Annotated in this window: 83 protein-coding genes, 17 tRNA genes, 3 rRNA genes and 2 riboswitches (1 of these 105 cut by a window edge); of the genes, 80 read left to right on the plus strand and 23 right to left on the minus strand. The window is 37.6% G+C overall.

Annotated elements, in window-relative coordinates:
- The first annotated feature begins 428 nt into the window (after positions 1-428).
- From NYE73_RS00885 to NYE73_RS00925, 9 genes are all read left to right on the plus strand, one after another.
- The gene (locus NYE73_RS00885) at positions 429-1,481 is read left to right on the plus strand and encodes a helix-turn-helix transcriptional regulator (RefSeq protein WP_259951227.1); all 1,053 of its coding nucleotides are present in this window, start codon (positions 429-431) and stop codon (positions 1,479-1,481) included.
- A gap of 672 nt (positions 1,482-2,153) precedes the next feature.
- Positions 2,154-2,615, plus strand: coding sequence for a GNAT family N-acetyltransferase (locus NYE73_RS00890; protein ID WP_103117272.1), 462 nt, complete (start codon positions 2,154-2,156; stop codon positions 2,613-2,615).
- A 65-nt stretch (positions 2,616-2,680) separates the two neighbouring features.
- Entirely contained in the window at positions 2,681-3,745 is a 1,065-nt protein-coding gene (locus NYE73_RS00895; RefSeq protein ID WP_259951228.1) for a hypothetical protein, read from the plus strand.
- Positions 3,746-3,764: 19 nt separating this feature from the next.
- Positions 3,765-4,877: a hypothetical protein gene (locus NYE73_RS00900; RefSeq protein WP_115673065.1), complete on the plus strand. Its 1,113-nt coding sequence runs from the start codon at positions 3,765-3,767 to the stop codon at positions 4,875-4,877.
- Between the two features lie 27 nt (positions 4,878-4,904).
- Positions 4,905-6,023, plus strand: a complete 1,119-nt coding sequence (locus NYE73_RS00905; protein WP_115673064.1) for a hypothetical protein — start codon at positions 4,905-4,907, stop codon at positions 6,021-6,023.
- A gap of 43 nt (positions 6,024-6,066) precedes the next feature.
- Positions 6,067-6,540, plus strand: a complete 474-nt coding sequence (locus NYE73_RS00910; protein WP_259951229.1) for a GNAT family N-acetyltransferase — start codon at positions 6,067-6,069, stop codon at positions 6,538-6,540.
- 194 nt (positions 6,541-6,734) lie between these two features.
- Entirely contained in the window at positions 6,735-7,385 is a 651-nt protein-coding gene (locus NYE73_RS00915) for a phage tail protein (RefSeq protein WP_259951230.1), read from the plus strand.
- A gap of 44 nt (positions 7,386-7,429) precedes the next feature.
- Complete coding sequence (locus tag NYE73_RS00920) at positions 7,430-8,080, plus strand: phage tail protein (RefSeq protein WP_103117277.1); 651 nt, start codon at positions 7,430-7,432, stop codon at positions 8,078-8,080.
- A 78-nt stretch (positions 8,081-8,158) separates the two neighbouring features.
- Positions 8,159-12,805 carry an S-layer homology domain-containing protein gene (locus NYE73_RS00925; RefSeq protein ID WP_259951231.1) on the plus strand — a complete coding sequence of 1,549 codons (4,647 nt, stop codon included), beginning with the start codon at positions 8,159-8,161 and terminating at the stop codon, positions 12,803-12,805.
- Between the two features lie 49 nt (positions 12,806-12,854).
- Here NYE73_RS00925 and NYE73_RS00930 read toward each other — a convergent pair whose 3' ends face one another.
- Positions 12,855-13,562 (minus strand): response regulator transcription factor, encoded by a 708-nt coding sequence (locus NYE73_RS00930; RefSeq protein WP_048390790.1) that lies wholly within the window; start codon positions 13,560-13,562, stop codon positions 12,855-12,857.
- Positions 13,563-14,078: 516 nt separating this feature from the next.
- Between NYE73_RS00930 and NYE73_RS00935 the strand changes: the two genes are divergently transcribed.
- Entirely contained in the window at positions 14,079-14,894 is an 816-nt protein-coding gene (locus NYE73_RS00935; RefSeq protein WP_054548899.1) for a metallophosphoesterase, read from the plus strand.
- A gap of 14 nt (positions 14,895-14,908) precedes the next feature.
- On the opposite strand, the gene tatC is transcribed toward NYE73_RS00935, so the two are convergent.
- The 4 genes from tatC to NYE73_RS00955 are packed head-to-tail and all read right to left on the minus strand — an operon-like array spanning position 14,909 to position 18,473.
- Positions 14,909-15,754 (minus strand): twin-arginine translocase subunit TatC, encoded by an 846-nt coding sequence (tatC, locus tag NYE73_RS00940; protein ID WP_048390786.1) that lies wholly within the window; start codon positions 15,752-15,754, stop codon positions 14,909-14,911.
- Between the two features lie 11 nt (positions 15,755-15,765).
- On the minus strand, positions 15,766-15,969 hold the full coding sequence (gene tatA, locus NYE73_RS00945; protein WP_048390784.1) for a twin-arginine translocase TatA/TatE family subunit: 204 nt from the start codon (positions 15,967-15,969) through the stop codon (positions 15,766-15,768).
- Positions 15,970-15,997: 28 nt separating this feature from the next.
- Entirely contained in the window at positions 15,998-17,710 is a 1,713-nt protein-coding gene (locus NYE73_RS00950; RefSeq protein WP_259951232.1) for a GMC family oxidoreductase, read from the minus strand.
- A 13-nt stretch (positions 17,711-17,723) separates the two neighbouring features.
- On the minus strand, positions 17,724-18,473 hold the full coding sequence (locus tag NYE73_RS00955) for a gluconate 2-dehydrogenase subunit 3 family protein (RefSeq protein WP_054548901.1): 750 nt from the start codon (positions 18,471-18,473) through the stop codon (positions 17,724-17,726).
- Between the two features lie 305 nt (positions 18,474-18,778).
- Here NYE73_RS00955 and NYE73_RS00960 point away from each other — a divergent pair, with 305 nt between their 5' ends.
- The 4 genes from NYE73_RS00960 (at position 18,779) to NYE73_RS00975 (ending at position 22,588) form a co-directional block, all read left to right on the plus strand.
- Positions 18,779-20,800 carry a methyl-accepting chemotaxis protein gene (locus tag NYE73_RS00960; protein WP_259955600.1) on the plus strand — a complete coding sequence of 674 codons (2,022 nt, stop codon included), beginning with the start codon at positions 18,779-18,781 and terminating at the stop codon, positions 20,798-20,800.
- Positions 20,801-20,841: 41 nt separating this feature from the next.
- Positions 20,842-20,994 (plus strand): hypothetical protein, encoded by a 153-nt coding sequence (locus NYE73_RS00965; protein ID WP_340814991.1) that lies wholly within the window; start codon positions 20,842-20,844, stop codon positions 20,992-20,994.
- Between the two features lie 248 nt (positions 20,995-21,242).
- Positions 21,243-21,749, plus strand: coding sequence for a helix-turn-helix domain-containing protein (locus NYE73_RS00970; RefSeq protein WP_066038258.1), 507 nt, complete (start codon positions 21,243-21,245; stop codon positions 21,747-21,749).
- Complete coding sequence (locus NYE73_RS00975; protein WP_066038259.1) at positions 21,746-22,588, plus strand: IS3 family transposase; 843 nt, start codon at positions 21,746-21,748, stop codon at positions 22,586-22,588. The genes NYE73_RS00970 and NYE73_RS00975 overlap by 4 nt, the downstream gene beginning before the upstream one ends.
- Before the next feature lie 189 nt (positions 22,589-22,777).
- On the opposite strand, the gene NYE73_RS00980 is transcribed toward NYE73_RS00975, so the two are convergent.
- Positions 22,778-23,953, minus strand: a complete 1,176-nt coding sequence (locus NYE73_RS00980; protein WP_259951277.1) for an alanyl-tRNA editing protein — start codon at positions 23,951-23,953, stop codon at positions 22,778-22,780.
- A gap of 156 nt (positions 23,954-24,109) precedes the next feature.
- On the opposite strand from NYE73_RS00980, the gene NYE73_RS00985 reads away from it, so the two are divergent.
- The 7 genes from NYE73_RS00985 to NYE73_RS01015 all read left to right on the plus strand — a co-directional run bounded on the left by NYE73_RS00985 (position 24,110) and on the right by NYE73_RS01015 (position 30,668).
- A complete protein-coding gene (locus NYE73_RS00985) occupies positions 24,110-24,397 on the plus strand; it encodes a DUF6509 family protein (RefSeq protein ID WP_036075918.1) in 288 nt (95 codons plus the stop codon).
- Positions 24,398-24,548: 151 nt separating this feature from the next.
- Entirely contained in the window at positions 24,549-25,694 is a 1,146-nt protein-coding gene (locus NYE73_RS00990; protein ID WP_259951276.1) for a VanZ family protein, read from the plus strand.
- A gap of 13 nt (positions 25,695-25,707) precedes the next feature.
- A complete protein-coding gene (locus tag NYE73_RS00995; RefSeq protein WP_048390775.1) occupies positions 25,708-27,042 on the plus strand; it encodes an FAD-dependent oxidoreductase in 1,335 nt (444 codons plus the stop codon).
- 14 nt (positions 27,043-27,056) lie between these two features.
- Positions 27,057-27,533, plus strand: a complete 477-nt coding sequence (locus tag NYE73_RS01000) for a glutathione peroxidase (RefSeq protein ID WP_048390772.1) — start codon at positions 27,057-27,059, stop codon at positions 27,531-27,533.
- Between the two features lie 151 nt (positions 27,534-27,684).
- Positions 27,685-28,452: an ABC transporter ATP-binding protein gene (locus NYE73_RS01005; protein WP_259951275.1), complete on the plus strand. Its 768-nt coding sequence runs from the start codon at positions 27,685-27,687 to the stop codon at positions 28,450-28,452.
- On the plus strand, positions 28,439-30,307 hold the full coding sequence (locus NYE73_RS01010) for an ABC transporter permease (protein WP_115673058.1): 1,869 nt from the start codon (positions 28,439-28,441) through the stop codon (positions 30,305-30,307). The genes NYE73_RS01005 and NYE73_RS01010 overlap by 14 nt, the downstream gene beginning before the upstream one ends.
- Before the next feature lies 1 nt (position 30,308).
- Complete coding sequence (locus NYE73_RS01015; protein WP_004233888.1) at positions 30,309-30,668, plus strand: YxeA family protein; 360 nt, start codon at positions 30,309-30,311, stop codon at positions 30,666-30,668.
- A gap of 101 nt (positions 30,669-30,769) precedes the next feature.
- Here NYE73_RS01015 and NYE73_RS01020 read toward each other — a convergent pair whose 3' ends face one another.
- Positions 30,770-32,155, minus strand: a complete 1,386-nt coding sequence (locus NYE73_RS01020) for a sensor histidine kinase (RefSeq protein ID WP_259951274.1) — start codon at positions 32,153-32,155, stop codon at positions 30,770-30,772.
- Positions 32,152-32,874 carry a response regulator transcription factor gene (locus tag NYE73_RS01025; protein WP_259951273.1) on the minus strand — a complete coding sequence of 241 codons (723 nt, stop codon included), beginning with the start codon at positions 32,872-32,874 and terminating at the stop codon, positions 32,152-32,154. The genes NYE73_RS01020 and NYE73_RS01025 overlap by 4 nt, the downstream gene beginning before the upstream one ends.
- A 215-nt stretch (positions 32,875-33,089) precedes the next feature.
- Here NYE73_RS01025 and NYE73_RS01030 point away from each other — a divergent pair, with 215 nt between their 5' ends.
- From NYE73_RS01030 to NYE73_RS01045, 4 genes are all read left to right on the plus strand, one after another.
- Complete coding sequence (locus NYE73_RS01030; RefSeq protein WP_259951272.1) at positions 33,090-33,704, plus strand: PH domain-containing protein; 615 nt, start codon at positions 33,090-33,092, stop codon at positions 33,702-33,704.
- A gap of 84 nt (positions 33,705-33,788) precedes the next feature.
- Positions 33,789-35,147 carry an acetamidase/formamidase family protein gene (locus NYE73_RS01035; RefSeq protein WP_259951271.1) on the plus strand — a complete coding sequence of 453 codons (1,359 nt, stop codon included), beginning with the start codon at positions 33,789-33,791 and terminating at the stop codon, positions 35,145-35,147.
- 198 nt (positions 35,148-35,345) lie between these two features.
- Positions 35,346-35,900 carry an HPP family protein gene (locus tag NYE73_RS01040; RefSeq protein WP_048390759.1) on the plus strand — a complete coding sequence of 185 codons (555 nt, stop codon included), beginning with the start codon at positions 35,346-35,348 and terminating at the stop codon, positions 35,898-35,900.
- A 180-nt stretch (positions 35,901-36,080) separates the two neighbouring features.
- On the plus strand, positions 36,081-37,574 hold the full coding sequence (locus NYE73_RS01045; protein WP_259956485.1) for a hypothetical protein: 1,494 nt from the start codon (positions 36,081-36,083) through the stop codon (positions 37,572-37,574).
- 38 nt (positions 37,575-37,612) lie between these two features.
- Here the strand turns inward: NYE73_RS01045 and NYE73_RS01050 are convergent, their stop codons facing one another.
- Positions 37,613-38,797 (minus strand): CaiB/BaiF CoA transferase family protein, encoded by a 1,185-nt coding sequence (locus NYE73_RS01050; protein ID WP_259951270.1) that lies wholly within the window; start codon positions 38,795-38,797, stop codon positions 37,613-37,615.
- Positions 38,798-39,303: 506 nt separating this feature from the next.
- On the opposite strand from NYE73_RS01050, the gene NYE73_RS01055 reads away from it, so the two are divergent.
- Positions 39,304-40,872 (plus strand): sensor domain-containing diguanylate cyclase, encoded by a 1,569-nt coding sequence (locus NYE73_RS01055; protein ID WP_259951269.1) that lies wholly within the window; start codon positions 39,304-39,306, stop codon positions 40,870-40,872.
- 354 nt (positions 40,873-41,226) lie between these two features.
- On the opposite strand, the gene NYE73_RS01060 is transcribed toward NYE73_RS01055, so the two are convergent.
- The gene (locus tag NYE73_RS01060) at positions 41,227-41,583 is read right to left on the minus strand and encodes a winged helix-turn-helix transcriptional regulator (RefSeq protein WP_048390751.1); all 357 of its coding nucleotides are present in this window, start codon (positions 41,581-41,583) and stop codon (positions 41,227-41,229) included.
- 125 nt (positions 41,584-41,708) lie between these two features.
- Here NYE73_RS01060 and NYE73_RS01065 point away from each other — a divergent pair, with 125 nt between their 5' ends.
- The 6 genes from NYE73_RS01065 (at position 41,709) to NYE73_RS01090 (ending at position 49,193) form a co-directional block, all read left to right on the plus strand.
- Entirely contained in the window at positions 41,709-42,335 is a 627-nt protein-coding gene (locus NYE73_RS01065) for a nitroreductase family protein (RefSeq protein ID WP_115673053.1), read from the plus strand.
- A gap of 307 nt (positions 42,336-42,642) precedes the next feature.
- A complete protein-coding gene (locus tag NYE73_RS01070) occupies positions 42,643-47,013 on the plus strand; it encodes an S-layer homology domain-containing protein (RefSeq protein WP_259951268.1) in 4,371 nt (1,456 codons plus the stop codon).
- A 207-nt stretch (positions 47,014-47,220) separates the two neighbouring features.
- On the plus strand, positions 47,221-47,454 hold the full coding sequence (locus NYE73_RS01075) for a hypothetical protein (RefSeq protein ID WP_340814997.1): 234 nt from the start codon (positions 47,221-47,223) through the stop codon (positions 47,452-47,454).
- A 117-nt stretch (positions 47,455-47,571) separates the two neighbouring features.
- On the plus strand, positions 47,572-48,288 hold the full coding sequence (locus NYE73_RS01080; RefSeq protein WP_340814998.1) for a helix-turn-helix transcriptional regulator: 717 nt from the start codon (positions 47,572-47,574) through the stop codon (positions 48,286-48,288).
- Complete coding sequence (locus NYE73_RS01085) at positions 48,251-48,433, plus strand: hypothetical protein (RefSeq protein ID WP_259951265.1); 183 nt, start codon at positions 48,251-48,253, stop codon at positions 48,431-48,433. The genes NYE73_RS01080 and NYE73_RS01085 overlap by 38 nt, the downstream gene beginning before the upstream one ends.
- A gap of 151 nt (positions 48,434-48,584) precedes the next feature.
- Complete coding sequence (locus tag NYE73_RS01090) at positions 48,585-49,193, plus strand: hypothetical protein (RefSeq protein ID WP_259951264.1); 609 nt, start codon at positions 48,585-48,587, stop codon at positions 49,191-49,193.
- Positions 49,194-49,354: 161 nt separating this feature from the next.
- Here NYE73_RS01090 and NYE73_RS01095 read toward each other — a convergent pair whose 3' ends face one another.
- The 5 genes from NYE73_RS01095 to NYE73_RS01115 form a co-directional block, all read right to left on the minus strand.
- Positions 49,355-50,155, minus strand: a complete 801-nt coding sequence (locus NYE73_RS01095) for an alpha/beta hydrolase (protein WP_259951263.1) — start codon at positions 50,153-50,155, stop codon at positions 49,355-49,357.
- Positions 50,152-51,150 (minus strand): ABC transporter substrate-binding protein, encoded by a 999-nt coding sequence (locus tag NYE73_RS01100; protein WP_259951262.1) that lies wholly within the window; start codon positions 51,148-51,150, stop codon positions 50,152-50,154. The genes NYE73_RS01095 and NYE73_RS01100 overlap by 4 nt, the downstream gene beginning before the upstream one ends.
- A gap of 45 nt (positions 51,151-51,195) precedes the next feature.
- Positions 51,196-52,380, minus strand: a complete 1,185-nt coding sequence (locus NYE73_RS01105; protein ID WP_259951261.1) for a helix-turn-helix domain-containing protein — start codon at positions 52,378-52,380, stop codon at positions 51,196-51,198.
- Positions 52,381-52,412: 32 nt separating this feature from the next.
- Entirely contained in the window at positions 52,413-54,047 is a 1,635-nt protein-coding gene (locus tag NYE73_RS01110) for an AraC family transcriptional regulator (RefSeq protein ID WP_259951260.1), read from the minus strand.
- Between the two features lie 97 nt (positions 54,048-54,144).
- On the minus strand, positions 54,145-55,101 hold the full coding sequence (locus tag NYE73_RS01115) for an ABC transporter substrate-binding protein (RefSeq protein ID WP_197078705.1): 957 nt from the start codon (positions 55,099-55,101) through the stop codon (positions 54,145-54,147).
- Positions 55,102-55,490: 389 nt separating this feature from the next.
- Between NYE73_RS01115 and NYE73_RS01120 the strand changes: the two genes are divergently transcribed.
- Together NYE73_RS01120 and NYE73_RS01125 are read left to right on the plus strand one after the other, a co-directional pair.
- Complete coding sequence (locus tag NYE73_RS01120) at positions 55,491-55,838, plus strand: MFS transporter (protein ID WP_259951259.1); 348 nt, start codon at positions 55,491-55,493, stop codon at positions 55,836-55,838.
- 5 nt (positions 55,839-55,843) lie between these two features.
- Positions 55,844-55,954, plus strand: a complete 111-nt coding sequence (locus tag NYE73_RS01125) for an AraC family transcriptional regulator (RefSeq protein ID WP_259951278.1) — start codon at positions 55,844-55,846, stop codon at positions 55,952-55,954.
- Positions 55,955-55,991: 37 nt separating this feature from the next.
- Here the strand turns inward: NYE73_RS01125 and NYE73_RS01130 are convergent, their stop codons facing one another.
- The gene (locus NYE73_RS01130) at positions 55,992-56,948 is read right to left on the minus strand and encodes an ABC transporter substrate-binding protein (RefSeq protein ID WP_259951258.1); all 957 of its coding nucleotides are present in this window, start codon (positions 56,946-56,948) and stop codon (positions 55,992-55,994) included.
- A gap of 282 nt (positions 56,949-57,230) precedes the next feature.
- On the opposite strand from NYE73_RS01130, the gene NYE73_RS01135 reads away from it, so the two are divergent.
- From NYE73_RS01135 to NYE73_RS01145, 3 genes are all read left to right on the plus strand, one after another.
- The gene (locus tag NYE73_RS01135; protein ID WP_259956484.1) at positions 57,231-58,613 is read left to right on the plus strand and encodes an AraC family transcriptional regulator; all 1,383 of its coding nucleotides are present in this window, start codon (positions 57,231-57,233) and stop codon (positions 58,611-58,613) included.
- A 101-nt stretch (positions 58,614-58,714) separates the two neighbouring features.
- The gene (locus NYE73_RS01140; RefSeq protein WP_048390736.1) at positions 58,715-59,659 is read left to right on the plus strand and encodes an ABC transporter substrate-binding protein; all 945 of its coding nucleotides are present in this window, start codon (positions 58,715-58,717) and stop codon (positions 59,657-59,659) included.
- 179 nt (positions 59,660-59,838) lie between these two features.
- Positions 59,839-61,761: an AraC family transcriptional regulator gene (locus tag NYE73_RS01145; protein WP_259951256.1), complete on the plus strand. Its 1,923-nt coding sequence runs from the start codon at positions 59,839-59,841 to the stop codon at positions 61,759-61,761.
- Between the two features lie 198 nt (positions 61,762-61,959).
- Here NYE73_RS01145 and NYE73_RS01150 read toward each other — a convergent pair whose 3' ends face one another.
- Both NYE73_RS01150 and NYE73_RS01155 read right to left on the minus strand, forming a co-directional pair.
- Positions 61,960-63,237 carry a hypothetical protein gene (locus NYE73_RS01150; protein WP_259951255.1) on the minus strand — a complete coding sequence of 426 codons (1,278 nt, stop codon included), beginning with the start codon at positions 63,235-63,237 and terminating at the stop codon, positions 61,960-61,962.
- Between the two features lie 650 nt (positions 63,238-63,887).
- Positions 63,888-65,237: an IS1182 family transposase gene (locus NYE73_RS01155; RefSeq protein ID WP_269898968.1), complete on the minus strand. Its 1,350-nt coding sequence runs from the start codon at positions 65,235-65,237 to the stop codon at positions 63,888-63,890.
- A gap of 1,087 nt (positions 65,238-66,324) precedes the next feature.
- Between NYE73_RS01155 and NYE73_RS01160 the strand changes: the two genes are divergently transcribed.
- Complete coding sequence (locus tag NYE73_RS01160) at positions 66,325-66,540, plus strand: hypothetical protein (RefSeq protein ID WP_259951293.1); 216 nt, start codon at positions 66,325-66,327, stop codon at positions 66,538-66,540.
- Positions 66,541-66,598: 58 nt separating this feature from the next.
- On the opposite strand, the gene NYE73_RS01165 is transcribed toward NYE73_RS01160, so the two are convergent.
- A complete protein-coding gene (locus NYE73_RS01165; RefSeq protein ID WP_259951292.1) occupies positions 66,599-68,230 on the minus strand; it encodes an S-layer protein in 1,632 nt (543 codons plus the stop codon).
- Between the two features lie 255 nt (positions 68,231-68,485).
- Between NYE73_RS01165 and NYE73_RS01170 the strand changes: the two genes are divergently transcribed.
- The 3 genes from NYE73_RS01170 (at position 68,486) to thiC (ending at position 73,719) form a co-directional block, all read left to right on the plus strand.
- Entirely contained in the window at positions 68,486-70,585 is a 2,100-nt protein-coding gene (locus NYE73_RS01170; RefSeq protein ID WP_259951291.1) for a methyl-accepting chemotaxis protein, read from the plus strand.
- A gap of 110 nt (positions 70,586-70,695) precedes the next feature.
- Positions 70,696-71,625 (plus strand): AEC family transporter, encoded by a 930-nt coding sequence (locus tag NYE73_RS01175; protein ID WP_048390721.1) that lies wholly within the window; start codon positions 70,696-70,698, stop codon positions 71,623-71,625.
- Between the two features lie 60 nt (positions 71,626-71,685).
- Positions 71,686-71,800: riboswitch (TPP riboswitch) on the plus strand.
- 140 nt (positions 71,801-71,940) lie between these two features.
- Positions 71,941-73,719 (plus strand): phosphomethylpyrimidine synthase ThiC, encoded by a 1,779-nt coding sequence (gene thiC / locus NYE73_RS01180; protein ID WP_048390718.1) that lies wholly within the window; start codon positions 71,941-71,943, stop codon positions 73,717-73,719.
- A gap of 123 nt (positions 73,720-73,842) precedes the next feature.
- On the opposite strand, the gene NYE73_RS01185 is transcribed toward thiC, so the two are convergent.
- Positions 73,843-75,348, minus strand: a complete 1,506-nt coding sequence (locus NYE73_RS01185; protein ID WP_048390717.1) for a catalase — start codon at positions 75,346-75,348, stop codon at positions 73,843-73,845.
- A 287-nt stretch (positions 75,349-75,635) separates the two neighbouring features.
- Entirely contained in the window at positions 75,636-77,090 is a 1,455-nt protein-coding gene (locus tag NYE73_RS01190; RefSeq protein ID WP_259951290.1) for a response regulator transcription factor, read from the minus strand.
- Positions 77,091-77,371: 281 nt separating this feature from the next.
- Between NYE73_RS01190 and hutH the strand changes: the two genes are divergently transcribed.
- The 30 genes from hutH to NYE73_RS01340 all read left to right on the plus strand — a co-directional run bounded on the left by hutH (position 77,372) and on the right by NYE73_RS01340 (position 96,646).
- Positions 77,372-78,886 (plus strand): histidine ammonia-lyase, encoded by a 1,515-nt coding sequence (hutH, locus tag NYE73_RS01195; RefSeq protein ID WP_048390715.1) that lies wholly within the window; start codon positions 77,372-77,374, stop codon positions 78,884-78,886.
- A 167-nt stretch (positions 78,887-79,053) separates the two neighbouring features.
- Complete coding sequence (gene hutU, locus NYE73_RS01200; RefSeq protein ID WP_004233805.1) at positions 79,054-80,724, plus strand: urocanate hydratase; 1,671 nt, start codon at positions 79,054-79,056, stop codon at positions 80,722-80,724.
- A complete protein-coding gene (gene hutI, locus NYE73_RS01205) occupies positions 80,721-81,998 on the plus strand; it encodes an imidazolonepropionase (protein WP_054548937.1) in 1,278 nt (425 codons plus the stop codon). Before hutU ends, hutI begins: the two co-directional genes overlap by 4 nt.
- A gap of 152 nt (positions 81,999-82,150) precedes the next feature.
- A complete protein-coding gene (locus tag NYE73_RS01210; protein ID WP_048390712.1) occupies positions 82,151-82,951 on the plus strand; it encodes an NUDIX domain-containing protein in 801 nt (266 codons plus the stop codon).
- 80 nt (positions 82,952-83,031) lie between these two features.
- On the plus strand, positions 83,032-83,586 hold the full coding sequence (locus tag NYE73_RS01215) for a cysteine hydrolase family protein (RefSeq protein WP_259951289.1): 555 nt from the start codon (positions 83,032-83,034) through the stop codon (positions 83,584-83,586).
- Positions 83,587-83,605: 19 nt separating this feature from the next.
- A complete protein-coding gene (locus NYE73_RS01220) occupies positions 83,606-85,063 on the plus strand; it encodes a nicotinate phosphoribosyltransferase (RefSeq protein ID WP_259951288.1) in 1,458 nt (485 codons plus the stop codon).
- A 25-nt stretch (positions 85,064-85,088) separates the two neighbouring features.
- A complete protein-coding gene (nadD, locus tag NYE73_RS01225) occupies positions 85,089-85,703 on the plus strand; it encodes a nicotinate-nucleotide adenylyltransferase (RefSeq protein WP_048390705.1) in 615 nt (204 codons plus the stop codon).
- A gap of 169 nt (positions 85,704-85,872) precedes the next feature.
- The gene (locus NYE73_RS01230; RefSeq protein WP_048390703.1) at positions 85,873-87,726 is read left to right on the plus strand and encodes an SLC13 family permease; all 1,854 of its coding nucleotides are present in this window, start codon (positions 85,873-85,875) and stop codon (positions 87,724-87,726) included.
- 388 nt (positions 87,727-88,114) lie between these two features.
- Positions 88,115-89,666 (plus strand): 16S ribosomal RNA (locus NYE73_RS01235).
- 181 nt (positions 89,667-89,847) lie between these two features.
- A 23S ribosomal RNA gene (locus NYE73_RS01240) occupies positions 89,848-92,775 on the plus strand.
- A 67-nt stretch (positions 92,776-92,842) separates the two neighbouring features.
- Positions 92,843-92,958, plus strand: a 5S ribosomal RNA gene (rrf, locus tag NYE73_RS01245).
- The 16S, 23S and 5S rRNA genes sit together here with 17 tRNA genes alongside, the layout of an rRNA operon.
- A gap of 11 nt (positions 92,959-92,969) precedes the next feature.
- Positions 92,970-93,045: transfer RNA gene (locus NYE73_RS01250), tRNA-Val, on the plus strand.
- A gap of 4 nt (positions 93,046-93,049) precedes the next feature.
- Positions 93,050-93,125 (plus strand) — tRNA-Asp (locus NYE73_RS01255).
- An 8-nt stretch (positions 93,126-93,133) separates the two neighbouring features.
- Positions 93,134-93,209, plus strand: a tRNA-Thr gene (locus tag NYE73_RS01260).
- A gap of 7 nt (positions 93,210-93,216) precedes the next feature.
- Positions 93,217-93,300 (plus strand) — tRNA-Tyr (locus NYE73_RS01265).
- Between the two features lie 4 nt (positions 93,301-93,304).
- Positions 93,305-93,378, plus strand: a tRNA-Trp gene (locus tag NYE73_RS01270).
- Between the two features lie 48 nt (positions 93,379-93,426).
- Positions 93,427-93,502, plus strand: a tRNA-His gene (locus NYE73_RS01275).
- Between the two features lie 9 nt (positions 93,503-93,511).
- A tRNA-Gln gene (locus NYE73_RS01280) sits at positions 93,512-93,586 on the plus strand.
- A 13-nt stretch (positions 93,587-93,599) separates the two neighbouring features.
- Positions 93,600-93,672: transfer RNA gene (locus NYE73_RS01285), tRNA-Lys, on the plus strand.
- Positions 93,673-93,690: 18 nt separating this feature from the next.
- Positions 93,691-93,767: transfer RNA gene (locus tag NYE73_RS01290), tRNA-Arg, on the plus strand.
- Between the two features lie 15 nt (positions 93,768-93,782).
- Positions 93,783-93,859 (plus strand) — tRNA-Pro (locus tag NYE73_RS01295).
- A 15-nt stretch (positions 93,860-93,874) separates the two neighbouring features.
- Positions 93,875-93,950, plus strand: a tRNA-Ala gene (locus NYE73_RS01300).
- Between the two features lie 13 nt (positions 93,951-93,963).
- Positions 93,964-94,056, plus strand: a tRNA-Ser gene (locus tag NYE73_RS01305).
- Between the two features lie 6 nt (positions 94,057-94,062).
- Positions 94,063-94,138 (plus strand) — tRNA-Phe (locus NYE73_RS01310).
- Positions 94,139-94,143: 5 nt separating this feature from the next.
- Positions 94,144-94,217, plus strand: a tRNA-Gly gene (locus NYE73_RS01315).
- A 4-nt stretch (positions 94,218-94,221) separates the two neighbouring features.
- A tRNA-Ile gene (locus NYE73_RS01320) sits at positions 94,222-94,295 on the plus strand.
- 6 nt (positions 94,296-94,301) lie between these two features.
- Positions 94,302-94,378 (plus strand) — tRNA-Asn (locus NYE73_RS01325).
- Between the two features lies 1 nt (position 94,379).
- A tRNA-Glu gene (locus NYE73_RS01330) sits at positions 94,380-94,451 on the plus strand.
- Positions 94,452-95,019: 568 nt separating this feature from the next.
- The gene (locus tag NYE73_RS01335) at positions 95,020-96,066 is read left to right on the plus strand and encodes a nitric oxide synthase oxygenase (RefSeq protein WP_103117308.1); all 1,047 of its coding nucleotides are present in this window, start codon (positions 95,020-95,022) and stop codon (positions 96,064-96,066) included.
- Between the two features lie 49 nt (positions 96,067-96,115).
- Entirely contained in the window at positions 96,116-96,646 is a 531-nt protein-coding gene (locus NYE73_RS01340) for a hypothetical protein (RefSeq protein WP_048391935.1), read from the plus strand.
- Positions 96,647-96,713: 67 nt separating this feature from the next.
- Here NYE73_RS01340 and NYE73_RS01345 read toward each other — a convergent pair whose 3' ends face one another.
- The gene (locus NYE73_RS01345; protein WP_259951187.1) at positions 96,714-97,922 is read right to left on the minus strand and encodes a CynX/NimT family MFS transporter; all 1,209 of its coding nucleotides are present in this window, start codon (positions 97,920-97,922) and stop codon (positions 96,714-96,716) included.
- 178 nt (positions 97,923-98,100) lie between these two features.
- Positions 98,101-98,277, plus strand: a riboswitch (Lysine riboswitch).
- Between the two features lie 82 nt (positions 98,278-98,359).
- Between NYE73_RS01345 and NYE73_RS01350 the strand changes: the two genes are divergently transcribed.
- The 5 genes from NYE73_RS01350 to NYE73_RS01370 all read left to right on the plus strand — a co-directional run bounded on the left by NYE73_RS01350 (position 98,360) and on the right by NYE73_RS01370 (position 103,344).
- Entirely contained in the window at positions 98,360-99,823 is a 1,464-nt protein-coding gene (locus NYE73_RS01350; protein WP_259951188.1) for an amino acid permease, read from the plus strand.
- Between the two features lie 150 nt (positions 99,824-99,973).
- Positions 99,974-100,666: a response regulator transcription factor gene (locus NYE73_RS01355; RefSeq protein WP_131522381.1), complete on the plus strand. Its 693-nt coding sequence runs from the start codon at positions 99,974-99,976 to the stop codon at positions 100,664-100,666.
- A gap of 6 nt (positions 100,667-100,672) precedes the next feature.
- Positions 100,673-101,608 (plus strand): sensor histidine kinase, encoded by a 936-nt coding sequence (locus NYE73_RS01360; RefSeq protein ID WP_131522382.1) that lies wholly within the window; start codon positions 100,673-100,675, stop codon positions 101,606-101,608.
- Positions 101,609-101,738: 130 nt separating this feature from the next.
- Entirely contained in the window at positions 101,739-102,662 is a 924-nt protein-coding gene (locus tag NYE73_RS01365) for an ABC transporter ATP-binding protein (protein WP_103117310.1), read from the plus strand.
- Positions 102,655-103,344 carry an ABC transporter permease gene (locus NYE73_RS01370; protein WP_259951189.1) on the plus strand — a complete coding sequence of 230 codons (690 nt, stop codon included), beginning with the start codon at positions 102,655-102,657 and terminating at the stop codon, positions 103,342-103,344. Before NYE73_RS01365 ends, NYE73_RS01370 begins: the two co-directional genes overlap by 8 nt.
- Before the next feature lie 47 nt (positions 103,345-103,391).
- On the opposite strand, the gene NYE73_RS01375 is transcribed toward NYE73_RS01370, so the two are convergent.
- Entirely contained in the window at positions 103,392-104,657 is a 1,266-nt protein-coding gene (locus NYE73_RS01375) for an Nramp family divalent metal transporter (protein WP_259951191.1), read from the minus strand.
- Between the two features lie 222 nt (positions 104,658-104,879).
- Here NYE73_RS01375 and NYE73_RS01380 point away from each other — a divergent pair, with 222 nt between their 5' ends.
- The 4 genes from NYE73_RS01380 to NYE73_RS01395 all read left to right on the plus strand — a co-directional run.
- On the plus strand, positions 104,880-107,423 hold the full coding sequence (locus tag NYE73_RS01380) for a LuxR C-terminal-related transcriptional regulator (protein WP_259951192.1): 2,544 nt from the start codon (positions 104,880-104,882) through the stop codon (positions 107,421-107,423).
- A gap of 28 nt (positions 107,424-107,451) precedes the next feature.
- Positions 107,452-109,965, plus strand: a complete 2,514-nt coding sequence (locus tag NYE73_RS01385) for a LuxR C-terminal-related transcriptional regulator (RefSeq protein ID WP_311198650.1) — start codon at positions 107,452-107,454, stop codon at positions 109,963-109,965.
- A 137-nt stretch (positions 109,966-110,102) separates the two neighbouring features.
- Entirely contained in the window at positions 110,103-112,541 is a 2,439-nt protein-coding gene (locus NYE73_RS01390) for an InlB B-repeat-containing protein (RefSeq protein WP_048391925.1), read from the plus strand.
- 150 nt (positions 112,542-112,691) lie between these two features.
- Positions 112,692-115,343: the 5' portion of a leucine-rich repeat protein gene (locus NYE73_RS01395; RefSeq protein WP_259951193.1), read on the plus strand. It continues 384 nt past the right edge of the window; the window shows 2,652 of its 3,036 coding nt (coding positions 1-2,652); the start codon lies at positions 112,692-112,694; its stop codon lies beyond the right edge, outside the window.

Consider the following 115,343-nt stretch of genomic DNA (forward strand, 5'->3'; position numbering starts at 1 on the left):
TAGACCTCCTATAAGTTGTAATGGCACTCTTTTTGCATATAGATTAGCTCCCATATTAAGAGGAAGTACCATAAATTGTGCTTGGTTTTTTTGTATTTGAGCTAAAAGGGTATCTACTGTTTCCCAGGTAATAAGTTCAATATCCTCTTCTGTTCTGCCAACAGGATGCTTGGAAAAATAGCAGACGAGTTAGGGGCACTAATAGTAGCTTTAATCTGAATTCACACCACCCACAATTGCTTGAGACGATTTCTCTGAGCAGCCACTAATAACGGAAGTAGCTAGCAAGAAAATAAAAAGTAAAAATTTTCTTCAAAATAGTATTCCTACTTGTTGAACTTCTGTACAATTCAATTAAGAATTATTCTCAATTATAAACTTTCGGAAAAAAAGAACTATCCCATATTTCTGGGGGGAGGTAGGTGTTTATGAAGGAAGCACAATATTGGCAACGAAAATCTGACCAATGCTTAAAGCACAGCAAAAATTCGTTTGAATATCGTCAATTGATGATCGAAGCTCTACGAACACATATAAATTTTGATGCGTATTGCTGTACATTAACGGATGTACATACTCTTTTTTCGGTAGGAGCAGTTACTGAACAATCAATAGAGGCGATTCATCAGGAGATTATGGAATTGGAATATACGACAGAAGATGTAAATAGATATGGATTCTTAGTTCAAAGTGGGCAAAACATAGGCAGGTTAAGCGATTCCTCAAGTCGAAGCTTTCGCTATAGAGAAGTTTTAATGCCCAATGGTTTTAGTGATGAAGTAAGAGCTGCATTAATTTATCAAGGACAATGCTATGGTTTTTTAACACTATTCAAAAGAGCTGAAAATGAACAGCCTTTATTTAAAGATCAAGATGTGATGCTTATAAAAAGACTGATGCCAATTATGGGTGAATCATTAAAGAAGTTCTATCATTATATTATTGAGGAGAGGATTCCAGCTGTAGAAGGAGAACAAGGCATTGTTATTTTTGATAAAGGGTTAAAAATTCTTTCAAGTAATACCAAAGCTTGTGAATTGCTAGCCATTTTAAGAAAGTATGAAAGTTTAGCAGAAATTCAAGTTCCTAAGCCTATTCAAGCTATCTGTGCAAAATTACTTGCTGACAAGTACAATTCAAATACTTCTTTAATAGTACCTATCAAAGATACAGGCTATATTGCTATTCGGGCTTCACTTTTGCTGACAAGCCAACAAGAACAGCAAATTGCTTTATTAATAAATGAAGCATCATCAAGAGAAATGCTCAATTTCTTAATAACAGCCTATAATCTTACCCCTAGAGAAAAGGAAGTAGTATTTGAAGTTATTAAAGGGATTCCTACAAAAGAGATTGCTTATAATCTTGATATTTCAATCTACACGGTACAAGATCATTTAAAGGTAATTTTTCAAAAAGTAAATGTCTCAAATCGAAATGAGCTAGTATGGAAGATCTTCTCCCGCTTCCAATTAGATTAATAAGGTGAACTAACGAATCTGCTAGCTTTCTAGCAGATTCTTCATGTTGTTGAAAAAAGATGATGTCAACTTTTCCTTAACTTTCATACTTAGCTGTAGTGAACAAATAGCCCATTATTTGTATAACTAGAGAAAGAATAGGCTTTTTTTCATTGTAGAGAAGTGATGGGTGACAACACCTCTTCATAAGAGTAGTGAAGACCTCCACCTTATTTGAAAACCTTTGCTAAAAAGGTAACACTTTTGTGGGGCGGATTGGAAGGCTACTTGACTCCGGTGGGATAGCGAGACAGGCGAACCCTGCATGGAATGGAAGCGGATCAGCGCTCGCCTACAGGAAAGTAAGTATAAAGGAATTAAATCCATTTGATAGTTAAAAAGAAGCCAATAACTATACTTTAGCTACTAGTATCACTAATCATAATAAAAGGTTAAGAAAAATTAACCTAAAAAATGGAATAAATTCATAGTGAAATCTATTGACCTATAATATAATGAAAAAAAGGCTAAAAGCCACAAAATAAATGCAATAACAGACTTTTTATTTGGGTATTAAGTAATATTTATTACTAGGATTTTAAAAATCTGAATTTTTTGATAAATGAAGTATGGGAGATATAGGATATGACTCTATAATTAGTAAGCTATTCAAGAAAAGAAGGAGGCGAAAGGATGGAAGTAGAGCTTAAGTCTATTACGAAAGAGGACGAGCCATTCCTTTACGAAGTCTATGCTTCTTCTCGTAGGAAAGAAATAGATTCATGGGGATGGTCTGCTGAACAAATACAGCACTTTTTAGAAATGCAGTGGTGCGCACAGCAAACCTCATATAGACAACAATTTCCACATGCAAGCCATTGTATTATTACTTCAGATGAGCAATATGTTGGAAGATTGTTAACAGAAGATTTACCTGAGCGACTACATATAATTGATATTTCTATTTTGCCAAGTTTTCAAGGTAATGGAGTAGGATCTTATCTCATTAGCAATCTTCAGCAAAAGGCAAAAGAAGAAAATAAACCAGTGATATTACAAGTTCTTCATACTAATCCTGCAAGAAATCTATATGAGAGACTAGGATTTCATGTAGTGTCAACTGATGAACTCTATTTAAAAATGAGGTGGCAATAAACGTATCAAGTCTTTTAAAGCTGCCTCTCGTCCATTATTAAAAACTAAAGAGAGGTGAATGTGAAGTGCCAATATCAAATTCGGCTTTACAGACATATGAAGAAAATTTACGGCAAACGATTCAGTACTTTTTTAATTTAGAGGGACAAATCGAAAGTGTCATTGTACACATTGACAGCAGTATCAAAAACTATATTCAAAAAAAAGAAAGGAGATTTTTATTAGCAAGTAAAAAGAAAGAAAAACATCTCGAAGAAGTAAGAATACTACAATCGGATTTACAAAAATCCTTAATTGGTATGGCACATATTAAACAGCTACTTGTCAATGAAATAAACACTTTGCAAAAAAATAACAGAGAATTACAGCAAACTTTTAAGGAAATGCTTCCCCTACTTCCATTTGCAGTATCAAGCATCCCTTTTGAGACAAGTTTTTCTTCAAATGTTCAATTCAACATATTGCTGTCCCTCTTAATTGAAAAAGAGATAGTAACAAAATTACCCCTTCTAACTGCAACAATTGAATCGAGTCAAGTAAATGAAATAATAGTAACCCTAGACAAGTTTGATGTGAACATAAAAGAGCAAATAAATGAAGCAAAAAGCAGTGTTGCTAAATTAATGTCAAACATAATGGATACTGAAAATGAATTGGACAAACTATTTGGCGATGTCGTTTCTAATTTAAATCAAAGTGATAAGTTGTCAAAAACGCCCTATATGCAACAGGATGTCATTACTGAGATTAAGAGCAAGGGAGAGCAGTTGAAAATATGGGCGGACCATTATCAAATGCTTCATACAATGTTTGAAAAAGATATGGAATTCCAAGAAGCTATACATCTAACGGCAAAAGTATTAAGCGAAAGTTTAGAGGAACCAGCACAAATCTATCAAAACCAGAGAGTTTTACAAGGAGCTTATCTACTCGAAACAGGTGCGAACTATATGACATTAGCACAAGATGTAAAGCTATCAGAACAACAGGCAAAGCTGTTAGTAGCAGCATACTTATTGCTAAACCAAGAGAGCATAGCAGTAGTTGCTGAACAAGTGAATTTAGAATTTATGGAGATTGAAGCTTTTTATAAAGAAAATAAAGAATTATTTTCTTTAATTATTTCCTAATCAGAAAGGAGAAAATGCTATGCCAATTTCGGAATATCAATTAGACAACTATGTAAAGGAACTTCAACCCAGTATTAAAAATATAATTGAACTAGAAGACAAGCTTGGAAAAGCCGGTGGAGATATAGACAGTATTTTATCTAAATTAAAAGATGAAGGATTTGACCTAGGTGCATGGCTTGGTGACAATCTATTTCGGACAGATAACCCGAAAAGGAAAGAAACAGCTATTCAACTGTTAAATGACTTAAACAATGAATTAAGTAATGCAAAAATTGATTTAAATATTTTAAAGCATGATATCCAAGATGAATTAAATACTTTATTAAAAGAGTATGGGGACTGGAAAACTTACTTTGATAATAGGTTACCATTTATTGCGTTTTCCATAGCTGTACCTAAATTCCAGGCTTTTAATCCCTTTCATCGATTAATGCTAGGGTTTGTATTAACCGTCGTATTGAAAGATATATTACTACCAATATTCGAGGTATTAGGGTTAGGTGTCGTAGGTCTTATTGTTGTGGTGGTGTTAATAGATGGAATAATTCAAGGCGAAAAAAGAATGGAGCTATTTGAAAATATCCAAAAAGAAACAAAGGCTGCGATGGAGGATGTTAAAAAGTTAAGACAGGATATCAATGATGTGCAGGTGCAAGTAAATGCCTTTTTTGAAGATGTGGCAAAGAGCTTTCAAGAAACAGGCTTGTTAACAAAGCCATATACAAACCATCAGGAGCTAGTATCGTTCGTTAAACAACAGGCTGGCACATTAAGACGTTGGTCGGATCAATATGATTCGATGAAGCGAATGATTAATAAAGGCTTAGATATTGAATTTTCAGCAGAAGTTGTTGCTGCAAATCTAGTAAATAAACAAGATGATGAAAATGAATTAGACAATTACAGCAAACTGTTAATGGGTGCCTACCTTATTGAAATGGGAGAGCAAAATAGTGTAGTTTCTCAAAAGCTTGATATGTCCCTAGAAAGAATTAAAAAAGTAAAAGCAACCTACATGTTATTTAAAATGCATACACCAGATGAAATTGCACAAGTCTTGGAAATGGATGTAAACGAGGTCATGACAATTCAAGAGACAAATAGCGATTTAATAGCAATTGTTAGCTAAAAAATAATTTTAGAATGGATGGATAATATGGCGATTACAGAAGCGACATTAGCAACCTATGTAGAAGAATTGCAACCTTCCCTAAAAAATATTTATGAGGTAGAAGACAAGCTGGCTGAATGTAAAGAGGGAATTGATAGTATCATTTCTAAGCTATTGGACGAAGATTTAGAGATTAGTGCTTGGATTGGTGACCATATATTTCGTACAGATAATCCAGAGCGAAAGGCACAAGCAATTAAGCTTTTAAAAGAGCTGAAAAGTGAGTTAAGTGGAACATCAATTGACTTAAATATTTTAAAGCATGATATCCAAGATGATTTAAATAGTTTGCTAATGGAATTCCTAGAATGGAGAAAGTGCTTTAAAAATACGTTGCCATTGATTTCTTTATCAATCGTTGTGCCTTCTTATAAAAAAATCACTTTAGATAAATATGTCGCGCTTACATTATTTGTTGTTAATCAATGGATTGGAAAAATAAAAGTGCTGGATAGCTTAGTAGCAAAACTTGGTACGCTTGGCGCAATAGCAGCTGTCCTTTATCTTATTACAGGAATTATTCAAGGGGAATTACGCAAAGAGTATTTTGAAAATATTCAAGCAGAAACGAATAAGGCAAAAGAGGATTTAACTAAGACAAAAGAAGAGATTAATCGTGGTCAAAGTCAAGTTAATGCTTTCTTTAAGGATCTTGCAAAGACTTTTAAGGAGACGGGACTTTTACACGATACGGATGTAAATCATCGAGAGCTTGTTTTCCTAGTAAAGGAACAAAACTATACATTACGCAAATGGGCGGATCAATTTAATGCTATGAAACGGATGCATGAAAAAGGGATGGATTTATCCGTAGCAGCGAGTATAGCTGCAGAAGCATTATGTAAAAACGTTGTGGACCAAAATGAGTTACAAAAAGTCACTAATACTTTATTAGGTTCGTATTTGATTGAGAACCATACGGATTTAGCTGAAATCTCCAATATTTTAAAAGTCTCTGGAGATCAAGCAAAGAAAATAAAAGCTATGTATATGTTATTTACAAAGCATACACCATCCGAGATAGCAAGAGTTTTAGAAATGGAAATTCAAGAAATCGAAGCTATACAAGAAGAAAATAAGGATATTTTAGCGAGTGTTGCTTGATATTGTTTGAAATTTCAGGAAAGAGGTGAGTGGCAAAGCAAAAATGAAAGATAAAGTGAAATTGCGAGTGGCATTAAGTGAAGAGGAAGATACCCTTTATTCATTATATGTATCTACAAGAAAAAATGAATTTGCCATATTAGAATTGGATGAGCAACAAATAGAAGGTTTATTACGTATGCAATACGATGCTCAAAAAGCTTCTTATCAGCAACAATTTCCTAATGCCAAATATGAAATCATAATGTATGAAGGTGTAGGTATTGGTAGATTAATAACCGAGGTACAGCAAGAAGCAATACGTCTGATTGATATTTTCATACTTCCTGAATATAGAGGTAGAGGAATCTGTACAGTGCTATTGAGGGAATTTCAGCATGTAGCTGCTGAATCTAGATTGCCAATAGAATTAACTGTGTTGATGGGGAATCCTGCACAGAGGTTATATGAGAGATGTGGGTTTGTTGTTACCGGAGAGGTAGTGCCGCATGTGATGATGGCGTGGCATAGGAAATAATGAATGTTTCTTTGAACTTACTAAGTAGTTTTGTCATTGGAGTTAAAGTGAGGGAACTGCCGATTTTTAAATGATTGGAATACTTATACGATTTTTAAGTTAATTATGAGTGTCGGAGAACCTTTCAAGCGTATTTGTATTAAAGGAAATTTCCCTCAGTAAGAATAAATAAAATTAAAGTGAGGTATAAAATTATGGCCGAAATGTATATGGGATCTATTGTTGCATGGCCAGCACCATTTGCTCCAAAGTACTGGGCATTTTGCAACGGTCAAGAACTTCCAATTCAACAGAATCAAGCTTTATTTGCTGTATTAGGAAATCGATATGGTGGAGACGGAAAGAATACTTTTTGTTTACCAAACTTAAATGGACGTGTGCCAGTAGGCGCGTGTGGGAATGGGGGAATGGGAGGAACTATACCACAAGGAGTCACTCCGTGTAATCTAGGACAGACTGGCGGTGTGGAGAAAATAACCCTTTCTCCATTAAATATGCCACAACATACTCATAGTGCAACTACGTCTACATCTAATCTAACAGTAAGTAATATGAACGTTGCAATCCCAGCCTCCTCTCAAGGGGGAGGAAGTAATTCACCAAATAATGCAAGCCTTGCAGCCTCTGTAGATCAAGGTATGGGAACAGCAGATTTTTATACAGCGGGAACTACGGATACAAACTTGAAGCCATTTTCTGTCTCAGGTGGAACAGTGAGTGGGAATGTAACAACCACGATTGCGCCAGCTGGACAATTAGCGCCTTCTGCATTGGATATTCGGCAGCCTTTCCAAGCGTTGAATTATATTATTTGTATTCAAGGCTGGTTCCCTACTCGAGAATAAATAAAATCTATTTTTTATTAAATAAAATTAAAGTGAGGTATTTTATGGCAGAGAATTACACAGGAACTATTGTAGCATGGCCAGCATCATTTGCTCCACAGGGCTGGGCATTTTGCAACGGTCAAGAACTTTCAATTCAACAGAATCAAGTTTTATTTGCTGTATTAGGAAATCGATATGGTGGAGACGGAAAGAATACTTTTTGTTTACCAAACTTGAATGGACGTGTGCCAGTAGGCGCGTGTGGGAATGGGGGAATGGGAGGAACTATACCACAAGGAGTCACTCCGTGTAATCTAGGACAGACTGGCGGTGTGGAGAAAATAACCCTTTCTCCATTAAATATGCCACAACATACTCATAGTGCAACTACGTCTACATCTAATCTAACAGTAAGTAATATGAACGTTGCAATCCCAGCCTCCTCTCAAGGGGGAGGAAGTAATTCACCAAATAATGCAAGCCTTGCAGCCTCTGTAGATCAAGGTATGGGAACAGCAGATTTTTATACAGCGGGAACTACGGATACAAACTTGAAGCCATTTTCTGTCTCAGGTGGAACAGTGAGTGGGAATGTAACAACCACGATTGCGCCAGCGGGACAATTGGCGCCTTCTGCATTGGATATTCGGCAGCCTTTCCAAGCATTGAATTTTATCATATGTATTCAGGGGATATTTCCTAGTCAACAGTAGGTGTTGCAAAATGCTAGGTTCATATAACATTTCTTTATTTGATACATAGAAGGAATAGTTTTGTTGGAGGAGATATTTATGAGACAACGTTATAAGAAAATAGTAAGTATCCTACTAATCTTTCTATTATTTTTTCAATGGATACCCAGTACATTTGCTGATTTTACACTAGCAACACCACCAAGTGTAAACTATAAAGCAGTGGCTTATGGTGATGGTAAATATGTAGTTACTGATACTACTGGTAAGGCTTATTATTCAACAAATGGATCATCATGGACACAATCAACTATTATAACTGCCTTACAAACAATTAACTCAGTAGTTTATGAAAATAATCATTTTATGGCAGTTGACAATTCATCTAATTTTTATACGTCATCAGATGGGCAAACATGGACAACAGCTACTTCAGTAGATAGTAGTACCCCTCTTCATTCAGTAACATATGGATATAATAAATATGTTACTGTTGGTAATTTAGGTAATATGTATGTTTCAAGCAATGGGGTAACATGGCAAAAAAAAACCCCACAGACAAATCATCTTTATGGTGTAATATACGCTAATAATCAATTCGTCGCAGTAGGTGCTGGTGGAACGATATTAACATCTCCAGATGGGGAAAATTGGTTATTGCAAACCTCTAATACCAAAAATATTTTAAGATCTGTAATTTATGCAAATGGTCAATATGTGGTCGTTGGTCAAAATGGAACGATTCTCACCTCACCAGATGGGGTATATTGGACAATTCAATACAATTTACCGGTAGATGCAATGTCTTTCCTCTTAACTAGTGTATCTTATGGAAATGGTCATTATGTAACAGTGGCAGCTTCTGGTAAAGTATATTACTCTAAAGATGGAATAAATTGGTATGAACAAGCGGTTGGTTTAGGTAAAACTATTTTACAGGGGGTTACTTATGGAAATGGCCAGTTTGTAGTAGTTGGTAATAGTGGAACTATACTGTATGGGAATCCAGATGTACCGACTCAAGCACCCGCAGTTATAACCTTAACCCCAGCGACAAATATTACGAGTACAGGTGCAACGGTAGGTGGGGAGGTAACTTTTGATGGAGGGGCCGAGATTACAGAACGTGGAATTGTGTATTCAACGAGTACCGAACCAACTACGGAGAATAGTGAGAAAGTAACTGCTATTGGAACAACGGGAGCGTTTAGTGTTGATCTATCAGGTCTTAATCCAAGTAGTACTTATTATTACCGAGCGTACGCGAAAAATTCGGTGGGGACTAGTTATGGTGAAAATGAGATGTTTGAGACACTAACTGTTTTGCCAGAATTGGGAGGCACGGTAAGCATCACAGGAGAGGCTAAGTATGATGGTGTGCTAACCGCGGATATTAGTGGTATCACGTATACACCAACAACGACAGCGGATGTGCCGACCTATCAATGGTATAGAGGGAACACGGTAATTCCAGGGGCGACCTCATTCACATATACGTTGGTAGAGGCCGATATCGGTGAGAAACTCAAGGTTACAGTTAGTGCTGATGGAACGCATGCGACAGGAAGTGTAACGAGTGGAGCGACGGCAACTGTGGAAAAAGCGAATGGTCCAAGTGCACCGTCAGCACCAACTGAAGCCAGTAAAACGCCGACAAGTATTACGCTAAATGGAGTAGCAGGTCAAGAATACAGTAGAGATAACGGGACGACCTGGCAGGATAGTCCGATCTTTAGTGGACTCACTCCAGATATGGAATATATGTTTATCACGAGAGTGAGAGAAACGGCAACTCATAAAGCTTCGTCAGTGAGTATAGGAACACCGATCCAAACTCAACCTGTAGCGATTCCAGTAATAGGAGGCACGGTAAGCATCGCAGGGGAGACAAAGTATGGCAGCATGCTAACCGCAGATATTAGTGGGATCACATATACGTCAACGACGATAGAAGATGTGCCAACTTATCAATGGTATAGAGGGAACACGGCCATTTCAGGGGCGACCTCACCTACGTATACGTTAGTTCAAGCAGATATTGGTGAGACGCTTAAAGTTACAGTCACTGCCGATGGAACGAATGCGACAGGGAGTATAACGAGTGGTGAAACAGCTTTCGTGGAAAAAGCGGATGGACCAAGTGCTCCGCCAGCCCCAACCGAAGCCAGTACAACATCGACAAGTATTACGCTAAATGGGGTAGTAGGTCAAGAATATAGTAAAGATAACGGGGCAACGTGGCAGGATAGTCTAATTTTTAATGGACTAATCCCTGAAACGGAGTATACATTTATCACGAGAGTGAAGGAGACACCCACTCACAAGGCATCACTGGTAAGTACAGGAACATCGATCCAAACACAAACTCAAACTGTAGCGGTTCCAGAAATGGGAGGTACGATAAGCATCACGGGAGAGACGAAGTATGGAAGCGTGTTAACCGCAGATATTAGTGGGATCACGTATACGCCACCAACGACAGCAGATGCACCAACCTATGAATGGTATCGAGGGAACACGGCCATTTCAGGAGCGAACTCTTCCACATATATGTTGGTTCAAGCAGATATTGGAGAGACGATTAAAGTAAGAGCCAGTGCCGATGGAACAAATGCAACAGGAAGTGTAATGAGTGGGGAAACAACTATTGTGGAAAAAGCGGATGGACCAAGTGCTCCGCCAGTCCCAACTGTAGCCAGTAAAACAGCGACAAATATTACGCTAAATGGGGTAGTAGGTCAAGAATATAGTAGAGATAACGGAACAACGTGGCAGGACAGTCCGATCTTTAGTGAACTAACGCCTGATACAGAGTATACGTTTATCACGAGAGTGAAAGAAACGGCGACGCACAAAGCTTCATTAGTAAGTGCAGGAACCCTAGAGAATACTTCTGTGGTTAGTACGTTTACTATCACCTACAACGGCAATACAAACACAGGGGGCACAGTTCCAACAGATAGTGAAACGTATGAGCAAGGAGAAACTGTAACAGTTCTGGGTAATATAGGAAATCTAGTAAAAGTGGGTTACACGTTTGAGGGCTGGAACACGCAAGCAGATGGAAGAGGAATAGATTATGCATCAGCTTCAACTGTCCTTATGGGTAGTGGAAATATCATATTATATGCAAAATGGAATCCAGTGACTGTAACACATATGGTAAGCTTTGATGTAGCAGGGGGAAGTGCTGTCTCCAATCAGATGGTGGTACATGAAGGAAAAGCAGGTCAGCCAACACCAGCGCCAACGAAAGCTGGCTATACATTTGGGGGCTGGTATACAAGTAATGCCTACACAACACCATATAATTTTAATACTCTTATTATAGCAAACACAGTGATCTATGCAAAATGGATTAGTAATAATACAGGTGGCGGTAATACTGATCCTTCACCAAATCCTGATTCAGGTTCATCAACACCTTCAACCAATGTAGAGGAAATTGTAGTAGATGTAGAATCTGGCAATGGTGATGTAGTTTCAAAAACAACGATAAAACGAGCAAAAAATGTAGATAACACGATGAATGATGATGTCACATTAACAGCAGCAAGCGCAACAGAGACAATTAGGAAATTAAAGGAACAAGGGAATGATAAAGCAAGGATTATCATCCCAGACGAGAAGGATCAAGTAAATCAAGTCAAAGTGTCCATTCCGAAAAATGTGCTGTCAATTTTGCAAATTGGAGCAGTCCATCTCGAAATTGTTACCGATAAGGTTAGAATTGAAGTGCCAAAAACTTCATTGGAAATGTTTAATGAGAATCTATACTTCCGACTCGTTCCTATAAAAGGGCATGATAAACAGCTAGAGATTGAAGAACAAGCCAAAAGGGAAACCGTTGTGCAGCAATTGGTAGAAGGTGGGGTTGTAAAGTTGCTTGGTCGTCCAATGACCATCGAAACCAATATGCAAAGCCTTCCTGTTAAATTAACATTGCCGTTGCCTACAGATTTAACAGATGGCCAACTTGCCAATTTGGCGATCTTTATCGAGCATAGTGATGGCACAAAAGAAGTTGTTCGTGGGAAGATTGTAGAATATCAAAAGGGAATAGGTTTACAGTTTGAGGTGAATAAATTCTCCACCTTCTCCATTCTCTACTTACCAGAGAAGGAAGAAGTGAAGGAGCCAATTACTGAGGGTGTTACCCATCTACCTTACATTCAAGGCTATCCAGATGATACCTTCCGTCCAAATGCTCCTGTTACAAGGGCACAGATGGCAAGTATGTTTGCTCGTCAATTAACAGGTAACGCCATACCGCAAGCAAAGGCAACCTATACAGATACATTCCAACATGATGCTAAAGATGCAATCGAATTTGCGAAGGAAAAGGGTCTGTTTAAAGGGGTTACAGCAACGAACTTTAATCCAAACGGCTTTATTACGCGTGCACAGATGGCTACAGTGGCAGCCCGCTGGATAGAACAGCAATGTATAGAACGTCCTGATGCAGATTTCTGTTCACCAACCTCACAAAGTGCAGTATTCAAAGATGTGAGTGTCCATCATTGGGCAAGGCAAGCAATTGATACTGTCAATGCAGCGGAAATTATGACAGGAATAACAGCAGATACATTCAATCCAGATGGATTTTTAACACGTGCACAAGCAGTGAAGGTATTAAATCGACTGTTTGAACGTCAAGTTCTTATTGAAGATCAAACACCATTATTTAAAGATGTTCCAAAACACCATTGGGCATTTTATGAGATTCAAGAAGCCGCAAAAAAATAACCAAAAAGAGGGTACGCGATTCGTAATGTAATCGCAGTGCCCTTCTTTTTCATGGCTCGAAATGGAATTTATATCCCGAACCCCTCACTGTTATAATCTTTGCTCTATGGCCAGCAACGGATTCTAGCTTTTTTCGTAAATTACTAATATGAACCTTCAATGCCTGTGTATGCCCGATACTTTCCTCTGCCCAAATAAGCTTATACAGCTCTGATGGGGGAAAAATTTGTCCTGGTCGTTGTGCTAGAAAGAAAAAAATTTGAAATTCCTTTGTAGATAGGGCTAATGCTGTGTTACCGATATATACTCTTCCAGAATGAACATGAAAGTGAAAATCCTCTATTATATGAGCTTCTTCCTCTATGTGGTGTACAGCAGCTTTAACATGAAATTGCTTTCTACGCATGGATATTCTCTTGATTGTCTTCATTAAACGCTCTTTCTCAATAGGCTTTAAAATATAGTCAACAGCCTGTACATTAAAAGCTTCTATTGCAAAACGTTCATATGCAGTGACAAATACAATGTCCATTAAAAAAGGAAGGTCTGCAATCTTACTAGCAAATTCAATACCATTCATTTCGGCCATATCTATATCTAAAAAAAGAATATCAGGTTTGAGTGTAGGGATGTTTGCAATAGCTTCTAGTGGATTTACGAATTTTCCGATAATAGTAACATCGCTATTATCATGTAACGTGGCTTCTAATAAATTGATTGCTAAAATTTCATCATCTACTATGATGGCTTTCAACATTTTTTCACCTCTTATCATCTAAATTTAGAATATTATGTAGCGCAACTGTACTAAATAAATTTTTCGTCATCAGTTTTATACTTGCCTGTAGCAATGGAAGCTGGATTCTGAAATTATTCGATTCTGTAAATTATGTAATTTATTAGTATATAAAACACATTTATCGTCCAATCTAACTGGATCATTACTTACAATAAAGCAATTCTTTTCTCCTTTAACTGATTTAAGTTTATTAGTATTCTCGCACTTTAGTAAATGAGATGCATTTCCCAAATCGTGATGTATTATGAGGGGATAATAAAATATGCCTTTCTACCCATAGTATAGCATGCCAATAGTTAACAAAAAATAGATTAAAGCGTGTATCATAATCTAATGATAAAAATTTTAAGCTAAGTGTATTTGTGCATTTTGTGTATTTAAAGTGCATATACTTACAATCACTCTGTTTTTTGCTTATAATGAGATAGTCAGAATTATTTCTGAAAAAAGTAGCCACAAAGTGAGCGATTGCGATTGAAAAAATTATTATATGGTATCTTCTTTGTTGTTTTTATAGTCATTTTTTTGTACGTAAACAATCACTGGCTAGTCGTAAGTAAACATGTGTTTGAATCAGATAGTGTGCCTGACAGCTTTGATGGGCTACGCATTGTACAAGTTTCGGATTTACATGACGCTGTCTTTGGAGACAAGCAACAAAAATTGATTGCTAAGGTAAAGGATACAAAGCCTGATTATATTTTTATCACAGGTGACGTGATCGATAGTAATCGCTATAATTTAAAACAAAGCCTACAAGCAGTGGAAGGACTAGTTAAAATAGCGGATGTTTATTATGTACTAGGAAACCATGAGGTAGCGACGAATAAGGTGAATGAAATTTATGAGGCGCTGTCATCGTTAGGGGTACATATTATGGCCAACGAATCGACCGTGTTAGAGCGCGACGGGGAGCGCTTGGCGATTGTTGGTATTGAGGATCCGTTAATGGGTAGAACAACAGAAGATATGCTGGACATTGCAACGGCCTATTTGCCAGACGATATGTTTAAGTTGTTACTAGCACATAGACCAGAATTATTTAATACGTATGTAAATTATCACATAAATTTAGTATTTTCGGGACATGCGCATGGTGGGCAAGTTCGTATTCCTGGGCTTGGAGGACTTGTGGCACCAGGACAGGGGCTGTTCCCAAAGTATACAGCTGGTGTCTACGAAGCAGGCGCGACGAAAATGGTAGTTAGTAGAGGGTTGGGTAATAGCACAGTACCATATCGTATTTTTAATCTACCAGAAATTATTGTGATGGATCTAAAGAAAAAATAAGCACTGCGTAAAATTTACGCAGTGCTTTCAATTTGTTTGCGTTCTATACGTTTAACGAGGTAAATACTTATTTCATATAAAATAATCATCGGTATTAATACGAGTAACTGACTTATAAAGTCTGGTGGCGTGATAACAGCGGAGCCTACGCCCATTGCGATATAAGACCAGCCTCGTATTTTTTTCATGGATTCAGCAGTCAGTACACCAATGGCTGATAAGAATAGGGCAACAATCGGTAACTCAAATAATAGACCAAGCGGTACAGTCGTCATGATTAAAAAGTGCATATATTCATTTGCTGATACCATGACATCGAAATTGGTAGCCCCAATGCTTACTAAGAATGTATAGCTAAGTGGGTTAACGACGAAATAGCCAAAAGCTACGCCTACTAAAAATAGAACTAACATGATTGGTGCATAGAGGCCTAAAAAGCGACTTTCCTCTTCTTTTAAGCCTGGTTTAATAAAGCTCCAAAGAAAGTGGACGAGGAAAGGCATTGCAAGACCAAAAGCTAAAGTTGTTGAAATCGTCATGTAAAATTTAACTACTTCTAGTGGTCCTAAAATAACGAGTGAGTGACCTCGCGTTATGAATGGAAACCAAATATTAATAGTAGAAAAGACAACAATGAAAAATAAAATAAAAACTGTTAACCCTTTGATAATTTGCTTACGTAAATCACTAAGATGCTCCAATAATGAGGTAACAGGTATCAGGGGTTCATCTGACACATGATCCTCTTCAATTGCTACCGTAGGTATTTCAACTAAAGCCTCCACTGGCTTTGGAGGCTCGGCTTGTGGTTTATCTAGAGGGCTTAAATATTTTCTTTTTCCGTCTTCATATGGATCCATAGGAAACCCTCCTACGAAGCATCAGATTTTTTTTCGACCTTTTTCACGGTATCATCTTCATCATCCATAAGTCCCTTAGTAGACTTTTTAAATTCTGCAAACGTTTTGCCAACCGCTCCACCGATTTCTGGTAATTTTTTTGGGCCAAATACAATTAATACAATCACTAAAATAATAATTAATCCAGGTACTCCAATTGCTCCTAGACCTCCCATAAGTCTTGCCTCCTTTAGAATGATTTATTTATACTAATGAACCACCTGATTGACTGTATTTGATGACTCCCTCAGCACAACGGTAGGCAAGTGCCCCTAATGTGCCTGTTGGATTATAACCACTATTGTGTGCAAAGTTGCCTGCACTTACTGCGAAAAGGTTATCAACATCCCAGTGCTGTAAGTAATTATTCACAACCCCTTGCTCTGGTGTTAAGCTCATCACCGTACCACCTGTATTATGCGTTGTTTGGTAAGGTACGATATTGTAATCGGTAATTTCCGCGTTAGGGACAATAGTTTTTGCACCCATTTCCTTCATAATGTCACCTGCACGTGCAGAGATATATTTATGAAGAGCTCGATCCTGATCAGTAAAATTGTATGTTAACTGAGTTAATGGCAGCCCGTAAGCATCCTTATAGGTAGGGTCCAGTGATATATAGTTTTCCTTATGTGGCATAGATGCTCCTTGCGCACCAATCCCAAATGAACGTGTATAGTAATAAATAGATTGCTTTTTAAATTCTGGTCCCCAAGTAGGCGTATCAGGCGGAGTTGGATTTGAGCCGATTGGTCGCGTACCTGTCTGTGTAAGTGCAATATTACCTCCGTGAATAAAATCTAAATCACTATGATCAAAATTATCCCCATTGTAATCGTCTATACACATGCCTAACGAACCTGCACCCATAAATGTATTGTATTGTTCCTCGAAGAACCCAGCAGCACCAGGCAAAATTTGATAGCAATAGTTTCTGCCAAGTGTTCCTTTGCCAGTAGTAGGGTCATATCTTTCACCAATGTCAGAGACCATTAATAGCTTGGCATTATTAAAGACATAACTAGTTAATACAACAGCATTAGCTGGCTGAATGAATTCTTCTCCCGAAACAGTATCGATATATCTTACACCTGTAGCCTTGTTACCCTGCTTTAAAATTTCAACAACATTGGAATTAAAGCGTAAATCAAAATTCCCTGTCTTCAGGGCTGTAGGGACAACAGTAATTTCTGCGGACGACTTTGCACCATATTCGCATCCAAAGCGTTCACAAAAACCACAATATTGGCAAGCGTTGATTGTTTCGCCATCTGGATTTTTATAAACCTCTGATACATTAGCTGATGGAACCATATAAGGTGTTAGCTTCAGGTTTGTTGCAGCTTTTTCGAATTGTGCAAGCATAGGCGTTTTTTTCATAGGCGGTGTTGGATAGGGATTCGAACGCTTTCCACTAAATTTATTTTTATCATCACCCGAAATACCAGCTGTTTTCTCGAACTTATCGAAATAGGGCTCAAGCTGATCATATGTTAATCCCCAATCCTGAATCAGATAATCTGGTCCAAGCTTATTTGGTCCATAACGTTTATCTGTTAATGTCTTGATTTGAAAATCATAGGGTAAAAATCGATAAGTCATTCCATTCCAATGTGTTCCTGATCCACCCAGACCCTCTCCAAGTAAGAAGGAGCCAAGCTGACGCATTGGTAATGCCTTCATATTGCGATCATTCCGAAAGCTTACGGTCTCTTTAGAAAGATTTTGCATTAAATCATATCGGATGGCGTAACGGTATTCGTCATGAACATTTAAATAATCCTCGGTCCCACGCTTTTGACCTCGCTCTAAACCGACTACCTTTAAGCCAGCTTTAGCACATTCAGCAGCGACAATACCGCCAGTCCAACCTACACCAACTGTTACAACGTCTACACTCGGTAATGTTTTAGCCATTTTGTATCCCCCCTTAGTGGTTGCCTAATGGATTAGGCTCAATTTTTTGGAACTTGGCATCTTCTATCTGTGTAATATAAGCCATCTGGTGACCAGGGAAGCCCTTCATACGCCAGCCATCCATATTACGATTTCCTCCATACATAGGGTCAGAATAAGCTCCCTCTAATGTAGCTGCTCGTAATAATGTAAAAAAGAACGCGGAAGTAACCCCAACCATTTCTATGTCACCTTTTTGGAAGGCAGTTAATATTTCATCCATTTGTTTGCCATCTAAATCGTTAAAGCTTTTCTTATAACGCTTTTGTGCTTCATCCTCCATTTTTTGAATACCCTGTCTAAAAATTTCCGCTCGCGTTAAACGGCTTTGATAGCCTTGAGTTGGGGCACCAACATCAAATGGACCTTGCATATATTCTTTAGAGTTACTTCCATAATTTCCTGCAAGTTGATGATCGATAAAATAGGGAACGTCTAAACCAATAGCTCCTGGTCCCAAATCGTCCTCTGGGAAGATACGTTCCGTGGCCTTTGATAAGATACTAAAATCTTTTTCATTTCTGAAGAACATCTTAGCTTTTGGTGAGCCTGTTGCCTCATTCGTTGTTTCATGACCACCATGCTCTAGGGTAGAAGTACCTTTACCATGGATGTTGTAACCAACTAATCCTCCAATTAAACCACCACCGACTAATGTACCAGCAGCAATACCTGTAGTTTTTAAAAAGTCTCGACGAGAAACATTATTTTTGTCTGAACTCATGGAAATCCTCCCCTCAAAATGTGTTAAACGGATCCTATCTTTAATAATCAGCAAAAAATGTGAATTATAATCAATTTTTGTTGGAAAATGTTTTAATTACCTCTATTAGCATGGTGTACTCTCCTTTTTAATGACAAGAGGGATCTATGAATTGAAAATTTTGTAGAAAATTGTTAGCACTATAAAGGTAGTGTAAATGGTATTATTATACATTTATTAATCATATTGGAAAACTTTTGTTGACTTCTACTTTTAGTGACTTTACTCTGAAGTTATGCAAAAATATACGGATTGTATAGCTAAAAATGGAAGAAGTGAGAAAAAGAGAAATGTGGTTAAAAGGTATTGGTGGTAAATTAATTGTTGCAATTATAGCTCTTATATTTGTAACATGTGGCACGCTTGGGCTATCTACTTGGATAAATAGTACAAAAGCTGTGAATGAGCAAGTGGAATCTAATTTGGTATCTAGAGCAGAGGATGTGTCCCAATACATAGAAGAACACTTCCAATTAACACTAGTGGAGGTGGAAGCCATTGCAGAGCAAGAGGCAGTTCGGAGCATGGACTTTGAAAAGCAGAAGCAGTATCTATCGAAACGTCTTGCCAGTAATGAAAATTACTTAGGTTTTGGCATTATCAATGCTAATGGAGTTGCCCATTATCTGGATGATACAACAGCTGATCTAGGGGATCGTGATTACGTAAAAGAAGGTTTTACTGGTAAGTCTGTCATGTCTGACATTACGATTAGTCGTGTAACAGGTGAACCAGTCATTTTAATCGTTTCTCCAATTGACACAGTGACAGGTGAAAAAGCTTTATTATTAGCACGTATTGACGGCTATTACCTATCTAAAATTGTAGAAGGCATTAAGGTTGGAGACAGTGGCTATGCATTTATGTTAGATGCTAACGGAACAATTATTGGACATAATAATCATTCGTATGTGAAGGAGCAATACAATCCTATTAAGGAAGCAGACGAAACAGGTATCAAGACAGGCAGAGCAATGGCTGCTAAAGAAATGATTGCTAATGATAACGGTTATTTTTCTTTTGAAACGGAAGATACAGGAACTAGTCTAATGGGCTATCATACCCTCGAAAATGGTTGGAAAATGGGGGTTATCGCATTAGAAGATGAGATGTTTTCAGGGCTTTCTAAGCTTAAGACGAACTTCATTGTCACTACGATCATAGTTTCAATACTTGGGCTATGCATCTCATTTGCCATTTCTCGCTCTGTTAGTAGACCACTTCGACATGTACTTCGCATTAGTGAGGGCTTATCGGAAGGAGACTTTACACAGGAAATTCCAGAAAAATATTTGAAACGTATTGATGAAATGGGAACGATGGCACGTGCATTAGATCGTATGACTGATAATATGCGGGAAATGATAGCCAAAGTGAGTCAAGAAGCAACGGCAGTGAATGAAGCTGCGTGTGATTTAATGGGAGATGTAAATGGAGTAACAAAGCGTTCAAAGCAAATTGCTGGTGCAATAAGTGAAGTAGATCGAGGGGCACAAAGCCAAACTGTGATGGCAGAGGAAAGTGCCTCAGCAATGGAACAAATGGCGATAGGGATACAAAATGTAGCTGAAGTTGCCTCCACAATTGCTTGTAATACAGATTTTATTTCCCAGAAAATTAGTGAAAGCAATCATGCAGTTCAACAATCCGTTTTACGTATGAATGAGATTCAGCAAGGCACAACAGATGAACTATCAATTATTCACAAGCTAGAAAAAGAGTCAGAAGAAATTAGCTTAATTTCAAAAATGATTACCGATATCTCCGATCAAACAAATTTATTGGCATTGAATGCCTCTATAGAAGCAGCACGGGCAGGAGATGCTGGTAAAGGCTTTGCCGTTGTAGCAGAAGAAGTTCGCAAGCTATCGGAGCAAACAGCAGAATCAGCTACTAAAATTAATGTGCTTATTGAAAGAGTTCAATCTTATACATTAGAAGTAGTAAAAGCAGCTGAATTTGGTGAAGATAATGTTGAGCGTGGTTTAGCTTCTATTGAGGCAGTGGGAGAACGCTTCGAGGAAATGGTTCAAGCAGTAGGAGAAATAGCAGGTCAAATCGAAGAAATGAATGCTTCAGCTGAACAAATGTCTGCCAATACGGAGGAAGTTTCCGCGTCTATGGAAGAAATGGCAGCTACTGCACATGCGGCAAGTGATTATGTGCATGAGGTAACAGATGCAACAGCGGAACAGTTGAAGACGGTAGCAGTAATGAACAATCAAACTGAAAAACTATCAGAAATGGCAAAACGTTTATATGAAGCCATTCAAAAATTTAAATATTAAAATTAGAGAGGAGCTGTCTATTAATGACAGCTCCTCTCAGAGTGTTGAAAAACAAAACCATCCATACAATTTTTGTGAAAGGTCAAAATGGATTACCGCTCCATGCAGAGGATCGTCTGTCTAGCTATCCCACGAAAGTCAGGAATCCATCCACTCCACCTCATAAAAATGTTACCTTTTTAGCGAAGGCTTAATTGAAGGTGTTCACTACTCATTTTATGGAGAGGTGTGGTCAATCATCATTTCTCCCATTGAAAATAAGAGTCTATCCTTTCTCAAATTATACATTTGCTATTTTGTTCACAATGACTGTATGAAAGATAAGGAAAAGCCACTTTTACAGAATGGTTGATTGGAGTGGAGCCAGTGTCACTCCTAGGGGATTTAGTGAACTGCACCCAAAATATTGGACTTAAAAAATCTAATATAGGGGGTGCAGTTAGTGATTTCTGATGAACAAAAGTTAGCCGCAGTTCTAGCTTACATTGAAGAAAAGGAAAGTACGTATCAGATTGCCAATAGATTACAGAGGGATCGACAGTACGTTCGATTATGGATTGAATTATATCGATACCATGGCATTGAAGGAATTATTCGTCCTCAAGGGTTCACGAATTACGAAGATTCTTTTAAAATAAAAGTAATTCAACACCTGATAGAGACGGGCGATTCGCTCCTTCAGACTGCTGCGAAGTTTAATATTCCTTCTCGTGAAACCATTCGGAGATGGAAAAAACAGTGGATGTCCAAGGCTGGAAAGGTGCTCTATCAAATAGAAAAGGAGCACCAATCAATGCCAAAAAAACAACCACCTTCGTCTGATTTAAATGAAAAAACAACGGAAGAGTTAAAAGCGGAAATTGAGTATTTACGGATGGAAAATGCCTATTTAAAAAAGTTGAAAGCCTTAGTTCAAGAAAAGGAAGCATTCAAACCGAAGAAAAAATGAGAGCTGTGTATGAGCTAAGGCTGGAATTTCCACTTCAAGCTCTATTAAAAGTGGCAAAAATCAAGAAAAGTACGTATTATTATCATCTTCAAAAATGGGTAAAACCAGATAAATATCAGGCGATCAAAGAACGAATCCAGACACTTTTTCATCACCATAAGGGGCGTTATGGCTATCGTCGTATTTGTCTTGCCCTCCGAAATGAAGGTTTTTTCATCAACCATAAAACGGTACAACGATTGATGCAAGAATTGGGCTTAAAAGGGACGGTACGCCCTAAAAAATACCGTTCGTATAAAGGGACAGTCGGCTATGTCGCAGAGAATGTCATCCAACGTGATTTTGAAGCCACTGCATCCAATCAGAAATGGGTAACCGATGTCACAGAGTTTAAAATAAACGGTCAAAAAATCTATGTATCGGCTGTATTAGATTTATTCAATCGAGAAATCGTTGGATATGAGGTATCAAAATCACCTAATTTTGAGTTAGTTCAACAGTCTTTTAAAAAGGCGTTTACGTATACAAAGTTATCGAAAAAGAGTGGCTTAATCATTCATTCTGATCAAGGATGGTTATATCAAATACCCCGTTTTAAAGCGTTATTGACAACGCATGAAATCAAGCAAAGTATGTCACGGAAAGGAAATTGTTTAGATAATGCCGTAATAGAAAGCTTTTTTGGTATTCTGAAATCAGAATTTCTGTACACAACTACGTTTAAAAACTATGTAGAATTTACAAAAGCATTAGCAGATTATATTTACTATTACAATCATGAGCGGATTAAAAGAAAACTCAACGGAAAAAGTCCCGTTGAGTATCGAAAAGCTTCGTAAAAAAGTTTATATTTTTGGGGTCAGATCATGAAGCGGCTCACCAGACGCCCCCTGGAAAGGACGCTGGCGTAACGGAAATCAATCACTTACCTTGTCAAAAAGTCTTTTTCTGCTAGTGACATTGTCTTTTTTCAATAACATAGGAGGAGCTGTCTATTAATAACAAACAGCTCCTCTATTATAATGTAATTAAGCGTCTTGCATCGCTGCTAGTAATTCTTCTTTCGAAACGGTGCAATCGCCACCGCCTTGTACCATTTGGTCACTTCCGCCACCCTTACCATTAATAAGCGGCAGTGCCTTTTGGGCAACATCCTTCATGCTTTTTGAAACATTATTACCTCTTGCTGCAACGAATTGTAGTTTGCCTTCATTTTCAGACACAAGTAGAGCTATTACATCTTTCTGTTCCGTAACAATCATACGGGCTATTTTTTGTAGCTCTTGCATTGTTCGCTGATTAAAAGCAGCCGTTACGACACCTTCGCTATTAACAAGTGCCTTTGCTTCATACGTGAGTAATTCCTCTTTCGCAGCAGCGAGTGCTTTTTCTGTAGTTTTTTGAGTAGATAAAACTTTTGTAAGTGCTGTGGCAGCATCAATCTCAGGGACACTTAATTGACGAGCAACGTCCGCTAATACTTTTTTCCGCATGCCAAGCTCAGTCAAAACGCGTTGACCACACACAAAAGAAACGCGCACATTGCCCTTCATTTTTTCGGTCCCTAATATTTTGATGGTACTAACTTGCCCTGTGGATGTAGGGTGAGTGCCACCACAACCGTTGTAATCAAAATTAGGGATAATCACAAGTCGAATGTCTCCCGTCACTGCAACTTCTTTACGAAGATTATAGTTGCCCAGCTCTTGCTCTGTAACCCAGATAGTTTGAATGGGGCGGTTCTCTAGAATAATGTCATTGGCTCTTGCTTCTGCCGCTGCAAGCTGTTGCTCAGAAATCGTTTCTATAGCAAGATCAATTGTTACTTGCTCACTGCCTAGATGAAAGCTTACAGTCTGCGCATTAAAAAGCTCTACAAAAGCAGCTGTTAAAATATGTTGCCCAGCATGCTGCTGCATATGATCGAATCGTCTTGGCCAATTTAACTTGCCATGTACCACACCATCTAAAGTCGATAGATCACCTTCAATATAGTGACGAATTTCATCATCCACTTTTTCAACATCTATGACCTCCAACGCATTCAATGTACCTGTATCGTGAGGTTGACCACCACCAGTTGGATAGAAAGCGGTGTTCGATAGTACAACATAATGACGGTCGGATTCGTCAGTTCCTTTACTAATAATAGTTGCATAAAACTCTTGTAACATAACGTCTTGATAATATAATAGCTCTTTCATGAAAAAGCCTCCTCGTATGTAGGGAAATTTAGTTCTAAATTAATTCCATTTCATTGTGGCATAATTACTTACAGGTGTATACGAGTTTTCTAGTTGACCCATGCTGAAATTGATTTAATATAGAAAAGAACAGCTAAAGAAAAAGGAGCAAATATAATGGAAATTACACAATTCTCAATGGAAGAGATTTTAGACCCAACAAATATTATTGAAGGTAAGCGTTATGAATTTATTCTGGATGTAGAAATTGATGAAGAGGATGAGCTTTACCACGAAGCTGGCATTGAAATTCGTGTCCTAATTGGTGAAAAAGACGAAGAACCATTTATATTAAATTACTTCATCATGGAAAAGGCTGAAGGTGAATATTTAGACTTTGCATTAGAGGATGATGAACTAGAAGAAATTTTGACATTCTGTAAAGAAGAAATAGCGAAAGCATAGTAAGTAACAGGTAGAGAGTATAGATTCTTTACCTGTTTTTTTATTGAATTAAGGATTATGTAAGCTTGATGAAATATACATGTAGTATTGAAGGACTAAACTTAGTTTTAGTGTTCAGAAAATAGGGCAATTTAAAGAGAGAGGTGTTTCTATGTCAACGTACACGCAATCCATTTTTATAGCATTTTTCATAACTATTATTTTATCCTTTGTACTATTTATACCATGGCTGATTTATACGTATCGTAAGTATGGATACTTATCGATGTCCAAAACCATTATCATGTTCTCATTTATTTTTTACTTTTTATCAGCGCTTTGTTTAGTATTACTACCATTTCCGTCTACAAGAGATACTTGCTCACTTCAATCCGCGGACACCGTTCATACTAATTTGCGACTTTTTCAATTTGTTGATGATGTTTTAAAGGATAGTGGCGTTGTTGTCACAAATCCATCTACATGGCTTGCTATCACAAAACAGCAGGCATTTTTTCAAGCCTTCTTTAATTTCTTACTACTAATGCCATTCGGCGTTTACTTGCGATATTTTCTTAAAGAAAGAAGGTACTGGAAACGTGCATTTTTAATTAGCTTTTTGCTAACATTGTTTTATGAGGTCACACAAAGAACAGGCATTTATGGCATCTTTAATTGCGCATACCGAATCTTTGATGTCGATGACTTATTACTAAACAGTGTAGGTGCGCTCCTAGGTTTCTTCTTAGCACCAATTGTTTGGGCATTATTCCCCTCTCATGAAGAGGTTGAGGCTAAAGCTGCTGAAATGGAAAAAAATGATATTGTTAAGCCGATTTCTATTTTACTAGCATTGGCCATTGATTTATTTATCGTCCAATCAGCTTGGATGATTATTGGTGTTCTGACAGGGTATAGCGGTACTTTTGAATTCTTAGTGAAAATGGCTCTGTACATGGTACTCTTTGGGGTGTTACCAAGTATGATGAATGGTGCAACACTCGGTATGAAGGTGATGCGTTTTACAATGGTCAACAAGAATGGCAAAAGTATTGTAAAGCAATCATGGCGTCGTTGTATTGCTATTATCGCTACCTTGTGTTTATCAGAAGCCATTACAACATTAGGTGACATCCAATTAGATATGGATTCACCATTTTATGTTCTACAAATTGTCATTTCTCTACTTGCCGCAATAGCAGGTTTTGCACTTACAATGATAATAGCTATTCATGTGGTACGGGTCATCGTAAGTGGTGGAAAACGACGTTTGTATATCGATCAATATGCAGATTTAATGGCAACAAGGAAAAAATAAGGGGGCTTGTAGAATGAAATACGTCATCATTGGTGGAGATGCTGCAGGTATGTCTGCAGCAATGGAAATCTATCGGAATGTTCCAGGAGCAGAAATAACTACTTTAGAACGTGGTTTTATTTATTCATATGGGCAATGTGGATTGCCTTATGTTGTAGATGGTCGTATTTCATCAACCAAACGTTTAATTGCAAGAGATGTCGAAACTTTTCGAGATAAGTATGGCATTGATGCAAGAGTTGGCTATGAGGTAGAGAATGTAAACATAGAGAAGAAGGTTATTACAGGTACACAAGCAAGTGGTGATAAATTTGAGATTACCTACGATAAACTTCTTATTGCAACGGGGGCTAGTCCAGTCATGCCTGTGAAAAGGGGGAATGAGCTAGATGGTATCCATACGGTAAAAACAATTCCTCAACTGGAAGATTTGATGGCAGATTTAACATCAGAGATTGAGCAGGTAACAATCATAGGTGGTGGCTATATTGGTTTAGAAATGGCTGAAACCATACATGCCTGTGGGAAAAAGGTAAGGCTTATTCAGCGCGGAAGTCATGTGGCCCGTATTTTAGATGAAGAACTTGCTCAGCATGTTCATGAGGAAGCGAAAAGGAACGATGTAGAGCTGTTATTAAATACGAGCGTTGAAGCTTTTGAAGGAAATAAACGAGTGGAACGTGTTATTACAGATAATGGCGTTCTAGAGACGGATTTAGTCATTGTCGCTTCAGGCATAAAACCAAATACACAGTTTTTAAAGAATACTGGGATTGCACTTGCAAAAAATGGAGCGATCATTGTAAATCGCCATTTAGAGACTTCCCTTGAAAATATTTATGCAGCTGGCGATTGTGCAACTCACTTTAATATTGTGAAAGAACGTTTAGATTATATACCTTTAGGAACGACTGCTAATAAGCAAGGTCGTTTAGCAGGTCTCAACATGTCAGGCAAATTTGCTCCGTTTAGAGGAATTGTGGGCACTTCTATTTTAAAATTTTTCAATTTAACTATTGCTACAACAGGTATTAATGAGCGCGATGCTAAAGAGCTTGGTTTTGACTATGAGGCATTTAAATTATCTGCACGCCATATAGCCGGCTATTATCCAGGTGCACAACGTATGTTTATAAAAGTGGTCGTTCGCAAGCGTGATCAATTGTTATTGGGTGCACAAATCGTGGGACCAGCGGGAGTTGATAAGCGTATCGATGTGTTTGCGACAGCATTATATAGTAAAATGACCTTACCTGATTTGCTAGATTTAGATTTGGCCTATGCACCACCATTCAACGGTGTTTGGGACCCTTTGCAGCAGGTGGCAAGAATGAATGGACGTTTATAATAGGAGGTAGAGAGATGAGCATTTATGATATTAATGTAACTTTAGAAGATGGTACTATCTATAGCCTTGAACGTTATAAAGGAAAGCCGATGCTAATTGTTAATACAGCTTCCAAATGTGGCTTTACACCACAATTTGAAGAATTAGAAGGTCTCTATGAAAAATATCAGGAGCAAGGTCTGGTTGTACTTGGTTTTCCATCAAATCAATTTAAACAAGAGCTAGCGTCAGCTGAAGAAGCGGCTTCCCAATGTCGACTAACATATGGAGTGACGTTCCCGATGCATGAGATCGTGAAGGTGAATGGTAAAGAAGCACATCCTATTTTCGATTATCTTACTTCCCATTCCAAAGGATTTTTAGGCAATAGTGTTAAATGGAACTTTACAAAATTCCTTGTAAACCGTAATGGAGAGGTTGTTGGACGATACGCCTCAGCAGATAAGCCAAGTAGCTTTGAGGAAGATATTCAAAAAGTATTAGCACAATAGATTAGAAAAGATTCATGCACAGTTTGTGTATGAATCTTTTTTTGTCTACAAATTTCAAAAAGCAGATGATTTAAGGTTGCTGTAAGCTTGCGACAAATTTGCTGTAAGTTTGAGGTCGTATACTAAAGTCAGAAAGAAGAGGTGAGCGTATATGACGCCATTATTAAAGGTACAAAACGTTGGGAAAAATTACGGCAAAGGCGCAAATACTTTTACAGCGCTATCGAATATATCATTTGAAGTAGAAAAGGGAGAGTTTGTTGGGGTAATGGGTCCTTCTGGGGCTGGAAAATCTACGCTTCTTAATGTATTAGCAACGATTGATACGCCAACAACTGGTGAAATTATTATTGAAGATACTAATTTGGCACGTATGAAGGATGCTGAATTAGCGGATTTTCGTCGAGGTAATTTAGGGTTTATTTTCCAGGATTATAACTTGCTCGATTCTTTAACAGTGCGAGAAAATATTGTTTTACCACTAGCGATTGCAAAAATGCCGACAAAGGCTATTAATGCAAGAGTTGATCGAATTGCTGCATTGTTTGGAATTAGTGATTTATTAAACAAATATCCTTATCAAATTTCAGGTGGGCAAAAGCAGCGTACAGCCTCGTCGCGAGCATTAGTGACAGAACCAAAACTAATTTTTGCCGATGAGCCTACAGGTGCGCTAGATTCAAAATCTGCAACCGATTTATTAGAAAGCTTAAGTGATTTAAACCAATCTCAAGCCGCAACGATTATGATGGTTACACATGATGCCTTTGCGGCTAGCTTCTGCCAGCGCATTCTATTTATTCAGGATGGACAGCTATCTAAGGAAATTCAACGTGGGACTCTAACGAGGAAGCAATTTTTCCAAGAGATCTTGCAGGTGCTATCTAGCATCGGGGGTGGAGTAAATGACGTTATTTAGTTTAGCGCGTAAAAATATTCAACGCAATTTATCGAATTACTTTTTATATATTGCCTCAATGGTATTTAGTATCGTTATTTACTTTACGTTTGTGACGCTCAAATATAATGATGATCTTTCAGCCTTAAAGCAATCGTCACAACAAATTAAAGGATTAATGAGTGCCTCGTCAGTCGTACTTCTGTTCTTCATTGTCATCTTTATGGCCTATTCCAACTCGTTTTTTATGAAGAAGCGGAAAAAGGAAGTAGCCCTTTACTCGTTACTAGGTGTACGTAAGCAAAAAATTGGCTTAATGCTCTTTTTTGAAAATTTAGTCATAGGGCTTGTCTCTCTTGTGTTTGGTATCCTTCTAGGTTTCTTTATGTCCCAAGGGCTATTAATGATACTAGTACGCTTAATGGGCTATGAAGTGGTTGGTAGCCTGACATTTTCAATGGAGGCGCTAATTAATACAACGGGCATTTTTACACTACTGTTTTTATTCACATCCTTACAAGGTTACCGTGTGATATATCAATTTAAACTAATTGATTTATTTCATGCGGACAAACAGGGAGAGCAAATTCCACGTGCATCATTAGTAGCTGCTTTACTTGGCACTGTACTTATTGCATTTGGTTATTATACAGCTGCCTCTGATATGTTTACGAGTGAAATATGGAGATTCTTTACGGTATTAGGTACGCCATTAATGGTTATAGGGGTAACAATTGCAGGGACATACCTTCTATTCCATAGTGTGAGTGTCTTTGTATTAACAGCATTAAAGAAAGCAACATCATGGTCCTGGAAGGGTTTAAATTTAATCGGTGTTTCTCAGCTATTGTATCGTATTCGAGCCAATGCCAAATCGTTGTCAATCATTGCAATTTTAAGTGCCACTACGATTACAGCAGGTGGCGGTGTCTTCGGTATGTATTATAATGCAGAAGCTTCTGTACGTCAGATGCTGCCAAACACATTTATGTGGAAAGGCGAGACAGTAGAATTTTCACAACAGGATGTCTTATATAATGAAGCACTGGCTGTGAAAAATTTACGTGTGGATAATGAATTCTCATTTTTCGAATATACATTACTTAAGGAATCGGACTATAATCGCTTAGCGAAATTACAAGGCAAGGATAAAGAGCTACACATTGCAGAGGGTTCTACGGTTTTACTGGATGCAGCCTACGATGAACGATTTTCACATAATTTTACAGGTGAGGACTTTAAGCTACAAAACGGAGACTCCTTCCATGTAGAAAAGATGTACACGGAAAGCGTGTTAAACTTTATAGCAGCTGGAACAGTTCTCGTTGTGAATGATCAAGAGTTTAAAGCTACTGATGCCGATGAGATTATGATGCAGGTTGTTGGATTGGACAATGATTTGAAACAACAGGACGTGTCGAAAGACATTTACCAGCAGTTGTCTTCTGAACAACAAGAATCATTTTCTAGTGTACCGCAAAGCTATGAGGATAGTTTAGCAACAGTTGGTGCCCTATTGTTTGTGGGAAGCTTCCTAGGATTGGTCTTCCTAGCGGCAACAGGCAGTATTATCTACTTCAAAATTTTAACGGAAGCCGAAGAAGATCAGGCAAAATATGCTATTTTAAATAAAATTGGTGTAAATAGTAAGCAAATCTTAAAGACAGTAGCAGGACAGGTCGCTGTTATCTTTAGTGCGCCACTTATTGTGGGTATTGCACATAGTGTGTTTGCATTACTAGCATTTTCACAGCTATTTAACATGAATATTACAAAACCAGTCATCTTGTGGATGATTGCTTATTCAGCTATTTACTTTATTTATTATATCTTTACCGTTCGTTCGTTTTATAAAATAGTGAGACAGGGGAATTAATATGAAAAAAGTATTTTTCGGAATAGGTGCATTGTTTATCTTATTCGTAGCAGGGTTAATTGTATTGATGACTGTAGATTTTAACCGATTAAATAAAGATACCTACTATGTTCATATCACGGCTGATGGTGAGGTAGAGGAGTATAAAGCAGATAGTGGTGAAATCTTTAAAATGTATTGGTACGAGCTACCTACTTACGATAAAAATGGGGAAGAGAAAACATTAAAGTTTTCTGCTCATAAAAATTTACGCCAGGATGCTTATTTAAAGCTTTACGTGAAAAAGGAAACAGAAGTTACTTCATTTGATGAAGTGAAATTCCATGAATTACCTGCTAAAGTACAGGATCAAATGAAATAGCACAAAGAGGGAGTCTCAAATTTTGAGACTCCTTCTTTTCCACACGAAAGTTCAGTGCAAAGTATTTAGCGTTTAAATTCAACTGGTTAAATTTAGTTTATTTAGTATCCCTTTTGTAGATCAATAATAACGCATGTACCTTTTCCTTTTTCCGAGGTGATGGTTACTGTTCCTCCATGAGCCTCAATGATATCTCTAGCAATAGCTGTACCTAAACCAGTCCCAGCAGTATTGTCCGTATTTGTGCCTCGGTAATAGCGTTCAAAAATATGTTCTAGATCCTCTGGGTCTATCCCCTTGCCATTATCAGAAATTGTAAGAGTATGCTCATCAACAGACACATGGACAGATACATCGGGAGCATTATGAAGCAATGCATTGTGTAAAAAGTTCATGATAGCTCTGCGCATAAAATGTTCATCGATTTGATGCAGACTTTTCTCGGTTGTCGCCTCAAACATAAGATTAGCTTGTTCATATTGTGGTGTATTTAATGTTTCAATCACTATCTCTCGAATAAAAGGCACCATGTTCACTTCATTTAGTGTAAGTGGAAGCTGTTGATGTCTTAAACGCATCGTTAAATTTAAGTCATCCAGTAGATTTTGCATATGCAATGATTGTTTTTCTATAATTTGTGCATACTCCATTTGCTCAGTATTTGTTATTTGTGCATCATTCAATAGTTCTGCATAACCTCGAATAGAGGCAAGTGGTGTTTTCATATCGTGTGAGACATTACTAATCCATTCTTCACGCATAATCTCTAGTCTCTTTCGCTCCTGTTCATGGGCTGCCAATTCTCGTGATACTTCATTTAAGTTTTCAAAAACCGGCTTGTAGACACCACCAGGAGACTTAATAGACGTATGATCATGATTCTTTAAATGATGAATGCGATCTATCATCGCATAAAGAGGTTTCGTTAATGTACGACCAAAAAGCCACCCTACTAATGTAGCTACTAACAAGTCCGCAATCACGATGAACAAGCCAAATTTCCCTATAAACTGTAAGAGTGATGTGCCAGAAACATGCGTAACAAACCTTGTAACACCGCTACCTTTAATACCGATTAAATAACTAATGGAATCCTTACTGCCAATATACACAGTAGTATCTGAATCGAATTCTTTATATTTATATACTTGAATTAAGTCGATAGGTGCATAGTGCAATGGTGCTTTATCTGGTGCAAAATGAGCATCAATCACTTGACCATTTTCATCAAGCAATTGTATCCACGCATTTCTTTGATGCAATTGTTCGATTCCTTCTGCACGTATGGAAGTTGCTCCATTTTTTATCTCGATATATTTTTGAAATTCCCGCACAAAGTTTTCCTCTTCTGTGGCAGAAACGCCTTCAGAGTCAGTTGCTAGCCGATAAGTAAGGAGTCCCATGAAGATAGCTGTATTGACGAAAATAACAATGATGACGATAGAAAGTACGGAAAGGAGAAAGCGAGCGGTTAATTTCCACTTCATTCTTGTGCCTCTTTTGGCATGACAAACTTATAGCCAAGTCCTTTTACAGTTGTGATATATAGAGGATTAGAGGCATCCTCCTCAATTTTTTCACGCAACCGGCGAATATGCACCATAACAGTATTATCAGAACCGAAGAAATCCTCTCCCCATACACGTTCAAATAATGTTTCTTTACTTAAGATTCGATTGGGATTGTGCATAAAGCACGCCATTAATCCAATTTCCTTAGCTGTTAACTCCAATAATACGCCATTTTTATGGACTTCAGTTTCATCGGCATTCAACTGAAATGGTCCAATTTGTAGTGCTTTTTCAACAATATTCGTTACGGTATCTTGTGTTTGATAGCCAGCTCTACGTAGTTGCGCCTTCACACGATAGGCTACTTCTTTCGGGCTAAAAGGTTTTGTAATATAATCGTCTCCGCCAATGGCTAGTCCTAAAATTTTATCAATTTCCTCATTTTTAGCAGACATAAAGAGCACAGGGACATGGGATACTTCACGGATACGTCTACATAAATCGTAGCCCTCACCATCGGGAAGCATGACATCTAGAAGTATAATATCGGGTGTTGTTTGTTGAAAGCTTGTCCATGCATCGTGAATGGTACCAGCTGTATAAATTTGTTTGTAGCCCTCTTTTTGTAAGCTTACTTTTAGTAGATTCGCTAAATCTGCCTCATCATCCACTACTAAAATGGTTGGTTCTTGCACTTGTTCACACGACCTTTCGATTTGGAAGAATCTTTACTGACAATTATTATAAATGAAATGTATAGAAAAGAGGAAATGTTGGGTTGTATAGCTTAACCAGTAAATGCTTTTATTCTACAAGAGAAGAAGAACATTTTTTATATAAATCAATACATGGTGAAACCTTTACAGATTCTAAAGCGTAAAAAGAGTATTACAAATTAGGAGGAATGACGATGTTTAAAAAAATAGCAGCAGATGCACTTGGACTTTCAGATATTGGTGTGGTTGTGCCAAGAGAGGACTATGATAAGACAGATGCAGATGATTTTATCTTACATGAAATTGATGAAAAAATTTACTTTTTAATTAAAACGAAGGCAGATGAGTATTGCTTTACAAATCGTGCGATTATTCATGTAGATGGCGAAAGTGCTATGAGCAAGAAACGATTACTGCGACGCTATGACTATTCAATGTATACTGTGACAGAAGTTTTTCTCGAAACAGCAGGAACAATCGACCTTGATGTCGAAATTAAGTTTACAATCGGCAATTCCCCACTATCCATCGACATTCATAAACGCTTTATTGATGACATTAAAGATTTATATAAAGCACTACATGCCATTAGCTATGAACAAAAGAACAATGCTTATAAGCTAGAAGTAGCGGAAAAAAGTTTAAACATAGCAGCATCATCACTTGGTCGAATTGGCAATGACAATATATCTCCTGCGTCGTCATTCAAAGAAATTACAAGCTTTGCGAATACTTGGATGATCGATCATAAAGATAAGTATAAAAAAGAAGACTTCTCACATATTTTTGATTTATATATGAACAATTGATAAAAATAGCTCTCTGCAAGTGTAGAGAGCATTTTTAACATATAACGATATACATAAAAATTATTCTAGGAGCGTGATTAGAAAATGACAAACGACATGCATGTGCTAGAAAAAGAAGAGGTAGAAAGTGATGATTTTATACAGCAACCTCAAGCTGCTGAAACATTGTTCGTAAATGAGTTTATTGATGGTATTTTAGATCCATCACAGAATATGTTAGGGCCGCTTAAGGATGGTGGAACGATTATTGCCAATACAACACCTGGATGTTGGGGACCCATGCTTACTCCTACTATTCGTGGAGGACATGAAGTAACGAAGCCCGTGTTTGTAGAAGGTGCAGAGGTGGGTGACGCCATTGTTATAAAAATTAAATCTATTCAGGTCACATCTCTTGCAACTTCGTCTGGCCATGATGAAGCAATTGTAGATCGATTCATTGGTGATCCGTTTGTTTCAGTAAAATGTCCAGGCTGTGGCAAGCTTCATCCAAGCACAGTTGTAAAAGGAATAGGCCCACATGCAATTCGATGTTCTACATGTGATACAGAAACGGCACCCTTTAAAATGACAAACGGCTATACGATGGCACTCGATCATAAAGGGCAAATGGGTGTAACTGTTGGACGAGAGGGTGCTAGACGAATTGCACTTGATGCTAGAAACTACATGAGAACACCTGAAAATTCTGTACAAAATCCTGTTGTTGCATTGGCTCCAAGCGACTTAGTAGGTGTATTGGCGAGAATGCGACCATTTTTAGGTCAGCTTGGGACAACCCCTTCTAAAGCGATGCCTGATTCACATAATGCAGGTGACTTTGGTTCATTTTTAATTGGAGCACCACATGAATATGCTTTTACTCAAGAAGAATTGGATTTACATCGTACCGATGGACATATGGATATCAGCCGAGTACGAGAAGGTGCGACTATTATTTGTCCAGTCAAGGTACCAGGCGGTGGTGTATATATTGGAGACATGCATGCTATGCAAGGGGACGGCGAGATTGCAGGACATACAACCGATGTAGCGGGTATTGTGCAGCTTCAAGTTAAGGTATTGAAGAAAGTAGCTTTGGAAGGCCCAATTTTACTACCAAATGTAGAAGACTTACCTTATACAGCCAAACCCTTTACAAAGGAAGAAAAACGTCGCGCACGTGAGCTTGCGGAGGAGTTTGGTGTTAAACAGGTAGAGGATGCATTCCCAGTGTCGGTGATTGGTTCTGGTAAAACGTTAAATGAGGCGACTGATAACGCGATTAGTCGAGCTGCGAAGCTATTTGAGATGAGCGAACCAGAGGTTTTAAATAGAGCAACTATCACAGGCTCCATTGAAATCGGACGCCATCCAGGGGTTGTCACAGCCACTTTCCAAGTACCTAAAACTGTATTGAAAAAGGTAAGAATATATAAAACTATTAAAAAACAATATGACTAATAATGATTTCTTGAAAAAGCAAACTTTTAAAAGTTTGCTTTTTTGTATGAGCTACAAGTCAGATAAGTAAATGTTTGTCTGAAATTTGAAGTTTGGATTGAAATCTATTGTTGTGTTGATATAATAGTTAAAGTTTAAAAATGAATAACAGGACCATATATAAAACAGATGAGTATAGAAGAGAAAAGTTGGTGTCTAATGACAGAAATTATAGGTGTGGAAAACAAAATAGAGAAAAAGAATAGTATAAAACCTTTTATATTAAAAATGAGAGGAGGAGGTCATGCTCCATCTCGAACAAATTTTGCTGATGCCTTTACTGGAGCAATAGGAGGATTAATATGCATTTTTGTGTTGCTATGGTTAACTAACATTACCAATTCACCTTGGTTAATGGCATCATTAGGCGGTAGCTGCGTTCTTGTATTTGTCGTCTGGAATGCACCTTTGTCCCAGCCCCGAAATATAATTGGAGGTCATTTTATTTCGGCATTTATCGGTTTGGCCATGTATTCATTACTAGGCTCCAATATATTGTCTATTAGTCTTGGTGTCGGATTAACTATATTTTTTATGGCCTTTTTAGGTGTCATACATCCTCCAGCAGGCGCCAATCCTATAATTATTATTTTAGGAGGTTATGGTTGGAGTTATTTACTAACCCCTGTATTAATTGGAGCAGTCATAATTGTATTTTTCGGTTTGTTGATCAATAATTTACGAGAAAAAAGAAAATATCCGTTGTTTTGGTAAAGATGATATCCATCTATAAAGTGTGTTCACTTATATAGGTGGTTTTTTATATTGTTAACGTTTTTGCTATGCATACCCATATTTTTTTAGCATATGTTAGTTAAGATTTGTTATATTGAAGAAAGAGTGTAAAAATCATGTATTTGAATGATAGGGGAAGATCTTTGTTGGTAGAAATTGATGGGAGGATCCATTTTTATGCTGTTGGACTGTGATGAGCAATTATTCATGGCTTATAAACAAAAAAGTAAAAAGGGTGCTGAAAATATACTAGCAACTTGGCTGGAAGCAGAGTCAAATCTGCAAGAAGATCCAAAAATACTTGGTACTTCGCTTTCACCCAATCTATTTTTAGTAAACGAAGAAACGGCTAAGAATATTGCCTTTTCCACAGCACGTAAATATTGGGGTCATGTATCAACAGAAATGCAAATATATTTTGACAAATATGGTTTAGATTCAAAATTTGTGAATGAGCGTCTCAGTGCTTTTTTCTATACTCAAAAAGGTAAAGATACTTTTTTTGAGCAGCTTTTTGCACAACATACAATAGACTTAGAACGATTAATTTGGTTAGTCTTTGGGAAACGAATGCAAATAGCTATGCCAGTTAATGAGCTACAATCAATTATTTTATATAAATTTCAAGATGAATATTTAGTGCATATGATGTATAAAGAGCATGCATCTTTTTGGCATTGGCTTTTCACAAAAAAAGTTTATTCACTGCTTATCCACAAACCTTTAGAGCAATTCACATTTCTTTATGAAATAATGGGACATTTCGAGCATTCTGTGAGAGAAAATTGTGAACATGTGGATAACTTTGTGAATAACTATAAAGCGATACTGGATAAGTGTATAACTCATGTGGATAAGCATAATGCTAGCTGTTTGGCAAAGAAACAGTTACGTCTTTATCAAATTGTTACTCATTATTGCTTATCAGAAGGTGATTTTAATAGTGTCAAATCGTTTATTACCTCATTTGAAGCGGAATGGCGCTACTCAATGTATGCACTATCAGAGAAGGAAAAAGTGTTGATTGCCTATATTTTATTTCATATAGCAAATAGAGAACAGCAGAGTGAAAAGGTTATACATTATGGTGAATATTTATTAGAGGATGAACGAATAAATAATTATGCCATTGAAATATTACTAGAGTATAAAGAGCTATTACCAAATCGTAAACCAACACCACCTGCCATTATTAAAAATTATCAGTTAAATTATTTAGAAAATTTATATGCCATTCTACTAGAGCATTATGTAAAAATGGCACGTTATGAGGATGGCTTACTTTTATTAAAAGAGCATGTTTTAGCATCGAATAAAAAAATTAATTCTTCATTAGTACAAAAAAACTTTAGTAGTGAACAGCTTATTGCAATTGAAGCATATGTTCAACAGGATATAGCACTTCATGTGAATAACTCTCTACAACATATTGGTTTGTCTGTGGAAGAGTGGCGACGCAATTATCGTCAACCAAATGCACCATACTATGTTGTAGCACAAAGTGCCTCCCTGCATATGTTAAATATTTTAAGAGTTTTGTTTGTAACAGAGCAGTACGAGCTTTTTGAAAAGTTAATGGAGATTTACAAAAAATATCTACTAATAGATGATCATTTTGAAAACCTACGTATGTTTATTAGTGCGTATGTATAAAAAAGGTGTCTAATACATCACAGTATTAGACACCTTTTTTACTCTAAAACACCTTTTTCCTTCAAAGCCTTGATTTGTTCAGCATTAAAGCCCAGAGATAGTAAAACTTCCTCATTATGCTCGCCTAATTTAGCACCAACATGCTTGTATTCAGGCTGCGTACCATCAAATTTAAACGGAGAGGCAATTTGTTTTTGCATAGTGCCATCGCTTTTGGGTATAGTCACAATCATTTCTCGTGCCTTTAGCTGTGGATGTTCACATGCTTCAGGAAATGTTAGAACTGGCTCTACACAACCTTCAAAATCCTCGTTAAACACTTCAAGCCATTCTTCATATGTCTTGGACAAGAAGGCATCGTGAACAGCCTCTTTAAAACGAATTTGCGTATAGTAGGAGTCATTGAAGGTATTATCGATCAATTCGGGAATATCGAGTGCTTCACAGAGCAATTTGCGAAATTGAGGCTCTAAACTACCGACAGAGAAAAAGCGCCCATCCTTTGTTTTGTAAAAATCATAGTAACTGCCTCCATTTAAAATTTCTTGCTCTGGCTGTGGTACACGTCCACCTCCAATAAATGCTGCACCATACATAGCATTAAGTGAAAAGACAGCATCTGTCATACTAATATCGATGAACTGTCCTTCTCCTGTTTTTTCACGATGAAGGGCAGCAGCCAGCACACCTATTGCTGCATGCATTGTCCCTCCAGCTATGTCAGCTAGTTGAACGCCCATGGAAACAGGCTTTTTATCCTTATGGCGGGAATAGTCGAGTAAGCCAGCTAAGGATAGATAGTTATTATCATGTCCTGGTCGATTACTATAAGGCCCTGTTTGTCCGTAGCCAGTAATCGCACAATAAATAACCTTAGGATTTATTTCTTTAAGCGCTTCATAGTCGATGCCAAGTCGCTGCATTACACCAGGTCGAAATCCTTCGATAATAACGTCATACTCCTGTACAAGTGATTTAACAATGTCGATAGCTTCTGGTGATTTTAAATTTAGCGTTATAGATTTTTTTGATCGATTTAAATGTTGATGGATATATGCCTCGTGATCATCGTCATAGGGAGGCATAATTCGTGTTAAATCAACCCGCTTTGAAGATTCAACATGGATGACATCTGCTCCTAAATCAGCAAATATCATTGTCGCCATTGGTCCTGGTAGTAATGCAGAAAAATCGAGAATTTTTAACCCCTTTAAAATGCCCAAATCTTCCAACCCCTTTTTGTGTAGGCTACACAACCATCTGTATGATGATGGCGAGTAGCGCTTTTCTCATAATCCCCATTGTGTGAAAAGCGTATTCTATATACTGTATTATTACAGTTTATTATATTTTAATGAGTATTATAACAGATTAAATCTTAACTTGCCTATGCTAATTTTTATTATAAAATAAACGCTTCAACTTTTATATGTCAGAATAACAATAAAAGTAAAAAAATTTAGAATTTAGATTTTCTATCAAATTTCAGATAATTAGCGTCAGCTGTTGCAATCTTTAATCTAAATAACTAAAATGTTGGAATTTTGTTTGCCAGATTCTATATGATACATCCACGTTTATTGATACAATCCTAGAGGTGTGTTGGATTCTTCTTACACAATTAATACATGTTACTTTTACCTATAGGAGTCTTTGCTTATAATAGGCACTAATTGTTTAAGAATCTCTCAAAATATACATATAAAAAATCATAAATAGGAGGGGAAAAATGAAATCGCACCGATTAAAATTAAAGCATCTTATAATGGGCGTAGCAATGGCAGCATTCTTTTTAACAAGCATAGGTAGTGTTTGGGGCGGCTATAGGATGAACATTGATTCCATTAAGGAAAATACGCTAGAAACGAATAGAGTTTATGCTCAAAAATTGGCCTCAACTGCTGATTCCTATCTCCACGAAGCTTTCCAAATATTAGGATATAGTGCGGATCAGGTTAGGACGAAAATGGATGATGAACAAGTATTGAATCAGGAAACAGAGCGTTTGAGATTGCAAAATCAAATGTTCAATTCGGTGGTTATAACAAATTCAAAGGGACTTGTTTTATCTGTCTCTCCGCCATCTATAGAAATTAAAGGAGAGATTTTAACATCAATTGGCGCTAAAGAGGCATTAGCCAAAAAGACACCAATTATTTCTAAGCCATATGAGGCGATGACAGGGCGGCTCATCATTTTTATATCGCATCCTATTTTCTCGGAGTCCAATGAATATCTAGGAATGATTGCTGGCACTATTTATTTAAAGGAACCTAATGCCTTTAAAACCTTGTTGGGAGAACATTATAGTAAGGATGGTTCTTACGTATATGTAGTTGATTCAGAAGGACGAGTTATCTATCATCAAGATCCAAGTCGTATTAATGACATTGTAACAAAAAATAAAGTCGTTCAAGCTGTTACATCTGGCAAGGATGGTGCCCAACTAGTTGAGAATACAAAAGGAGTGAAAATGCTAGCTGGCTATAGTGCAGTGGCTTCGACAGGGTGGGGAGTTGTTGCGCAGAAACCTTTAGAAGTAGCATTAGCCCCTTCATTTGATCGTGTACAGGAGGTCATTATAAAATCTGTGCCTCTTATGTTTGTTTCCATTATCATTGTACTTTGGGCTGCAACACGTATTGCGAATCCCTTACAACAATTAGCATCATTAACAGAAGAAAGTTTAGATAAGAAAAATGTAGAAGGTTTAAAATCTGTTAGTGGATGGTACTTTGAAGCCTATTCTTTGAAGAATGCATTGGTTCGAAGTTTATCGTTTCTACATGGACAGGTCTCCTTTTTCAAAGATCAATCTACTGTTGATCCACTGACGGGGATTACGAACCGACGTACAATGGATTCAATGCTTGCTGAATGGTTAGCAAGTAAGGTACCACATGTCATTATTTTGCTAGATTTAGACCACTTTAAAAGTGTGAATGATACATATGGACATGCAGTAGGCGATAAAGTTTTACAATTTTTGGCTCGACAAATGGAATCAGTAGCTCGTGAAGGCGATGTATGTTGCCGGTACGGTGGCGAGGAATTTGTCATACTTCTGCCGAACACGACGGTAGAGGAAGCCACACTAGTCGCAGAACAATTACGAAAAACTTTGGCCGATACGGTCAGTCCATGTGGTAGACCAATAACATTATCTGCAGGAATAGCTGCCTATCCAGCAATGGCACATACAACTGAAGCGCTAATTGAAGCGGCTGATGACGCACTTTACCTTGCGAAACAAGAAGGGCGAAATCAGGTAAAAGTTGGAGTCTCAAAAAAGGAATAAAAAAATATAACAAAAGAGCTTACAACCCTAATTTTTGGGGTAATGATTAATGCAAACATCATTTGGGCAAGCTGTATATAAGTCATCAGCCACATGACTTTTAAATTATGTTCAAATGATATGTAACTCGGGCCACATCTCTTAATCGACTTGACAAGACGTAAGGTTATCCCCCTTTCCCTTATGACACCCCAAGTACGACTAGATGTATGCCTATATATCGTCAAAAGCCAAGCGAGCACCGATGCTCCTTGGCTTTTTTACATTTTATGGGATATTCTAACGAAGTGACAAGCTGTGGTTTTGATACGAATTATAGAAAGGTGATTAGTACAAGGAGCCATTAAGGAAAACTTAGCTTTCCTTTTGATGACAACAAATTTGTTGCTCCTTGGCAATTCCCTTTAAACGTGCATAATCATTTCCCCATGTACACATTGTATTTAAAACGGGTATAAATGACTCTCCTAAATCTGTTAAACTATATTCTACTTTTGGTGGTACTTCTTTAAATATTTCTCTCCGAACAAGTCCGTCTCTTTCTAACTGCTTCAATTGATCGGTTAGAACTTTTTGCGTAATTCCGGGTATTAATTCATAAAACTCTTTCGTCCTTACTGATTGTTGACTCAAGAAAAATAGTATTAATCCTTTCCATTTGCCACCTGCAATATCCATAAAAATATTGATTCCTGTATTATAGTTAACCATGTGCTTCCTCTCCTAAATAGGCACAAAAAAGTGGCTATACCACTTTTTTGTGCGTTATTTTCTTATTTATTATTGCTTACTATAATTAGAGGCGCAATACAATAATAACTTAGGAGTTGTTCATAATGAGTGTAAAAGATATTTTAGAAAAAAGACGTTCAGTTAGACATTATGATTCAAATTATAAAATTAGTTCAGAAACATTGACTGCCTTAGTTGAAAGTGCAAGTAAGTCGCCTAACGGAAATAATATTCAAGCAACGCGATACTTAATAATCGAGGATGCGAACTTAAGAAATTTATTACTACCTATAGCTTTTAATCAACAGCAAATAGTAGAAGCTTCAACGTTAATCGTCATGTTGGGCGACTATCAGGCATTTAACAAAGGTAATATTATTAAAATTCATGAGGAGGGGTACCAGGCAGGTTATTTTGATGAATCATTAAGAGACTATCTTGCGAATGCTGCAATAAATTATTATGAAAGTAAGACAAAAGAAGATCTAAAGTTAGAGTTAACTAGAGATGTAAGTCTTGCCTCAATGTCCTTAGTTTTGTTAGCCAATGAAGCTGGTTTTGACACAATTACGATGTCAGGCTACGATTCTAAGAAATTGAAAGAGATCTTAAATATTTCTGATAGGTATCTAGATGTTATGCTGATTGCTATTGGTAAAGGTATAAAAGCAGGTCATAAGACTGTTAGGCATAATGTAAACAAGGTAATATATAAAAATGAAATAATTTAGTGTTTTTAAACTAACCGAACTTTTAAAAGTCCAAAATTAATATCTAATAAAGAGAAGCCAATTATGAATCTATCTTTAATGGCTTCTTTTTTATGTATTGCAAACTATGAATTTTTAAATATTCAGTGATGGAAAGCTAATGGACTCGCATAGTAAAGAAATCGTATTTTAGTCTCTAACTCTAGAAGAAATTTACCCTACTATTTTAGATTTATCTATGAAGGTTCACTAGTCTTTGGTCGATATAAAGGATATGAGCAAATGATATTTGTACGTATCAAAATACATAAACGAAAGGAAGAGTGGAATGGATAAATCTAAAATCCAAAAAGTAAATAAAGCCTTGATTGCAACAGTATTTGCTTCAAGTGGGATTGCTGTTGTAGTACCTCCACCAAATGCAGCAGCGGCTACTTCTCCCTTTACGGATATTAACCAATACTCGGACAATTATAATGAAATATTAAAACTATATTCTCAGGGCGTAATGAGCGGTTTTGCGGATAATACTTTCCGTCCTGATGTCAGTGTAACTCGTGGAGAGGCAGCGAAAATGCTGGCAACGGCGTTAAAATTGGATACAAAAAATATCCAAGATCCTTACTATAAGGATGTTCCAAAGGGCAATCAATATTATAAATACGTAGCGGCCTTGCAAAATGCAGGTATTATGTCGGGCTATTCAAATGGCATGTTTATGCCGAATGAAGTGTTGACTAGAGGGGAACTAGCCAAAATGGTTGTAGTTGGATTCCATCTAGAGGTATCCCCTACGTACAATAATATTTTTAAAGATGTGAATAGCAAAACAAACAATGCCATCTATATTCAAACTTTAATCGATTTGAATATTACAAAGGGCACAACTCCTGTTACATTTTCTCCATTTGATCCTGTTACTCGCGGACAGTTTGCTTCGTTTGTAGTGGGTTCACAAGAGAAGAAAAATAATGAAACATCTTACAAAATCACAAATGTGGATGATGACGCAGTTTATATAAATGGCCAGTCATATACAATTCCAGAGAGTCTTGCTCATATTTTTAACGAATATAATGCTCCGGTGTTAAAAGGTGCATTCATTGAGGGGGATTTATCGAGTAAGGGAATTCGCTCCATTTCAAAATTGACCCTTAATGCAAGCGGGACAAGCACACGTTCTCTAGATTTTGACGGAAATTACGGTTCTTTTGGTGCAACGATTGTAGTAAATGGTAATTATATAGAATTCTCGAATATGACGCTGACAGGGACAATGTTTGTCAACGAAACCGTTCGCCCACCATTGCATTTAGGGGCTACTTACAATCAACCATTAGCTCTTGGTCGTGTGGCAAGTAACAATATTTCATTTATTAATTGGTCAAACCCAGATAACAATAAAGGCGATGATTCGTCAAATAACAATTCGAACGATCTTCAAAATTGGACAAAACCAAATACTGAAAATGATAAGCCATTTGTTAACTGGTCTAAAGAAAAAGAGGAAATGAAAAACGTTGAGAAGTACCTAGAATTTTATAACAGCAGTGTTTCTCGACTAGTAGTATCTCAAACAGGTACAAAAATTGAAACAAATACAAAACTACCACGTGTAGACATCATTGGAAATGTGCGTGAGTTTGAAATTCAAGGTGATATTGGTACGTTAAATTTAAATACAGAAACAAAACTTACAATTTATGGTTCAGGAAATATCGATTGGATCAATTACAATAGCTACACAGATCTAGAGCTGTATATTGATGGACGAATTGGCACATTATTTGTTGATAATTCATATGGCAAAATTGATATTGGAGATTATACGTATATTGATAAGGTCATCTTACCTAAGGATGGATCACCAAATAATATCTTCGACGATTTCCTCGATGATAAAGATAATATAGGCAATATTACTGATCCAGATGGCAAACCAATTGATAAAGAGGAAAATGAGAATCAAAATCCTGATGATAAAACAAAACCAATCATTAGTATTACAAATGTAAAAGTACTAAATGGTAGCGAAATTCAAGCAGATTTCACTTCTGATGAAGTCGGTACGTACTATTATATTGTGCGTGAAAAGGGCGCAGAGGCACCAAATAAAAGTGAAATGGTTAACCGTCTCTCAAATAAGAACGTAGCACATGGAACTGCGGCAGCCATCAAAGGAACAAACTCAATTAAGGTTTCTAATTTAGGTGAGAAAAAAGAATATGTTATCTACATCATGGTTGTGGATGGCTCGAAAAATGCATCGGACATAGTTTCTCAAGAGTTCCAAATGAAAGATGCTTCACCACCAGTAGTGAAATCCCTCCAAGTTACGCCATTACATGGAGGAACACGTGCTGAATTTACTTTTACAGCCAGTGAACCAGGAGATTATTACTATTATTTACGCCCAAAAACTACAGCACCTGATCCAACAACAGCAGATATTGTTGCCAATCCAACGGGTAAAGGGAAAGCAAAGGCTGGCGCATTAGGCATAACAGAAATTTTAACAGGCTTACAGGCAGAAACAGGTTATCAGCTTTATGTTGTGATGAAAGATGAATCAGGCAACTTTTCAGTAGACCCTGCTATAGCAAAGGATTTTACAACGAAAGAGCTTGATAGTATTCATCCGTTTGTGGAAAACAAAATTTTAGAACGAAAAGGGCTTAATCAAGTATATGTTTACTTCAACGAAAGGTTAGATAAAGAAACCGCACAGGATGTTAAAAACTATGAATTATCTGGTACAGGAATAATTAACGTTACAGGGCAAAAAGTAATTAGTCCCGAAGAGGCTATTTATGAAGAATATGGTTCGGGCAAATCAAGAGTATTATTAAAAGTTCCTTCACTAAGCGGGTTTATTAATCATGATACTTTAACTGTAACAGTATTACCTGGAGTTAAAGATTTGGCATTTAATGATTTCGAAAATATAAGTACAGTTCCTTCTGGAGCTATTCCAAATAATTATGCAGAATACATGCACTCAGATATAGATACTCCAAAATTAAAAATTGAAAAGGTAATGAAAAATGCTGAAAAAACTAAGATTGAAGTAGAATTTTCAACAGATAAAGCGGGAACTTATTACTATATGATTATGCCTCAAAATATGGATATGGATGCTCTAAATATAGATTCTCGTGATTTTATAGATGAGTTTACATCAAAACAAAGTGGCAAATTTGATAAAAGTAGTGGTGGGAAAATTTATTTATTCAAGGAAGGTGAAAAGGTAGCCAATAGAGGTAACACTAAATTTGATATTGTATTATCAGATTTAGCAGTTGATCCATTTACAAGTTATTCTGTATATATGGTTGTAAAGGACCGTTCTGGAAATTTATCTATCATTGAAGATTCTCTGATTGTTGATGATAGTAAGCCTCCACTAATTGGGGATATTCAAGTAACGCCTAAAGGAGAAAAACCAGGGATACCTGGAGAAGAGACTGCTGATATTACACTTAACTCTGATGAAAAAGGTTTTATATATTATGCTGCAATATCAAAATATAAGAAAAATCCTGTTAGCGGTGTGCTTGAACTGAACCCAGATATATATGATAATAGTGGCAATTTAAAACCGTTACCTGGAACAACTGATTCATCGAAAGATAGTGCTACACGGAAAGCTGCGTTCTTAAGTGCTGCAACAGGCTATAAACGTGCGTCATTAGACGCTGGTAATAATATTCTTTCAATTGATAAATTAACACCGCATGAAGAATATATATTATATATCGGAGTTGAAGACACACCTGGGAACTTCACAGTGCAGCAAAGGGTAGGAACTACTCAAGAATATGGTGACGTTATGATGAAACCATTCTATGCGGACGGAACAGCACCAAAGATTGATCCAATTATCAAGAAAATTTCAGATAAAGAATTCGATATTATTCCTAGAAATGATTCATCTACATTAACTTTTAAAGAAGATCAAACATTTGTTATTACATTTTCTGAGGCAGTTTCTTTATCAAGTGATACTGACTTGATACCTGTAAAGGAAAATACTACAGCTACTATTAAAAAGTTAAAAGATGAGTTAGAGAGCTTTAGTTCGATTGGTTCAGGTGCAATTGATAAAATAGAGTGGGAAAAAACTTTAAATACGGCAGAACCACGCAGGTTAATTATTACATTTAATAAGAAAATTTCATCAAACTTTACGATTGATATGAATGCGACGATTCTGAAAGATATTAAGGATTTAGGGAAGCTATCATTTGTTTCTGATAAATCTGTTGCTAAGTACGAACACCCTGCAGACTTTGAGAATAATACAATTCTAAAAGCAGAGCTTATTGGACCAAGTGGAGCAACTTCATCCCATGATTTGAAAGTAAGTATTGAAATTAATACAGAATTAAACCGAAAACAAAAATACTATTATGTAGTTACAAATAGTAATACAAAAATATTAACAGCTAAAGATATTATTGATACAGTGGATCATAAACAACTAACTCCTGGGGTAGTTGCATATGATAAAGATGATGTACCTGTCAATACAAATAATGGAACAACAGGAGCAGCACCTTCAATTCTCTTAAAATTGAGTACAAGTGAATTTAGGGAAGGACAAAAAGTTTACCTATTAACTATTGATCAATTTGGTAATATTGTTATGGCTGAAAGTAATGATTTAAAACCTTATGTAACGATTACAAAAGCACCATAAAATTATAAAAAACCAAGTGGTTTTCCCCACTTGGTTTTTAAGCTATACATTTATAAAAATTATCCAAATACTATTAATCTAAGTAGTGTTCCCTCCTTTCTTATCCAAAATAGTATTTCCCCATAATTAAAGGCTATCGTTCCTTTTTTGTTTAATTGATAATAGTTATCATTTATATACACTCCAACCAAAAAGGAGGCCAACCTCATGAACATAGAAGACCACCTTTTACTCTGGGATCACGCTTCTATCAAGGAATTAGACATTCGTCATAGGATGCTGAGCGGAGGGGAAAAGTTGCAACCATATAAATTACCAACAAGTGTTTTTCTTATAGTCACTCGGGGAGATGCGCAAATACATCTGGATCAAACTAATTATCATGTGCATCAATTTCAAATTATACATAGTGGTAAAGGGACGGCTTTAGAAATTAGTTAAATAATTGATGAACTAGAGTGCTATTTTATCTTTTATAAAGGTTCTGTTCCTTATCCTGTTGGTCAAAGGATTCTTCAGTTGTTCGAAAAAAGAAATACATTTCAAGTGCAGTATAACTTGATACCAAAGTATCCGATAGCTATTTATGAAAAAGTGCAGCTTATGCATGAAAGCTGGCATCAATCACAGTGGCTGGAACGTTTGCAAGTTAAAACATTATTTTATCAGATCTTATTAAGTACATATCAACAGTTATGTAGCCAAGAGAGGTATGTAAAACAAACAGGTTTGGTAAGTCAAATAAAGGCATATGTGGAAGAACATTATACAGAGTTGATAAGGCTAGAGTCTCTTGCAGAACGTTTAAATTATAGTGTGTCACATATATCTGCCGTATTTAAGAGCGAGACAAACTATAGCCTAGTTGAATATGTAATGCAATTAAGAATGAAAAAGACTGTAGCGCTATTAAAATCAACAAATGTGCCTTTAAAAGAGATTGCGGCAAGTGTTGGCTACACAGATGTTCATTATTTTAATCGCCTTTTTAAAAGACATCTAGGGATATCACCAGGGAGATATAGGAAACTAGTATTGGATCGAGGCATGCTAGCAGATGCTCCACAAAACATCATAGAATCCTCCATTGATGAAAAAACACTCCAACGATATATTGATAGTTATAATCATTATCGATACGAAGAAGGAGGGAAATTTCAGATGGCTCGAAAAAATAAGTCAAATTTTGCAGCTGCACTATTGCTGTGTTTGACGCTATTATTAGGTGCTTGCGCAAGTGGTGCTAATACAAATTCAGGCCCAAAAGGCATTTGAGGAATTAAAACAAGAGCCATTGTGGAACTCCTTACCTGCTGTGAAGAATAATGAAGTGCATTTCATAGAGGATAAATGGAATTATGATGATATGACAACGAGTAACATGTTGTTAGAGGAATCTCCAAATATACTAACAAAATAAGCAGATTGGAAAGGCTAGGGGGAAAACCTTAGTTTTTTATTTAATCATCATCAAGTGAATGAAACTGCTATATCAGTAGGAGCATTTGAGGACTTTAATGGTAGAGGTGGAGAAAAATACTTTATAATATGAACTAAAAAGGGGTATGAACTTGAAGCAGGTCTTTACTTTCATAATAGTATTTATTGCTGGATTTATTTTAGGAGAAATGGATACCGAGCCAATAATTAATAATATTGGTCGAGAAATAGCTCAGATGAATATAATTTCAATAATAGGTTTGATTTCGTCAATAACTACGTTAATTGTCTTTTTAATGTATATAGTAGGGAAAATATATGCTATTAGAAAGGCGGAGATGTTCTTAGCAGAGTCATTTTTTGTTAGGTATGATAATGATAAATTAGATATAAATATAACAAAAGAAATCCATTTGGATAAAGATATAGAAGCGTATGAAACTATTTATTTAGTTCCTAACGAACCAATACGAGATATTTCATTTTACACTTATGATTGGGAGAATGATACTGAAGGAACATTTATTGAAAGTTTAGGTTCATTAAAAACTGGCGAAGCACTTTGCATCTACACTCATTTACCATGTGGAATTCCCAATTACATCATTCAATATGAACGTTTCGACTATGTTAAAGGAAAATTAGTATTAGCAGAGGATGGGAGAGGGCTTACAAATTTTAGAACCCCAGAAATTAAACACACAATAAAGAGCTACCTTTATCATTTAATAAAATCTTAAAAATCTTAAAAATCTTACATAGTTCTATATGAAGAACCGTAGGATAAGTTAGTGCGGTTTTTATTTTATGGCAAATAGAGGTCTAACAAACGAAAAAGTACACCACTATTATATAAGTGATGTACTAATTATTTAATAAAACGACCATTTGGGTTTTTCTACTAGGAATCTAAAAACCGAGGAAGACGGCCGAGCATACAAGGTAGTACGCTTACGTGGTCCTCCTCATCAAACTTCACATAATTAGTATGAATGTTTTGCTCGCTTAATCGCTTCAATCGTTCAGCCGCTAAATCAGCTCCCTCTAACATATCAGGCAACTCGTTAGCACCGATTGTGAGTAAGAGATTAATAGCATGCTGACTGTTCCAATCTTCAAAAAATCTGTCTATTACTTGTAGTACTGCATTGTCAGCCCACCAAACAGAGGGACTGCCAGCTACAATATGACTGAATAAGTGAGGTCTTGCACATAAAGCATATAGTGTGAAAAGACCGCCTAAGGAATGACCAACAATCGCTTGCTTCTTTTTATTGATAGGCCATTCCTTTGCTATAGCAGGCATGAGCTCGTGTTCAATAAAATCTAAGAACTCATTGGCTTTGCCGTTTGGAGGCCAAGGCGTTCCATCTGGACGTGGTGGCAGATGTTCTTTGCTAACAGGTAGTGTAAAATCGAGACAGCGTCGCTCCATATCAAAAGGTTCCTTTGAGGGATAACCGATGCCAATAACAAGAATAGGATCATAGCCTTTTGGTTTACGTGTTTGTAATTTCACTGCCTCTGCAAGTGTTGGAAAAAGAGCGTCCCCATCTAAAACGTAGATAACAGTATAACCATCTGCTGGTGGTGCATCTGTTGGGGCTGCAATTAAAATGCGATAGTCTAGCTGTTGACGAGATGTCATGTCAAAATCAAAGTAGTTTTCGGATGTATATGGTTTCTTTGTCATTATTGTCATGGCGCTAGAAACTCCAATACATCTTCTATTACTCTACCTTGTGCATGAATACCACCATTTAGCCAGTAATCCTCAGATGTTTCAAATACTTGATTGTTTTTGAAGGCCGCTGTACTTTGCCAAATTTTACTGTTCTTCAACTCATTTAAAAATTCATCCCCAAGATTACCATCATTAATTAAGAAAATATAATCTGCATCTAGTTCAGGGAGAATCTCCAATGATACTTCGAAGGCACCATTTTTCACGTAGCTGCTTTGTTCAAATCCTAATTCATGCGTTAAGACATACCCACTGAAATACTCATCCGTCATAAAAAACATACCTTTTGCATTAAAGCGAATTAACGCAACCTTTTTACCTTCTGTTATGGAAGATAGCTTTGCTTTTGCTGCATCCACCTTTTCTTGATAACCCTTTAAAGCTTGCTCAGCTTTTTCTGTTTCATCAAGTAGTTGCCCTAAAACTTTAATAGAGCCTTCTAAATCGCTTGCGGCATTATTGAAAACATAGGTTGGTGCAATTTTTGCATATTTTTCATAGGTGCCATTTTCCATATAAAATGAATTGTGCAAAATAATTAAGTCTGGTTTATCTGCCATAATGGCTTCGGCTGATGGGGGACCGCTTGCAAAGCTAATTTCTGGTATACCCTGTAGCTGATCTTGTAAATAAAGCTGTGGCTTAACACCATTAGACCATTGCATAGTAGGCTTGATACCAAGAGCTAGTAATGAATCCTCCATGACAGGTGCAAAAATTTTAGTAGGCTTAGCTGGTAGTGTTACCTCATTACCAACCTCATCTTTTAGTGTTAACGGATAAATACTTTGCTCCTTTGTACTTTCTGAGGATGCCTGCGATTCTACCTGTTCCACTTTATTGCTTGATTGGGTATTGCAGGCGGAAAGTATGCCGATAGTAAGCAAAAACATCGCTGATAAATAGGCAGATTTTATAATTGTATGACATTGAATAGGACAATTTTGTTTCATTTTTCATCAAAGTCTCCTTCCAGTGATAATAATTCTCAAATGGAATTATAAATCACTGTCTGATACGTTACCATGGACAGGGACAGGAAAAGGATTTGGATTTTTTCCGGTTAGCATAAGTAACATTTCATCTAGCATTCGGTTTATAGCAATAGCTGAGTATTCGAACCAAGGATTCGAAGGTAAAACATAGACATGTCCATTTTTTACAGCACGGAGCTCTTTCCAACGATCAAGGTATTGTAGAGTAAGCCAATAATTTCGGGTTGGTGAATCGGGACAAATGATAAATAGCAAACGGTCAGGGTCTATATTTACTAGCTGATCAAGTGTAATATGCTCATTATATGTTTGTTGGTGAGTATCGACAGAGCGAAGCTGTAAATCTGTATACAGTACATCCTGAATCCCTTTATTACAATACATAAATAATTGATCACCGCATAAACGAAGAACAGCAAACGTATCATTTTCAGCAACTTGATTAATTTCTAATCTCGCCTGTAATACCTTTTGTTCATATGTTTGAATGAAGTGCTCACCTACGCTTTGCTTTTTAACAGCTACAGCTATTTCTCTCAGCTGTGTTCGCCAATCCTTCGCTTGTATAAAGACACTTTTGATGCCAATAGTTTGAAGCCAATTAAGCATGGAGAGGGAGGGTTCCTCTTGAAAAATATGAATATCTGGCTTAGCGGAGGCTAATTTTTTGAAGTTATCCTCTGATTCTGTATCAAATATATTAACATGCACGGGAATTTTCTCTTGATAATGATTGTAATAATAAGGACTCCATTTAGCATTCAGCGGAGCTGCAACTGGTATGATACCAAGCGCTAATAAATTTCCAGTAGCGGAGACCGAAAAAGTAGAAATACGCTGGCGAGCCATCTCACTATAAGCAGAAGGTGAAATCCCAACTTCCTTTTTAAATTTTCGGCTAAAATAAAACTCGTCACTGTAACCTACTTTTCTAGCAATCTCGCGAAGTAATAAATCGGTATCACGCAGTAATTGCTTGGCATGTCCGATACGTAGCGCCGTTAAATAATCTGTGGCACTTTGACCGAATGCCTTTTTAAATGCCTCTCCAAAATAACTGGAACTCAGACCCGAAATGAGTGCTAGATGTTTAATCGTGAGAGGTTGATGATGGTTTTTAGCAATATAATCTCGAATATCCTTTAATGATATTTGAGTTGTCGTATCTGTTATACTTCCCGTTTTCATATAAATGTCACCCCTTATTATAAGTATGAGAATTACTTGGCAGTAACCAATAGTTTTGGTAATGCACCGAGTAACTTCTCTCTTGTAAAGGCATCTCCGTAATTCCACTTTGTTGCATCCACTAAATAAGTATGGTTAGTTTGTACAGCAGGGAGTCCTTTCCAAATATCGCTATTAATCAATTCCATCGTAGCCTTTTGCGATTCGGGTTTATCAGATAACAACATAAAGATACGGTCACCAGCATACTGAGGTAAGTGATCTATTGGTATTTCTCTATACCCTTCGCCTGCTTGAAGTAGCTTTTTGACTTGTGGGTGAGGTTGAAAACCATCTGGATGAAAAAGAGCAGGGGATAGACCTGTACAGCCCATAATAAAAAGGCGTTTGCCATGATCAAAAGTCAAAACAGATGCTGTTTCGCCAGGCTCTATCACTGTTTGTAGCTGCTGCCACATAGTATTTTCTTGGATTTTAAAATATTCTAGCCAATCTTCTGCACGCTGTTGTTGGCTAAGCCACTGCCCTAATAAAAGAACGCGTTCCTCCAATGAATCCCAGGAATTTAGGGTAACTGTTGGTGCAATAGAAGATAGTGCTTGATATTGCTGCTCGTCATTATTTGTAAAGATAATTAAATCAGGGTTCAGCTTCGAAGATTTTTCAAGATTGATTGGAAAGGCAACATCTTGAATATAAGGAACATGGTTTTTATAGAAGGATTTACTAATAGAGTTTTTGTTACCACCTATTGGCTGCACATCAAAAATCAACATATCCCCAAACGTTTCTCCATGATAAATAACACGATGTGGTGAACGAGGAATGGCTACCTCGTGTCCTGTCCAATCTTTTACAACAGTTTTTTGTTTATATTGTCGTGCAAACTGTTTTGGAGGTATTCCAATTACCTGTCGGAAGCGGCGATTAAAATAATATTCATCATCAAATCCCACTTGCTGCGCAATATCTTTTAATGGCTCATTTGTTTGTAGTAATAATTCCTTGGCATTTGTAAGACGTAAATCTGTAATATAATCAAGCGGTTTCTTCCCAGTTAAGGTTTGGAAGATCGTACTATATTGCCATTGAGCTATACGAGCGAGTTCCGCTAGCTTTTTCACTGTTAAAGGCTGTTGAAAATAGTTATGTATATAGTCGATAGTTTCTTCAACTGCCTTTGTCATTGTCAACTGGTAGTTCATATGAAGCTGATGTTCAAATAATAAATTTAAGAGTTCATACAAGACTCCTTGTTGTTTAAGAAAATCCAATTTAGGATTTAAATTATACAGATCTTCGCTAAGACGAATTAAGCGTGTATAAGGATAAATTGTATATTCCACTTCATCAGAAAAAATAGATCCTAGATGTGGGGAAGGGTGCTTATGTTTTAGCTGAAAGGCTGAAAAGACAATTTTATAGAAACGGTAACCATGATTTATATCCGATAAATCAATCATAGAATGGGGCTGAACAAGAAAAATTTTTCCTTTCGTCACCAAATAGGGTATATCATCAATCGTTAATGTCCCACAGCCATTTGTAAAAAGTATCATCGTATGATGAGAAGTCGAGATAAACGGATAGCTCTGCGAAATACAGTCAATATCTTCTAAATGAAATAGTAAATCATTGTTAATAGAAGCTGATTTATTGTCTTCCATCTGTTCACTTCCTTAGTAAATGAAAATGATTATCAATTAACTGTATTGTATAAAAAGTAAAGAGACATTTCAACAAAGATGAAATGTCTCTTGTTAGTTATTTTTTTAACATAGTAGGTAATTGTGATAACAGCCATTCTCTTGTTGAGGCATCGCTATCACTTTTTTCAATATCAAATGTGTAGACATGACCGTTCTTCACTGCTGGTAGGTTCTTCCAAATTGGACTTTCCATCATTTCTTTTGTCGATTGTTTTGCTTCATCATCGACTGGTGTAAGGATGAAAATTCGATCACCAGCATATTCAGGAAGAAGTTCTGTGGAGATTTCAGCAAAGCCTGTTCCATCATCAAGAATTTTTTGTATTTTGTCGCCAGGCTTAAGCACATTTGAATCGTATAAAACTTGAGAAAGTCCAGCACGTGCCATGACAAATAATCGATCTCCTGGATAATATGTTAAAACCGATGCCGTTTCATCTGGTTTAATGATGTCATCAGCTACAAGCGACTCCCACATTTTATCCGCTTTTTCTGTATAAGCATCCATCCATTGAGTTGCTTCTTCTTTTTTATTAAGTATATCGCCCAGCTCTGTTAAACGTTGGTTTAAGGGCGCAAAAGTATCAAACACGATAGTAGGAGCGATTTTAGAAAGCTGTGAATATGTTTTTTCATCTGAAGTACCAATAATGATAAGATCAGGCTTTAATGACAATGTTTTTTCCACATTAATAGGAAAACCAACGTCCTCCACATCTTTTACGCGATCTTCCCAAGCGTAATTTGTAATCCAAGAGAAGCCAGCACCAACTGTTTTGATATTCAATGCAAGTAAATCACCGTATCCTTCTCCATGATAAACCACTCTCTCAGGATCTACAGGAATTTCAACCTCATGACCTAAATAATCCTTATAAACACGAGTGGTTGATGCTGATGTTGTTGTCTCTTCCTTCTTTGTTTCTTCATTGGTAGAACCACAAGCAGCTAGTATGATACTAACCAGTAATAATAAGCTATAAATGAGCATATGTCGCTTTAATTTTTTCATGTCTCTTCCTCCGTAAATGATAATCATTATCGATATAGGCTAGCATAAATTAGTCAGTGACCTAGAACAATGGATAAAATGAAAAAGGGCCATTAAGGTTTATCCAAAAATCTAACTGTAACTTTAAAATAAAATCCGTTTTACCGTATAAGTATCCTTCCATTGGTGGAGAATGGACCTTTCATTGGACTAAGATTCATGTGTAATGAAAGGGGGTAAAAAATGAAAAATTGTTGGATGTTTGTCATGACAGGAATGCTATTAATTGTTACAACTACGGGATTTGGTCGCATGGAATATGGAGTTATATTGCCGTTTATGCAGGAGGGAATGAATTTCACGACCACTCAATCTGGTTACTTAGTTAGGGTTAATAGGACTGGTGTTTGTTGCAAATTTCTGGGGGGCAACCATCACATTGTTCCTTGCTTGCTGGGAGTGCACTTGTCTATACGCCACTACTATCGATAGCCATTAACCTGTATCCTAAGAAACGAGGTACTGTCATGGGACTGTTAATGCGTGGAGCCGGGATAGGAATGCTTTTATCAGGTTTGATGGTACCTTTCTTGCTTCATCAACTTCCTGAGTTAGGTTGGAGAGGAGCATGGCTAATTTTCGCGGTTTTGACACTAATCGTCGTATTGTTAGCGTTTTGTACAATTAAGCAACCAAGTTCTAAACAGAAAAACAACGTTTGGAGAAGGCATGTTATTTGTTACAAATTGGAACAATGAATATTATGGAAGTAGCGAATGCTGTTGGGTATTCTAATCCGAGTCATTTTGCAGAGGTTTTTAAGGAGAAATATGGGCTGAATCCGCGAGACTTTATCAGATACAGATCACAATAATACCCTTCAGCTTTTAAACAAAGCTGAAGGGATTTTTTTATTTTACTATGCTATCCATTACATTTTCAATAATTTGGCGATTGGCTATAGCACCTGAATATAACCAGCTCGAACTTGATTCGAATTCATAAACATGACCATTTTTAATGGCAGGTATATTAGCTAGCAGAGGATCGCTTAGCAATTCAGAGCTACCTGCACTATCACTGTTAATAACAAAAAGATAGTCAGCATCTATTTGAACGAATTTTTCTAAAGAAACTTGCGACCAATCACCAGCAGCAGAAGCTGACATCTCTTTCACAAGGCTTGGCGTTTGTAACCCAAGATCCTCATAAAGAACAACACCGCTAGAAGCTGTGTCACTTACCATATAGATTGAATTTTTGATATTCCAGATCACAGTGGCTGAAGGCTTCCCGACTTTGTTGTGAATTTCTTCTTTTGCTTCTTTAGCGAATTGATCATAATCTGCTAGAACTTCCTTTGCCTTATCTGTTTGACCAAAAATTTCGCCCATTTTTAATAGTTTATTGCGCCAATTATTATCCTCCGTTCCCATCACATACGTAGGTGCAATTTTGCTATATTGCTTATATTTTTCACCTTCAGCAATTTCAGGAGAACCGATTACAATTAAATCTGGATTAAAGCTTGTCACAGCTTCATAGGGAAGATCGAATTCAATTGTTGGAATATCCTTTAATGAATTCTGGAGATAGTCTTGGATAGAAGTCCCACCCTTTACGGACCATTGTGCAACGGGCTTTAAACCTAATGCTACAAGGTGATCTTCTAGATAAGGAGCTATGATGCGTTGGGGATTTTTAGGAATGGTCACTTCATGTGCTATTGAATCTGTTAATACTCGATTGGAGTTTTCTTCCTTTGCCTTCTCTATTGTGGAAGAAGATTGAGTTCCGCATGCAGCCAAAAGGATGGAAATAATTAAAATGCCAGTTAAAAAGGCATTCTTTTTTATAAATTTTTTCAAAGCTATAAGCCTCCTATTTCAATTGATTTCTATCATTCTATTTCATTATAATGAAAATGATAATCAATATCAATTTGATGTTTAGGAGATAGCGTTTAAATGTACAAAGACAATCAGCTACTGTCCCATATTTTTTATCAACCTATACAAATAGTGAAATTAAATGAAATGTTAAGTGACATAGAAACACAATTCACCTACCCATTTATGGTCATAGTGTATGAGGGATATATAGAGTGTACGCTTCAAGGTAGGCACATTAGGCTTAGTACAAATTCTGTTATGCTTTTAGATAATACTGACGATTTTCATCTTCTAGAAACATGTGAAAGCAGAGGGATCATCATTCAATATCGTGTTTATGGCTACAAAACTGATCGTTTATTGCAAGCTTCTATCTTAATTGAGCAATGCTCCTATCGACTGATGAACTTAGCTAAAGAAGTAGAAAAAGAAGCAAACACTGAGAGCAATAATCCGTTTCGTTTACAAAAATTATTTGGTGAAATGCTAGAAGTGCTATACAGCCTTTTACGTGAAAATAATCAAAAAAAAGAAGGATTATGGATTGATAAAGTACTTCATTATATTCATCTACATTTCCGTGAAGAATTAACAAGAGAGCAGATGGCCAAAAAAGCACAAGTAAGTCCAGAGCATTTTTCTCGGACGTTTCATAAGCACACAGGCTATACATATAGTGAATATTTAACATGGCTAAGAATACGAGAATCACAGAAAAGGCTATTGTTTACAATGCCTAAATTAGATGAGCTTGCCGAGGAAGTTGGCTACAATGAGGGAACTTATTTAAGTCGGAAATTTAAAGAAAAAGTAGGTGTATCACCAACAGTCTATTATCAGAAATCGAAGCGTGTCCTTGCACTCAATACCAATCATACAGCATGCTTACTAGCTCTTGGTATTACGCCGGTGTTGGGTGTATACTCTCCATTTCTAGAGGGTATCAAGCCTGTCCCTAATACGCATAAACTGAAAGGCTATGAGTATGATATTGCTTCAAATTATCAGGCAATCACCGAAGCGTGTCCTGATATAATTATTAACTACAGTGGTGGTGATGAAAAACCATTATTACTGTCAGTAGCTCCTATATTCGAGCTACCATGTAGAGAATTAAGCTGGCGAGAGCAATTTGGGTTGATTGCCCATATCGTTGATAGACAAGAAGTATGTAAGAGCTGGCTCCAGCAATATGATGAACAGATAGCTCAGTGTAACGATATTCTTGACCAACAACATGGAGCAAGAGGGACTGCTATTGTTTGGGAAATAGGTAGTCATCAAGCATATTGTTTAAATAGTAGTCATGGAAGAGGGAGTCATATACTGTACGAAGATTTGGGCTTTAGTCGACCAGCTGCGATTGTCACACGAAATATTGAACAAACAGGTTACTTAACAGTAGATATTGAAGATATTGCTTATTTTCAAGCTGATTATATATTCGTCACTGCTCTTCCTACAAAAGATTTTGGAAAAGAGCATCTCTTGAGGGTATTACATTCGGAAAAATGGCAGTCACTTACAGCGGTTCAAAAGAAACAGGTGTACTTTTTGAATCAGTATGAATTATTTTATGGCTATGACCCATTATCTACAGCTATGCAATTACAAAAATTAATGGAAGTATTAACATCATAAATATACAGAGCAACAAATCACTTTCATACATAGACAGTTATTTTACAATCTTCTACAATTTGTGAGAATGGTTATCAACTGGTATGTATGGAGGGAAAAAATTGCTGACACAAAATAGAAAATTCATAGCGCCACTATTTCTTTTAATATTACTTCTGTTAACGGCTTGTGGAGAAAAGGAGAAAAATTCTAGTCCGACTACAGTGCAAGATACAAAAGAAGCAGAGGCAAAAACTGTTCAGACGACAAATGGTGAGGTTGTTATTCCGACTAGTCCTCAGCGTATTGTAGCAGAGGAGTATATTGCAAGTTTGCTTGTATTAGATGTGAAACCTGTGGGAGCTCCTGGGTTGGCACTTGAAAACTATTATTTAAAGGATGCATTAAAAGATGTAGAAGAAATCGGTGACTATGGGAAACCGTCGATTGAGAAGATTATCGCGCTCAAACCTGACTTGATTATTACTGGCAATGGGGAAAATTATGATGCTTTAAGTAAAATTGCTCCTACAGTTGTCATTCCCTATGGTGAATTAAAGGATGCGCACGAAGAACTTACTTATTTCGGTGAGTTGCTTGGCAAAGAGCAAGAAGCTAAGGATTGGCTGGCGCAATATGATCAAAAGATTGCCGATGCCAAAGCACAGGTAGATGCGATTATTCCAAAGGATGCAAGCTTCTCTATTATGGAGGACGCAGGCAAAACGTATTATGCATATGGTGATAATTTTGGACGTGGTGGGCAACCAGTCTATCAGGCACTTGGTCGCAAACCACCTGCTAAAGTAGCAGATGAAATGATGGAAAAGCAGTGGGCTGAAATTTCCGAAGAGGTGCTGGCAGATTATGCAGGAGACTACATTATTTTGACTTCAGATGATCGTACAGTTGAAGATTTTAAGAAAGATCCAATATGGGGTAGCTTGCCAGCAGTAAAAAATGATCATCTTTATGTTTGGCCTGAGGAGCGTTCATGGTATTATGACCCAACAGCCGTGTTGGCTCAGGTAGAGGAATTAACAAACTGGCTCACGAATAAAAAATAAGCTAAATAATTGAAAATGCTAGTACAACATACTAAATAAAATTAAATGAAATTCCATAAAATCACTCAGGCATTGGATTGTTTGAGTGATTTTTCTATGCTTATACAGGTTTATATTGAGAACGATTATCAATTATAATAAACTTGTAGGTAGTGAAGAATTGGAAGGAATGATGTAGGATGCTACCAAAAGAGGAGTTTCTATTTCTTTGGAATCACGCAACGATCAAAGTGCTCGATATAAGATATGAGCTATTCAAACCTGAGGAAATCGGAAAATCATATAAATTGCCTGCAAATATGTTTCTTTATGCCACAGGTGGTGGTGCGGAAGTTCAAATCGATTTAATAAACTATACACTAGAGGGCTTTCATCTTATTCACGGTGGAAAGGGCACCACACTACAAATAATGGCTATAGACAAAGGCTTTGAATATTTTTTAATATTTTATCGAGCTTCCATTCCTTTAACCTCAAATAAAATGATAGCAAGGGCGTTACAAACAAATAATCCTTTCAACTATCAATACAGTCTTGTTCCTAACTCGCCTATTACAATGTTTGAAAAAATATATTTTATGTATAAGAAGTGGGAAAATGCCAATAGCCTCAGCAAATTTACTGTTAAATCGCTATTCTATCAATTATTAAATGAAATTTTTATGCAGCTAGATCAGGACAGTGTCGACATTCAAAAATTAAATGTCTCTAGTCAAATTAAAGCCTATCTAGAGCAAAATTATGCACAGCCATTGACCTTAGAATCCATTGCGAAGGCATTGCGCTATAGTCCATCTCATTTATCCATTCAATTCAAGCAACAATTAGGTTGCAGCCCGATTGAATATTTAATTCAACTACGGATTGAAAAAGCTTCTATTTTGCTTGAGAAGACGAATGCTAGCTTACGCGATATCGCTATGGGTGTGGGCTATAGTGATGTCTATTATTTTAGTAGACTTTTCAAAAAGAGAGTAGGCGTTTCTCCTACAAAATTCCGTCAAAAGCAAAAAGTAAGTGATCTGATAAAAGATAGTCCTTCAATGTCTGAAAGATACTCCATTGTCGATTGGAGCTTCCAAGATTATATTGAGAATGGTTATCAATATGATGAAAGGAAGTATGAACCAATGAATAAAAGAGGATTATCAGCTTTTACAACACTCTTTCTATGTCTGACGCTTTTATTAAGTGCTTGCAGTAGTGGGGCATCAACCAGTACACAGGGCGGGGAAAAACAAGCCTCTACCACTCAAACAGTAAGCGAATCACAAACAAAAACTGTCTCTACTATGAAAGGAGACGTAGAAATACCTGTTAACCCTGAGCGAGTAGTGGTGATGTATTATACAGGTGATGTACTAGCATTTGATGTGACACCAGTGGGTTCTTCTAAAATACAAGAGGGAGCAGCATTTGAGGAAGAATTAAAAACAGTTGAAAGTTTAGGTGAATGGTTTGAACCAAATGTCGAGGCAGTAATCCAATTAAAACCTGATGTCATCATTATCCCAAGTAAGAATGAGCTTTACGATCAAATGGAGAAAATTGCACCTACTGTCATGATCGATTTCTCAACCTCTCTAGATGAACGTTTAACAAAGATTGGTGAAGTACTAGGGAAAGAGAAAGAAGCAAAAGAGCTTTTAGCTAATTTCTATACAAAAGTAGAGGATAGCCAAGAGAAGCTAGAAGAGGCAGGTATTTCAGATAGAACGGTTAGTATTATGGAAGGCGGCAAAGGAAAAATGTCTATTGTAACAAGTTATACCTTTGGACGTGGTTCTCAAGCTATTTATGAGTATTTAGGAATAAAAGCACCAGATATTATTCAAAAGAAAATAGATGATAAAAACAACACCAATGAGGCAATCGATGTTTCTTTAGAAGTATTAGCAGATTATGCAGGAGATTATGTGTTCCGCTCATCTTATGAAGGAATGGTAGATTTAACAGATCATCCAGTTTGGGCTAACATTCCTGCCATTAAAGAAGGAAGGCTTATCGAAATGGATTTTGGTTTTTGTTACTACAACGACATTTATTCATTATCAAAACAGCTAGATTTCATTGTGGATCAACTAGTTGCTACAACTAAATAAGTTAAAAATGGATGGTTTACCTCATAAATGTTTATTGATACATCACATCTATGGATCGATTATATTTTTATTTACGATGAGATAAGTTTGATTATTTGACTTTGTCTATTCTTTTTTAAAGTGAACTTGTAATAATAGAGATTATTTTTCAAAAAGAAAGCACTAAAGAAACCAACATTGTTTCTTTAGTGCTTTAATTTAATTTCTTACGATTTGGAACGTGCCAGGAGTAGTAGTTTGGATAATATGACGATTTCCACTGATGATAAAGTCAGCTGGAACTTGCTTGCCAAAACCATTTGAGCGATTGAAGGAAGAATTGGCTGGTAAGCCTTCTATAATGATTTCCATATTAGCATCAAAAGTTACTGGTACTTTGTTTAATGTTGCTATAAGTGTAATGCGATTGCCCCTTTTTGTAACTTGAATGTCCATCACCCCTTCATCTTCATTCACAAGTGTATAAAGTGGAGGAATGATAATGGTCATTTTGTCTTTTGTTGTTAGAATAAAACGTTCCGTATCATTTTCTGATGCGGCTACATTAATTTTGGCTTTATAGATATTTTTATTTTTTGTCATAGCTGTAGTTTTCCCTGGGACAGCTGCTGCATCAGATAAAACAGGTGTTTTAGGGATGTTATCTTTTGTAGGAAGTGTGTGTTTTCCTTGTACAAAATCCACTAAAGTCCATACATTTGGGACGAGTTGCTGTTGAACAGGTGTTAATGCTTCAAAAGAAGTTTTGACTGCCTGCACATCCTGAGCTGTCGATGTTTTTGGTGATAAAGCTGCAATAGCGTTTTCAACTTCTTTAGCTGCTGCCTTATCCTTTACAACCAGCTGTTCTGCATCAAGTAATTGTTGCTCGATACCTACAGGTAAAGAAATATTTGAAAACCTACGTAATGCATTAAGCTCTGCTCGGGCATTGGCTACATCTTTATGGAACGAGAGACGAGATGAATTAATCAATTGAATTTTATTAACCACCTTGTCAACAGATGTATTTGGCGCGATATAGGAAGTTAGAATTTTTTGCGCAGATGCACTTACAAAGGTTTTTTGCGCTGCATTCAGGGTATTATACCAATCTTTTGTTTCAATAACATTTTGATAATAATTAGAGGACGTAGAATCCACAGAATACAATTTCTCTTCAATTTGTGCTGCAAGCTTACGATAAGCAATTCTTGTCTGCTGATGTGCTGACAATGTGGAGTAGTTCGTAACATACTGTTTTTCTGTTTCCGTTAAAGCATTGTAAGCCTTCAAAGCTGCCTCTAAATTTGTTTGGAAAGTAGCAGTTGTATTGTTAATGTTGTTAATTAGTTGTACAACATTTGCCACGTTAGCATTGTAGCTAGCAAGTATGTAGGCTGGCTTTGAAATTTCGGTAGCCGATGCTGGTGCGCTGTAAAGAAGGGAGGGTACTGCCACTAAAGACAGTAATACTAATTTTTTTTTATTTTTCATATGATGAGAAACCTCCTATTTCCATAATTATTATAGATAAAATTGGCCTCGGTTCGCAGAGGTTTATCCAATATATGGTGTTGTTTTAATTTTATCATAGCCTAGGATATTTTTAAGCATTTTTAGATGAATAGGTAGATAGTTGATAGTTTTTTTGCCTATCTTTCGACTCTAAGTGAAATACTCATTGTGACTTATTGAAACAAATCGTACAGCCAGTTTCATTAAGGGCTTAGATGATGATAGCTTCAAACCAAATGCATCCTTAACACAAACCAAGCAGTTGTGGTGATGAACCGTATGTTTGAGAGCGGGTGTGTGAGGAGGCCGCAAATTCTCACTTTTATTTTATCAAGATGTGACAGAACAGCTTTCAAAATATTAAATATTAGTGGCAAGAGGTGCTTGTTAATGTTTAGAAATTGTTGAGGAGGTTATGTTAATTTTTTATTGTTGTGATTATTGTGAGAATCATAGCGTACAATATTGAAGAAGAACTAGATATGCTATTATCTAGTTCTTTCAGACTGTAGACAAAAGCCCTCGAGAAGTTCACTCTCGAGGGCTTTTATCATTTTTCTTCCTATGTCGGCTTGATATTTGGTAATAGATTACCAAATCCAACATACTCTTCGAGCATAGTTGCTCTCTTAAGCTACTTGCCACGTCCAAGTAGCCAGTTTCTTTAAATTCATGGCAGCAAAAGTAAGCATCGCCTGCATGGACAATTTTTTCAGACCTCTTAAGGTTGTCCATCGCATACCATGCTTTTCTTTTGCATCGGCAAAGACACGCTCAATCGTTTCTTTGCGCTTTGCATAAATTTGTTTGATGTCATAGGAATGGCGTAAATGTTCAGCTTCCTCCACATACGACTCCCAGATATGGCGTTGAATGAGTTTTTGATGATGCTTACTTTCTGTACATTGGGAAAGGCTTGGACACTTCGCACAAATCAAAGGATTCGATTTATATTGCCGATATCCTTCTTTCGTCGTAGTTGCATACTTCAATATCTGCCCTTGTGGGCAAAGATAACAATTATAATGCTCGTCATATATATACTCATGCTTTCGGAAGAATCCATCTTTTGTTTTAGGTCGTGTATACGGAAGAACAGGCAACATTTGATTCTCTAATAAAAAGTTCGTAATCGCTGGTGTTTTATAGGCTGCATCTGCCGCAACAGCGATTGGTTTTTGAACGTTTTGAATGACTCTTTCAACAAGTGGCTGCAATACATGGCTATCGTGCACATTTCCCGGAGTCACAATGGCACCTAAGACAAAGCCCTTTTCATCTGTCGCTGCATGAAAAGAATACGCAAACTGTTTCGTACGTTCATCCTTCACGTAATATCCACTTTCAGGATCTGTCGTGCTTTCCTTTATTTCTTTCCATTCTTCTTTTTCAAATTTCTCCGGGGAAAAGGGCTTTTTTCCGTGTTCCTCACGATCAATATTTAACTCTAATTGAAGTTTCTCTTCATAAGCCCGTGTTTCTTTTCGCACAACTTTTTTATCATACTTTCGTTTATTCGCACTCGCTTTCACATGCGTAGAATCGATAAATAAATGGTCTGCATGGAGGAGTCCTTGATGCATAATCTCTTTTAATATACGATAGAATATCTGCTCAAATATATCAGTGTCTTGAAAGCGACGGACATAATTTTTACCGAAGGTAGAGAAATGCGGGACTTCTGTCTGGAAGCCAAATCCTAAAAACCAACGATACGCCATATTCGTTTCAATTTCTTTGATGGTTTGACGCATGGACCGTATACCAAAAACGTACTGAATAAACGTCATTTTAAAGAGAACAACAGGATCAATACTAGGGCGTCCTTTGGCAGAGTAGAGGTTTTCTACTAAAGGATAGATAAATGAAAAATCAATAGCCGCCTCTAGTTTTCGTACTAAATGATCTTGGGGAACTAATTGATCAATCGTTAGCATTTCTAATTGTTCACGTTCATTGATTTGATTTTTCGTCATCATGGTTGATCACCTCGAAAGTGTACTTTTTATCAATAGATGAATAAGGAATTCTTTATGTAGAAGTTGATTGGAACGAAGGGTGGCGACTCCTGCGGGAAAAGCGGGAAAGTCGAGATCCTGGACTGAGCGAAGCGAGGGAAGCAGCTCGACCCCGCCCGCGGAAAGCGTCCGCCCGTAGTGGAAATCAACGGCTTTACTTTATTTTATTGTAAAAGAAAAAAGACTGTAGGCAAACTCAAAATTCATTGAGTTTGTCTACAGTCTGGAAGAACTAGATATGCTATTATCTAGTTCTTTTATTTTTTAATAAGGGATTGCTAAATTTATGAACGATTTCTACAAATAAGTTATGTTGGTATGGTGGCTGATTTATTGAATTACTTAACTTGTTCAGGATTTGTTTAGAAAAGTGTAGTAAGCTATTATTTGTAATCTTGTCAATGTCTTAAATCTTAAATAAACCGAGAAAGACTTGGCTTTTTTGTAAGCCTAGTCTTTTTTGGTTACTAAAAATGAATATTATCCTAATTCAAAAATCAGCTTATTGGAATGAGCCTCCTTCTTGTAATAGTAAAATGCTATGCTGAATAGCATTTTTCACAAGAGTTTGTATCGACAATGGAGGAACAAATAGCTTTATTTTTGGGGGTACGTCCTATATGATTTGTACTCTGTCACCAAAGCGTATTTGTTCTATAGGCGCGTCAAGTTTTAATTCGTAGTCAATCGGTACAGTTAAATCGACATTCTAAAATCAAAGCTCATTTATAGATAATCACTAAAGGCGAGTAACAATTCCTCCATCTTCTCTCATTATCAACACCATGTTAGGAAATAATAGAATTCAGTGTATTAAAGAAAAAACGGATCGGAGCAGCTAAAATAAATAATAATAGGTAGCACAGATCAATGGTTTGAATTCGCATATTTTCCTTCATCAATTCAGGTAGGAATAAAAATAGAAAAACTAAGCATACTGCTAATTGAGTTCCTTTAGAAAAGTTTGTGGTGCGTTCCATTTTCAGTAAATCTCCTAAAATTATTTCTCTATTAAAGCCACCTTGTATATAGTGATTGGCAGGAAAAAGTGCAAGAACTATACGCTGATGCAGAAGATAACTATTTTACTTTAATGAAGCTTTATGAGCTATTGAGTAATTCAGCTGCCGTTGAGGAGCAATACTGGCTGTTAAAAAAGATGCTTCAAGAGCACTTGGCAGTGGAACCAAGTGAGGAGGTTGAGGTTTGGTATCGTAGGTGGAAGCAGGCAAATGCTATAATACAAGTAGATGCTTTTAACTAGATAGTTTTTTAAACAGGACTCTGTAGCTTTCAGAGTCCTGTTTTTAACTTCAAACAGCCTAATTTTTACCTGGCTTATACTGTCCCGTGTAGGTAGAAATCGCACTATTTAATTGATCTACCGCATATGACACATCCGATTGAGTCGAATTGCTATTAACTAAAAGTGATTCAGCGTGTGAAACGGCTGAGTTAAAAATATACCACTCATTGTATGTTGTCCAATTAGTAGTTGAAGGTATACCTATCCCATTTTCTGAAACCATCACGTACATATCTTTTGCATGATTTACAAGTGATTGTAGATAAGTTTTATCAACATATTGTCCACTATTTCCAGGTTTATGGGCATTCTTATAAGTCCAAATAGCATTATTTAAATTATTGATAGCGTTTGCAATATCTGCTTGAGTTGCATAATAATTATTTACGACTGCTTGAGCAGATGAAACAGCAGAATCAATTGCGTTTTTCTCTGATTGAGTAGTCCATTGAGAATTATATGGAATATTCGATCCATCCCAAGACACTGTAACATATTGAATAGAATTAATTAAAGACTGTAGTGATGCCTTATCACCGTAGCCATACTTTGTGCCATTCTTTTGTGCAGCCTGGTAGACTACCAGTGCATTTTTATATTGAATGATGGCGTTCTTCACTTGTTCTTGAGAGGCGCTATTATTGTTCGCTACAGCTCTTGCAGTCACTACAGCAGAATCAAATACTGCACGGTCTGTATGTGTTGTCCATTTATCCGTATTTAATATATCATAGCCGTTTACAGATACTTGTACATATGGCGGGGATGCAATTAGTGCATTAAGTTCTTTTTTATCAATGACAGGGAGCGTTACTGAGATACGGCTATCGTTCACCTGTACATTATTTACTAGATGCCCTGAATCTAAAGCTACTTTAGCTCCACCTTTTACAACGATTTGCTCAATTTTACCTTCTCCATAAAGGTTGAAATCTTTTGTTACATCAATTGTAAGTTTTTCAATATTAGCCATTGCTCCAAAGGATTCTACTTTGCCTACTACCTCTACTTTGGAAAGAAGTTGATCAGACGATACGTTGACTTTAGTACGGGCTAAATTGATGTTTGATGATTTCATATCGATTAAAGTAACGTATAGCCAACTTACCTTTTTCGTTACAATTGGTTTTAGTGTAATTGTTTCACTTACTACTACATCATCAAGTGTAACAGCTTTTTTTACTCTGTTTGTAATGATAAGCTGACCATCCACACTAACGTTTTGAACTTTTACATAGTCCGCGTTAACAGTGAGGTCTCCAGAGATTTGTGCGTTACCTCCATCAAAATAAACAGATTTTTTGCTGGTACCTGCTTTGTTTAATATTAATGCTGTAACGTCGGTAATTTGTCCGTTTCTCACGACAATAGTTGCTCGGGCATTGGATAATGCTGTTTTATTTGATGTATTGAATAGGGGCTTTAATGCAGATTGAATTCTAAATGTACCGTTAGATGTTATCACAGTATCTTTTGTTATATTTTTGATCGTTACGGATTCACCTATTACCTTTTTGGCTGCTGCCACCTGTGTCTCATATAAATTTGATTGTATTTGAGATGTTGTGGCACTTGCCGTAGACATTGGTAATACTAGTGTCGCTGTAATAGCCGTGACCATTAATGTTGATAGCGCTTTATTTTTCAATTTAAGTCACTCCAATCATTCTATTTAATAGTTAATATATCATATTTTTCTATAATTTAGAATTAGAAGAGGATGTTTTACTATGAATCTCCATTCAAATAAGTCATTAGTCCTTTATATTGAAAAATAAATGTTTGGTGAAGTATCGGTATTTTTCTCTATAATTCTGTAAATTTTCTACTTTATTCGCTAAATATTTTATTGTGATACAATCATCCATCCATTATTATTAGTATAAAAGTGGGGGTGTTAGTTATGAAAAAATTAAGAGGAATTGCCTTAAAACTTTCTTCCCTTATAATAGGATTATTTCTTATTTTATTTTTATCCTATACTGTCATAACGGGGATTATTATAAAAAAGCAAAGTGTTGAAGACGCAGAGCATGGAACATTACAATCGGCTGAATCTTCTGCAGCTATTATGAGTGAAAGATTTAAGAAAGCCAATACGACATTACAAACAACAAAGCGTATCATAGAAAGCATGGAGAAGAATAATACGTTGTCTACCAAGGGTGTCATAGACGTAATGGAAAACAATTTAGCTAGCAATAATGACATTCTTGGAGTAGGAGCAATCTTTGAGCAAGATTCTATTATTTTAGAACCAACTGAAGCTGCTTTAGTAGATACTAAAAAACGTTTTATCCCTTATTTAAGTAAGAACGGAAATGATATCTCGACTGCTCTAATCGAAGGTATTGATGATAAGAGTATTTCTGAATGGTATTGGGTACCAAAAGAAGAGAGACGTGCAGTTTTGACAGAGCCCTATGATTATAATGTAAACGGCCAATCCGTATTAATGACAACCATTTCAGTGCCATTAATCAATGCTTCCGGGACATTTTTCGGTGTATTGACTGCCGATGTATCAATAGATTTTTTAAATGATTTAACAAAATCGAATGCCCCAGAAGGCGGTTATGCGGCAATTATTACGAATAAAGGTGTGCTAACAGCTAACAGTTTTGGTGATGAGCTAGTTGGGCGCAATATGCAAGAGGATCCTACTTGGACAAGTATTAGTAAGACAATGGAAAATGGTGAACTAACAAGTATGTACGTTGACTCTAATCAACTGAAGGAAAAGGCCTATAATGTTTTTGCTCCAATGATTTTAGAGGGTATTGACGAAACATGGACTGTTCAAGTCGTGTTAGCTGAATCAAAGATTCTAGAAACATATAATCATGTATTTGTATTTACGATTATTGCTTCCATTATTATGGTGGTTTTGATGACAGCTGCAAGTGTGTTATTCATCTATAAACAATTAAAACCACTTAAATTTTTACGTGCATCGATTGAAACTGCAGCCGAAGGGGATTTAACACAAAAGGTAGAAGAGCGATATATTAAGCCTGATGAAATTGGTGCAGTTGCTGTGGCCTATAATAATATGTTAGATAAAACCAATAGTGCGATTCAAACTGTACTAAATTCCACGAGGTTATTGAACCAATCTTCTAATCAGGTAAATGAGGCATTTAATGAGGTAGTTGCTTCTAGTCAGGAGGTTTCCGTAGCTATCAACGAGATTGCACAAGGAGCTTCGAAGCAATCAGAGGATACAGAAGAAACAAATTATCGAATGATGGATTTATCAGATCAGATTGATGCTATTACGGCTCTTTCTAACGAAATGGATGAGCTATCTCATAAAACAGGTGTAACAACGGAAAAAGGATTGCATGAGGTTGAAAGTTTAAGAGAACGTAATATGGAGACAAATGAAATGAATGGGCGTATCCAGCAGCAAATGGAATCATTAGCTTCTAATATTGCCAATATTAATCAGATTATTGCTTCGATTCAAAGCATTACCGAGCAGACTAATCTGCTAGCTTTAAATGCAAGTATTGAGGCTGCACGTGCTGGTGAACATGGTAAAGGATTTGCTGTAGTTGCAGAGGAAGTTAGAAAGCTAGCAGAACAATCTAAGAATGAAACAGAAATTATTAAGAGTACAGTAGAAAGTATTCTTGAAAATTCTCAGCAGACGGTTGCTGTGATTGCATCTAATGCAGATTTAATGCAATCTCAAAATGAGTCCGTACAAAGCACGCAACTAGCATTTAAAGATAGCAGTGACTTGTCGGGTTCAATTGCAAATTCTATTAGTGAATTAATGAATAAACTATCTAGCATGTTAGAGCATAAAAATCAGGCAATCATGGCTATCCAAAGTATTTCGGCTATTTCAGAGCAAACAGCAGCCTCTGCGGAACAAGTAAGTGCTTCTGCAATGGATCAACAAGTAGAATTACAAAAGGTAGCAGAGTCTATTCAAAATATGAACGATATTTCAAACGAGCTACAAGAAGTTGTAAACCGATTTAAGCTTGCTTAAAAAGAAAGGCTGCCTTCAATATAGAGGCAGTCTTCTTTATGGTGAAAGCCGGAGAAATTGACCTAGAAGGAATTCAACACTACTATTAACACTGGAAGGGGGACATTGATATGATGTATCTCGGAATGATTTTCTTTCAAATTGTTGTACCTATTTTAGTGTTACTTGTAATAGGCGCTATACTACAAAAGAAATTTCGCTTTAATTTAAAAGCATTGTCTCAGCTTATTACATATTGCTTTATGCCAGCAGCTGTTTTTGTAAATTTATATGAAACACATGTGGAATTAACTGTACTGGGAGAGGTCGGATTATTTATTGTACTCTTTATCGGTAGTCAAATGATACTCAGTCACTTTATGGCAAAAGGGTTAGGTTTAGCTAGAACAGAGGCAGCTGTCTTTAAAAATAGTGTTGTGCTCATTAACTCGGGTAATTACGGTATTCCAGTGGCTCAAATGATATTTGCCACGCAACCTATTGGAGTAGCCATTCAGGTCATGCTCGTAATCTTTCAAAATATGACTACGTATACATATGGTTTATACAATTTAATTTCTTCTACAAAGTCAGGTATGACAATCATCAAGGATTTCTTTAAAATGCCTATTATTCATGCGCTGATTATAGGTGTCGCTATGAATTATTTTGATATCGGTATTCCACAGTTTATCAAAATACCAGTAGAACATGTGGCAGATGGATTTATTGCTGTGGCTCTAATTACTTTAGGTGCGCAATTATCACAACTAGAGATGAAATCAATGTTTAATAAAACCGTCTTTATCAGCTGTTTTACGCGACTAATTATTGGACCATCTGTTGCATTGGCCATTATTTATATATTGGGATTAGATGGAGTCGTCGCACAATCACTGTTTATAGCTAGTGCCTTTCCAACATCCCGCAATAGTTCTAGTCTAGCATTGGAATATGATGTAGAATCAGCAACAGCCGCGCAAGCTGTTTTATTTTCAACCATTGTAAGCTGTATAACTGTAACCATTGTGATCTATTTTGCAGAAGTATTATTTACCTAGCAAGATAAAAAATAACTTCCATCTCTTAGTATTATCTGCTACACTAGCATCAAACTAAATAGTATTAACTAGGGGAGTCTGATGAGTCAGGCTGAGAGGGAAACGCTACGAAGTTTCTTGACCCTTTGGACCTGATCTGGCTCATACCAGCGTGGGAAAGTTAAGAAGCTATTGCAGAGTATGCAATCAATAGACCTTTACATTCGTGGCCGGATCCAAATAATTATTTTGGATTCGGCCTTTATTTTTTGGATTGTTGGGGTGAGCTAGAATCGGTCCTTATATCAAAATAAATTTAAGGGAGAGAAGTAGCTCATGTCAGCAATTAGTGAAAAGAATATTACCATTATGTCCAGCTTTGAAGGAAGCAAAAAAGTATATGTGGAAGGATCACGCCCAGATATTCTAGTACCTATGCGAGAAATTGCATTAAGTCCGACAACAGGCAGTTTTGGAAATGAAGAAAATGCTCCTATTCGAGTATATGATACAAGTGGGCCCTATACAGATCCAGCCTACCAAGTAGATATTACGAAAGGTTTACCTGCCTTACGAAATGCATGGATTCAAGAGCGAGGGGATGTAGAAGCATATGAGGGACGCTCCATTAAACCGGAGGATAATGGCTTTCGTCATGTTGATGACCCGCGTATTCAAGAAAATGTCTTCCCGGAGTTGGCGAGAAAGCCTTTGCGTGCTAAAAAAGGTAAAAATGTGACACAGCTTCACTATGCACGAAAGGGAATTATAACGCCTGAAATGGAGTTTGTAGCGATTCGTGAAAATATGGATCCTGAATTTGTACGTTCAGAAATTGCAGCTGGGCGTGCTATAATGCCTTCTAATATTAATCACCCTGAGGCAGAGCCAATGATTATTGGGCGTAATTTTCATGTAAAGATCAATGCGAATATCGGGAATTCTGCTGTATCTTCTTCCATTGCAGAAGAAGTTGAGAAAATGACCTGGGCAACTCGATGGGGCGCAGATAATATTATGGATTTATCGACTGGTAAACATATTCATACAACTAGAGAATGGATTATTCGAAATGCTGCAGTGCCAGTGGGAACAGTGCCAATTTATCAGGCTTTAGAAAAGGTAAATGGTGTAGCAGAGGATTTAACGTGGGAGGTTTATCGTGATACTCTCATAGAACAAGCTGAGCAGGGTGTGGATTACTTCACCATTCATGCAGGTGTCCTTTTACGCTATGTACCACTAACAGCAAATCGTGTGACAGGTATTGTATCTCGAGGTGGCTCTATCATGGCACAGTGGTGTTTATATCATCATCAAGAGAATTTCCTGTATACACACTTTGAGGAAATCTGTGAAATTATGAAAGCCTATGATGTTGCTTTTTCCTTAGGTGATGGTTTACGCCCAGGCTCAATTGCAGATGCCAATGATGAGGCACAATTTGCAGAGCTTGAAACACTAGGCGAGCTAACACAGATTGCTTGGCAGCATGATGTTCAGGTAATGGTTGAGGGACCAGGTCATGTACCAATGCATCTGATTAAAGAAAACATGGACAAGCAATTAGAGGTTTGTAAGGAAGCGCCCTTCTATACATTAGGACCACTCACAACAGATATTGCTCCAGGTTATGACCACATTACATCAGCCATTGGGGCAGCCATGATTGGCTGGTTTGGTACAGCGATGCTTTGTTATGTGACACCGAAAGAGCATCTTGGTTTACCGAATCGCGAGGACGTTCGTGTGGGCGTTATCACTTATAAAATTGCTGCACATGCTGCTGATTTAGCAAAAGGTCATCCAGGTGCACAACAACGAGACGATGCACTGTCTAAAGCGCGCTTTGAGTTCCGTTGGCGTGATCAATTCAATCTGTCACTAGATCCCGAGCGTGCAGTGGAATATCATGATGAGACACTGCCAGCAGAGGGAGCAAAAACAGCACACTTTTGTTCTATGTGTGGGCCTAAATTCTGTAGCATGAGAATTTCACAGGATATTCGTAATTATGCGAAAGATAAGGATTTGAATACGACTGAAGCGATCCATCAAGGTATGAAAGAAAAGGCTGAGGAGTTTAAAAAAGCAGGCAGTCAAATTTACCAATAATGAAAGAAAAGGCTTATGTCAAAAAAATAGACATAGGCCTTTTCTTAATCAAAAAACTCCATGTGAATAGTGGATTCACATGGAGTGAAAGTTGGATTTGGATATCAATAATAAAGTGGAATATTAAACGTTTGTTGGTTGTTTTACATATGGATTTGTAAGGTCCATACCTTCTAAGGAAAGACCCATCGCTTTAGCGACACCTTCACCATATGCTGGGTCAGCTAGATAGCAGTGAAGGATGTGACGGCGTTTGATGAATTCTTCAACAGAAGCCATATCGTTCGCGGTATTTTCAAATAAGCGTTGCTGCTCTTCCGAAGTCAATAGACGGAATAGTTTACCTGGTTGTTCAAAGTAATTATTATCGTCTTCACGGAAATCATGAATACCTGCATGACCATCAATACGTAATTCAGGCTCTTTATGGTCTAAATTATGCTCCCACTCACCATAGCTATTTGGTTCATAGCTTAATGTCGAACCAAGATTGCCATCAAAGCGCATTGCTCCATCTCGGTGGAAAGTACGGAATGGACATTTTGGTGCGTTGACAGGAAGCATATAGTGGTTTACACCAAGACGATAGCGTTGGGCATCCGCATATGCAAAGATACGACCTTGTAACATTTTATCTGGTGAGAAGCTGATGCCAGGAACAATGTTAGATGGTGCGAATGCAGCTTGTTCAACTTCTGCAAAGTAGTTGTCTGGATTTTTGTTTAACTCGAATTCACCTACAGGAATTAATGGGAAGTCTTTTTTATACCATACCTTTGTTAAATCAAATGGGTTGTATGGTAGCTCACGAGCTTGTTCCTCTGTCATTACCTGAATGTACATTTTCCATTTAGGGAAATCGCCTTTTTCAATTGCTTCATATAAATCACGTTGTGAAGATTCGCGGTCTTGACCAATAATCTCATTAGCCTCGGCACCAGTTAAGTTCTTAATGCCTTGCTCTGTACGGAAGTGGAATTTAACCCAAACACGTTCATTATTAGCATTGATAAAGCTATACGTATGAGAACCAAATCCGTGCATATTACGGTAACCAGCTGGAATACCACGGTCAGACATAACAATTGTCACTTGGTGAAGTGCTTCAGGTAATGAAGTCCAGAAATCCCAGTTAGAGTTGGCATTTTTCATATTTGTACGTGGGTCCCGTTTTACCACATGGTTTAAATCTGTAAAGTGTAACGGGTCACGGAAGAAGAATACAGGTGTATTGTTCCCTACTAAATCCCAGTTTCCATCTTCTGTATAGAATTTAAGGGCGAAGCCACGAATATCTCGCTCTGCATCTGCTGCACCACGCTCACCCGCTACTGTAGAGAAACGTGCGAACATTTCAGTTTTCTTGCCGATCTCTGAGAAGATTTTCGCTTTAGTATATTGTGAAATATCATGCGTTACAGTAAAAGTACCAAATGCACCTGAGCCCTTTGCGTGCATACGACGTTCTGGAATCACTTCACGGTTGAAATTTGCTAGTTTTTCAACTAACCATACATCCTGAAGTAAAAGAGGGCCACGTGGACCTGCTGACATAGAGTCATGGTTACTTACTACTGGAGCACCACCTGCTGTTGTAAAGCGACGGCTACGATCATTTGCGTTTGTCATATTAGTTTACCTCCTGAAAAAAATGTGAGTCAAACTCTTCGTCTATAACTATAACAAATATAAAATAGAATTGCTAGTACATTATAATAATTATCGTTAAAGAATTTTTATATTTAAGTATAAACTATAAATATATGCGCTAGACATAGGGTTTATACATAGTTTTTAACTTAAATTTATTTTATTTAATCTCAATTTTATAGATAATTGTCATATTAAGATCAAGATAATGACATCATGATAAAATCTTTATTGAAAATAAAATCAACTAATTGAAAATTAATCTTTTAATTTTTTCTATATCGGTTAGGCGTAATACCAATTTGTTGCTTAAATAATTTTATGAAATAATTTGGGTCATCAAAACCGTTTAAATGAGCGATTTCGCTAATAGCAAAATCTGTTTCTCGCAGCATTTTTGTGGCATGATGAATTCTTACTTGCTGTAAATAGCGCTTAAATGGCAAGCCTTGTTTTCTTGAGAAAATTGTACTTAAATAATTGGGGCTTATTCCAAGCTTATGAGCGACAAAGGGAAGAGACAGTGCGCTATCTTTAAATTGTTGATCAATTATTTCTATAGCTAGTTCAACATAATCAGCTCGTTTCTCTATTCGAGCTTCCCTTGCTAACTCAATTAATGTCTGCGTGAAAGAAATAATCCCATTGAGTATCGTATAAAATATAGGATGCTCAATGATTAAATGAAATAGCTGACGGTAGTGTTGTTCGATAACCGCTTTTTCATGTAATTTATATTTCAGCATAAAGCGTCTAATTTGTGCTAAGACACTCGTCAAATGAATGCGTAAATCGTCTTGCTCATAATATATGCCTTCATTAGAAAGCCGATATAAAAATGTTTTAACGGCCTCTAGGTTTCCATCTTCCAAACTACTTATTAGTAATTGTTGCTCTTCTGGTGTCAGTAAGGGATCAAAGGGCTGAGTTTCATATTGTTTGCTCGCATAAAAAATATGGCCAAAGCCCTCATAAAAACTTTGATGTAGTGCACGCTTTGTTAATGTATACATAGTTTTAATGGTTGTAGGTGTTCCATCATATATGCCGATATTTAAAGAACTATTACTAATCAAACGCCATTCCTTCATAAGTGTACGTACATCTTTTTCCACAATCCTTATATCATTTGTTTGAAAAAGACATACGATTCTATTAGATAGAGGGTAGGTTTTCATATGAAAGTGAATCGGTGTTTGTTGAAGCCAATTGTAAAGCTTATTGAAGGTTTCAGTATGCTCGGGTTCAATCATTGTGAAATGTAATGTTGTCTCAATTGAACTTGATTTATTATCTAAAAATAATTGATTATAAAAGGAATCGTTTGTAGTCTCTTGAGCATCTTCTGTAATCTGTGGTGTGCGAAGAGAAATGGTTGTGAGTTTTTTCTTTAGTAACTCTAAATCAATAGGCTTCACAAAAAGATGAGCAACTTGTAAATCAATTGCCTTCAAAGCATTTTTAAATAATGGCTCAGTTGTCATTGCTAAAATGGCACCAGAAAGCTTTTGTATATCGCGATAAAGAACTGCTAAGCGATTATTAGGGAATATATCGATATTTAACAGTATGGCATCAGGTTCAAATTGTTTAATGCTATGAGACACCTCTGAAATACTTGTACACATTTCAATAAAAACATCTCCAGGGAAATATGTATGTAAAAACCACTTTATTCCTGCTAGGTCGGTTGGATCGCGATCAATTAATAACAGCTTCATACCATCAGCCCTTCTTAAAATATTCTAGTTTCATATAAAAGTACGGTTATATTAATAAAAATAACATAGTAATCTGAAAAAAGTCTTGTTTTCTCTATTAAAATTCTCTATATTCTGAAAAAGGTAGTTAGTACAATGTAAATAGAGTAATTGATCATCAGCAGAAGCCAACTTTTGTTATGAAAACGCTTAAAAAGTTTGAGACTGATGTTTTCATATTACGAAAATATGAATGAAGATAATTTATTTACATAGCCATATAGGGAATAGGGGGATGTCATGTGAAGTCAATCATCGAGCTTGATGGCAATACATTATCAAGACAACAAATAGAGGAAATCGTGAAGGGGCAAGCAACAGTTGCGCTTGCTACAGAGAGTTTGGAACGTATTCGTTTAAGTAGAGAGCGTATCGAAAAGCGTTTAGCTGAAGGCCAAACAATTTATGGTGTGAATACAGGGTTTGGTAAACTCAGCAATATAAAAATTGAAGAAGAAGACATTGAGCTATTGCAGCTAAATTTATTACGATCAGATGCAACCGGTGTTGGTGAACCATTCCCAACAGATGTTGTACGTGCAATGATGGTGTTACGTGCCAATGCTTTGGCCAGAGGATTTTCTGGCATTCGTGAGGAAACTGTCCAACTATTGTTGAATCTTATTAATAAAGGTGTTCATCCAATTGTTCCGTCACAAGGTTCAGTAGGAGCAAGTGGTGATTTAGCGCCTTTATCACATTTGGCATTAGTGTTAGTGGGAGAAGGAAAGGCTGAGTTTAACGGAGAAATCATGAGTGGTAGTGACGCGCTAAAGCAAGCAGGATTAACCCCTGTTAGACTTCAAGCTAAAGAGGGGCTAGCATTAGTTAACGGTACACAAGCTATGACGGGTATAGGTGTATTAACGGTCAATGAAGCTGAACGAATCGGTCTTGCAGCGGATATGGCTGCTAGCTTAACACTGGAAGCTTTAAAGGGCATTACCTCGGCATTTGATCCAGCACTTTTAGCGGTAAGACCACATCCAGAGTTAGAACTAGTAGGCGGGCGTATTCGTAAGTGGCTCGATGGCAGTAAACGTGTGACAAAGCAGGGTGAAATTCGCATGCAGGATGCTTATTCACTACGTTGTATACCGCAAGTACATGGTGCTTCTTGGCAGTCATTTTTCTACGCACAGGACCGTGTTCAAACAGAAATGAATGCAACAACTGATAATCCAATCGTTTTAGAAAGCGGGGAGGTTTTATCGGGTGGGCATTTCCATGGACAGCCAATAGCTTTGGCAATGGACTTTTTGAAAATAGGTGTATGTGAGTGGGCCAATATTTCAGAACGACGTACAGAACGTATGGTAAACCCTCAACTTAATGAAGGGCTACCACCGTTTCTAGCAACAAACCCTGGGATTGAATGTGGGCTTATGATTGCTCAATATACAGCAGCCTCTATTGTCTCAGAAAATAAAGTTTTAGCACATCCTTCGAGTGTGGATTCTATTCCTACATCAGGTAACCAAGAGGATCATGTAAGTATGGGAACAACTTCGGCACGTCAAGTACGTCAGATTGTTCACAACGCTGCTCGCGTTATAGCTATCGAATTGATTTGTGCATCTCAGGCTATTCATTTAGACAAGGCAGAAGAGCAATTATCTCCTACTACAAGTAAATTCTTAAAGAAAGTGCGTGAATTTTGTCCACCATTACTAGCCGATCAACCAATTGGCGATGAAATTGAAGCATTGGCGAAATATTTACTATCAAGTAATGATTTAGTAAATGAGTATGTGTAAATTGGTTTAAGTTTTGATATGAAAGAGCAAAGGCGTCGCTCGGTTTATACACCGAGTAGCCTCTGCTTTGAAAATATTTATATGTATTTAAGTCTGAATATTCAGTTATTAATAGCTTTAGACAGCAACATTCACATTTTTTTAATAGGAAAAGGAGCGTGTTTTTAATGGTATTTAAGACAGATATTCGTGCACCACGTGGAAATGAACTAACATGTAAGGGATGGACACAGGAAGCAGCAATGCGTATGTTAATGAACAATCTTGACCCAGAGGTAGCAGAGAATCCAGATGAACTGATTGTTTATGGGGGTATTGGTAAGGCTGCTCGTAACTGGGAAAGCTATGAACAAATCATTGCATCTTTGAAAGAATTAGAGAATGATGAGACTCTATTAATCCAATCTGGAAAGCCAGTAGCTGTATTCCGTACACATGAGCATTCCCCTCGAGTGTTGATTGCCAATTCAAACCTTGTACCAGCATGGGCAAATTGGGATCACTTTTATGAATTAGAAGAAAGAGATTTAATGATGTATGGTCAAATGACTGCTGGGAGTTGGATTTATATTGGTGCTCAAGGAATTTTACAAGGAACTTATCTGTCCTTTGTAGAAGCAGGCAAAAAGGTATTTGGCACTGCTGATTTACGTGGTAAATTCATCCTTACAGGTGGTATGGGCGGTATGAGTGGTGCACAGCCATTAGCAGGGAAAATGGCTGGTGCTGTAATCTTAGTTGTTGAAGTTGAACGTGCTCGCATTGAACGTAAAATCAAAGAAGGTTACTGTGATTATATTGTAGAAACTGTAGATGAAGCAATTGCATTAGTTAATAAATTACGTGACCAAAATGAGCCAGCATCCATTGGCCTTGTTGGTAACTGTGCTGATGTTAATCGTGAGTTGTTGAATCGTGGAATTATTCCAGATTTTGTGACAGACCAAACATCTGCGCATGATCCGATTAATGGTTATGTACCTAATGGCATGACCTTTGAAGAAGCGCTAAAACTTCGCAAAGAGGATGTAAAAACATATGAGCGTAAAGCAAAAGAAACAATGGCAGAGCATGTTCGTACAATGCTAGAGTTCCAAGAGGCAGGCGCAGAAGTATTTGATTATGGGAATAACATTCGTGCCTATGCCAAAGAAATGGGTGTGACAAATGCCTTTGATTTCCCAGGCTTTGTACCAGCGTATATTCGTCCGTTATTCTGTGAAGGAAAGGGCCCATTCCGTTGGGCGGCGCTTTCAGGAAACCCTGAGGATATATATAAAACAGATGCACTGGCAAAAGAGATGTTTGCTGAAGATGAGGGTCTAGTCAATTGGATTGATATGGCACAAAAAATGGTGAAATGGCAAGGGCTACCTGCACGCATTTGCTGGTTGGGTTATGGTGATCGTCATCGTTTTGCATTAAAGGTCAATGAAATGGTTGCAAATGGTGAATTATCAGCACCAATTGTCTTTGGTCGCGATCACTTAGATTCAGGTTCTGTAGCATCACCAAATCGTGAAACAGAAGGAATGCTAGATGGTTCGGATGCGGTATCGGATTGGCCAATTTTAAATGCTCTTGTTAATACTGCGAGTGGTGCAAGCTGGGTAAGCGTACACCATGGTGGTGGTGTAGGAATGGGTTATTCACAGCATGCAGGTCAAGTCTTAGTAGCAGATGGATCAGAGCTTGCCGCTGAAAAAATTGCACGTGTATTAGTTTCAGACCCTGGAATGGGCGTTGCTCGTCATGCTGATGCAGGCTACGATATTGCTATCAATACAGCAAAAAACAAAGGTGTCCATATACCAATGTTAAAGGGTGATGTGAAGTGACCATTCTAATAAAAAATGCAAATGAAGTAATTACCTTGAAAAGTAATGTACAAGGACCACGTACAAAAGAACAAATGCAGGAAATTGCAGTAATAGAATATGGCAGTGTTCTAATTGAAGAAGAGCGTATTGTAGCAGTAGGAGCGTATGAGCAACTAGAAGCTGACTTCCCAGAATTAATAAAGAAGGCAGAAACGATTGATGCTACTGGTAAGATTGTTATGCCTGGCTTAGTGGATTGTCATACACATTTGGTGCATGGTGGAACACGCGAGCAAGAGTTTAATATGAGATTAAATGGTTCTACCTATATGGAAATCATGAATGCAGGCGGTGGCATTCATGCTACAACAAAGCGTACACGAGAAACAAGCTTTGATGAATTATATGAAAAAACGATGCAGCATTTAGATGTATTTTTAAAGCATGGTGTAACAACAGTTGAAGCAAAATCAGGGTATGGCTTGGACTGGGAAACGGAAAAGAAACAGCTAGAGGTCGCAAAAGAATTACAAGCTGCACATCATATTGATGTCATTAGCACGTTTATGGGAGCCCATGCAGTTCCTCGTGATTATAAGGGGCGTGAGGATGAATTTGTGGATGTGGTGGTCAATGAGATGCTGCCAAAAGTAGCAGAACTAGAGTTGGCTGAATTTAATGATGTATTTTGTGAAAAAGGCGTCTTTACACCCGAACAATCCCGACGCATTTTAGAGGCTGGAAAAGCACTAGGCTTAACGCCAAAAATACATGCGGATGAAATCGAACCTTATCAAGGCGCCGAGCTGGCTGCGGAAGTAGAGGCCATTTCTGCGGAGCATTTGTTAGTTGCTTCTGATAAGGGAATTCGAAAAATGGCTGAAGCGGGTACAATTGCTGTATTGCTGCCAGGTACTGCATTCTTTTTACGTGCACCTTTTGCAAGAGGGCGTCTAATGATTGACGAGGGAGTACCTGTGGCGATATCCACAGACTTTAACCCTGGGTCATCCCCAACAATGAGCCTACCCTTCATTATGAATTTAGCTTGCATGCATATGGGTATGACATTGGAGGAAGTATTAACGGCAACAACAATTAATGCAGCATATGCCCTAAATCGAGGCGAGCAAATTGGTTCCCTTGAAGCACATAAAAAAGCTGACGTACTTATCCTTGATGTTGCTAATTACAAGCAACTGCAATATTTCTACGGCATGAATCATACACATACAGTAATCAAAAATGGGCAAGTTGTTGTACAAAACGGAATTCTGCTGAAAGATCAATAATAATAATGGGCATAAATAAGGCGGAGTAGCTTTATTTATGCTTTTTTTATAAATTAGTTGCAAATGCTTTGATGAAAGATTATAATTCTAATAAATAGTAATTATAGAATTACAAATTACTTGAACCTTGTAATTATAGAAGGGGTTAAACAATGACAAAATTTCGTACCGAAGAAGAAGTGCTTGCACATTATGATTCTTCAAAATATCAAACACCTGATGGATATACCGCAGATATTGCTATTTTTACAATTACCTCAGAGAAAACAGAGGAAAAAGCACCGCCAAACATGACGCTAAAGATTATGTTAATTAAGCGTGCTACTAGGGATGCTGAAGGAAATCCCAATATTGAAGGAGGAAAATGGGCACTTCCTGGGGGCTTTGTAGATGCAAATCAAAAAGAAACTGCCTTTATCGCAGCAAAGAGAGAATTAAAAGAAGAAACAAATGTAGAAGGTTTACATGTTCAACATTTTGGTGTTTATGATGAGATCGATCGAGATCCACGTGGTTGGATGATTTCAAATGCATTTTATGCCATTGTTCCTGAGACATATATTGAACAACGTCAAGCGAATGATGATGCAGACGATGTAGAACTGTTTGATATAGAAAGTGTATTTACGCTTCCATTAGCTTTCGATCACCGAAAAATCATTTCCGATGCGTTGCATTTTATTAAAAGGGATATGATTCAGACAACTGTTGCTAAAAACTTTTTACCACAAGAGTTTACATTATCAGAATTGCAACGAGTACTTCTAACAGTTGGAGAAGATCCACGAATCTCTAACGATTCCGTATTCTTTACAAAAGCACCTAAATTACCATTTATCGAAAAAGCATTGGATGAAGAAGGAAAACCAAAGAAAACAAAAAGAAATTCGTTCCGGCCTTCCCAGCTCTATACATTTAATGATTTCGAAATGGTAGAGTCTATCTATCATTAGGAAAGATCCGTCTTTCCTGATTATTTCAAAGAAAGTAATTTGTAATTTAAGTATTACTAATTAAAAACTGGAGTGATGAAATGATGAAAAAGCGTGCATTAATTAATATTGATTATACAGTGGATTTCGTAGCGACGGATGGGGCTCTTACTTGCGGAGAGCCTGGGCAATTGCTCGAACGTGCAAATGTTGATTTAACAAAGGAGTTTATTAAGAGGGGGGATTTTACAGTATTTGCGATAGATGTTCATGAAAAGGGAGATGTTTATCATCCAGAAACAAAGCTATTCCCACCTCATAATATTCGTCATACAGAAGGTAGAGAGTTATATGGTGCATTAAACTCATTATATGAAGAAAATAAAGACCAAGATTTCGTCTATTACATTGATAAAACGCGTTATTCTGCTTTTGCAGGAACAGATTTAGAATTGAAATTGCGTGAAAGAGGAATTGCTGAGCTGCATTTAATCGGCGTTTGTACAGATATTTGTGTTCTTCATACAGCAGTAGATGCTTATAATAAAGGGTTCGATATCGTCATTCATAAAAATGCTGTCGCCTCTTTTAATCAAGCTGGACATGAGTGGGCGTTAAATCATTTCGAGCATACTCTAGGTGCGACTATTATTTGACATGAATGGAGGGGAAAATATGAAATATGTAGATGATAGTTTCATGTTACACACGGACCTATACCAAATTAATATGGTTCAAACTTATTGGCAAGATGGTGTTCATCAACGTAAAGCTGTTTTCGAACTATATTTTAGAAAGCTTCCATTTGGCAATGGCTATGGAGTTTTCGCTGGATTGAAAAAAGTGATTGAGTTTATTAATAACTTTGGTTTCTCTCAAAGCGATATTCAATATTTACGAGAAGAGGGGAAGTATCCCGAGGAATTTCTTGAATACCTAAAAGAACTTAAATTTACAGGGACAATTAAGGGGATGAGAGAGGGAGAATTGGTCTTTGCAAACGAGCCTATCCTGCGAATTGAAGCACCATTAGCAGAGGCTCAATTAATTGAAACGCCGTTGTTAAATATCGTTAATTACCAAACCCTGATTGCAACAAAAGCTTCACGTATCAAACAAGTTACGGGTGAGGATGTTGTAATGGAATTTGGAACCCGCCGCGCACACGAATTTGATGCTGCTATTTGGGGAACTCGTGCTGCTTATATAGGCGGATTCTCTGCAACAAGCAATGTAAGAGCAGGAAAATTATTCGGTATTCCTGTGTCAGGAACACATGCCCATGCGATGATTCAAACCTATCGAGATGAATATACTGCGTTTAAAAAGTATGCAGCTGCACATAAAGACTGTGTTTTCCTAGTAGATACTTATGACACACTACGTTCTGGTGTTCCTAATGCTATCCGCGTAGCGAAGGAGCTAGGGAATCAAATTAATTTTATTGGTATCCGTTTAGACAGTGGAGATTTAGCCTATCTCTCAAAACAGGCAAGGAAAATGCTAGATGATGCAGGATTTACAGCAACTAAAATTATGGCTTCGAATGATTTGGATGAATATACAATTATGCATTTAAAGTCACAAGGGGCGCAAATTGATGCTTGGGGAATCGGAACTAAGCTGATTACAGCCTATGATCAAGCAGCTCTTGGTGGAGTATACAAATTAGTTTCGATAGAAGACGAAAGTGGAGAACTAGTTGATACCATTAAAATTTCAGCAAATCCTGAGAAAGTGACTACACCTGGACGTAAACGTGTTTACCGTATTATTAATGCGGAGAATGGTCATGCTGAAGGAGATTATATTGCGTTAGATAATGAAAACATACAGCAAGAAGAAAGATTGAAAATGTTCCACCCTATTCATACGTATATTAGTAAATTTGTTACAAATTTTACGGCGAAAGAGTTACATGAAAGTATTATAGAAAATGGAAATATTGTTTATGAGGAGCCAACTATTCAAGAAATACAAAAATATGTACAGGAAAACTTACATTTATTGTGGTGTGAGTATAAACGAACAATGAATCCTGAAGAATATCCAGTCGATTTAAGTCAAGTATGTTGGGACAATAAAATGGCAAGCATACAGGCAATAAAAGAAAAGGTTTCACAACGTATTTAAAAGTAACTGCTAGGAGGTAGATACGATGGCGAGAATAGGTATTTATGGTTCATCATTTGATCCCATTACCAATGTCCATCTTTGGACAGCAAGCACTGTAGCACATCGGTGTAAGTTAGATAAGGTTATTTTTTTGCCTTGTTCAAATAAACGCAAAGATAAAACCATCAAAACAGCTGATACACATCGTTGGAATATGCTTCAGTTAGCTATTGCTAAGGATGATCGTTTTATCGCAGATTCCTATGAGATGGATCAAGAAGGCTGGAATATCTACACATATGACACTATGAAATACTTTAGAGAGAAGAACCCAGAGGATGAGGTGCATTTTATTATGGGTGCTGATTTACTAGTGGATATTGGTGCAGGTTTATGGAAAAAGGGCGACGCATTAGTAGCGGAGAATAAATTTATTGTAATGGCACGACATGGCATTGATATGCTATCAACCATTAGTCGTTCTCCGATTTTAAGAAATAATGATGATGGAAGATTTCATCTTATAGATAAAGGGCTAGCGATGGAAATTAGCTCTACCTATATTCGAGAAGAATTCGCAATGGGAGGAGAACCGAGATACCTCTTGCCTACTGCTTGTTACAACTATATTAAAGAACATCATCTTTACCAAAAATAAAATAGTGAAGCTATCATTATAAGTGTGGATGACTACCACACTTATTTTAATTTTGAAAAGATGGTGAATTTTATCATATAGAGCTCAGGGTAAGCTATAATAAAAATAGTAATGAAGTACAATTTTTTGCTGTCAATTTTTAATAATGATTAATGTTAGAAAGGAATTCATGAATGTGCAGCTTACATTAACATTTCTTATTTTAGGAGCAACAATTTTCGCATTTGTGACCAATAAAATACGAGCAGATCTTGTAGCAATTGTGTCACTATTAGCATTTGTCATTATGGATATTTTGACGCCCGCGGAGGCATTAGCTGGTTTTTCAAACTCTGTAGTTTTAATGATTGCAGGGTTATTTGTCGTGGGTGCAGGGATTTTACGTACGGGCCTGGCAGGCATGGCGGGGCAACTATTACTAAAATGGTCAGGCAATAGTGAGCTGAAGTTATTTGTGCTACTGCTTATTATTGTAGGATCGGTTGGTGCATTTATGAGTAATACGGGTACTGTCGCCTTAATGATGCCAATCGTTGTAAGTATAGCAATAAGCATGAAAGTCAGCCCTTCTAAATTTCTACTACCACTCTCCTATGTAGCAAGTCTTTCTGGTCTGATGACACTGATTGCGTCCCCAACCAATTTAATTGTCAGTCAGTTATTGGTTGATCGAGGCTATAACAAACTTGGCTTTTTTGAAGTAACTCCTATTGGTATCGTGGGGATGATTGCTGGCATTTCCTATTTAGTACTTGTAAGAAATATTTTATTACCAAAGGATCAAAACCGTACACAGACCAATGAAGGCTATAAACTTTCGCCGAAAAAAATTATTAAACAATATGATTTAAATAATCGTCTATTTAAAATCTCCGTTCCTGAGGAGTCACCTATTATTGAAACATCGTTAGCGGAATTAAAACTACCAGCTAAGTATATGCTTTGTATGATGAAAATTCATCGGAAATCACAGGAGGGCATTAATTTACTACCGATGACTTATCAAGAAATGGCAGGACCAACTAGTGTCATTCATGCCAAGGATGAGTTATATGTTCAAGGAGAAATAGAGGATATTCGGCGTTTTGTTGAGGATTATCATCTTGAGATGCAAGGATTAGTTGAAGGAGAAGCCGATGAATTGGTATCGAAGCATCTGGGTATTGCAGAGGTATTGCTTACCCCAAATTCGAGCTTTATCAATGAAACGGTTAGTTCCCTTGGGTTCCGGGAAAAATACAATCTAAATATCATTGGTATTAATCGTAAGGGTGGTTACAAGCTTCAGGATATGGTGTCTCACAAATTAAAATTTGGAGACGCAATATTAGTACAGGGAGCATGGGATGAAATTCTTTTGTTAGCAAGAGAAACGCAAGATGTCGTGGTTGTAGGACAGCCGAAAGAACACGCAAGTGTGGCAGCAGCTACAGGCAAAGCTGGAATTGCGGGGATTATTATGTTATTCATGATTATTTTGATGGCATTTGAAGTTTTCCCTGCTGTCATTTCTGTGATGATTGGCGCTGTACTTATGATTTTAACAGGCTGCTTGAGAAACATGGAAGATGCCTATAGCAATATGAATTTTGAAAGTATTGTGTTAGTGGCTGCGATGTTACCAATGGCGACAGCGTTAGAAAAAACAGGGGGCATGACCATTTTATCTGATGGTATTATTAATGCTTTAGGTGGTTTCGGACCATACGGTGTACTCATAGGAGTTTATATTTTGACAGCTATTTTCGGTCAATTTATTAGCAATACGGCAACTGCTGTATTGTTTGCACCCATTGCCATGAGTGCAGCCATTGCAATGGAGGTTAGTCCCACAACATTTATGATTGCAGTCGCAGTTGCAGCAAGTATGGCATTTGCTACGCCAATTGCTTCCCCTACGAATGCACTGGTAATGACGGCGGGGGGCTATAAATTTATGGATTTCGTAAGAATAGGGGTTCCGTTACAGCTTGTTATGTTTATTGTGATGATGATAGCCATCCCGTTCTTTTTCCCATTTTAAAAACTCGGTTTCTTTACCGAGTTTTTTGTTTTTTTAAAGATCTATTATTTTTTTGTAGGAAATTATGATAAAATTATTTTCTAGTTCATGGTCTAATATTGAACTAGCTTGTGAATAGATTTTATAGTTACTAATATAGGAAGTTTTACTTTGGTAATAAAAATAATAAAGTTTTTTATTAAAAAGTGTTGACCTTTTAAAAATAAGGGTGTAGTATTATACAAGTCGCCAGGGTGACACGCTAAAATAAAGCAAAACATGAACCTTGAAAACTGAACAAGCAAAACGTAATCAATAAAGATTTAAGTAGCTAGTTTTGCTAGTGAACAAAACAAAAATTTTGGACATCAAACATGATGCCAGCAAAATTTGAGCTAATCAAATTTCTTTTATGGAGAGTTTGATCCTGGCTCAGGACGAACGCTGGCGGCGTGCCTAATACATGCAAGTCGAGCGAACAGAAAAGGAGCTTGCTCCTTTGACGTTAGCGGCGGACGGGTGAGTAACACGTGGGCAACCTACCCTATAGTTTGGGATAACTCCGGGAAACCGGGGCTAATACCGAATAATCTCTTTTGCTTCATGGTGAAAGACTGAAAGACGGTTTCGGCTGTCGCTATAGGATGGGCCCGCGGCGCATTAGCTAGTTGGTGAGGTAACGGCTCACCAAGGCGACGATGCGTAGCCGACCTGAGAGGGTGATCGGCCACACTGGGACTGAGACACGGCCCAGACTCCTACGGGAGGCAGCAGTAGGGAATCTTCCACAATGGGCGAAAGCCTGATGGAGCAACGCCGCGTGAGTGAAGAAGGTTTTCGGATCGTAAAACTCTGTTGTAAGGGAAGAACAAGTACAGTAGTAACTGGCTGTACCTTGACGGTACCTTATTAGAAAGCCACGGCTAACTACGTGCCAGCAGCCGCGGTAATACGTAGGTGGCAAGCGTTGTCCGGAATTATTGGGCGTAAAGCGCGCGCAGGCGGTCCTTTAAGTCTGATGTGAAAGCCCACGGCTCAACCGTGGAGGGTCATTGGAAACTGGGGGACTTGAGTGCAGAAGAGGAAAGTGGAATTCCAAGTGTAGCGGTGAAATGCGTAGAGATTTGGAGGAACACCAGTGGCGAAGGCGACTTTCTGGTCTGTAACTGACGCTGAGGCGCGAAAGCGTGGGGAGCAAACAGGATTAGATACCCTGGTAGTCCACGCCGTAAACGATGAGTGCTAAGTGTTAGGGGGTTTCCGCCCCTTAGTGCTGCAGCTAACGCATTAAGCACTCCGCCTGGGGAGTACGGTCGCAAGACTGAAACTCAAAGGAATTGACGGGGGCCCGCACAAGCGGTGGAGCATGTGGTTTAATTCGAAGCAACGCGAAGAACCTTACCAGGTCTTGACATCCCGTTGACCACTGTAGAGATATAGTTTCCCCTTCGGGGGCAACGGTGACAGGTGGTGCATGGTTGTCGTCAGCTCGTGTCGTGAGATGTTGGGTTAAGTCCCGCAACGAGCGCAACCCTTGATCTTAGTTGCCATCATTTAGTTGGGCACTCTAAGGTGACTGCCGGTGACAAACCGGAGGAAGGTGGGGATGACGTCAAATCATCATGCCCCTTATGACCTGGGCTACACACGTGCTACAATGGACGATACAAACGGTTGCCAACTCGCGAGAGGGAGCTAATCCGATAAAGTCGTTCTCAGTTCGGATTGTAGGCTGCAACTCGCCTACATGAAGCCGGAATCGCTAGTAATCGCGGATCAGCATGCCGCGGTGAATACGTTCCCGGGCCTTGTACACACCGCCCGTCACACCACGAGAGTTTGTAACACCCGAAGTCGGTGAGGTAACCTTTTGGAGCCAGCCGCCGAAGGTGGGATAGATGATTGGGGTGAAGTCGTAACAAGGTAGCCGTATCGGAAGGTGCGGCTGGATCACCTCCTTTCTAAGGATTATTTCGGAATACAAACCTTGGGTTTGTAAGATTACGTTTTGCGTTCAGTTTTGAAGGTTCATTCTATCTGAATGAAACACTTCAAAACTTGTTCTTTGAAAACTGGATAAAACGACATTGAAATTGTAACAAACACATTTATTTTTTAAGTTTTTTATAGGCTTAATAACTTGGTTAAGTTATTAAGGGCGCACGGCGAATGCCTTGGCACTAGGAGCCGAAGAAGGACGGCACTAACACCGATATGCTTCGGGGAGCTGTAAGTGAGCTTTGATCCGGAGATTTCCGAATGGGGGAACCCACTACGTTTAATCGCGTAGTATCTTGACGTGAATACATAGCGTCTTGAAGGCAGACCCAGGGAACTGAAACATCTAAGTACCTGGAGGAAGAGAAAGAAAAATCGATTCCCTGAGTAGCGGCGAGCGAAACGGGAAGAGCCCAAACCAAGAGGCTTGCCTCTTGGGGTTGTAGGACACTCTATACGGAGTTACAAAAGAGCGAGTTAGATGAAGCGACTTGGAAAGGTCCGCCAGAGCAGGTAAAAGCCCTGTAGTCGAAAGTTCGTTCTCTCCTGAGTGGATCCTGAGTACGGCGGAACACGTGAAATTCCGTCGGAATCCGGGAGGACCATCTCCCAAGGCTAAATACTACCTAGTGACCGATAGTGAACCAGTACCGTGAGGGAAAGGTGAAAAGCACCCCGGAAGGGGAGTGAAAGAGATCCTGAAACCGTGTGCCTACAAGTAGTTAGAGCCCGTTAATGGGTGATAGCGTGCCTTTTGTAGAATGAACCGGCGAGTTACGATTACGTGCAAGGTTAAGCTTTAGAAGGCGGAGCCGCAGCGAAAGCGAGTCTGAATAGGGCGAAATAGTACGTGGTCGTAGACCCGAAACCAGGTGATCTACCCATGTCCAGGGTGAAGGTGAGGTAACACTTACTGGAGGCCCGAACCCACGCACGTTGAAAAGTGCGGGGATGAGGTGTGGGTAGCGGAGAAATTCCAATCGAACTTGGAGATAGCTGGTTCTCTCCGAAATAGCTTTAGGGCTAGCCTCGTGATGAGAATACTGGAGGTAGAGCACTGTTTGGACTAGGGGGCCATCCCGGTTTACCGAATTCAGACAAACTCCGAATGCCAGATATTTATACACGGGAGTCAGACTGCGAGTGATAAGATCCGTAGTCAAAAGGGAAACAGCCCAGACCACCAGCTAAGGTCCCAAAGTAATCGTTAAGTGGAAAAGGATGTGGCGTTGCACAGACAACCAGGATGTTGGCTTAGAAGCAGCCATCATTTAAAGAGTGCGTAATAGCTCACTGGTCGAGTGACGCTGCGCCGAAAATGTATCGGGGCTAAACGATTCACCGAAGCTGTGGATTGACATCTACGATGTCAGTGGTAGGAGAGCGTTCTAAGTGCGTTGAAGTCAGATCGGAAGGACTGGTGGAGCGCTTAGAAGTGAGAATGCCGGTATGAGTAGCGAAAGACGGGTGAGAATCCCGTCCACCGTATGACTAAGGTTTCCTGAGGAAGGCTCGTCCGCTCAGGGTTAGTCGGGACCTAAGCCGAGGCCGATAGGCGTAGGCGATGGACAACAGGTTGATATTCCTGTACCACCTCCTCACCGTTTGAGAAATGGGGGGACGCAGTAGGATAGGGTAAGCGCGCCGTTGGTTGTGCGCGTCCAAGCAGTAAGGCGTGTGTGTAGGCAAATCCGCACACTGTAACGTTGAGCTGTGATGGCGAGTCCGTATGGACGAAGTTCCTGATTTCACACTGCCAAGAAAAGCCTCTATCGAGGTGAGAGGTGCCCGTACCGCAAACCGACACAGGTAGTCGAGGAGAGAATCCTAAGGTGTGCGAGAGAACTCTCGTTAAGGAACTCGGCAAAATGACCCCGTAACTTCGGGAGAAGGGGTGCTCTTGAGCGTGCAAGCGCATGAGAGCCGCAGTGAATAGGCCCAGGCGACTGTTTAGCAAAAACACAGGTCTCTGCAAAACCGTAAGGTGACGTATAGGGGCTGACGCCTGCCCGGTGCTGGAAGGTTAAGAGGAGTGGTTAGCGCAAGCGAAGCTGCGAATTGAAGCCCCAGTAAACGGCGGCCGTAACTATAACGGTCCTAAGGTAGCGAAATTCCTTGTCGGGTAAGTTCCGACCCGCACGAAAGGCGTAACGATCTGGGCACTGTCTCAACGAGAGACTCGGTGAAATTATAGTACCTGTGAAGATGCAGGTTACCCGCGACAGGACGGAAAGACCCCGTGGAGCTTTACTGTAGCCTGATATTGAATTTTGGTACAACTTGTACAGGATAGGTAGGAGCCAGAGATCTCGGAGCGCCAGCTTCGAAGGAGGCGTCGGTGGGATACTACCCTGGTTGTATTGAAATTCTAACCCATGCCCCTTAGCGGGGCAGGAGACAGTGTCAGGCGGACAGTTTGACTGGGGCGGTCGCCTCCTAAAAGGTAACGGAGGCGCCCAAAGGTTCCCTCAGAATGGTTGGAAATCATTCGTAGAGTGTAAAGGCACAAGGGAGCTTGACTGCGAGACCTACAAGTCGAGCAGGGTCGAAAGACGGGCTTAGTGATCCGGTGGTTCCGCATGGAAGGGCCATCGCTCAACGGATAAAAGCTACCCCGGGGATAACAGGCTTATCTCCCCCAAGAGTCCACATCGACGGGGAGGTTTGGCACCTCGATGTCGGCTCATCGCATCCTGGGGCTGTAGTCGGTCCCAAGGGTTGGGCTGTTCGCCCATTAAAGCGGTACGCGAGCTGGGTTCAGAACGTCGTGAGACAGTTCGGTCCCTATCCGTCGTGGGCGTAGGAAATTTGAGAGGAGCTGTCCTTAGTACGAGAGGACCGGGATGGACACACCGCTGGTGTACCAGTTGTCTTGCCAAAGGCATCGCTGGGTAGCTATGTGTGGACGGGATAAGTGCTGAAAGCATCTAAGCATGAAGCCCCCCTCAAGATGAGATTTCCCATTACGCAAGTAAGTAAGATCCCTCAAAGACGATGAGGTAGATAGGTTCGAGGTGGAAGTGTGGTGACACATGGAGCTGACGAATACTAATCGATCGAGGACTTAACCAAAAAAGTTTGAAACATTCAATGTATCGTTTATCTAGTTTTGAAAGAATAAGTCTTTCAGCTGAATAAGTGAAGTGATGATGGCAAAGAGGTCACACCCGTTCCCATACCGAACACGGAAGTTAAGCTCTTTAGCGCCGATGGTAGTTGGGGGCTTCCCCCTGTGAGAGTAGGACGTCGCTTCGCTTATTTTTTGTGGAGGATTAGCTCAGCTGGGAGAGCACCTGCCTTACAAGCAGGGGGTCGGCGGTTCGAGCCCGTCATCCTCCACCATTTTGGTCCCGTGGTGTAGCGGTTAACATGCCTGCCTGTCACGCAGGAGATCGCCGGTTCGATCCCGGTCGGGACCGCCATTATTATTGCCGGTGTAGCTCAGTTGGTAGAGCAACTGACTTGTAATCAGTAGGTCGTGGGTTCGACTCCTATCGCCGGCACCATTCCCTTGGAGGGGTAGCGAAGTGGCTAAACGCGGCGGACTGTAAATCCGCTCCTTAGGGTTCGGCGGTTCGAATCCGTCCCCCTCCACCATTTTAGGGGCATAGTTCAACGGTAGAATAGAGGTCTCCAAAACCTTTGGTGTGGGTTCGATTCCTACTGCCCCTGCCAGGTATTGAGGTACTCGTTCATAATACAGCTAATATAATCTATATAGTGGCGATTGTGGCGAAGTGGTTAACGCATCGGATTGTGGTTCCGACATTCGTGGGTTCGATTCCCATCAGTCGCCCCATTTTAAAATTGGGGTATAGCCAAGCGGTAAGGCAACGGATTTTGATTCCGTCATGCCTAGGTTCGAATCCTAGTACCCCAGCCATTTTTAATTTCACGAGCCATTAGCTCAGTTGGTAGAGCATCTGACTTTTAATCAGAGGGTCGAAGGTTCGAGTCCTTCATGGCTCATCATTTTTTAATTAACATGCGCCCGTAGCTCAATTGGATAGAGCGTCTGACTACGGATCAGAAGGTTATGGGTTCGACTCCTGTCGGGCGCGCCAATAAAATCATGTTTACGGAATGTAGCTCAGCTTGGTAGAGCACTTGGTTTGGGACCAAGGGGTCGTAGGTTCGAATCCTGTCATTCCGACCATCTTTCATGATAAATGGGGCCTTAGCTCAGCTGGGAGAGCGCCTGCCTTGCACGCAGGAGGTCAGCGGTTCGATCCCGCTAGGCTCCACCATTGTAATATTTTTGGAGGTATACCCAAGTCTGGCTGAAGGGATCGGTCTTGAAAACCGACAGGCGGGTAACACCGCGCGGGGGTTCGAATCCCTCTACCTCCTCCATTTTTCGGGTCAGTAGCTCAGTTGGTAGAGCATTAGATTGAAGCTCTAAGTGTCGGCGGTTCGATTCCGTCCTGACCCACCATTATTGCGGGTGTAGTTTAATGGTAAAACCTCAGCCTTCCAAGCTGATGTCGTGAGTTCGATTCTCATCACCCGCTCCAAAATGGGCCTATAGCTCAGCTGGTTAGAGCGCACGCCTGATAAGCGTGAGGTCGATGGTTCGAGTCCATTTAGGCCCATATTATTCCGAAGTAGCTCAGTTGGTAGTAGCACCTGACTGTTAATCAGGTTGTCGCAGGTTCGAGTCCTGCCTTCGGAGCCACGGCCCGTTGGTCAAGTGGTTAAGACACCGCCCTTTCACGGCGGTAACACGGGTTCGAATCCCGTACGGGTCATCAAGCATGTAGCACAGATGTGTGTTACATGCTTTTTTCTATTCTCCTGTTCTTTAAACGATAAAAGATAATGCAATAGCAGAAAAAGACCTATTTGCAAGGTGAGGGACTGAATTTAATTCCCCTAGCATCTTACTATGGGCTCCTATAAGCCGTTTCACTTACCACGTACACTTCCATGGTCAATACTTTTGTGAAGGCTGCTTGACTTCTCTAGTATAGATACAGGCGAAATCCTGGCCAGAGAATTTGTGAAACTGGTTCTGCTCTATGCGAAAGCGAAGCAACAGCAGCAAGTAAGTAGCCCAGAACGTATAGCTTTTTCACCATTTACAAAAATTCTATTGATTTCTTTGTTCTACAACCCCCTGAAAAAGGCTACATGACTACTGTAGCCTTTTTATAATAATTAAAATCTTTCTCCCTTACATTCCCTTACGAAAGAGAGTCTATAGAGTAAATATGAACAAACTATTTCATATATAAAATATGTATGTTTTTTCAATTACTATTTTCATGGTGCTTGTTGTTTTGTTCCTCTAATATGAGGATAAGTGGAGGAATCGATATGAATATACAGGAGATACAGCAATTTTTAAGTCTATATCAGACAGAACAAAATGAATCAGAACTTTGGTTAAAGAATAGATTACAGGCAGTTAAGGATGCAGGTAAATATCACCCAACAACAGAGGAGCTAGTTTTTGGCGCACGTGTGGCATGGCGAAATAGCAATAAGTGTATTGGACGTCTGTTTTGGCAGTCACTGCATGTGGTAGATGCACGTGATGTTTTAGATGAAAAGGCTATTTTTCAAAAATTACTAGAACATATTGATTATGCGACAAATCATGGGAAAATTCGTCCAACTATAACAGTGTTTGCTTCAGATAGAGTACGGATTTGGAATCATCAACTAATTCGTTATGCAGGCTATGAAACAGATGCAGGCATTATTGGAGATTCACAGTCCATTAAATTTACAAAAGTGTGTGAGTCGTTAGGATGGAGAGGTAAAGGAACTGATTTTGATGTATTACCACTCGTTATACAGGTAGATAATCGTGCTCCTCAAATGTTTGTAATTCCTGAAGAAAATATAGTAGAGGTCTCAATCCGTCATCCAGAGTCAAACGATGTGGAAAAATTAGGAATGAAGTGGTATGCCGTACCTATTATTTCGAGTATGCGTTTTCAAATGGCTGGAATTGATTTTCAAGCAGCTCCATTTAACGGCTGGTATATGGGAACAGAGATTGGCGCACGAAATTTAGCAGATCATGATCGTTATAATATGTTACCTGCAATTGCAGAGATTTTTAATCTTGATACAACCAAACAAGCGTCTCTTTGGCGTGATCGTGCTTTAGTAGAACTTAATATTGCTGTTCTTCACTCATTTAAAGAAGATGGTGTGAGCATTGTTGATCATCATACAGCAGCTCAGCAGTTTAAATTGTTTGAGGAGGCAGAAAAATCAACAGGAAGAGAAGTTACAGGCAACTGGACATGGTTAATCCCACCACTTTCCCCTGCCACAACTCATATATTCCATAAACCCTATGTAAATATTTATCATACACCAAATTATTTTTATCAAAAACCATGCTATTAGTGTAAAAGAATTGTTTACTTTCGATACTTTTGATGAGAGAGGGCTTACTATGTTAGATCAGCAAATTCCCAATATCCCATGGAGACAATTGACGACACCTTATGGTAGAGGTACAGCCATTCCTAAGCTGATAGAACAGGAGCAATACACACAACTAGCTGAATTAATTGAACATCAAGGTACACTGTGGCAGGTGACACCATGGGTTTTGCTTGTCCTGCTAAAAAAGCTTACTCGTAAAAAATTAGAGGTTGTCTCCTTACAAGAGGTACAGTTATATTTAGCTGTGGCACATGCTATTACCAAGGATTATCTCGACCCAGTCAATACTGTTAAAAATATGCAGGAGCTATTAGACGTCAACTATTTGTGGATAGAAAATGAGGATAATGATGAACAGGAGTGGGAGAAAGAAACGCCAAAGGGCTATGAGGAGCAAGCTTTTGTAGGCTATTACTATTATAGTTATATGCTTTTACAAGAGGCTGTTCCTATTTTTTCTACTATAACAGCTCATAATAATGAAGCATCAGAATGCCTTGCTGAATTGCTAACATTACTCCAGCAACCCGACAATTAAGTAATGTGTAAACACTATATAGAAATAGAGCAGATGGAGGAATCAAATCCACCTGCTTTATTTAATTTTAATGCACATATTCATCCTTAGAGGCTCTCATTGAGCAAAAGAAGAGTAACATTGCTACAACGACAAAGAGCCATCCCGCAATATTCCAGCCGCCAAATAAATCATGCAAGTAGCCAAAAAGAATAGGTCCAATTGCGGCAAATAAATAACCCAAAGATTGCGCAAAGCCTGATAAATCTGCTGCTTCAAATGCAGTACGAGTCCGGAGAGTGAAGAACATCATTGCTAGGGCGAATGAAGAACCACCTGCTAACCCTAGAAGAACCATCCACAGTACCCCAAGACTTGTCCATTCCATGACAACCCCAACAAAGCCTACTAAATAGAAGGATGTAAACATCAATACAAGTGGGCGTTGAGAAGTCATTTTACCAGCAATAATAGGCACTACTAAGGCCATTGGTACTTGTGAGAATTGCATGATTGAAAACATCCAGCCAGCTTTATCAGGTGCTAAACCTTGAGCAATATAGATCTCAGGTATCCAAGCTGCTGTTGTGTAGAATAATAAAGATTGTAAACCCATTGCCCCTGTGACAGCCCAAGTAACAGGTGATTTCCATAAAGGTGTACTGGTCTTCTTAGATGTAGTAACTGGTTCCGGTTTATTTGATTTTAGTTGAGGTATCCAAATTAAGATTGTAATTAGAACGAGTATGAGTGCAATGGAAAGTGCACCTTGCCAGCCTAACGATGAATTAGCTATCGGATAGCTAATACCAGCACCAAGGCCAGCAGTAAAATTCATGGACATGGTGAAAAAGGCCATTAATAAACCCACATGATAGGGAAATTTCAATTTCAATAATCCTGGAATTAGTACATTTCCAAAAGAAATGGCTACGCCAATTAACACAGTACCTAATAGAAGTAATTCTGTAGTACCAAGTGAACGTAGGACAATTCCTAAAGCCAAGAGAAAAGTTGATAAAAATAATGTTAGCTCAAGCCCTAGTTTGCGTGCTACAACTGGTGCAAATGGAGATATAACAGCAAAAGCCAGCAATGGTATCGTTGTTAGAAAGCCTGCCAAAACATTAGATATTCCAAGATCTTCACGGATAAAGGATATAATTGGGCCAACAACAGTTAGTGGCATTCGTAATGTAGAGGCTATAAAGATAACTCCAAAGACTAAAAGTAAGGTTGTTCCTTTCCAGCTAATTTTTTTACTTGGAAAACTAGTGGAATGATCATTTGTAGTCAAAATAAAATCCCCCTTAATAATAACCATTCTAATTGAACTACTATAACACTTTATCACACTATTAAAAATAGTAGAAGATTCATAAAATACAGAACATTTGTGGTTGTATTGAAATGTCTATGGTCTTATGTTAGTATAATAAACATCATAAATTTAATAATTATATGCCTCATGTTTGTATTGAGGTAGAGGTCGCGATATTTATAAGTATGCTAATTGAAATGACAAGCATTGATGAAATTAGTTGAAAGGAAATATTGCCGAAGTGTGAGGGGACTTGAAAACCTCATGCTGGGGCTGTCTCCGAAAGGAACAGAACTGTCACGTTTGCACAACGTGTTGAGCTATCATGTAGGAAAACTGAGGATTAACGTAGCCATCACAGTGTATATGTGATGGCATTTTTTTGCCTCATAAAATAGGAAGGAAGCTATATCGTGAGTGAAATAAAAGTAAATCAGCTCGGACATAAAGCGCCGAAGCTGAAAAAAGAATTAAAAAGCCGTCATATTACAATGATTTCTTTAGGCGGTACAATTGGTACGGGGCTATTTTTAGCCAGTGGAGGTGCAATTGCTCAGGCAGGGCCTGGAGGAGCATTGCTTGCCTATGCTTTAATCGGTATTATGGTGTATTTTTTAATGACAAGCTTAGGGGAAATGGCTGCCTATATGCCATCCTCAGGTTCATTTAGTACGTATGCAACCAAATTTGTAGATCCTGCTTTGGGCTTTGCATTAGGCTGGAACTACTGGTATAACTGGGCAATCACCATTGCTGCCGAAATTGCTGCTGTGTCATTAATTATGAAATATTGGTTCCCAGATAGCTCATCAGCACTTTGGACAGTATTATTTATTGCTGTTGTATTGACGTTTAATTTACTATCCGTAAAAAGTTATGGTGAAAGTGAATATTGGTTTGCCATGATTAAAGTAGCAACGGTTATTGTTTTTATTATCATTAGCTTACTAATGATTTTTGGTATTTTAGGTGGGCAGGCTCCTGTAGGTTTCACTAATTTCTTTGTTAGTGATGGGCCATTCCATGGTGGCTTCCTTGCTACATTTGGTATTTTCCTAGCTGCAGGATTTTCATTCCAAGGGACAGAATTACTAGGAATTACAGCTGGTGAAACAGATGATCCTGGTAAAAACATTCCGAAGGCTGTTAAATCTGTATTTTGGCGTATTCTTTTGTTTTATATTTTAGCGATTGGTGCAATTGGGATGTTAATTCCATTTACAGACGAACGTTTATTATCAGAAGATATCGCAGTATCACCGTTTACACTAGTGTTTGACCGCCTAGGTATCGCCTTTGCTGCTTCATTAATGAATGCAATTATTTTAACGGCTATGCTGTCAGCAGGAAATTCAGGGCTATATGCATCTTCTCGTATGTTATGGCAATTAGCTGTGGATGGACATGCACCTAAATTTTTTGCAAAGCTAAGTCGTAGAGGTATTCCGATTTATGCACTTATGGCAACATTAGCTGTAGGCTGTTTAGCATTTTTGGCATCCTTCTTTGGCGATGGAGTGGTTTATATCTGGTTATTAAATGCTTCTGGAATGTCTGGGTTTATTGCATGGCTAGGTATTGCGTTTAGTCATTATCGTTTCCGCCGAGCGTTTGATGCACAGGGCTTAGATCCAAAGTTATTACCTTATAAAGCCAAATTATTTCCGTTTGGACCATTATTTGCTTTTACAGTTTGTATGATTGTAGTCATTGGACAAAATTATACAGCCTTTACAGGCGATAAGATTGATTGGTACGGTATCCTTGTTTCGTATATTGGGATTCCATTATTTTTAGCATTATGGTTTGGCTATAAAATAAAGCACAAAACAAAAATGCTTCCACTTAAAGATTGTGATTTAAAAGTTGAAGATTAGATAATAGAGCTGTTCTATAAACCAAAGAGTGATGGTTTATGGAGCAGCTCTTTTTTCAACACTCATAAACAAATCACTAATCAAACATCATAAATATGGTAATGTAATATACATATGGAAATTGGGTTTTGATAGGAGAGGTGCATCATAGTGCAAAAGCATATTTTACTTGTAGAAGACGATGAAGCCATTCGTGAAATGGTTTCTAATTACTTAACGATGGAAGGTTTCCATGTCACAACAGTGACTAATGGCGAAGAGGCATTACAAAATTGTTTGCAAAAAACCTTTGACTTAGTCATCTTAGATATTATGATTCCTAAATTAAATGGATTGGAAGTATTAAAGATTATTAGAGAGCAGGCAGCACTTCCTATCATTATTATGTCTGCAAAAGACAGTGATGTTGATAAAGCATTGGGCTTAGGATTAGGGGCAGATGATTATATTGCTAAACCCTTTTCTATGCTGGAATTTTCAGCACGTGTAAAGGCTGTTATCAGAAGAGCTACGAAATACTCTAGTCAAGCTGAACAAAAGCAAGAGGTCCTAGAAATTGATAATTTAAAGATAGATATTGTTAATTTTTCAATAACAAAGAGCGGACAAGAGATAAAGCTGACATCAAAGGAATTTTCCATTTTAAAATTGTTTGTGACAAATCGCCACAGAGTTTTTACCAAAGAGCAAATTTATCAGACGATATGGAAAGATGCCTATTACGGAGATGAAAATATTATAAATGTACATATCAGAAGACTACGTGAAAAAATAGAAGATGATCCGTCACATCCTCAATATATTAAAACCCTATGGGGAATCGGCTATAAATTTGAAGGGTAAAACTATATGATATTTCTATTATTATTAATCATTGTATTGCTAATCGGCATTCTTATTTTTCAATGGAAAATCAAGAAGGAACAAGAACGTGCTATCCAATATATTCATCGAAAACTACACGTAATTGTGAATGAACAGACGTATGAAAAGATTCTAGTAACAACTACAAATTCAGAAATTCAACAGTTACTTATTACACTGAATACTTTGCTAGATCAACATCAAAAAATTCAGGCTACGCATCGTAAAATGGAAAATTCCATGAAAAAGATGTTGGCCAATATTTCACATGATCTTAAAACGCCTTTAACCGTTGTACTTGGCTATATTGAAATGCTTCAACTTCAAAATGGGATTAGTGACGAGGAACAGCAACGTTTACTTAAGGGTGTACATGCTAAAACATTAGAAGTATTAAAAATTATTCATACATTTTTTGACTTGGCAAAATTAGAGGCTGGGGACACAGATTATCCAATCACTAAAATCAATGTCAGTGAAATATGCCGAAAAAATGTTTTGTCTTTTTACGATTTGGTTACTTCACTGGGATTAGATATTAAAATTGATATCCCAGAAAGCTCCATATATGCACTTGGTAATGAAGAAGCATTAAATAGAGTGTTAAACAATCTACTGTCTAATGCTATTGCATATGGAGCAGATGGCAATGTAATTGGAATTACCATAAGAAATGATGAAGTCAATATTGATATTGATGTGTGGGATTGTGGCAGGGGCATTGATGAATATCATATCGATCGCGTTTTTGAAAGAATGTATACGCTTGAGGATTCTCGAAATAAATCTTTCCAAGGTAGCGGTTTGGGACTAACGATTACAAAGAGACTAGTAGAAATAATGAATGGCTCCATCCGTTTATCGAGTATTCCCTATGAAAGAACTATTTTTACGATTTCGTTAAAGCGAATGATGTATTAAATCGATTATGCTTGTAGAGCTTTAATGCTTTGCAGGCTTTTTTACTTAAGAAATTTGTAAGAATGCAGTAATAAAATAGAGAGTTTCATTTTTTATAATGAAGCTAGTCACAATTGAGGGAGAGAATTACATGACATACATTGTAAAAACAAATCAGCTTACGAAAGTGTACGATGGAAAGGAAGTTGTTTCTGCTGTCAATATGAACGTTAAGAAAGGTGAGATTTATGGATTTTTAGGTCCTAATGGTGCGGGTAAAACGACTGTTATGAAGATGCTAACTAATCTTACGAAGCCTACAAGTGGGGATGTAGAAATTTTGGGGGCGAAATTGACGGACAAATCCTATGAAATACTAAAAAGAATGGGGACAATTATTGAATATCCTATTTTTTATGAAAAATTAACGGCTAGAGAGACCCTGGAATTACATTGTGAATACATGGGTTATTATGATAAGAAAGAAATTGCACATGTTCTTAATTTAGTAAAGTTATCGAATACAGAGAACAAGCAGGTTAAAGATTTTTCTCTGGGGATGAAGCAAAGATTAGGCATCGCAAGGGCCATTATTACAAAGCCAGAGTTACTTATATTAGACGAACCAATTAATGGATTGGACCCAGTAGGGATAAAGGAGTTAAGAGAGCTTTTCAAGATGCTTTGTAAGGAGTACGGCATAACTATTATTATCTCTAGTCATATTCTAGCTGAAATAGAACAATTGGTCGATACAATAGGTGTTATTAAGAATGGAAGGCTCATCACTGAGGTAGCAATGGATACTATTAATCGTGATCAGGTCAATTATACGGAAGTGATCGTAAGTGATGGGAAAAAGGCAGCGTTTATTATTGAAAGCGAATTAAACATTACGAATTTTAAGCTGATGGATGATAACTCTATACGTATATACGACTCAACAGTATCCCAACAAAGCCTATCGAGAGCATTAATTGAACATGACGTTGAGATTGAAGAGATTAGTAAAAAAACTAGTTCATTAGAGGATTATTTCTTAAAGCTAATCAATGGAGGCGTTGTTCATGCTTAATTTAATGCGTTTAGAAATGAAAAAATTTCATTTAGGTTCATATGTTAAAGGAGCCATTATTGCAAATTTTGTTATTCTTGGTTTTTTGTTTATGATTTTATTTATTTCTAAAGTTGAGGGAGACCCAGGGCTTGAAAATTATGAGGTTGCTTTAAGCGTCATTGATTCATTTGTAAGAGCAGTTTTTATGATTTTTGCTTCTACGTTAATAGCTAAGTTAATCATCGGAGAATATAAATTTAAAACCATTACATTAGCCTTTATGTATCCTATAAGTAGAAAGAAGTTAATGGTCGCAAAGCTTGCTATTGTCATGCTATTTACTTTCAGTATGATCATTATCTCCAATGCTCTTATTACAACCATTTTTTGTATCATAAGCGAACGATATGAATTAATTCCTGATGTTCTATCTAGTTCTTTAATTATCCAGCAAATACCTTCTGTATTGATGAATGCGATTGCTGCCTCAGGTATAGCTTTAATCCCATTGTATTTCGGGATGAGAAAATACTCTATACCGACAACTATCATTTCATCTATTATAATTGTGTCTGTAACTTCGTCAAATTCAGGTAACTTTACTTTAAACGATATTATTATTATTCCAATTACTTTAGCAATCGTGGGTCTTGGTATTGCTTATTTAGCCATTAGAAATATCGAAAGGGTGGATGTTTAATCAAAAAGATACCAGGTGCTCATTGCTATAGAGTACCTGGCTTTTTGTTATCCAAAAATTGTTTCCCACAGTAAGTAAATATTTAACGTAACAACAACGACTACGACAAACCAACCTAAAACAGTTGTAATACGGTGATTAACTAGGCTTCCCATAATGTCTCGTTTACTTGTAAACATAACAAGAGGGACAAGTGCAAAGGCAATACCAAATGATAAAACAACTTGACTAAGAACGAGAGCATAGGTAGCATTCACACCAGAGGCAATGATTGCAAGTGGTGGCACCATGGTAATCGCTCTACGTAAATAAAGAGGTATTTTTCTTTGAATGAAGCCTTGCATCACTACGTCACCAGCTAAAGTCCCTACAGAGGAGCTAGCAAGCCCTGCAATAAGTAAACCAAGACCAAAGGAAATGGCAGCCATTGGGCCGAGCGCAACTTTTAAGCCATTATAGGCAACATCTAAATCTTCAACTACAACACCTTGGGTATGGAATACGGCTGCGGCAATGATGAGCATGCTCATATTGATGGCACCAGCAATAATCATAGCGATGATAATATCGATAAATTCAAAACGGAAAATACGTTTTTTTTCTGCCTCATTTCGACCAATAATACGACTTTGAGTTAAAGAAGAATGTAAGTAAATAGCATGAGGCATAACGGTTGCACCTAAAATACCTGTTGCTAATAATAGTGAATCTACACCTTCAAAGTGTGGTGTGAACATGCCAATCGCCACATCGTCCCATGCTGGCTGCGCTAAAAATGTTTGGAAGGCAAATGCCAATACAACAATTAAAACCATTCCAGAAATACCTGCTTCAAAGGCTCTAAATCCTCTTCTTTGCAACTCTAAAATAGCGAATGAACCCACTGCTGTAATCAATGCGGCGGGAAGCATTGGGATATTAAAAAGTAAATAAAGCCCTAATGCTGCTCCGATAAATTCCGCGAGGTCTGTGGCAATGATGACCAATTCCGCCTGTATCCATAAAAAGATAGATGTTTTTTTAGAAAAATGCTCGCGTGCTACTTCAGGTAAATTTTTTCCTGTCGCAATCCCAAGCTTGGCAGACAGGGACTGAATTAACACGGCCATTAAATTAGAAAAGGCTATAACCCAAAGTAGCAGGTAGCCGTATTGAGAGCCTGCTGTAATATTTGTAGCAAAATTGCCAGGATCAATATAGGCAACTGCTGCAATGAAAGCAGGTCCTAAAAATGGCAAGAGTCTTCGCCAACCTTTTATATCTCCATCTAAAACCGCCTCTGCAGACGATTTTGTGACTCGTTTGTAAACCATATTGTTCCCTCGTTTCAAAAAGTATCATCAGTGAAATAAAGTTTCCTATAGGAAAATAGGATATTAGTATTCTAACGCTAGGAATAAAAAAAGTGAAGTAGTTTGCTTTATCCTTCTAAAATAAGTATGCTCTTTTGGATGAAGTGAATGAGTAGAAAAATTAAATTGCAGGGAAAATTCGAAATTTATAGAACTAATGAAATGTAGAAGGGAGACAAGGTGATGGATATGGTATGGGTAAAATCAAAAGTAACAATTCCACGTACAGTGCCAAATGTATTAGAGAGGAAGAAATTATTTTCTATTTTATCTAACAATCGAATGAAAAAACTAACCATTATACGGTCAGCCGCAGGATACGGAAAGACGACTCTTTTAAGTCTGTGGTTGAAGCATATTGATGAATCGGTAGCATGGTTTACTATCGATCAGAATGACAATGATCCTGTGAGATTTTTAAAGTACTTAATACATACATTATCTTTTAGCATATTGAATGTAGAACAAAAGTTAAACAATATACTAGATGAAACACCACCTTTTGAAACAATTATAGATACACTGTTAAACGATTTGGATACATATAAAGAAAATATTCATATTGTTTTTGATAATTTTCAAGAAATCCACAACCCTCAAATTCATCAAATTATCAATCGACTTATTGAATATTTACCAGCCAATGCACGGATCTATATAACTACACGAACTAATTTAGAACTTCCACTAGCAAAATGGCGTGTAAAAGGTTGGATACTAGAAGTCGGGACGGGTCAATTATGTTTTGATTTAGAAGAGCTACAATCTTTCTTTAATTCTGTTACTAATGATGAACAGAAGGATGCGCTGAAGCCTTTATTAAAGACTACAGGGGGCTGGATAGCAGGTATCCAACTGATAAAGCAATCAACAGGTGGAATGATAGGTAATCTTAGTAGTGAAGAAATTTTAGCCAAAGCTAGTTCATATATACATGAGTACTTCATGCAAGAAATTCTTTTAATATTACCTCAAGAATTGCAAGATTTTCTACTAAGAACTTCCATTTTAAACTACTTAGATCCGAGTGTTTGTGGATCCATCACGAACGGATTAGATAGTTTAACTACATTCTCAGAGCTGGAGAAAAATTGTTTGTTTATCGAACAAGTACAAGCTCATCCACCCGTTTATCGTTACCAAACTTTATTTAGGCATGCCCTACAGGTAGAATTTCAAAGGCAATATTCCTATGAAATGATTACCTCTATTTATTACGAAGCAGCCACTAATTTATGCCAAAGAGAAGACTATGTAGCGGCAATTGAGCTTGCTTTAAATGGCGAATTATACAAGCTTGCACATGAATGGATTCAAAAATATTTAGTCGAAATATTTGCCGAGGGACATACTCTATTATTCGGGCAGTGGATACAGAAATTAAGGAATGCTCAGTTTCCAGTAGATATTAATATGCTTGTCTTATATATTACTACTCTGTTTTCAACCCATGAAATTGATCAGGCGAATAAAATCATAGAGGAACTACTATTTAAACAAAATAAATGGAAATGGATGGAGGGTTTTCAGTTCATTGCTGTATCAAAAATCTTTGAAATTATACAGGCTTATATAGGTTATATGGAAGATGGAGACATTGAAAAGGCAAAAGTAGGTTTACAAACACGCGTAAATGTAAGAAAGAATAAGTCATCTTTATATCATATTTCTTTAAAATATAATCAATTTGAGCCTAGAATTTTATGTACTTTTGTAGGTGCAAAAGGAAAATTCTTACCAGTAGTAAAAATGGATGAACTGATTCAAGTGTTGAATGAAAGTGAAATAAGGGAGCGAAATATTACAGGCGTTACCTATGGATTACTAGCTGAAATTTTGTATGAAATAAATGATTTAGATAGAGCAAGTAAAGAGTTAGAAATCGGTTTACAATATGGTTTACATTTTCAAGATCCAGGATTATTTATACCAATGTACTTATTAAAGGCTCGTATTTATATGACTAAAAAACAATTCGAAGAAGCACATCTGTTATTGCTTGAAGCTATGAAGGAAACCGATAAACCTTATTGGATAGGTATGCTCTATATTATGAAAGCACAATCTTATTTATTGGAAGGAAATATTTCATATGCACAACAGGAATTTTTTAGAGTGACGGATTTTATCAATTATAGAATTGCATCAAAAAATCCATTTTATTTATTAGTTCAAGGTAAAATTCTATATGCTAAAAATCAACTGGAGGAAGCATTGCAAATTGCTATTCGTTTAAAAGAAGGAGCAACTCAGGAAAAGCAAATCGTTACGCTTATTGAAGCGGGCTTGCTAGAAGCCATTTGTCATTTTTCACTTGGTAAAGAGGATTTCGCTTTAACAGTATTACATGATGCTCTTGAACATGGAGTGTCCTACGGGTATTACCGTACATTTATAGAGGAGGATTCTATCTGGCCATTACTTAATAAATACTGGCGTCTACGTCAGCATAATAAGGGAGATACATTTAAGTCAGTGCCGTTAGCCTATGTAAATAAACTATTACTAAATGACAGCACAGAAGATGAGTTTTTCACTAACTTTACTGCAAGAGAAAAAGATGTTCTGCAATTACTCGCAGAAGGTGCTTCTAATAAGGAGATTGCACAACAATTGCAGCTGACAGAGGGAACAATTCGTATATATTTAACAGGAATCTACAGTAAAATAAGTGTGAAATCTCGCACGAAGGCCATTTTATGGGCAAAAGAATGGCTAGGCTTTTAAAGTTGTTAAAGAGAAAGGAGGTCTACATGTGCCAAATATTTTAGTAGCCTCAAAAACAACAGTCCCTCAAACGGGCAAGCAAATTATTGAGCGAGAACGATTAAATGCCATTCTACTCCAGTCAACAGCAAAACTTATAGTAGTACAAGCGCCAGCAGGGTATGGTAAAACCACTTTTCTAAGTAGTTGGTTTCAGCAACTTGAGACGGCAGTAGCATGGTATACGGTGGACCAAACAGACAATGATCTAAATCGCTATTGGAAGTATTTAATTCATGCTATTGGTCACTCATTACAGCCAGAAGCTGCCTCTCGGATTAATTCTATACTCCATGCACAACCACAGTTACCATTAGAGTTTTTAGTGGACTCTCTCTTATATGAATTATCGCTATCTACTAAAAAGATTCATATTATGATTGATGATTATCATCATATTCATAATATTGCTATCCATCAAGCGATGACTCGACTAATTGATTTCTTACCTGAAAATTGCTTTATTTATTTGACTAGTAGATCAACTATTTCATTACCTATTGCAAAGTGGAGATTAAACCATTGCTTGCTTGAAATTGGTTTAGAGCAACTTCTTTTTACGTATGAAGAGACAAAAGAATTTTATAAAAATTTAAATAAAAAGCTGGATGTAAAGGTATTTCAAAAGGTTTTTGAGATAACAGAGGGCTGGCCAACAGGGTTGCAATTAACTAATTTAGCGGATTTTCATAATGTAGAAAAAGAGTTAAAAGAAAGTAATTTATATGTGTTCCAATATTTAATGAGTGAGGTTTTTTCCAAACTTGCACCATCCCTCCAAATTTTTCTTCTTTATACTTCACTTTTGGAACAATTAACCGCTGATACATGTAATGTCCTAACAAACCGTACTGATGCTCAAGTAGTCTTATTAGAGCTTGATCAACAAGGATTATTTATTAGTAGAGTAGAAGCAAAAGAGCAGGTTTTTCGATATCACAACTTATTTAGAGAAGCATTGCGCCAAGAATTGAGCAATCGTTTTACTCAGCAAGATATTTTGTATTTATATGAAAAGGCAGCTGTAGCTTTATATAATAATGGAAATTTTTTATCTGCTATAGAGCTTGCTTTAAGCGGCAACGTATTTATGTATGCTGAACAATGGATTCAGGAGCATCTTGTAACATTTCTTTCCTGTGGTCATTCAACATCCTATGTAAAATGGATTGATACATTTTTGTCTAATGGCTATGAGGTACACCCAGAGTTGATGGTAATGTATGCCTATACACTCGCAGCATTACACAATTTAGAAGATGCTTATCGGACGATACTAGACCTAGAACAAAAGCATAGGTCCAATCAATGGATGAATAAAAGTGAGTATGCATCTGCTGTCGATGATTTTCTAGGTGTGAAAGCCTATGTCTTTGTCATGAAAAACGGAGATCTTTCTCAAGCTGGGGAATATATTCGACAAAGACTGGAGAGAAATCCAGTCAGGTCCAAATGGGACGCAATATTTATACAATATAATCAATCAGAGCCTATGTTGTTTAGAACAAATATCGGGTCTCGAGGGAAGTTACTTTCAGATGAACAGGCTATGTCTTATTTTGCTAAGTTTAGAACAGGGAAATTTAAAAACTTAAGTATGACGGGCTATAGCTATGGCGTGCGTGCAGAAAAATTATATGAGTGGAACCAATTTGCTGAGCTATCAACAGAATTAGAGGAAGCTATACGTTCTGGACATCAATTTCAAGATGCAGGATTGTTAGTACCGATGTATATTCTTAAAAGTAAAATTGCCGTGTTAGAACAGCAATATATAGTTGCTCAAGGGGTTTTAGATCATGCAATTGAAGCTGTCAATGAACGCCATTGGATTGATAGTATAAGAGTAATGAAGGCACTTTTATTTTTACGTGAAGACAATGTTGTCCAAGCAGAACAGGAGTTAGCTAAGGTCAAAGTAGGTAAGGATTTTCCATTTTATTTGCTAGTAAAAGCACGTTATTTACTCATGGAAGGACATCTACTAGCAGCGCAGCAATTGATTATACAGGTGCAATCACAGGCGCAACAACAAGAACAGCTATCTACTCGTATAGAAGCGACAATTTTATTAGCCATATGTTTGGTTGAGCAAGGACAAGCAGATGAGGCGTTAGAAAAATTACACCAAGCCTTGAAATTAGCCGAACCATATCAATATATCAGAACCTTTATAGATGAGCCTCAAACATATGCTTTATTAAAAAAATATGCCGCTATTCGAAAGCAATCTTTTGAAATGGAGTGGAGGGAGGTTTCCATGAGCTACGTTGAGCACTTGCTCCAATGTGTTCAAAAGTATAAGCAAATTTCACCATTGGCGTCCCTTACAACTCGTGAACAGGAAATATTTTTATTATTATCAAAAGGTGCTTCTAATAAAGAAATAGCCGAGCAGCTATTTTTATCGGAAGGTACAGTAAGAGTCTATCTCTCGGGGATTTATAGTAAGTTAGGTGTTAAAAATCGAGCCCAGGCAATATTATTAAACACGCTGGTATAAGGTTATCCGTTATCTTTTTTAGGTAGCGGTCTTTTTTTTACATAAAACAATTAACATTCCTCAATAGTGGAAGTATCTTGAATTTTCTAAGATAAAGGGAGGAGAATACTTGATTTTAAGAGGAAGGAGCGAGAGGAATGAAAAGAATCTCGAACATGATGATTGTTCTAATATTGCTCTTTTTCCAATATGGGCAAGTTCCAGCCTCTTATGCGAATGAGCATAATGCTATTGAAGAAGGAGCGGATAGTCATGCTAAAAAGAGCCTTAACAAAAATCTAGTTGGTAATGCAAGATTCCATACAGCGCCAAATGACACAGGCATAACACTTGTAGCCTATGGAGGGGCAGGAGGGCATGTTGATATTCCAGCTGTTATTAACGGACAGCCCGTTACGATAATAGGGGAATCTTCATTTTTCAATAAGAATGTGACAAGTGTAACTATCCCTGAAAGTGTGACCAAAATAGGGGATAGAGCATTTTTGATGAATCAGATCACGACTGTGACCCTCCCTAATAGATTAGAGAGTATAGGTAATCTAGCGTTTTTTGACAATCGGTTATCGACTGTCTATATTCCTGATAGCGTAAAAACAATAGGAGCAGAATCATTTGCGAATAATCAGCTAACAGCAGTGACAATTCCAGATGGTATAACAAGAATTGAGAACAGTGTATTTTCGAGGAATAAATTAGAAAGTGTAACCATTCCCAGTAGCGTGACAAGTATAGGGAACTACGCGTTTTATCAAAATCACTTAACAACCATTATTCTACCTGATGACTTAAAGAAGATAGGGTTCTATACTTTTTATGGTAATAACCTGAAAGAAGTGACTATTCCTGAAGCAGTTACATATATAGAAGATTGGGCATTTGCCTCTAATCAGTTGCATTGGGTTTACTTTAATAGACCATTAGTGCTGCAGCCTAATACATTTAACTACCAAGGTGACAGGTTTGATGGTTGGTATAGTGATTTGGCATGGGCAAAGCCGTGGGATGGCAATATCACACAGCCAACAAAAATTTATGCAAAGGGAAATGCGTTAACATATACACTTACATTTGAGCCAAATAGCGATACAGCTATTGATGAACAGCAAATACTGGCTGGAGAAAAAGCACTTGCACCAGCAACTCCGATAAAAGATGGCTCTCAATTTATAGGCTGGTATAAAGATGAAGAATTGACTGTACCCTGGAACTTTGATACAGATGTGATAACGGGAAATATAACTTTATATGGAAAATGGGCAAAAAAACCATACACTGTTATATTTCATACAGATACAGACACAATAACAATCGAGGTATTGAATGGAGAGCTATTAGCCAAGCCATCAGATCCAACGAAAGTTGGCTATACATTTGCAGGTTGGTATAAAGACGAAAAGCTGATGATACCGTGGAACTTCGAGATCGATAAAGTGACAGAGAGTATGACGTTATATGGAAAATGGCTAACAAATGAATACATCATTACCTTTTATACAAATGGAGGGACGTTAATTTCTCCTGTGACAGCTAAGTATAATGAGGTAATAGATGAACCACTGTTCCCGACAAAAACAGGTTATAAATTTGTAGGCTGGTATAAGAATGAAGAGCTGACCAAACCATGGAGCTTCGATACTGATAAAGTGGCAGAAGATACAGCACTTTACGCGAAATGGGAAAGGGTAACTGTACATTATATTCTGGACTTTGCTTCAAATGGTGGAAGTGCTATATCGCCCCAAAGGATTACTGCTAATACAACCGCAATGCAACCAATCAACCCAATAAAGGTAGGCTATACATTTGCAGGTTGGTATAAAGATGCTCATTTCACAAAAGTCTGGAATTTCCATACAGATATAGTGACAGCTAATACTACTTTATATGCAAAATGGCAATGGCTAGCAAACGATTCTTCAGGTGGTGGAGGAAATTCGTCCCCAACACTAACAGAGCCAGAAACGACAGAGCCAACCTTATCTGAAAAACCAGAACCTAAACCTGAAGATCAAGCTAAGCCACAACCAACCGAGCCAACACCCCAAACAGAGGCAAACATTACTTTCTCAGATATTCCTCAGGGCCATTGGGCATGGACGATGATTCAGGAGATGGCAAGGCAGGGCATTATTACAGGCTATCAAGACGGCACCTTCAAGCCAAATGCACCAATTCAGCGCCAGCATGTTGCCCTAATGTTAACCAGAGCATTAGAGCTAGAACCGAAAAAAGAGGCGTTTATATTTAAGGATATTCCTGAAAGTCATCTCTATTTTGAGGAAATTAAGCAAGTGCAACAAGCAGGGCTGTTTGATGGCATAGATGGAAACTTCCAACCAAAAACTAATATGACACGTTCACAAATGGCCAAAGTATTGGTAGAGGCTTTAAACTTAACAGCCCATAAGAAAGAAACATTTAATGATGTATCTGCTACTCATTGGGCATACAATTATATTGCTATTCTTGCGTCAAACGGTATCACAATAGGTGATCAAGGTAATTTTAGACCTAATGATGCTGTTACACGGGCAGAATTCGCAATTTTTTTATATAGAGCCCTCTCTCAATAAGAAAAAATCCCATCACTGGTGTGATAAGACTACCAATGATGGGATTTTTGTATTTACCTAAAAATAATTAACATTCCTCAATAGTGGGAGTAAATAATTACCTTTAAGATGAAGAAGAATTATTTCATTTTTAAAGAAAGGAGAGACTATATGAAAGCAAAAAGTGTTAGATATGGAATATGGTTTACACTATTTATCTTCATGATGTTAGTGAAAATCCCTTTTACTTTTGCTAATGAAGCTGATTATGATGTGGAAGATAGCCCTGATGGATCGATAACTATAAAGACATACACAGGTACTGGCGGAGACATGGTAATTCCTCATCAAATACAAGGGAAAATCGTAACAGGGATAGACGCTTGGGTGTTTACTAATAAAAATCTGACAAGCCTCATGATACCAGAAACAATAACAACAATTGGTGCTTATGCTTTTTATCAAAATCAGTTAACAAGTGTGACACTGCCAAGTAATCTAACGAACATTAGTGATGGTGTATTTTCCTTAAACCAACTAACAAATGTGATACTTCCAAATAATCTAAGTAGTATCGGAAATTATGCATTTTCTGGAAATTTTCTAGAAAGCGTAGATATACCTAAAAGTGTTATTAGTATAGGAGATCATGCATTTTCAACGAATGATATTGTCAATGTGAAAATTCCAGAGGGTGTAAAAATAATAGGGTCAAATGCATTTGCAAGGAATGATATTGAAAGTTTAGAGATACCAGAAAGTGTGAAAAGCATTGGAGATGAAGCCTTTTCAAATAATTACCTAAAGGAAATCATTATATATTCTAAAGATGTTGAAATAGGTGATGATGCTTTTATAGGGCATAGTCCTAACCTTGTTATTTATGCTCCAGAGAATTCTTCTGCAAAAGAGTATGCAGATAGGTTGAATATAAACTTTCAAGGTATAAATTCTCCAGATCCTGTCAATGAAGCGGATTATGAGTGGACAAAAAATAGGGATGGGTCAGTAACGATTAGAGATTACATAGGTACTGATATGGCAATAACCATTCCAAGTCAGCTAGATGGCAGGGTAGTAACAGCAATAGGTAGTGGAGCATTTGGTGAAAAAGGTCTTACGCAGGTAATTATACCAGACAGTGTAACAAGCATTGGAGATGTGGCATTTGCAGAAAATCAATTAACGTATGTGAAACTACCAAATAACCTTAAAAAGATAGGTGAAGGTGTATTCTTTACAAATAAACTTACTGCTATAGAAATACCAGATCAAGTTACTCAAATTGGCTCATATGCATTTTTAGATAATGCACTTGCTACAGTTAAGCTGCCAAATCAACTTAAGACAATTGGGGATTTCGCATTTATGGAGAACCAATTAACAAACATTGAGTTACCAGCAACTTTGGAGACTATAGGAGAATGGGCGTTTTCAGATAATCACATAACCTCTTTAGTAATACCTACTAGTGTCGTAAGTATAGGAGCGTATGCATTTGCTACCAATGAACTTTCAAATGTAACGATTCCCTCAAGTATAACAAGTATAGCGGAAAGTGTATTTCTCGATAATCAGCTTACAAGTATAGAGATTCCTAGTAGTGTAACGAATATTGGTAGATGGGCCTTTGGGAAGAATAGACTTAGTAGCATCGAAATTCCTAAAAATGTAATGACTGTAGAGGATAATGCCTTTAATGACAATAATCTTAAACAAGTGAAAATATTATCGGATGCAACGATTCTTTTAGAAGATATTTTTAATGCAAATCCAAGTAATTTAATTATTTATGGTCATGATGCATCGACTGCTCAAGCCTATGCCAATCAAAATAATCACCAGTTCGAGTTACTTACTTATCAAATTATCTATCATGGAAATGGCTCTGAACAAGGAAATCCACCAGTAGATATGAATATGTATCCAAGAAATACTCCAGCAACGATCTTAGATAATATAGGATCTTTAGAAAAAACTGGCTATACATTTGATGGTTGGAACAGCACTAACGTGGGAGATGGTATAGATTATACAGTCAATAGCATTGTTGATATTGAAGAATCAGATCTTGCCTTGTATGCGAAATGGGAAGCAAATTCATATGTTGTCACATTTAATACAAATGGGGGGACAGCAATCAATCCTATTACAGTAATTTATGAGGCACTAGTAAGTAAACCAGTAATCCCTATAAAACCAGGGTATACATTTTTAGGCTGGTATAAGGATGCTCAATTCACCACACCATGGAATTTTACAACGGATATGATAACCCAAAATACAACCTTGTATGCAAAATGGGAAAACGTCGTCGCACAGTATACGGTGGATTTCGAAACAAATGGAGGAAGTGCAGTAGCATCACAGAAGGTAACTAAAGATACCTTAGCAACAAATCCAGTAAATCCAATAAAGGCAGGCTATACATTTACAGGCTGGTATAAGGATATTGAACTGACGATACCATGGAATTTTTCTAAAGATGTAGTGAAGTCCAATATCACCTTATATGCCCATTGGGTAAAAGACGGTTCATCGGGTGGTGGAGGAAGTATATCTCCGAATCCATCCCCAAAACCAGGGCCAAACATACCTGAAAAACAAGAACAAAAACCTGAAGAACCTAAATCTGAAGAACAAAAACCTAAACCTGAAGAACCAATTGATCCACAACCAACAGAGCCAGATATCATCTTCTCAGATATTTCTCAAGGACATTGGGCCTGGGCGATGATTCAGGAGATGGCAAAGCAGGGCATTATTACAGGCTATCAAGATGGCACCTTCAAGCCAAATGCACCAATTCAGCGCCAGCATGCT

Origin of the sequence: Lysinibacillus sp. FSL K6-0102, assembly GCF_038003545.1 — a bacterium.
GTDB classification, from domain to species: Bacteria; Bacillota; Bacilli; order Bacillales_A; family Planococcaceae; genus Lysinibacillus; species Lysinibacillus capsici.

Excerpts from the sequence above, each read along its gene's own strand:
- NYE73_RS01100 (WP_259951262.1), bottom strand. The coding sequence starts at position 51,150 with ATGAAACAAAATTGTCCTATTCAATGTCATACAATTATAAAATCTGCC.
- NYE73_RS00955 (WP_054548901.1), bottom strand. The coding sequence starts at position 18,473 with ATGAGTTCAGACAAAAATAATGTTTCTCGTCGAGACTTTTTAAAAACT.
- nadD (WP_048390705.1), top strand. The coding sequence starts at position 85,089 with ATGGCGAGAATAGGTATTTATGGTTCATCATTTGATCCCATTACCAAT.
- NYE73_RS00975 (WP_066038259.1), top strand. The coding sequence starts at position 21,746 with ATGAGAGCTGTGTATGAGCTAAGGCTGGAATTTCCACTTCAAGCTCTA.
- NYE73_RS01045 (WP_259956485.1), top strand. The coding sequence starts at position 36,081 with ATGGGAGGATCCATTTTTATGCTGTTGGACTGTGATGAGCAATTATTC.
- NYE73_RS01135 (WP_259956484.1), top strand. The coding sequence starts at position 57,231 with ATGCTTTTAGATAATACTGACGATTTTCATCTTCTAGAAACATGTGAA.
- NYE73_RS01095 (WP_259951263.1), bottom strand. The coding sequence starts at position 50,155 with ATGACAATAATGACAAAGAAACCATATACATCCGAAAACTACTTTGAT.
- NYE73_RS01020 (WP_259951274.1), bottom strand. The coding sequence starts at position 32,155 with ATGAAGTGGAAATTAACCGCTCGCTTTCTCCTTTCCGTACTTTCTATC.
- NYE73_RS00950 (WP_259951232.1), bottom strand. The coding sequence starts at position 17,710 with ATGGCTAAAACATTACCGAGTGTAGACGTTGTAACAGTTGGTGTAGGT.
- NYE73_RS01075 (WP_340814997.1), top strand. The coding sequence starts at position 47,221 with ATGAACATAGAAGACCACCTTTTACTCTGGGATCACGCTTCTATCAAG.
- NYE73_RS01110 (WP_259951260.1), bottom strand. The coding sequence starts at position 54,047 with ATGGAAGACAATAAATCAGCTTCTATTAACAATGATTTACTATTTCAT.
- NYE73_RS00990 (WP_259951276.1), top strand. The coding sequence starts at position 24,549 with ATGTCAACGTACACGCAATCCATTTTTATAGCATTTTTCATAACTATT.
- NYE73_RS01015 (WP_004233888.1), top strand. The coding sequence starts at position 30,309 with ATGAAAAAAGTATTTTTCGGAATAGGTGCATTGTTTATCTTATTCGTA.
- NYE73_RS01190 (WP_259951290.1), bottom strand. The coding sequence starts at position 77,090 with ATGAAGCTGTTATTAATTGATCGCGATCCAACCGACCTAGCAGGAATA.
- NYE73_RS00985 (WP_036075918.1), top strand. The coding sequence starts at position 24,110 with ATGGAAATTACACAATTCTCAATGGAAGAGATTTTAGACCCAACAAAT.
- NYE73_RS01375 (WP_259951191.1), bottom strand. The coding sequence starts at position 104,657 with ATGGTTTACAAACGAGTCACAAAATCGTCTGCAGAGGCGGTTTTAGAT.
- NYE73_RS01040 (WP_048390759.1), top strand. The coding sequence starts at position 35,346 with ATGACAGAAATTATAGGTGTGGAAAACAAAATAGAGAAAAAGAATAGT.
- NYE73_RS01150 (WP_259951255.1), bottom strand. The coding sequence starts at position 63,237 with ATGAAAAATAAAAAAAAATTAGTATTACTGTCTTTAGTGGCAGTACCC.
- NYE73_RS01115 (WP_197078705.1), bottom strand. The coding sequence starts at position 55,101 with ATGAAAAAATTAAAGCGACATATGCTCATTTATAGCTTATTATTACTG.
- NYE73_RS01230 (WP_048390703.1), top strand. The coding sequence starts at position 85,873 with ATGAATGTGCAGCTTACATTAACATTTCTTATTTTAGGAGCAACAATT.
- NYE73_RS01030 (WP_259951272.1), top strand. The coding sequence starts at position 33,090 with ATGTTTAAAAAAATAGCAGCAGATGCACTTGGACTTTCAGATATTGGT.
- NYE73_RS01220 (WP_259951288.1), top strand. The coding sequence starts at position 83,606 with ATGAAATATGTAGATGATAGTTTCATGTTACACACGGACCTATACCAA.
- NYE73_RS00925 (WP_259951231.1), top strand. The coding sequence starts at position 8,159 with ATGAGACAACGTTATAAGAAAATAGTAAGTATCCTACTAATCTTTCTA.
- NYE73_RS01005 (WP_259951275.1), top strand. The coding sequence starts at position 27,685 with ATGACGCCATTATTAAAGGTACAAAACGTTGGGAAAAATTACGGCAAA.
- NYE73_RS01055 (WP_259951269.1), top strand. The coding sequence starts at position 39,304 with ATGAAATCGCACCGATTAAAATTAAAGCATCTTATAATGGGCGTAGCA.
- NYE73_RS01125 (WP_259951278.1), top strand. The coding sequence starts at position 55,844 with ATGGAAGTAGCGAATGCTGTTGGGTATTCTAATCCGAGTCATTTTGCA.
- NYE73_RS01335 (WP_103117308.1), top strand. The coding sequence starts at position 95,020 with ATGAATATACAGGAGATACAGCAATTTTTAAGTCTATATCAGACAGAA.
- NYE73_RS00890 (WP_103117272.1), top strand. The coding sequence starts at position 2,154 with ATGGAAGTAGAGCTTAAGTCTATTACGAAAGAGGACGAGCCATTCCTT.
- NYE73_RS01175 (WP_048390721.1), top strand. The coding sequence starts at position 70,696 with ATGATGTATCTCGGAATGATTTTCTTTCAAATTGTTGTACCTATTTTA.
- NYE73_RS01070 (WP_259951268.1), top strand. The coding sequence starts at position 42,643 with ATGGATAAATCTAAAATCCAAAAAGTAAATAAAGCCTTGATTGCAACA.
- NYE73_RS01390 (WP_048391925.1), top strand. The coding sequence starts at position 110,103 with ATGAAAAGAATCTCGAACATGATGATTGTTCTAATATTGCTCTTTTTC.
- NYE73_RS01145 (WP_259951256.1), top strand. The coding sequence starts at position 59,839 with ATGCTACCAAAAGAGGAGTTTCTATTTCTTTGGAATCACGCAACGATC.
- NYE73_RS00995 (WP_048390775.1), top strand. The coding sequence starts at position 25,708 with ATGAAATACGTCATCATTGGTGGAGATGCTGCAGGTATGTCTGCAGCA.
- NYE73_RS00915 (WP_259951230.1), top strand. The coding sequence starts at position 6,735 with ATGGCCGAAATGTATATGGGATCTATTGTTGCATGGCCAGCACCATTT.
- NYE73_RS00980 (WP_259951277.1), bottom strand. The coding sequence starts at position 23,953 with ATGAAAGAGCTATTATATTATCAAGACGTTATGTTACAAGAGTTTTAT.
- hutU (WP_004233805.1), top strand. The coding sequence starts at position 79,054 with ATGGTATTTAAGACAGATATTCGTGCACCACGTGGAAATGAACTAACA.
- NYE73_RS01370 (WP_259951189.1), top strand. The coding sequence starts at position 102,655 with ATGCTTAATTTAATGCGTTTAGAAATGAAAAAATTTCATTTAGGTTCA.
- NYE73_RS01105 (WP_259951261.1), bottom strand. The coding sequence starts at position 52,380 with ATGAAAACGGGAAGTATAACAGATACGACAACTCAAATATCATTAAAG.
- NYE73_RS01170 (WP_259951291.1), top strand. The coding sequence starts at position 68,486 with ATGAAAAAATTAAGAGGAATTGCCTTAAAACTTTCTTCCCTTATAATA.
- NYE73_RS01215 (WP_259951289.1), top strand. The coding sequence starts at position 83,032 with ATGATGAAAAAGCGTGCATTAATTAATATTGATTATACAGTGGATTTC.
- NYE73_RS01185 (WP_048390717.1), bottom strand. The coding sequence starts at position 75,348 with ATGACAAACGCAAATGATCGTAGCCGTCGCTTTACAACAGCAGGTGGT.
- NYE73_RS00920 (WP_103117277.1), top strand. The coding sequence starts at position 7,430 with ATGGCAGAGAATTACACAGGAACTATTGTAGCATGGCCAGCATCATTT.
- NYE73_RS01060 (WP_048390751.1), bottom strand. The coding sequence starts at position 41,583 with ATGGTTAACTATAATACAGGAATCAATATTTTTATGGATATTGCAGGT.
- NYE73_RS00960 (WP_259955600.1), top strand. The coding sequence starts at position 18,779 with ATGGAAGAAGTGAGAAAAAGAGAAATGTGGTTAAAAGGTATTGGTGGT.
- NYE73_RS01000 (WP_048390772.1), top strand. The coding sequence starts at position 27,057 with ATGAGCATTTATGATATTAATGTAACTTTAGAAGATGGTACTATCTAT.
- NYE73_RS00930 (WP_048390790.1), bottom strand. The coding sequence starts at position 13,562 with ATGTTGAAAGCCATCATAGTAGATGATGAAATTTTAGCAATCAATTTA.
- NYE73_RS01360 (WP_131522382.1), top strand. The coding sequence starts at position 100,673 with ATGATATTTCTATTATTATTAATCATTGTATTGCTAATCGGCATTCTT.
- NYE73_RS01380 (WP_259951192.1), top strand. The coding sequence starts at position 104,880 with ATGGATATGGTATGGGTAAAATCAAAAGTAACAATTCCACGTACAGTG.
- NYE73_RS01210 (WP_048390712.1), top strand. The coding sequence starts at position 82,151 with ATGACAAAATTTCGTACCGAAGAAGAAGTGCTTGCACATTATGATTCT.
- NYE73_RS00905 (WP_115673064.1), top strand. The coding sequence starts at position 4,905 with ATGGCGATTACAGAAGCGACATTAGCAACCTATGTAGAAGAATTGCAA.
- NYE73_RS01065 (WP_115673053.1), top strand. The coding sequence starts at position 41,709 with ATGAGTGTAAAAGATATTTTAGAAAAAAGACGTTCAGTTAGACATTAT.
- NYE73_RS00885 (WP_259951227.1), top strand. The coding sequence starts at position 429 with ATGAAGGAAGCACAATATTGGCAACGAAAATCTGACCAATGCTTAAAG.
- NYE73_RS01340 (WP_048391935.1), top strand. The coding sequence starts at position 96,116 with ATGTTAGATCAGCAAATTCCCAATATCCCATGGAGACAATTGACGACA.
- NYE73_RS01010 (WP_115673058.1), top strand. The coding sequence starts at position 28,439 with ATGACGTTATTTAGTTTAGCGCGTAAAAATATTCAACGCAATTTATCG.
- NYE73_RS01155 (WP_269898968.1), bottom strand. The coding sequence starts at position 65,237 with ATGATGACGAAAAATCAAATCAATGAACGTGAACAATTAGAAATGCTA.
- NYE73_RS00900 (WP_115673065.1), top strand. The coding sequence starts at position 3,765 with ATGCCAATTTCGGAATATCAATTAGACAACTATGTAAAGGAACTTCAA.
- tatA (WP_048390784.1), bottom strand. The coding sequence starts at position 15,969 with ATGGGAGGTCTAGGAGCAATTGGAGTACCTGGATTAATTATTATTTTA.
- tatC (WP_048390786.1), bottom strand. The coding sequence starts at position 15,754 with ATGGATCCATATGAAGACGGAAAAAGAAAATATTTAAGCCCTCTAGAT.
- NYE73_RS01035 (WP_259951271.1), top strand. The coding sequence starts at position 33,789 with ATGACAAACGACATGCATGTGCTAGAAAAAGAAGAGGTAGAAAGTGAT.
- NYE73_RS00910 (WP_259951229.1), top strand. The coding sequence starts at position 6,067 with ATGAAAGATAAAGTGAAATTGCGAGTGGCATTAAGTGAAGAGGAAGAT.
- NYE73_RS01365 (WP_103117310.1), top strand. The coding sequence starts at position 101,739 with ATGACATACATTGTAAAAACAAATCAGCTTACGAAAGTGTACGATGGA.
- thiC (WP_048390718.1), top strand. The coding sequence starts at position 71,941 with ATGTCAGCAATTAGTGAAAAGAATATTACCATTATGTCCAGCTTTGAA.